The 115,343-nt window shown below is 53.8% G+C and carries 100 protein-coding genes and 1 tRNA gene (2 of these 101 only partly in view); 43 read left to right on the top strand and 58 right to left on the bottom strand.

Features of this window, described 5'->3' with window-relative positions; genetic code table 11:
- Positions 1–535, bottom strand: the 5' portion of a protein-coding gene (locus JR346_RS06400; protein WP_204876279.1) for a DUF4192 family protein. The gene continues 917 nt to the left of window position 1, outside the view; the window shows 535 of its 1,452 coding nt (coding positions 1–535); the start codon lies at positions 533–535; its stop codon lies off the left edge, out of view.
- A 265-nt stretch (positions 536–800) separates the two neighbouring features.
- Positions 801–1,733, bottom strand: coding sequence for a proteasome assembly chaperone family protein (locus JR346_RS06405; protein ID WP_204876280.1), 933 nt, complete (start codon positions 1,731–1,733; stop codon positions 801–803).
- A 299-nt stretch (positions 1,734–2,032) separates the two neighbouring features.
- Between JR346_RS06405 and JR346_RS06410 the strand changes: the two genes are divergently transcribed.
- The 4 genes from JR346_RS06410 to JR346_RS06425 all read left to right on the top strand — a co-directional run bounded on the left by JR346_RS06410 (position 2,033) and on the right by JR346_RS06425 (position 7,649).
- Complete coding sequence (locus JR346_RS06410) at positions 2,033–3,544, top strand: leucyl aminopeptidase (protein ID WP_204876281.1); 1,512 nt, start codon at positions 2,033–2,035, stop codon at positions 3,542–3,544.
- Positions 3,545–3,915: 371 nt separating this feature from the next.
- Positions 3,916–5,295: a dihydrolipoyl dehydrogenase gene (gene lpdA, locus JR346_RS06415; protein ID WP_204876282.1), complete on the top strand. Its 1,380-nt coding sequence runs from the start codon at positions 3,916–3,918 to the stop codon at positions 5,293–5,295.
- Between the two features lie 108 nt (positions 5,296–5,403).
- Positions 5,404–7,083, top strand: coding sequence for a 2-oxoglutarate dehydrogenase, E2 component, dihydrolipoamide succinyltransferase (gene sucB, locus JR346_RS06420; RefSeq protein WP_205481999.1), 1,680 nt, complete (start codon positions 5,404–5,406; stop codon positions 7,081–7,083).
- 197 nt (positions 7,084–7,280) lie between these two features.
- On the top strand, positions 7,281–7,649 hold the full coding sequence (locus JR346_RS06425) for a hypothetical protein (protein ID WP_204876284.1): 369 nt from the start codon (positions 7,281–7,283) through the stop codon (positions 7,647–7,649).
- Between the two features lie 85 nt (positions 7,650–7,734).
- Here the strand turns inward: JR346_RS06425 and JR346_RS06430 are convergent, their stop codons facing one another.
- Entirely contained in the window at positions 7,735–9,348 is a 1,614-nt protein-coding gene (locus tag JR346_RS06430) for a hypothetical protein (protein WP_204876286.1), read from the bottom strand.
- 193 nt (positions 9,349–9,541) lie between these two features.
- On the opposite strand from JR346_RS06430, the gene lipB reads away from it, so the two are divergent.
- From lipB to JR346_RS06445, 3 genes are all read left to right on the top strand, one after another.
- The gene (gene lipB, locus JR346_RS06435; RefSeq protein ID WP_204876287.1) at positions 9,542–10,237 is read left to right on the top strand and encodes a lipoyl(octanoyl) transferase LipB; all 696 of its coding nucleotides are present in this window, start codon (positions 9,542–9,544) and stop codon (positions 10,235–10,237) included.
- A 42-nt stretch (positions 10,238–10,279) separates the two neighbouring features.
- Entirely contained in the window at positions 10,280–11,296 is a 1,017-nt protein-coding gene (gene lipA, locus JR346_RS06440) for a lipoyl synthase (protein WP_204876288.1), read from the top strand.
- 130 nt (positions 11,297–11,426) lie between these two features.
- Positions 11,427–12,164, top strand: coding sequence for a DUF4191 domain-containing protein (locus tag JR346_RS06445; RefSeq protein WP_255521860.1), 738 nt, complete (start codon positions 11,427–11,429; stop codon positions 12,162–12,164).
- A gap of 123 nt (positions 12,165–12,287) precedes the next feature.
- Here JR346_RS06445 and JR346_RS06450 read toward each other — a convergent pair whose 3' ends face one another.
- A complete protein-coding gene (locus tag JR346_RS06450; protein WP_240333894.1) occupies positions 12,288–12,701 on the bottom strand; it encodes an RDD family protein in 414 nt (137 codons plus the stop codon).
- 240 nt (positions 12,702–12,941) lie between these two features.
- On the opposite strand from JR346_RS06450, the gene glnA reads away from it, so the two are divergent.
- On the top strand, positions 12,942–14,366 hold the full coding sequence (glnA, locus tag JR346_RS06455; protein ID WP_205482001.1) for a type I glutamate--ammonia ligase: 1,425 nt from the start codon (positions 12,942–12,944) through the stop codon (positions 14,364–14,366).
- A 282-nt stretch (positions 14,367–14,648) separates the two neighbouring features.
- On the opposite strand, the gene JR346_RS06460 is transcribed toward glnA, so the two are convergent.
- Positions 14,649–14,861 (bottom strand): hypothetical protein, encoded by a 213-nt coding sequence (locus JR346_RS06460; protein ID WP_204876291.1) that lies wholly within the window; start codon positions 14,859–14,861, stop codon positions 14,649–14,651.
- Between the two features lie 406 nt (positions 14,862–15,267).
- On the opposite strand from JR346_RS06460, the gene budA reads away from it, so the two are divergent.
- Genes budA through JR346_RS06475 form a run of 3 tightly spaced genes read left to right on the top strand, consistent with a single transcriptional unit; the run spans position 15,268 to position 16,968 of the window.
- Positions 15,268–16,020, top strand: coding sequence for an acetolactate decarboxylase (gene budA / locus JR346_RS06465; protein ID WP_205482002.1), 753 nt, complete (start codon positions 15,268–15,270; stop codon positions 16,018–16,020).
- 36 nt (positions 16,021–16,056) lie between these two features.
- Positions 16,057–16,440: a DMT family transporter gene (locus JR346_RS06470; protein WP_205482003.1), complete on the top strand. Its 384-nt coding sequence runs from the start codon at positions 16,057–16,059 to the stop codon at positions 16,438–16,440.
- Positions 16,441–16,464: 24 nt separating this feature from the next.
- Positions 16,465–16,968: a DMT family transporter gene (locus tag JR346_RS06475; RefSeq protein ID WP_205482004.1), complete on the top strand. Its 504-nt coding sequence runs from the start codon at positions 16,465–16,467 to the stop codon at positions 16,966–16,968.
- A 17-nt stretch (positions 16,969–16,985) separates the two neighbouring features.
- Here JR346_RS06475 and JR346_RS06480 read toward each other — a convergent pair whose 3' ends face one another.
- Entirely contained in the window at positions 16,986–20,171 is a 3,186-nt protein-coding gene (locus JR346_RS06480) for a bifunctional [glutamine synthetase] adenylyltransferase/[glutamine synthetase]-adenylyl-L-tyrosine phosphorylase (RefSeq protein WP_255521861.1), read from the bottom strand.
- A 105-nt stretch (positions 20,172–20,276) separates the two neighbouring features.
- Positions 20,277–21,617 (bottom strand): glutamine synthetase family protein, encoded by a 1,341-nt coding sequence (locus JR346_RS06485; protein WP_205482005.1) that lies wholly within the window; start codon positions 21,615–21,617, stop codon positions 20,277–20,279.
- Positions 21,618–21,790: 173 nt separating this feature from the next.
- On the opposite strand from JR346_RS06485, the gene panB reads away from it, so the two are divergent.
- Entirely contained in the window at positions 21,791–22,702 is a 912-nt protein-coding gene (panB, locus tag JR346_RS06490) for a 3-methyl-2-oxobutanoate hydroxymethyltransferase (RefSeq protein ID WP_370592573.1), read from the top strand.
- A gap of 248 nt (positions 22,703–22,950) precedes the next feature.
- On the opposite strand, the gene JR346_RS06495 is transcribed toward panB, so the two are convergent.
- Positions 22,951–23,163 carry an SPOR domain-containing protein gene (locus tag JR346_RS06495; RefSeq protein WP_205482007.1) on the bottom strand — a complete coding sequence of 71 codons (213 nt, stop codon included), beginning with the start codon at positions 23,161–23,163 and terminating at the stop codon, positions 22,951–22,953.
- A gap of 233 nt (positions 23,164–23,396) precedes the next feature.
- Here JR346_RS06495 and map point away from each other — a divergent pair, with 233 nt between their 5' ends.
- The 7 genes from map to glgX all read left to right on the top strand — a co-directional run bounded on the left by map (position 23,397) and on the right by glgX (position 34,572).
- Positions 23,397–24,296 (top strand): type I methionyl aminopeptidase, encoded by a 900-nt coding sequence (gene map, locus JR346_RS06500; protein WP_205482008.1) that lies wholly within the window; start codon positions 23,397–23,399, stop codon positions 24,294–24,296.
- A gap of 54 nt (positions 24,297–24,350) precedes the next feature.
- Positions 24,351–25,196 carry a polyphosphate--glucose phosphotransferase gene (gene ppgK / locus JR346_RS06505; RefSeq protein WP_205483916.1) on the top strand — a complete coding sequence of 282 codons (846 nt, stop codon included), beginning with the start codon at positions 24,351–24,353 and terminating at the stop codon, positions 25,194–25,196.
- A gap of 178 nt (positions 25,197–25,374) precedes the next feature.
- The gene (locus JR346_RS06510) at positions 25,375–27,780 is read left to right on the top strand and encodes a glycogen/starch/alpha-glucan phosphorylase (RefSeq protein ID WP_205482009.1); all 2,406 of its coding nucleotides are present in this window, start codon (positions 25,375–25,377) and stop codon (positions 27,778–27,780) included.
- A gap of 36 nt (positions 27,781–27,816) precedes the next feature.
- Complete coding sequence (gene glgB / locus JR346_RS06515) at positions 27,817–29,943, top strand: 1,4-alpha-glucan branching protein GlgB (protein WP_205482010.1); 2,127 nt, start codon at positions 27,817–27,819, stop codon at positions 29,941–29,943.
- The gene (gene glgC, locus JR346_RS06520) at positions 29,940–31,235 is read left to right on the top strand and encodes a glucose-1-phosphate adenylyltransferase (RefSeq protein WP_205482011.1); all 1,296 of its coding nucleotides are present in this window, start codon (positions 29,940–29,942) and stop codon (positions 31,233–31,235) included. Before glgB ends, glgC begins: the two co-directional genes overlap by 4 nt.
- Positions 31,236–31,240: 5 nt before the next feature.
- Complete coding sequence (gene glgA, locus JR346_RS06525) at positions 31,241–32,707, top strand: glycogen synthase GlgA (RefSeq protein WP_204876310.1); 1,467 nt, start codon at positions 31,241–31,243, stop codon at positions 32,705–32,707.
- Positions 32,611–34,572, top strand: coding sequence for a glycogen debranching protein GlgX (gene glgX, locus JR346_RS06530; RefSeq protein ID WP_205482012.1), 1,962 nt, complete (start codon positions 32,611–32,613; stop codon positions 34,570–34,572). The genes glgA and glgX overlap by 97 nt, the downstream gene beginning before the upstream one ends.
- Before the next feature lie 125 nt (positions 34,573–34,697).
- Here glgX and nrdR read toward each other — a convergent pair whose 3' ends face one another.
- The 25 genes from nrdR to dinB form a co-directional block, all read right to left on the bottom strand.
- The gene (gene nrdR, locus JR346_RS06535; protein WP_204876315.1) at positions 34,698–35,174 is read right to left on the bottom strand and encodes a transcriptional regulator NrdR; all 477 of its coding nucleotides are present in this window, start codon (positions 35,172–35,174) and stop codon (positions 34,698–34,700) included.
- 57 nt (positions 35,175–35,231) lie between these two features.
- Entirely contained in the window at positions 35,232–36,572 is a 1,341-nt protein-coding gene (gene hisD, locus JR346_RS06540; RefSeq protein WP_205482013.1) for a histidinol dehydrogenase, read from the bottom strand.
- Between the two features lie 438 nt (positions 36,573–37,010).
- Positions 37,011–40,550, bottom strand: a complete 3,540-nt coding sequence (dnaE, locus tag JR346_RS06545) for a DNA polymerase III subunit alpha (protein WP_205482014.1) — start codon at positions 40,548–40,550, stop codon at positions 37,011–37,013.
- A 48-nt stretch (positions 40,551–40,598) separates the two neighbouring features.
- The gene (locus JR346_RS06550; protein ID WP_204876322.1) at positions 40,599–41,549 is read right to left on the bottom strand and encodes an RluA family pseudouridine synthase; all 951 of its coding nucleotides are present in this window, start codon (positions 41,547–41,549) and stop codon (positions 40,599–40,601) included.
- Positions 41,546–42,076, bottom strand: a complete 531-nt coding sequence (lspA, locus tag JR346_RS06555) for a signal peptidase II (protein WP_240333895.1) — start codon at positions 42,074–42,076, stop codon at positions 41,546–41,548. The genes JR346_RS06550 and lspA overlap by 4 nt, the downstream gene beginning before the upstream one ends.
- A 212-nt stretch (positions 42,077–42,288) precedes the next feature.
- Positions 42,289–42,936, bottom strand: a complete 648-nt coding sequence (locus JR346_RS06560) for a DivIVA domain-containing protein (protein ID WP_204876327.1) — start codon at positions 42,934–42,936, stop codon at positions 42,289–42,291.
- Positions 42,937–43,367: 431 nt separating this feature from the next.
- Positions 43,368–43,667 carry a YggT family protein gene (locus tag JR346_RS06565; RefSeq protein ID WP_205482015.1) on the bottom strand — a complete coding sequence of 100 codons (300 nt, stop codon included), beginning with the start codon at positions 43,665–43,667 and terminating at the stop codon, positions 43,368–43,370.
- Between the two features lie 4 nt (positions 43,668–43,671).
- Entirely contained in the window at positions 43,672–44,292 is a 621-nt protein-coding gene (locus tag JR346_RS06570; RefSeq protein ID WP_205482016.1) for a cell division protein SepF, read from the bottom strand.
- Between the two features lie 69 nt (positions 44,293–44,361).
- Positions 44,362–45,165 (bottom strand): YggS family pyridoxal phosphate-dependent enzyme, encoded by an 804-nt coding sequence (locus JR346_RS06575; RefSeq protein ID WP_205482017.1) that lies wholly within the window; start codon positions 45,163–45,165, stop codon positions 44,362–44,364.
- Positions 45,162–45,917, bottom strand: a complete 756-nt coding sequence (locus tag JR346_RS06580) for a polyphenol oxidase family protein (RefSeq protein WP_240333896.1) — start codon at positions 45,915–45,917, stop codon at positions 45,162–45,164. Before JR346_RS06580 ends, JR346_RS06575 begins: the two co-directional genes overlap by 4 nt.
- Positions 45,918–46,076: 159 nt before the next feature.
- Positions 46,077–47,297, bottom strand: a complete 1,221-nt coding sequence (ftsZ, locus tag JR346_RS06585) for a cell division protein FtsZ (protein WP_204876345.1) — start codon at positions 47,295–47,297, stop codon at positions 46,077–46,079.
- A gap of 200 nt (positions 47,298–47,497) precedes the next feature.
- Positions 47,498–48,400, bottom strand: coding sequence for a cell division protein FtsQ/DivIB (locus tag JR346_RS06590; protein WP_205482018.1), 903 nt, complete (start codon positions 48,398–48,400; stop codon positions 47,498–47,500).
- Between the two features lie 9 nt (positions 48,401–48,409).
- On the bottom strand, positions 48,410–49,891 hold the full coding sequence (gene murC, locus JR346_RS06595) for a UDP-N-acetylmuramate--L-alanine ligase (protein ID WP_240333897.1): 1,482 nt from the start codon (positions 49,889–49,891) through the stop codon (positions 48,410–48,412).
- Positions 49,888–50,985: an undecaprenyldiphospho-muramoylpentapeptide beta-N-acetylglucosaminyltransferase gene (gene murG, locus JR346_RS06600; protein WP_205482019.1), complete on the bottom strand. Its 1,098-nt coding sequence runs from the start codon at positions 50,983–50,985 to the stop codon at positions 49,888–49,890. The genes murC and murG overlap by 4 nt, the downstream gene beginning before the upstream one ends.
- 90 nt (positions 50,986–51,075) lie before the next feature.
- Positions 51,076–52,863: an FtsW/RodA/SpoVE family cell cycle protein gene (locus JR346_RS06605; RefSeq protein WP_205482020.1), complete on the bottom strand. Its 1,788-nt coding sequence runs from the start codon at positions 52,861–52,863 to the stop codon at positions 51,076–51,078.
- A 108-nt stretch (positions 52,864–52,971) separates the two neighbouring features.
- The gene (murD, locus tag JR346_RS06610; RefSeq protein ID WP_205482021.1) at positions 52,972–54,516 is read right to left on the bottom strand and encodes a UDP-N-acetylmuramoyl-L-alanine--D-glutamate ligase; all 1,545 of its coding nucleotides are present in this window, start codon (positions 54,514–54,516) and stop codon (positions 52,972–52,974) included.
- Positions 54,513–55,634 carry a phospho-N-acetylmuramoyl-pentapeptide-transferase gene (mraY, locus tag JR346_RS06615; RefSeq protein ID WP_205482022.1) on the bottom strand — a complete coding sequence of 374 codons (1,122 nt, stop codon included), beginning with the start codon at positions 55,632–55,634 and terminating at the stop codon, positions 54,513–54,515. The genes murD and mraY overlap by 4 nt, the downstream gene beginning before the upstream one ends.
- Before the next feature lie 53 nt (positions 55,635–55,687).
- Entirely contained in the window at positions 55,688–57,217 is a 1,530-nt protein-coding gene (gene murF / locus JR346_RS06620; RefSeq protein ID WP_205482023.1) for a UDP-N-acetylmuramoyl-tripeptide--D-alanyl-D-alanine ligase, read from the bottom strand.
- A gap of 3 nt (positions 57,218–57,220) precedes the next feature.
- Positions 57,221–58,888, bottom strand: a complete 1,668-nt coding sequence (locus JR346_RS06625; RefSeq protein ID WP_205482024.1) for a UDP-N-acetylmuramoyl-L-alanyl-D-glutamate--2,6-diaminopimelate ligase — start codon at positions 58,886–58,888, stop codon at positions 57,221–57,223.
- Positions 58,889–58,963: 75 nt separating this feature from the next.
- Positions 58,964–60,796, bottom strand: coding sequence for a penicillin-binding protein 2 (locus JR346_RS06630; protein WP_240333898.1), 1,833 nt, complete (start codon positions 60,794–60,796; stop codon positions 58,964–58,966).
- 44 nt (positions 60,797–60,840) lie between these two features.
- Entirely contained in the window at positions 60,841–61,542 is a 702-nt protein-coding gene (locus JR346_RS06635; protein WP_205482025.1) for a hypothetical protein, read from the bottom strand.
- Between the two features lie 34 nt (positions 61,543–61,576).
- On the bottom strand, positions 61,577–62,551 hold the full coding sequence (gene rsmH, locus JR346_RS06640) for a 16S rRNA (cytosine(1402)-N(4))-methyltransferase RsmH (protein WP_205483922.1): 975 nt from the start codon (positions 62,549–62,551) through the stop codon (positions 61,577–61,579).
- A 57-nt stretch (positions 62,552–62,608) separates the two neighbouring features.
- Positions 62,609–63,037 carry a division/cell wall cluster transcriptional repressor MraZ gene (gene mraZ / locus JR346_RS06645; RefSeq protein WP_205482026.1) on the bottom strand — a complete coding sequence of 143 codons (429 nt, stop codon included), beginning with the start codon at positions 63,035–63,037 and terminating at the stop codon, positions 62,609–62,611.
- Between the two features lie 236 nt (positions 63,038–63,273).
- Positions 63,274–63,663 carry a DUF3040 domain-containing protein gene (locus JR346_RS06650; protein WP_204876365.1) on the bottom strand — a complete coding sequence of 130 codons (390 nt, stop codon included), beginning with the start codon at positions 63,661–63,663 and terminating at the stop codon, positions 63,274–63,276.
- 80 nt (positions 63,664–63,743) lie between these two features.
- The gene (gene dinB, locus JR346_RS06655; protein ID WP_205482027.1) at positions 63,744–64,979 is read right to left on the bottom strand and encodes a DNA polymerase IV; all 1,236 of its coding nucleotides are present in this window, start codon (positions 64,977–64,979) and stop codon (positions 63,744–63,746) included.
- 194 nt (positions 64,980–65,173) lie between these two features.
- On the opposite strand from dinB, the gene JR346_RS06660 reads away from it, so the two are divergent.
- Complete coding sequence (locus JR346_RS06660; protein ID WP_204876372.1) at positions 65,174–66,304, top strand: polyprenyl synthetase family protein; 1,131 nt, start codon at positions 65,174–65,176, stop codon at positions 66,302–66,304.
- A gap of 98 nt (positions 66,305–66,402) precedes the next feature.
- On the opposite strand, the gene JR346_RS06665 is transcribed toward JR346_RS06660, so the two are convergent.
- Positions 66,403–66,768 (bottom strand): Rv2175c family DNA-binding protein, encoded by a 366-nt coding sequence (locus JR346_RS06665; RefSeq protein ID WP_204876374.1) that lies wholly within the window; start codon positions 66,766–66,768, stop codon positions 66,403–66,405.
- 129 nt (positions 66,769–66,897) lie between these two features.
- Between JR346_RS06665 and JR346_RS06670 the strand changes: the two genes are divergently transcribed.
- On the top strand, positions 66,898–68,295 hold the full coding sequence (locus tag JR346_RS06670) for a serine/threonine-protein kinase (RefSeq protein ID WP_205482028.1): 1,398 nt from the start codon (positions 66,898–66,900) through the stop codon (positions 68,293–68,295).
- Positions 68,296–68,380: 85 nt separating this feature from the next.
- On the opposite strand, the gene JR346_RS06675 is transcribed toward JR346_RS06670, so the two are convergent.
- Complete coding sequence (locus tag JR346_RS06675; protein WP_204876379.1) at positions 68,381–69,733, bottom strand: class II 3-deoxy-7-phosphoheptulonate synthase; 1,353 nt, start codon at positions 69,731–69,733, stop codon at positions 68,381–68,383.
- Positions 69,734–69,849: 116 nt separating this feature from the next.
- Positions 69,850–70,584: a lysophospholipid acyltransferase family protein gene (locus tag JR346_RS06680; RefSeq protein WP_370592468.1), complete on the bottom strand. Its 735-nt coding sequence runs from the start codon at positions 70,582–70,584 to the stop codon at positions 69,850–69,852.
- Between the two features lie 181 nt (positions 70,585–70,765).
- Here JR346_RS06680 and JR346_RS06685 point away from each other — a divergent pair, with 181 nt between their 5' ends.
- The 3 genes from JR346_RS06685 (at position 70,766) to JR346_RS06695 (ending at position 74,968) form a co-directional block, all read left to right on the top strand.
- A complete protein-coding gene (locus JR346_RS06685; RefSeq protein WP_204876382.1) occupies positions 70,766–71,530 on the top strand; it encodes a carboxylesterase in 765 nt (254 codons plus the stop codon).
- Positions 71,517–74,024, top strand: coding sequence for a long-chain fatty acid--CoA ligase (locus JR346_RS06690; RefSeq protein ID WP_205482029.1), 2,508 nt, complete (start codon positions 71,517–71,519; stop codon positions 74,022–74,024). The genes JR346_RS06685 and JR346_RS06690 overlap by 14 nt, the downstream gene beginning before the upstream one ends.
- Before the next feature lie 398 nt (positions 74,025–74,422).
- Positions 74,423–74,968: a hypothetical protein gene (locus JR346_RS06695; protein ID WP_205482030.1), complete on the top strand. Its 546-nt coding sequence runs from the start codon at positions 74,423–74,425 to the stop codon at positions 74,966–74,968.
- A gap of 148 nt (positions 74,969–75,116) precedes the next feature.
- On the opposite strand, the gene JR346_RS06700 is transcribed toward JR346_RS06695, so the two are convergent.
- Together JR346_RS06700 and JR346_RS06705 are read right to left on the bottom strand one after the other, a co-directional pair.
- The gene (locus JR346_RS06700; protein WP_205482031.1) at positions 75,117–76,526 is read right to left on the bottom strand and encodes a mycothione reductase; all 1,410 of its coding nucleotides are present in this window, start codon (positions 76,524–76,526) and stop codon (positions 75,117–75,119) included.
- 389 nt (positions 76,527–76,915) lie between these two features.
- Complete coding sequence (locus JR346_RS06705) at positions 76,916–80,365, bottom strand: pyruvate carboxylase (protein ID WP_205482032.1); 3,450 nt, start codon at positions 80,363–80,365, stop codon at positions 76,916–76,918.
- A gap of 508 nt (positions 80,366–80,873) precedes the next feature.
- Between JR346_RS06705 and JR346_RS10505 the strand changes: the two genes are divergently transcribed.
- Positions 80,874–80,996, top strand: coding sequence for a hypothetical protein (locus tag JR346_RS10505; RefSeq protein ID WP_255521863.1), 123 nt, complete (start codon positions 80,874–80,876; stop codon positions 80,994–80,996).
- A 96-nt stretch (positions 80,997–81,092) separates the two neighbouring features.
- Here JR346_RS10505 and JR346_RS06710 read toward each other — a convergent pair whose 3' ends face one another.
- From JR346_RS06710 to JR346_RS06730, 5 genes are all read right to left on the bottom strand, one after another.
- Complete coding sequence (locus JR346_RS06710) at positions 81,093–81,683, bottom strand: MerR family transcriptional regulator (RefSeq protein ID WP_204876633.1); 591 nt, start codon at positions 81,681–81,683, stop codon at positions 81,093–81,095.
- Positions 81,684–82,074: 391 nt separating this feature from the next.
- Positions 82,075–82,833 carry a MerR family transcriptional regulator gene (locus JR346_RS06715; RefSeq protein WP_204876409.1) on the bottom strand — a complete coding sequence of 253 codons (759 nt, stop codon included), beginning with the start codon at positions 82,831–82,833 and terminating at the stop codon, positions 82,075–82,077.
- On the bottom strand, positions 82,833–83,291 hold the full coding sequence (locus JR346_RS06720; RefSeq protein ID WP_204876410.1) for an FHA domain-containing protein: 459 nt from the start codon (positions 83,289–83,291) through the stop codon (positions 82,833–82,835). Before JR346_RS06720 ends, JR346_RS06715 begins: the two co-directional genes overlap by 1 nt.
- 287 nt (positions 83,292–83,578) lie before the next feature.
- The gene (gene gcvH / locus JR346_RS06725; RefSeq protein ID WP_205482033.1) at positions 83,579–83,968 is read right to left on the bottom strand and encodes a glycine cleavage system protein GcvH; all 390 of its coding nucleotides are present in this window, start codon (positions 83,966–83,968) and stop codon (positions 83,579–83,581) included.
- Between the two features lie 295 nt (positions 83,969–84,263).
- Positions 84,264–87,749, bottom strand: a complete 3,486-nt coding sequence (locus tag JR346_RS06730) for a bifunctional proline dehydrogenase/L-glutamate gamma-semialdehyde dehydrogenase (RefSeq protein WP_205482034.1) — start codon at positions 87,747–87,749, stop codon at positions 84,264–84,266.
- Positions 87,750–87,886: 137 nt separating this feature from the next.
- On the opposite strand from JR346_RS06730, the gene JR346_RS06735 reads away from it, so the two are divergent.
- Positions 87,887–88,771, top strand: a complete 885-nt coding sequence (locus JR346_RS06735) for a LysR family transcriptional regulator (protein WP_205482035.1) — start codon at positions 87,887–87,889, stop codon at positions 88,769–88,771.
- 125 nt (positions 88,772–88,896) lie between these two features.
- Here the strand turns inward: JR346_RS06735 and JR346_RS06740 are convergent, their stop codons facing one another.
- The 3 genes from JR346_RS06740 to JR346_RS06750 form a co-directional block, all read right to left on the bottom strand.
- Positions 88,897–89,568 carry a hypothetical protein gene (locus JR346_RS06740; RefSeq protein ID WP_205482036.1) on the bottom strand — a complete coding sequence of 224 codons (672 nt, stop codon included), beginning with the start codon at positions 89,566–89,568 and terminating at the stop codon, positions 88,897–88,899.
- Positions 89,569–89,580: 12 nt separating this feature from the next.
- Positions 89,581–90,954 (bottom strand): 6-pyruvoyl tetrahydrobiopterin synthase, encoded by a 1,374-nt coding sequence (locus tag JR346_RS06745; RefSeq protein ID WP_240333899.1) that lies wholly within the window; start codon positions 90,952–90,954, stop codon positions 89,581–89,583.
- Positions 90,955–91,310: 356 nt separating this feature from the next.
- Complete coding sequence (locus tag JR346_RS06750; RefSeq protein ID WP_205482037.1) at positions 91,311–92,258, bottom strand: sugar-binding transcriptional regulator; 948 nt, start codon at positions 92,256–92,258, stop codon at positions 91,311–91,313.
- A 107-nt stretch (positions 92,259–92,365) separates the two neighbouring features.
- On the opposite strand from JR346_RS06750, the gene JR346_RS06755 reads away from it, so the two are divergent.
- The 4 genes from JR346_RS06755 to JR346_RS06770 all read left to right on the top strand — a co-directional run bounded on the left by JR346_RS06755 (position 92,366) and on the right by JR346_RS06770 (position 98,571).
- Positions 92,366–94,108 carry a glycerol-3-phosphate dehydrogenase/oxidase gene (locus JR346_RS06755; protein ID WP_240333900.1) on the top strand — a complete coding sequence of 581 codons (1,743 nt, stop codon included), beginning with the start codon at positions 92,366–92,368 and terminating at the stop codon, positions 94,106–94,108.
- 211 nt (positions 94,109–94,319) lie between these two features.
- Positions 94,320–95,114, top strand: coding sequence for an MIP/aquaporin family protein (locus JR346_RS06760; protein WP_204876424.1), 795 nt, complete (start codon positions 94,320–94,322; stop codon positions 95,112–95,114).
- A gap of 75 nt (positions 95,115–95,189) precedes the next feature.
- Positions 95,190–96,734: a glycerol kinase GlpK gene (glpK, locus tag JR346_RS06765; RefSeq protein WP_204876428.1), complete on the top strand. Its 1,545-nt coding sequence runs from the start codon at positions 95,190–95,192 to the stop codon at positions 96,732–96,734.
- 175 nt (positions 96,735–96,909) lie between these two features.
- Positions 96,910–98,571 (top strand): ABC-ATPase domain-containing protein, encoded by a 1,662-nt coding sequence (locus JR346_RS06770; protein ID WP_205482038.1) that lies wholly within the window; start codon positions 96,910–96,912, stop codon positions 98,569–98,571.
- A 51-nt stretch (positions 98,572–98,622) separates the two neighbouring features.
- Here the strand turns inward: JR346_RS06770 and JR346_RS06775 are convergent, their stop codons facing one another.
- Positions 98,623–98,901, bottom strand: a complete 279-nt coding sequence (locus JR346_RS06775; RefSeq protein ID WP_204876432.1) for a hypothetical protein — start codon at positions 98,899–98,901, stop codon at positions 98,623–98,625.
- A 151-nt stretch (positions 98,902–99,052) separates the two neighbouring features.
- Between JR346_RS06775 and JR346_RS06780 the strand changes: the two genes are divergently transcribed.
- Genes JR346_RS06780 through JR346_RS06790 form a run of 4 tightly spaced genes read left to right on the top strand, consistent with a single transcriptional unit; the run spans position 99,053 to position 101,055 of the window.
- On the top strand, positions 99,053–99,625 hold the full coding sequence (locus tag JR346_RS06780) for a methylated-DNA--[protein]-cysteine S-methyltransferase (RefSeq protein ID WP_205482039.1): 573 nt from the start codon (positions 99,053–99,055) through the stop codon (positions 99,623–99,625).
- 4 nt (positions 99,626–99,629) lie between these two features.
- On the top strand, positions 99,630–99,881 hold the full coding sequence (locus tag JR346_RS10400; protein ID WP_240333901.1) for a hypothetical protein: 252 nt from the start codon (positions 99,630–99,632) through the stop codon (positions 99,879–99,881).
- A gap of 8 nt (positions 99,882–99,889) precedes the next feature.
- Positions 99,890–100,351 (top strand): alpha-ketoglutarate-dependent dioxygenase AlkB, encoded by a 462-nt coding sequence (locus tag JR346_RS06785; RefSeq protein ID WP_240333902.1) that lies wholly within the window; start codon positions 99,890–99,892, stop codon positions 100,349–100,351.
- Between the two features lie 59 nt (positions 100,352–100,410).
- Complete coding sequence (locus JR346_RS06790; RefSeq protein WP_205482040.1) at positions 100,411–101,055, top strand: DNA-3-methyladenine glycosylase I; 645 nt, start codon at positions 100,411–100,413, stop codon at positions 101,053–101,055.
- Positions 101,056–101,064: 9 nt separating this feature from the next.
- Here the strand turns inward: JR346_RS06790 and JR346_RS06795 are convergent, their stop codons facing one another.
- Entirely contained in the window at positions 101,065–101,349 is a 285-nt protein-coding gene (locus JR346_RS06795) for a hypothetical protein (protein WP_205482041.1), read from the bottom strand.
- 217 nt (positions 101,350–101,566) lie between these two features.
- Here JR346_RS06795 and JR346_RS06800 point away from each other — a divergent pair, with 217 nt between their 5' ends.
- Positions 101,567–101,764, top strand: a complete 198-nt coding sequence (locus tag JR346_RS06800) for a hypothetical protein (RefSeq protein WP_205482042.1) — start codon at positions 101,567–101,569, stop codon at positions 101,762–101,764.
- A gap of 245 nt (positions 101,765–102,009) precedes the next feature.
- Entirely contained in the window at positions 102,010–102,267 is a 258-nt protein-coding gene (locus JR346_RS06805) for a hypothetical protein (protein WP_205482043.1), read from the top strand.
- Between the two features lie 34 nt (positions 102,268–102,301).
- Here JR346_RS06805 and JR346_RS06810 read toward each other — a convergent pair whose 3' ends face one another.
- The 3 genes from JR346_RS06810 to JR346_RS06820 all read right to left on the bottom strand — a co-directional run bounded on the left by JR346_RS06810 (position 102,302) and on the right by JR346_RS06820 (position 103,783).
- Positions 102,302–102,613, bottom strand: a complete 312-nt coding sequence (locus JR346_RS06810; protein WP_205482044.1) for a hypothetical protein — start codon at positions 102,611–102,613, stop codon at positions 102,302–102,304.
- Between the two features lie 784 nt (positions 102,614–103,397).
- Positions 103,398–103,559 (bottom strand): hypothetical protein, encoded by a 162-nt coding sequence (locus tag JR346_RS06815; protein WP_205482045.1) that lies wholly within the window; start codon positions 103,557–103,559, stop codon positions 103,398–103,400.
- Positions 103,560–103,624: 65 nt separating this feature from the next.
- The gene (locus JR346_RS06820; RefSeq protein ID WP_205482046.1) at positions 103,625–103,783 is read right to left on the bottom strand and encodes a hypothetical protein; all 159 of its coding nucleotides are present in this window, start codon (positions 103,781–103,783) and stop codon (positions 103,625–103,627) included.
- Between the two features lie 757 nt (positions 103,784–104,540).
- Between JR346_RS06820 and JR346_RS06825 the strand changes: the two genes are divergently transcribed.
- From JR346_RS06825 to JR346_RS06835, 3 genes are all read left to right on the top strand, one after another.
- Positions 104,541–104,924 (top strand): hypothetical protein, encoded by a 384-nt coding sequence (locus tag JR346_RS06825; protein ID WP_205482047.1) that lies wholly within the window; start codon positions 104,541–104,543, stop codon positions 104,922–104,924.
- 163 nt (positions 104,925–105,087) lie between these two features.
- On the top strand, positions 105,088–105,831 hold the full coding sequence (locus JR346_RS06830; protein ID WP_205482048.1) for a hypothetical protein: 744 nt from the start codon (positions 105,088–105,090) through the stop codon (positions 105,829–105,831).
- Between the two features lie 6 nt (positions 105,832–105,837).
- Positions 105,838–106,014 carry a hypothetical protein gene (locus JR346_RS06835; RefSeq protein WP_205482049.1) on the top strand — a complete coding sequence of 59 codons (177 nt, stop codon included), beginning with the start codon at positions 105,838–105,840 and terminating at the stop codon, positions 106,012–106,014.
- Between the two features lie 91 nt (positions 106,015–106,105).
- On the opposite strand, the gene JR346_RS06840 is transcribed toward JR346_RS06835, so the two are convergent.
- The gene (locus JR346_RS06840) at positions 106,106–106,360 is read right to left on the bottom strand and encodes a helix-turn-helix domain-containing protein (RefSeq protein ID WP_205482050.1); all 255 of its coding nucleotides are present in this window, start codon (positions 106,358–106,360) and stop codon (positions 106,106–106,108) included.
- A 90-nt stretch (positions 106,361–106,450) separates the two neighbouring features.
- Here JR346_RS06840 and JR346_RS06845 point away from each other — a divergent pair, with 90 nt between their 5' ends.
- Positions 106,451–106,714 carry an ECF-type sigma factor gene (locus JR346_RS06845; RefSeq protein ID WP_205482051.1) on the top strand — a complete coding sequence of 88 codons (264 nt, stop codon included), beginning with the start codon at positions 106,451–106,453 and terminating at the stop codon, positions 106,712–106,714.
- Positions 106,715–107,072: 358 nt separating this feature from the next.
- Here the strand turns inward: JR346_RS06845 and JR346_RS06850 are convergent, their stop codons facing one another.
- Entirely contained in the window at positions 107,073–107,549 is a 477-nt protein-coding gene (locus tag JR346_RS06850) for a hypothetical protein (protein WP_205482052.1), read from the bottom strand.
- Between the two features lie 425 nt (positions 107,550–107,974).
- Here JR346_RS06850 and JR346_RS06855 point away from each other — a divergent pair, with 425 nt between their 5' ends.
- A complete protein-coding gene (locus tag JR346_RS06855) occupies positions 107,975–108,238 on the top strand; it encodes a hypothetical protein (RefSeq protein ID WP_205482053.1) in 264 nt (87 codons plus the stop codon).
- Between the two features lie 84 nt (positions 108,239–108,322).
- Here JR346_RS06855 and JR346_RS06860 read toward each other — a convergent pair whose 3' ends face one another.
- Complete coding sequence (locus JR346_RS06860; protein WP_205482054.1) at positions 108,323–108,970, bottom strand: cyclopropane-fatty-acyl-phospholipid synthase family protein; 648 nt, start codon at positions 108,968–108,970, stop codon at positions 108,323–108,325.
- Between the two features lie 485 nt (positions 108,971–109,455).
- On the opposite strand from JR346_RS06860, the gene JR346_RS06865 reads away from it, so the two are divergent.
- Together JR346_RS06865 and JR346_RS06875 are read left to right on the top strand one after the other, a co-directional pair.
- Positions 109,456–111,927, top strand: coding sequence for an ExeM/NucH family extracellular endonuclease (locus tag JR346_RS06865; RefSeq protein WP_240333904.1), 2,472 nt, complete (start codon positions 109,456–109,458; stop codon positions 111,925–111,927).
- 344 nt (positions 111,928–112,271) lie between these two features.
- Complete coding sequence (locus JR346_RS06875; protein ID WP_205482055.1) at positions 112,272–112,445, top strand: hypothetical protein; 174 nt, start codon at positions 112,272–112,274, stop codon at positions 112,443–112,445.
- 105 nt (positions 112,446–112,550) lie between these two features.
- On the opposite strand, the gene JR346_RS06880 is transcribed toward JR346_RS06875, so the two are convergent.
- From JR346_RS06880 to JR346_RS06895, 4 genes are all read right to left on the bottom strand, one after another.
- A tRNA-Pro gene (locus tag JR346_RS06880) sits at positions 112,551–112,624 on the bottom strand.
- Between the two features lie 258 nt (positions 112,625–112,882).
- Positions 112,883–114,448: a ribosome biogenesis GTPase Der gene (gene der, locus JR346_RS06885; RefSeq protein ID WP_205482056.1), complete on the bottom strand. Its 1,566-nt coding sequence runs from the start codon at positions 114,446–114,448 to the stop codon at positions 112,883–112,885.
- Positions 114,449–114,534: 86 nt separating this feature from the next.
- On the bottom strand, positions 114,535–115,215 hold the full coding sequence (cmk, locus tag JR346_RS06890) for a (d)CMP kinase (RefSeq protein ID WP_204876465.1): 681 nt from the start codon (positions 115,213–115,215) through the stop codon (positions 114,535–114,537).
- A gap of 113 nt (positions 115,216–115,328) precedes the next feature.
- Positions 115,329–115,343, bottom strand: the final stretch of a protein-coding gene (locus JR346_RS06895) for a prephenate dehydrogenase (protein WP_205482057.1). It continues 1,098 nt past the right edge of the window; the window shows 15 of its 1,113 coding nt (coding positions 1,099–1,113); its start codon lies beyond the right edge, outside the window — the gene reads right to left on this strand; the stop codon is at positions 115,329–115,331.

Below are 115,343 nucleotides of genomic sequence, written 5' to 3' on the forward strand. Positions count from 1 at the left end.
CACTGAGAACAATATCTTCTACAAAACCGTCGAAGCTAAATTCCGCAGCGGGGTCGTTGGTGTGCCACCGGGTGTAGGTGTTAATAAAAAGCATGCAGGTAAGGTCAAAGGGGCTTTTTTCAATAGCTGTGTAGGTAGATGAAACCCATTCTTGGGCACGGCCCGTCGCCAGTGCATCTTGCTGAATGAGTTCAAGTTCAGGTTGCCAGCTCTGACCCGAGTGAATGTTATGAGCATCGGTAGTGCCCGTTTCGCCGAAGATAAGGCAGAAGATACTGTTTAATGTTTCACCGTCACGGTCTTGGGTGGGTATCATCTGCAAAATTTCGGTCAGAAAATCATGTTTTTCATCAGCTGTGATGTCTTGAACCCAATCAGCTCGTAGGCACGGACCAATACCGCCAGGAGTGGTGGCAAGAAAAACAATGGAGTGTTCTGGCCAGTACCCTAGAGAATGCACTACGTAAGCGGTGAGGTCGGCGCTGGTTCGAATGGGGCTCATGGTTTTAACTGTGGAGTGTGGTAGGTGATTCATGCTCCTAACAGTGGGCTAGCAAGAGTGGGAGCGTAAAGTTCTTTTCGAAAATGTGGATAACTTTACGTGAGGTAACCGTTTTTGGTTACGGTGACAGCGTGGATGTGTCCACAGTTGCCCTGTGTCCACAACTTTCGACTCGTCCTTCTTTCTGCGGATCATCCCCGGTCTGCGCACTGTTGCCCAACCTAAAAATCCCACTACCGGCTCTTACCGGTAACGGGATTTTCAGTGTGTATCTCAGGCATCTGGCACGGTGTGTACGCTATTCCTCAGTGTCTTCTTTGTGCTCAAGGTGCGCGAGGTATTCTTCGATTTGCGCGCCGATTTCATCACGGTCGGGAATGAGCCCTGCTTCGCGTTCGGCGAGCGGCAGTAATTGCAGGTTTGCGGTTTTGGCGTGAAAATCGTAGTTCTCTTCCAAACGCTCAATCATGGCGCCAATTTCGGGGTTAGCTTTGACCTGCTCGTCAATCTGAAGTTTGACGTCAGCGGAGGCGTCCCGCAGAGGGTCTGAGGGCAAAGAGAGCTTGGCAGCCATGGAAAGATGCTCCATCGCCAGCAGGGTAGACTGCGGTAGGTCTGCCTCAGAGAGGTACTGGGGAACGTTGATGCCAAACCCAACGGTGTCGACTTTGTTCTCGCCCAAAGCGATTTCGAGCAAGGACGACATCGAACCGGGCATTTCGGCAACAGGTTTCCACGCCGAGATACCGCGGGTAAGGTCTTTACGCGAGCCGTGGGCGGTCACCGGCAACGGACGCGTGTGCGGCACCGGCATAGGAAATCCCGAGACGAAGAGAGCAAGAGAGACCTCAAGCTTTTGGACGATAGAGGTAACCGCAGCTGAGAACCGCTGCCACTGCAAATCAGGCTCTGCCCCAGAAAGCAGCAGAAAAGGAGTATCGAGGCGGTCTTCCACCAGATAAAGTTTCAGCTCAGGCAAAATAGCGCGCTCAAAATGATCCTCTTTAAAACGCACACGGGGTCTGCGGGTTCTGTAGTCGTGCAGCTGATCAACATCGAATTCAATGAGAGCTGCGTTTTCGAGTTCTTTGAGCAGAACCTTACCCAAATGACCGGCTGTGCCACCGGCGTCCTGTGGGTGTGAAAGGGCAATAACCAGCGGAAGCCCTTTGAGAGCCGGGTTCTCAAAGATACCGGCTTTAGCAAGGTACAAAGTTTCGGGATTCAGCATGGGATCCCCCTCCTTGGTTCTGCGCGAAAAGATCAGGTACGAAATAATTTTTCGTATCAAGGCATTTTATACTGTTCTGCCCGGTGCAGGCACCCATTGGTGAGGGCGATTGCGTTCAGGTGCAAGCATTCGGCAATTTATTTTATTCCCGTCAATCCACCTGGCAAGGCTACCTCCAACGAAAATGGCGCTGGCTACGTATATTTCTTGTGGTTGACAACACCGATTCAGTACTCTTGGAAGTACACATGCTAGGCAAGGTCGCAACGAACGCATAATCTAAAAAGAAAGTAGCAGGTATGTCTGAACTTACACTGTCAGTTTCATCAAAAGACCTCGAATCCCTTGAAGCGGATGCGCTGGTTCTGGGTGTCTACTCCCATAAAGAAGGCGCATATTTGGCGGATTCATCGCTGAGTGATGAAACACGCGAAAGCATTGAATCTGTTCTCGACGATTTGGGTATTACTGGTTCAGCTGACCAAGTGTACCGCCTTCCCGGTATTGAGGATGTAGAAACCCGCTGTGTAGTGCTAACCGGCTTGGGCACTCAGCATGAGGACGCGCTCGCGGCATCAAATGCTCTACGCTACGGGGTCGGCTCAGCGGTTCGTCAGCTTGCCGGTATTGAAAGCATCATTGTTGATGTGCCCGTTTCTTCAACCGAGGATCTCGCAGCTGTTGCTGAGGGCATCGCGCTAGGCGCTTTCACGGACGCGCAGTTGAAGGTAACTAGCGCTGATTCAGTTAAGCAGCCGGTAAGCTCGGCGGTTATCCTGACTGATATTTCAGTCGATGATGCTGAGGCAGCTCTTGAGCGTGCGCTGGTTCTGGGCGAAGCCGTACACCACACTCGCGTCCTGGTGAATACTCCCCCGTCTCACCTCTACCCCGAAACTTTTGCGCAGGCAGCTCAAGATCGTGTTGAGGGTTTGAGCAACGTTTCGGTACGTGTCTTCGAACCTTCCGAGCTTGAGGCTGAGGGCTTTGGCGGCATTATGGGCGTCGGTAGGGGTTCAGAGCGCGGTCCGCGTTTTGTTGAGGTCAAGTATGCACCTAGCGATGCGAAATCTACCGTTGCGTTGGTGGGTAAGGGCATCACTTTTGATTCCGGTGGTCTTTCTATTAAGCCCGGCGCTGCGATGATGACGATGAAGTGCGATATGGCAGGTGCTGCCTCTGTGCTCAATGCTGTTGCAGCAGTTGCTGAGCTCAAGTTACCCGTTGCCGTGACCGCCTATCTGTGCTTGGCTGAGAACATGCCATCCGGTACTGCTACTCGCCCCGAAGATGTGCTGACGATGCGCGGCGGCACCACCGTTGAGGTGCTGAATACTGACGCTGAGGGACGCCTGGTTATGGCGGACGGTCTTGCCTACGCTTCAGAACAGAACCCCGACGTCATTTTGGATGTCGCGACATTGACCGGTGCGCAGATGATTGCTTTAGGTACCCGCACCTCAGCTGTCATGGGTGATGAGTCAGTGCGTCAGGAAGTCGTTGAGGCAGCTCGCGCTGCCGGTGAAGACTTCTGGCCCATGCCCATGCCTGCGCATCTGCGTTCGGGACTGAACTCACAGGTAGCTGATTTGAAGAACATCGGCAGCCGTTTCGGTGGCATGCTCTCAGCTGGTTTGTTCCTCAAGGAGTTTGTGGGCAGCCGTGATGAGCAGAGCATTCCTTGGGCGCATCTTGATATTGCATCGCCCGCTTTCAATGAAGAGTCACCTTTTGGTTTTACTCCTAAGGAGGGTACCGGTCATTCCGTTGCAACCCTGCTAGCTTTCGTTGAGGCACGAGCTCAAGGCTAAAACGCCGAGCACTTATCGGCTGAAAGTTGCACTCACATGAGCGGACGAGGTGGTGAAGCAGGTACTCGAAAGTTGGGGTATTCACTCACCGCCTTGTGTGTATCTGTGGCTCTATATCTTGCTCTCATTTACTTTTGGGCGCCTCCCCAAGGTTTCCTGCTAGCGAAAGGCAAGCAGGTGCCCTAAACGTGAAGAGATGCTTAGGAGACGTCTCTATTCACCCCGAGGTGTGGCAATCTTCACCAACACGACTTAGAGTAGAGTCACCACAAAGTAGAGCCTGCGTTCAACAAGCGATAAGCTAGTGAACGAACTACAACAATAAATAACGGGGCATGTGCCCCGAACATTCAACATGAGGGAGCATTAACGTGGCCGTTTCGGCAGCAGCTCAGGAATTTGACATTCTCATTCTCGGCGGCGGTAGCGCAGGTTACTCCGCAGCACTTCGCGCAGTTCAGCTAGGTTTCACCGTGGGCATGATTGAAAAATCAAAGCTCGGCGGTACCTGCTTGCACACTGGCTGCATCCCCACCAAGGCTTACCTGCACGCAGCAGAGGTTGCTGAGGAATCTCAGCACTCAGAGAAGTTTGGCGTCAACGTTACTTTCGAGTCCGTAGACATGGCTAAGGTACGTGAGTACAAGGACGGCATCGTTGCCGGTAAATTCAAGGGACTTTCAGGTCTTTTGAAGATGAAGAAAGTAACCGTTATTGAGGGTGAAGGCAAGCTCACCGGTACCGATACCATCACCGTAGATGGCACCGAGTACAAGGGCAAGCACATCATTCTTGCAACCGGTTCAGTTTCACGCACCATGGGTATTGAAATCCGTGACCGCGTACTGACCTCAACTGAAGCTCTACAAATGGACTACCTGCCCAAGAGCGCAATCGTACTCGGCGGCGGTGTTATCGGTTCAGAGTTCGCTTCAATGTGGAACTCCATGGGCGTTGAGGTCACCATCGTTGAGGGTGCGAAGTCATTGGTACCCAACGAAGACCCTGCAATTATCAAGGTTGTTGAGCGCGAGTTCAAGAAGCGTGGCATCAAGTCGAACTTGGGCACTTTCTTCGAGAAGGTTGAGCAGGATTCAAACGGTGCAAAGGTAACCCTAGCTGACGGTAAAGAATTCGAGGCTGAGATTGTTCTCGTTGCTGTGGGTCGTGGTCCCAACACCGAAGGCTTCGGCTACGAGGAACAGGGCATCACCATGGATCGCGGTTTCGTGATCCCCAACGAGCGTCTGCACACCGGTATCGGCAACATCTACGCTATTGGCGACATCGTGCCCGGCGTTCAGCTGGCTCACCGCGGCTACCAGCAGGGTCGCTTCGTTGCTGAAGAAATCGCTGGTCTGAACCCAATGGTTGTTGAAGACATCAACATCCCCAAGGTCACCTACTGCGACCCTGAAATCGCTTCTGTCGGTTACTCACAGCCCAAGGCTGAAGAGAAGTTCGGTAAAGAGAACATTCAGGTTGCTGAATACAACCTGGCTGGCAACGGTAAGTCCTCCATCTTGGGCACCGGTGGTCTGGTCAAGGTTGTTCGCGAGAAGGACGGCCCCATCATCGGCGTTCACGCAGTCGGCAAGCGCATGGGCGAGCAGATTGGCGAGGCTCAGATGTGGGTTGTCTGGGAAGCATTCCCCGAAGACGTCGCACAGTTCCTGCACGCACACCCCACCCAGAATGAAGCACTGGGCGAGGCAGCAATGGCACTGGCAGGCGCACCCCTCCACGGCTAAATTTTTCACGCAAGGACGCGCGTCCTGCACCCCACCGGGGCTTTCAGGGCGCGCGTCTTGCCCCAATAAGTTTGTAGCATCACTATCAAAGGACGGAAAAGAGACATCATGTCCACTACTGTTGAACTGCCCGCACTGGGCGAATCAGTCACCGAGGGTACCGTTACCCGCTGGTTGGTTGAAGTTGGCGACACCGTTTCAGTAGACGATCCCATCGTTGAAATCTCAACCGACAAGGTTGATACCGAGGTCCCCTCACCCGTAGCAGGTACCATCGAGAAGATTCTTGTCGAGGAAGACGAGGACATCGAGGTTGGTGCCGCTCTGGTTATCATTGGTGACGGCTCAGGTTCTGCTCAAGAAGAAGCTCCTGCCACAGAAGAGCCTGCTGAGGAAGAGGCACCTGCTGCTGAGGAGAAGAGGGAAGAAGCACCCAAGGCTTCATCAGGGTCAGCTGAGGGTCAGGAAGTTACCCTTCCTGCTCTGGGCGAATCAGTCACCGAAGGCACCATCACTCGCTGGCTGAAAGAAGTTGGCGAAGAGGTTGCAGTTGATGAGCCCCTCGTTGAAATCTCAACCGACAAGGTTGATACCGAGGTCCCCTCACCCGTAGCAGGTACCCTGCTCGAAATCCGTATTCAGGAAGACGAAGACGCTGAGGTTGGTCAGGTTCTGGCTATCATCGGTGACGCATCAGCCGCTTCAACACCTGCTGAAGAGAAGAAGGAAGAAGCACCCGCTGCTGAAGAACAGGCAGAGGCACCCAAGGCTGAAGAGAAGCCCGCTAGGGAGAAGAAGGAAGAAGCACCCGCTGCTGAAACTTCCTCAGAATCAACCGGCGATGTCTACGTGACTCCCCTAGTGCGCAAGCTTGCAAAGCAGGAAGGCATTGACCTTTCAACCGTCAAGGGCACCGGCGTTGGAGGTCGCATCCGTAAGCAGGATGTTCAGGCTGCGGTAGAGGCTAAGAAGTCATCAGCACCTGCTGATGAAGCCCCCAAGGCTGAAACTGATGCACCCGCTGCTGAGAAGAATACAGCGCCTGCCGCTCCAGCAGCGTCCTCAAAGCGCGGCACCACCGAGAAGGCACCCCGAATCCGCCAGACCGTTGCAAAGCGTATGGTTGAGTCACTGGCTACCTCAGCTCAGCTGACCACCGTTCAGGAAATCGATTTGACCCGTCTGGTTGCTCTGCGCAACAAGGCGAAGGACGGCTTCGCAGCTCGCGAGGGCGCAAAGCTCACTTTCCTGCCCTTCTTCACCAAGGCAGTCACCGAAGCTCTGCAGCAGTTCCCGCAGTTCAACTCCTCCATGTCAGATGACTTCAAGGAAATCACCTACCACGGTTCAGAGAACATTGGTTTGGCAGTAGACACCCCCAAGGGTCTGCTGGTTCCCGTTGTCAAGGACGCAGGCGATTTGAATATTGCTGGCTTGGCAAAGAAGATTGGCGACATCGCCAAGCGTGCGCGCGACGGTCAGGTAGGTCCTGAGGAGCTCTCAGGCTCAACCTTCACCATTTCTTCAACCGGTCAGACCGGCGGTGTCTTCTTCACCCCGATCATCAACCAACCCAACGTTGCAATCTTGGGTATCGGTTCAACCAACAAGCGCCCCGCTATTATTCAGGACGCTGAAGGTAACGATGTCATTGCTGTTCGCAGCTTGGCTTACTTCTCACTGACCTACGATCACCGCGTCGTAGACGGTGCAGATGCAGGTCGCTTCTTGAACTTCCTCAAGCAGCGCCTGGAAGAAGCAGCGTTCGACGCTGAGCTGGGACTGTAACATCAACTATGATGTTTGAGAGTCGGGCTAGATTCTAGTTCTGCTCATCCCATAAGGGGCTTAACCGAGAGTATTTTCGGTTAAGCCCCTTATCGTTTTTATACAAGTTGCCTTAGCGTATAGGCGTTTAGTCACAGTTTGTCATATGCTGACATACTGTCACCACATTCCCCAGCTTGTCTCCTAGAGTAGTAACTATGAATATTGCTTTGAACGTTCTTCTTTTTATGCACATCGTGAGCATCGCGATGGTCTTCGGTATCTGGGTGGCTAACTTTAAGCGCGCGGTTGTTGTGCCCGGTCAGTTCCACGCAGCCCTCTTGGCAGTGATTACCGGTTTTGCCCTGTACTTCATCAACATGAGCCAGGGTCTACAGCTCAATCACATGCTAATCGGTATCAAGATGGTTCTTGCGCTGATCGTCTGCGTTGCAGCTTTTGTTGGTCAGAAGAAGTACAAGGACGCGCATCTTGCAGCACGTCCTGAGGCTGGTCGCAACATCGCGCTCGCTCACACCGTAGGTGGTCTTGCCCTGATTAATATTGGCATTGCTGTCTTTATGTAAAGGTTTGAGGTTCTCACCTCGTTCGTGTGTAACGATGCCCGGTACTTTCGCGTACCGGGCATCGTTTGTTTTATAGGTGTGCCTCTTACGAGGACGTGGGCAGTGGGGTGGGCTCGTGCAGGGGCTCGGCAGTCAAAAGTTTCCATTGTTCGCCCTCGCGCTGAAGAGTCATACGCACTTGCTGCTGTTGCAGGCTCTGGTTGCCTGTATCCGTTCCTGACGTTTCACGCTGGAGGGTAACGGTAGCTACTGTTTGTTGCTCTTGGGCGACCACGTCTTGAACAGCGCTGACGGTTAGGGGCTGTTGATCTAGAACCCGTTGAGTGTCAGCTGCGATAAGGTCAGTATCTGCCTTTGCCACCGGAGAATCTGCCACAGCGTATGAAGTGACGGCGTCGGCATTGCCACTGCCCAAGACTCGATTGCGTTTATCAATTACGGCAGCAATGTCTTCACTAATTGCTATGCTCTCGGTGTTTTCTGGTGTGCGGGTGGGTTCTGCTGGCGGGGCGTTACCCGCCGGTGTCAGGTCGCCCGGTGGTTGATGGTTATCTGCTTCTTGATCCACAACGGGTGCATCCACAACGGGTTCGGTGTGCAATACGGTGTCAGGCTCGCTATCCATGAAGGTCATGATTCCTGAGCTAATGCCAAGGATCGCTACCCCGGCGGCAAGCGGTAGCAGCAGTTTCTTCTTCCTCAGCTCACTGCCGAGCATGGTTTTCTTGGGTTGAAGGGTTCGGGTAGCTGCTGGTATCACGGGGCGTTTTTTGTTGGCGCGCGGTGGAGCGACCGGCGTTTGGAAGACCGCGGGCAGGCGTCCGCTCATTTCAGGAGGCACTACATCGTGCAGTTGCATGCGGGTGGGTTTAGCAAAGGCTGCGAGGGCAGTGGTGATTTCGTTGAGCTGAGGGATTGTCTCAGCAGGTGCGTCCAGAGCCAGTTCAAGGACGCGGGCTAGCGCCGCGGGAGCCTCGGGCACGCTGAGTGAAAGCGGTTTGCGTATTACCCCGTCTTTGGGTTTTTCGCCGGTGAGCATGAGCCAGATGAGGGTGGCGAGGGTGCGGGTGTCTGCGGCGATGTGTTGGGTGGTGAGGTGCGGGAGTGCACCGCGGTAGTCGTGCAGGGGTGCCAGTAGTTGAGCGTGGGAGTTGAGGGTGATGAGAATGTGGTCGGTGGTCATGCCGTGGTAGGCGAACTGGTGTTGGTGTGCCCAGGTGAGGGCGTTTGCAAGGTCTTCAGCCAGGGCTGTGACGTCACCGGGGGTGAGTTGGGTGCGTTGGCCAAGCAGGCTCTTTAGAGTGCAAGCGCCGGTAGTTGAGTACCAGTGTTCGGTGGTGGCACTGCCGGGGCGGTAGGTTGCGAGCGGGGCAATGCTCTCAGGTACCTCAAGGGAGGCGAATCTTTCGAGGCTGCGGGTGGTGAGCTGTTCACGAAGATCACTGCGTAATAGGGTGTATTCGCCTGCTTCGAGGGAAAGTTCTTGGGCTTGGGCGGCGGTGCAATCAACGTGGAATAGCGTTCCTTCGGCACGCGGTGGGTAGGTGAATATTAACCGGTACTCCCCCAATTCTGGTTGCGGGGTAAGCGGTGACTGAGCCGCCGAATTTTCGTGCTGAGAGTAGGCTGGAGGTTCTAGCGGAATCCAGTGGTCAATGCCGTGAGTGTTTGATGGTGATAGTGGTTCGTTGGTGTTCATGGGTACAGGTGTACACTATTTTCTGCACGAGTATTAAAAGTTATCCACAGGTAGAGGTTTTCACCGCGAAATAGCGCGGTTTTTAAGCGGTAGTTGGTGGCGTAACATTTTGACTTTATTCCCGGTTGCGCCTTTGGTGAATCACACAGCGTTACCAGTTTTTGAAAGCTGTTTTAGGCGTTAGGGTAGATACATGGCTGTGATATTTGAACGGATGGGTTTAGCGCCCTCGTATGTTGATTATGAGGTGGCATTAGCTCGGCAGGTGGAGCTTCTGCAGGAGGTTGCTGCTCTCAAACGTCAGAACACAGTGCTTTTGCTGGAGCATCAGGCGGTGTTCACTGCCGGTAAGCTCACCGAAGATCACGAGTATCCCACCGATAGTTCTATTCCGGTGGTAAAGACTGACCGCGGTGGAAAGCTCACTTGGCACGGCCCCGGTCAGCTCACCGGCTACCCCATTCTGCGTCTTCCTCTGCCTTTTGATGTGGTCAAGTACGTTCGTATTCTTGAGGAAATTATTATCAATGTCGTGGCGCATTTCGGTATTAAGGGTGAGCGTGTAGAGGGTCGTTCGGGAGTCTGGGTGTTAGGCGACGGTATTTCAGCCGATAAGAAGATTGCAGCCATTGGCATCCGTGTTTCACAACGCACCACCATGCACGGCTTTGCGCTGAACTGTTCTAACGAAACCAACCCCTTTGGCATGTTTATACCTTGCGGTATTACGGACGCTGGGGTCACAACAATTAGCGAGCAGGTGGGGCGTACGGTAACCCCCGAAGAGGTGCTGCCACTGGTAGAGGCTGAATTTGAAAAGTATGCCCATCAGTTAGCCCTCGATTTTGAGCCCGGTGACTCACCAGGTGATCACGGTTTCACCCGATAAGTTTTCTAAGAAAAAAGTTGATGTATTACAAGGAGATTGCTGATGTCTAACGCTGTTGAGGCTGGTCGCAAGCTACTGCGCGTTGAGGCGCGTAACGCTGAGGTGCCCATTGAAAAGAAGCCTCACTGGATTAAGACCAAGGCTAAAGTTGGCCCGAACTACGGCGATATGGTTGAGCTTTCCACCGGTAGCGGTTTGCACACGGTCTGTGAAGAAGCAGGCTGCCCCAACATTTACGAGTGCTGGGAAGACCGCGAGGCTACTTATCTGATCGGTGGTTCTGAGTGTACGCGTCGTTGTGATTTTTGCATGATTGACACCGGTAAGCCGGTTGCCCTCGATAAAACCGAGCCGATTAAGGTTGCCCTCAACGTGAAGAAGATGGGTTTGCGCTATACCACTGTTACTGGTGTGGCGCGCGATGATCTTGAGGATGGCGGTGCCTGGATTTACGCTGAAACTATTCGTCAGATTCACCGTATTGCCCCCAATACCGGTGTGGAAATTCTAATTCCTGATTTCCGCGGTAAAGAAGAAGACGTTCAGCAGGTCATTGATGCCCAGCCTGAGGTTTTCGCTCATAACCTTGAGACGGTGCCCCGTATTTTCCGTCAGATTCGCCCTGCTTTCCGCTACGAGCGTTCCTTGGACGTCATTACCCAGGGTAAAGAAGCCGGTTTGGTGACCAAGTCGAACCTGATTCTGGGCATGGGTGAAACGAACGAAGAGGTCTACGAAGCTTTGTGCGACTTGCACGATGCTGGCTGTGACATTATTACTCTCACCCAGTACCTGCGCCCCGGTCCGCTCTTTCACCCCATCGACCGCTGGGTGAAGCCGCAGGAATTTGTGGAGTTCTCCAGACTTGCTGAAGAAATCGGTTTTGCCGGTGTTATGGCAGGTCCCATGGTTCGTTCCTCTTACCGTGCAGGCAAGCTCTGGGCACGCGCTATGAAGAAGAACGGACGCGAGATTCCGGCTCACCTTTCGCACATCGATGACTCGGGCTTCGCTGCCCAGGAAGCCTCCTCCTTGGTGGCTGCCGGTCTCGGTGCCTAAAACCTTTCATCGTAACGGTGGTGGTTCTAACCAGGTTCAAGGTTAGAACCACCACCGTTACTAGGTTAGAATGGTGTTTTGCAGTTTGACACTGCCTCAACACCATTCGCTGTATTAGTGAGGATTCACTGTGACTCAACCAGCCTCAAGTAAGCGCGCTTCATCCAAGCGAGCTGAGAAAAAAGAAAAGAAGGACAAGCGTCCGGGCATGTTCGCCCAGATGAAGCAGGTCTACAAGATGACCAAAGAAGCTGACCCGAACATCGGGTTGATTATGCTTCTTTCGGCGCTCGGCGTGCTGCTGTTCTTCTTGATTATTGGTTTCTTGTTGAACAACTGGATCACTTTCTTATTGGTCGGTCTTCCTCTTGCTGTTCTGGTTGCAGTTATCATTCTTTCGCGTCGCGCTGAGAAAGCAGCTTTCTCACAGATTGACGGTCAGCCCGGTGCATCCGGTGCCGCACTGAGCACCCTGCGTCGCGGTTGGATTGTCAGCCAGCAGCCCAGCTCGGTTAACCCCCGCACCCAGGACGTCGTCTTTCGCGCCATTGGTCGCCCCGGCGTTGTCTTGGTAACGGAAGGTCCCACCGACCGTGTGGCTCAGCTAGTGAATAAAGAAAAGGCTCAGTTGCGCAAGGTCGCTCCCAACGTGCCTGTTCACGTCATCAACACCGGTAACGCTGAGGGGCAGACCCCGGTGAAGAAAGTTGCCTCAGCTATGAAGAAGCTGGAGAAAAAGCTCACCCAGCAAGAGGTGCATGCCATCAATAACCGCCTCACCTCACTCGGTGGTATGAACCTACCCATGCCCAAGGGTGTAGATCCCATGCGTGCACGCCCCGACCGTAAGGCAATGCGCGGTCGCTAAGGCTTGGCTCGGTATCTCACTGAGTAGCTCATATTATTCAACGTACAAGGCGCGTCCTTTGACTGTGTAAACAGCCGAAGGACGCGTCTTGCGTGTCCAGGAGCTAGTAGCCTATTGCGCTGACTAACGGATGCGTACCAAGACGCTACCGCGGGCTTGATCATGCATGCCCCGCTGGTCTTTGTCCATCACAAAAACCGGGATCACCAGAGCAATCAGTATCGCTCGCACTGCCGCCCGACCGTAGCCAACGGGCTGACCGTCAAGAGTCTGCACTTGCATTCCCAAGAGCAGATGCCCCAGGGTATGCCCACTAAACCCCACAGTCACTATCTGGTAAAGAGTGAAGAAAACAATGATGAGCAGCTGGTCGTTCGCCCACGAGGTCAGCATCATCAGTCCGTAACATAGGTACCAGTCAATCAAAAAAGCAAAGAGACGCCGCGGGATTCTCGCAATCGCCCCAGGGCCGTCAATGGGGCGTCCAGCGTCCTGCCCGGGATAGTACTGCGCCGCTTCGGGTGTCTTTTCAGCCATCGTTGCCTTCATCGTCAGTGGGATTATGCGTCATCAAAAGACCATTACGAGATCTTTTACCTTTCTTAGTGTAGTCGGGGGCAACCCGCTGATAGCATTTGGTCTTGTTACATCTCAGAAACATAGCAGACACCTTGAGGCAAAATTATGTTTCTAGAGTTGTAGATAAATCAACCGGTGGGCTTGTCTCAGGCACCGGGTTTTACGTCAAAGAGCTGACAACTAAGGAGAACAGTCACCATGTTCGAAAGCGCACAGGAAGTCCTTGACTTCATTAAAGAAGAAGAAATCGTCTTCGTCGATATCCGTTTCACCGATATGCCCGGCGTCCAGCAGCACTTTAACCTCCCGGCGAAGGCAATCGATGAGGATTTCTTTATCAATGGCCAGCTTTTTGATGGTTCTTCTATCCGCGGTTTCCAGGGCATCGCTGAATCAGATATGCAGCTGATCCCCGATATCGCTTCAGCTTACGTTGATCCCTTCCGTGTTGAGAAGACCCTCGTTGTTATTTGCTCCATAGTGAATCCCCGCACCGGTGAACCCTACCGCCGCGACCCCCGTGGCGTTGCCGAGCGCGCCGAAGAATACTTGAAGTCAACCGGCATTGCTGATACCGCTTTCTTCGCATCAGAAGCTGAGTTCTTCGTCTTTGAGGACGTACGCTACGAAGTTTCACCCCAGAAGACCTTCTTCAGCATTGACTCCGACGAGGCTTACTGGAACTCCGGTCGTAAAGAAGAGGGCGGCAATCTGGGTAACAAGACCCCTCTCAAGGGCGGTTACTTCCCCGTCTCACCCGTTGATAAGCAGGCAGATTTGCGTGACGCCATGTGCGTAGCAATGGACGAGGTCGGTCTCGAAGTTGAGCGCTCACACCACGAGGTAGGCGCAGCTGGTCAGGCTGAAATCAACTACAAGTTTGATACCCTCACTAAGGCAGCAGATGACCTGCTCAAATTCAAGTACGTTATCAAGAACACCGCAGATGCCTACGGCAAGACCGTAACCTTCATGCCCAAGCCCGTTTTCGGTGACAATGGTTCGGGTATGCACTGCCACCAGTCACTGTGGCAGGACGGCGAGCCCCTCTTCTATGATGAACGTGGCTACGCTAACCTCTCAGATATTGCCCGCTGGTACATCGGCGGTCTGATTGAGCACTCCTCAGCGGTTTTGGCGTTCACCAACCCCACTGTGAACTCTTATAAGCGTCTGGTACCCGGTTACGAGGCACCCGTGAACATGGTCTACTCGCAGGGTAACCGTTCAGCAGGTATCCGCATTCCGATTACCGGTACCAACCCCAAGGCTAAGCGCCTGGAGTTCCGCGCACCTGACCCCTCATCGAACCCCTACTTCGCATTTGCGGCTCAGTTGATGGCGGGTCTTGACGGCATCCGCAACCGCATTGAGCCCCCTGCCCCCATCGATAAGGATCTTTACGAGCTACCCGCTGAAGAAGCTAAGGACATCAAGAAGGCTCCTGCCAGCCTCGAAGAGGCACTGGCTGCGCTGGAAGCTGACTACGACTTCTTGTTCGAAGGCGATGTCTTCACCGAAGACCTGATTCAGGCGTGGATTGACTACAAGCGCACCTACGAGCTGGAGCCTCTTTCACTGGTGCCCCACCCCCTGGAATACCAGATGTACTACGGTGTCTAATCCGTAGGCGTTGATGAGGCATTATCAGAGCGGACGCGTCCGGTGAGGTAACGCTAATTACTTCACCGGATGCGTCTGTGTTCAAGGAGGTTTGTTCAGAAAGGGTAAAACCAGCTTGAGAATACAGCAGCGGTAAACCACTTTCTCATCCGAGTTCGCTAACGCGCACAAGGGATACTTATGCATTTACTTGAGCATGAGAAGTTAGAGCGATGCGTGTCCGTTTGGAACGTCCAAACGGGCACACATTGTTGGAAGTAAGCGTCTATAGATTAAAGAAATCTATTTTTCGAAGCTGCGCTGACGTTCTTCCCATTGCTTCTTATCTTGATAGAGGTTGTTTGCAAAAATAGCCATGAAAATAAATGAAATGGCTGCGACTATCGAACCTATTATAGGGTTCTGGTGTACTGTCATGCTAAATCTTTGTAAGTCAGCAAAACAGATATAGATACCAGTAGCAACGAAAAGACCAGAAAGCAACAGACCTTGCACGTTCTTCCATTTACGCTGTGATCTGTTTTCCCATGCTATTTTCAGTTCCTCAATCTTTATGACGAAAAACAGGGTTGCAGAGCATCGACACCAGTGAGCGCGTTTAATATACCTCTGGTATCACTCTCAACAGTGCGACCAGCAAGGATGCAGAACTCTGTACATCGAGATAAAGTTTAGATGAGATACAAAGCATAATTCAATACTTTTTTGAAAATACTTGGCTGAGTTTTCAAAGTTATTGATTTATCGTACACAAGGTATGGTAAAATTCACCCACCATCAACCCACATACATCAGAAACTTCATACCCACGCGCCCTTTCCAGAGAGTAACGTAAAAGAAGAAACCAACCCCAGGTGTTCCACCTCTGCCAAAACACGCGAACAGTCCAAGGAGTCCTCTCATGGCATACGAACCCAAACGCCTTGGCGGCGAAACCATCTACCGCAACGAGGTTTTTCAGACCGGTCTCATGTCGCAGCTACTCGATGGTATTTACGACGGTGAGATGACCGTGGGTGAGCTGCTGGGGCACGGCAATTTCGGGGTGGGCACCTTCAACGGACTTGACGGTGAGATGATTGTGCTGGACGGTAATTGCTATCAGATGCGCCATGATGGCTCTATTGAGCCGGCGAGTTTAGATCAACAGACCCCTTTTGCTGTGGTGATGAACTTTGTGCCTACTATTCGTCGGGGGTTGCCCAATAACATCATTCGCAAGTCGGCGGCGCAGGTACTTGATGATTTCACGGTGTCGAAAAACTATATGTACGCGGTAAAAATTGTGGGCGATTTTGAGTGGGTCCGTACCCGTACTGTGCAAAAACAAGAAAAACCCTACCCCAAGATGGTTGAAGCGACCGAGAACGATGAGGTCGTACAGTTTGATAAGGTGCGCGGCACTATTATTGGTTTTAGAACGCCCATTTATGAACAGGGCATTGGTGTGCCGGGCTGTCACGCTCATTTTATTGATGACAAGCACGAAAAAGGCGGGCACGTCATCGACTTCAAACTCGATAACGCCTACGTTGAAATCTGCATCGGCACCAATTTGAACTTGCATCTACCGCTAACGGAGGCTTTCTCAGAGGCAGATCTCTCCCCCGAAGATCTTGCAGAACAAATTAGTAGAGCTGAAAAGCATGCCTAATTGCTAGCCAGTAGACCACGTCAGTGAGGAAGATTTTTGGCTTCTATTCTTTATCCCAAGATGAACATGGGCACTCAGGGCACTGGCGTTCCGCTGGTTTTGCTGTCGTGCCTTTCTTTGCAGGTGGGTGCGGCATTCGCGGTGCAGCTGTTTCCGCTCATTGGTGCCTGGTCAGTGACCTGTCTGTGTCCGTGCGTTGCTGCCCTGTTCGTGTGCGCTATGGCGCGTCCGCGCGTCACCGGCTGGAACAAGACGCAGGTATCGTCGGTCATTCTTTTTGGTGTGGCGATGGGCGCTATGAACATCGCTTTCTACCACGCCATTGAACTCTTCCCCTTGGGATTGGCTGTCGCCTTGGAGTTCACCGGTCCACTCGCTTTGGCAGTGGCGCTCTCCCGCAAGAAAATTGACGCGCTGTAGATTCTGAGTGCCCTCATCGGTTTAGTGCTCTTGGGCTGGGAGGCTGCCCACAACGCTGAGCTTTCACTCTTAGGCATGGGCTACGCACTCATTGCCGGTTTTTTCTGGGCACTTTACATTACGGGTAGTGAGAAGGTCGGACGCGTGGTACCGGGTAACGGCGGGCTAGCCGGTGCGATGGTGGTCGGGGCGCTGATGACTATTCCTGCCGGTGGTACCGGTGCCCTCTCTGTCTTTGGGGATGCCAAATTATTGCTCTTCGCGATCGGTACAGGGCTCATGGCATCCGTCGTTCCCTACCTCGCTGAGCTTGCGGCATTGCGACGCCTGCCCCGCCATGTATTCTCCATTTTGCTGAGCTTAGAACCGGCGATTGCTGCCCTCGCAGGATGGATGCTACTTGCCCAGCACAGCGGGGTCTTACGGTGGGCAGCTATGGTGATGCTCATGGTCGCTAGCCTAGGCATCACCTTCACTTCACGGCAAGAGGCGCGAGCTAATTCCCGCCGCCTCAAACAAGCTACCTAAGACAGCAACCAAAGATTTTAACGGTTGAGAAAATCTGTATCAAAGAATAGCCTCTCGTAGACAGCGCGTGCCCTGCGGGTCAGGCGCAGATAGTCTTCTTCAAGGACGCGGGCGCTACCGGGTGGGTAGCCGCACCAGCGAGCGATCGACTCGACATCGGGTCCTGGTGCGCCGAGGGTGTCCGAGGCGCGTCCGGTGCGCAGCACATTACCCGAGCGTATCTTGGTTGCCAGTTTCCACGCCGATTCAAGAACCTGAGCATCCGACACATCGATAATGCCCGCCTCATGTGCAACGTGAAGGGCAGTGAGCGTTCCGGTAGTTTGCAGGGAAGGGGTGGCATAGGCACAGCACAGCTGAATGAGCTGAGTAATCCATTCGACGTCAGACAGTCCCCCGCGCCCCAGCTTGAGCTGACGGGTTCTATCGGCACCACGGGGCAGGCGCTCGTTCTCCACCCTCGCCTTCATACGGCGGATTTCAATGACCTGCTGCGCGGTAAATTGAGACGGGTAGCGGTAGGGGTTAATGAGCTTCACAAAAGCGTCCTGCACTTGCTGATCACCGGCGATAGGCTCAGCGCGCAGCAGCGCTTGGAACTCCCAGGTATCAGCCCAGCGCTCGTAGTATTCGCGGAATGACTCTAGCGAACGTACCATGGGCCCCGACTTACCTTCGGGGCGCAAGTCGGCATCTATTTCAAGGACGCGTTCGGCACGGATCGCCGGTTTGCAGGGCTGTTTGAGCAGAGCTGTCATGCGGGCAATCACAGCGGTTGCTTGGCTTTGCGCCTGGCTCTCATCAACGCCCTCGTGCGGTACGTGAACGTACATGAGGTCAGCATCAGAGCCGTAACCAATTTCAGCACCGCCCTGTCTGCCCATAGCAATCACGGCAACGTCAGTGATCTGAACGGTAGTCTTTTCGGGGTCTGGAGCGTCGGTGGCTTGGGCAGTGAGTTGCCCAAACATCTCCCTGGTTACGATGGTGAGGGCGGCTTCGATGGTGGCACGATCGATGCTGGAGAGCCCGCGCATGACGGCTTCGAGGTCGAGGACGCCGGTGGTCTCGCCCATGGCGATGCGTAGCAGTTCGCGGCGGCGGCGCAGACGCACGGTGCGGATGGCTGATGCCGAATCGGTGTGGCGTGCGAGCTGGGACTGCATTTCTTGACGGAGGGTATCAATCTCCCTCGGCTGTAAATCAGCGTTGCGATCGAGCCAGGCGATGGCCTCGGGTTCTACCTCAATCAGGTCGGCAACGAAACGCGAAGAGGCAAGAATAGTACACAGACGCTCAGCAGCAGCTGTTGAGTCGCGGAGCATCCGCAGGTACCAGGGGGTAGAGCCCAGCGCCTCTGATACACGACGGAAACCCAGCAGACCGGCATCCGGATCAACCCCGCGCGCGAACCAGCCCAGCAGGGCAGGCATGAGAGTGCGCTGAATTTCGGCGCTACGTTGCAAGCCCTTGGTGAGTGCCTGAATATGGCGCATCGCTCCCTTGGGGTCTTTGTAGCCCAGCGCTGCCAGACGGTCGCGCGCTGACTCCTCAGACAGGGCAACATCGGCTTTGGAAAGGTGAGCAACGGCAGCCAGTAGCGGTCTGAAGAAGAGACGTTCGTGCAAAGAGCGCACCGAACGTTTGATCTTCTGACACTCTTTGAGCAAGGACTCGGCATTGAGCGCACCGATGTCTTGTGGAGAGCTCAACGAACGCGCCAGAATGCGCTGCTCATGTTCTTTGGCGGGCATCAAGTGGGTGCGTCGCAGATGGAGCAACTGAATACGGTGTTCCATGGTGCGCAAGAACTTGTAGTCGTGCAGAAACTGCTGTGCGTCGTTTCTACCGATAAAACTTGCCTTTGACAGGGCAAGTAGGGAGTCGGTGGTGGTTTGGGTACGCACGCTCTCATCGGTTCTACCGTGTACCAGCTGCAGCAGCTGCACCGTGAACTCAACATCGCGCAGACCGCCGGGACCCAGTTTAATCTGACGGTCTACCTCTGCGGCGGGAATATTGTCGGTCACGCGGGCGCGCATCGTCTGAACGGACTGGACGAAACCTTCGCGTGAGGCTGATTCCCAAATGAAAGGACGCATGGCACGCGACCACCGTGCCCCGAGTTCAGGGTCACCTGCTATGGGGCGGGCTTTGAGCAGCGCTTGAAACTCCCAGTTTTCTGCCCAGCGCTTGTAGTAGCTGGTGTAGGAGTCCACGGTGCGAACGAGGGCACCGTCTCTGCCTTCGGGGCGCAGATTCGCATCCACTTCCCACAGGGCGGGTTCGGGAGCAGGTGCCATGATGGCTTTAGAGAGGGCTTGAACAAGCTCAGTGCCTACCTGGCTCAACTCGTTGTCGGTTAGCGCGCTAGCTCCTTCTGGGAGTTCGCTTAAGGGAGTGTGCCCCACCGCGTAGACCACATCAACATCAGAAATATAGTTGAGTTCGCGAGCGCCGCATTTGCCCATACCAATGATTGCCAGACGGGTGGCAGCGACTTCCTCCGGGGTGCAGCTTTGACCCACCTCAGCACGAGCGATTGCTAGGGCACCTTCTAAAGCGGCGGCGGCAAGATCAGCTAAATAACGGCCGATGGTGGGCATGAAGTCTACCGGGTCTTCGTGCGTTACATCCATCAGAGCAAGTTCGGCGAGGTGGCGTCGGTAGATTGAACGCAACTCAACGTATGCTTTTTTACCCGTGATTGTTGCTACCGGGGCGTGAGCCTGGGCATCCGCGCCTAACGCTGTTAAAATTTCGGTGCGATAGAGGGTATCGAGCGGGGCGATAGCAATCTGCGCCTCCCCGTCAGTATCAGGCAGTAGCGATGAGGGGAACTCCTGAAGCTGATTGAAGGAAAGACCACCAGTAAAAATCTCGCTGTGCTGGGGTCTGCGCACTAAGAAATCACCAATAGCGGATGAAGCTCCCAGCAGCCGGTAGAGCCCTAGCGCGTCTGCACCCTTGTTGGCTTCACTCAACAGCTCGGGGGCTTTATCAAGCAGGCGGACGAGGGACGGCAAGGCAGTATCGGGGGACGCCGCTGTACGCAACCCCGCTAAGATTGCCTGTTGGTCAGCTGTTTTTAGCTCAGGTGCATCCAGCCACCGACGCATTTTCTGGGGCTCGGCGAACCCAGCGCTCAACATGGTCGAAAGCAGCTTCTTTTCTGCCTTAGCATCAGTTTCGGGTGCAGCCACAGTAAAAACTTTCTAGGCGGTGGGCAAGGTAACCGGTTCGAGGCACAGAGGTGAAACCTGCACTGTGCCCCGAGAAGTTACGTTCTGGCGGTAATAACCGGGAAGTTAGAGAATCCCGAGGTTATTTTTCAGCTCGTAGGCGGTGACCTGGGAGCGGTAGTCAATCCAGTCGTTGCGCTTGTTGCGCAGAAACTGTTCAAAGACCTGCTCGCCCAGGGTTTCAGCCATAAATTCTGAGTCTTCGGTTAGGCGAAGTGCCTCATCAAGAGATGAGGGCAGGGCGTTGTAGCCTAAGGCGCGACGCTCCGATGAGGTCATAGCGGCGATATCATCGCTTTCTGCAGGCGAGAGGGGGTACTCCTCTTCGATGCCTTTGAGCCCCGCCGCCAGCACTACGGCATACGCTAGGTAGGGGTTGGCAGCTGAGTCGATACCCCTGTATTCAATGCGGGCTGACTGCATTTTGTTGGGCTTGTAGAGAGGAACGCGCACCAGTGCCGAACGGTTGTTATGCCCCCATGACTGGTAAGAGGGTGCTTCACCACCGCCCCACAGACGCTTATAAGAGTTGATGTACTGGTTAGTCACCGAGGTAAATTCAGGGGCGTATTTGAGGACGCCGGCAATGAAGTGACGTGCAGTCTTTGATAGTTGATACTCCGATCCTGCCTCGAAGAAAGCGTTGGTATCGCCCTCAAAGAGAGAGAAGTGGGTGTGCATGCCCGAACCCGCGTGCTCGGTAAAAGGTTTAGGCATGAAGGTCGCGTACAGGTTCTGCGCGTAGGCGACTTCTTTGATAACGGTGCGGAAAGTCTGAATGTTATCGGCAGTCTGCAAAGCGTCCGCGTGGCGCAGGTCGATTTCGTTCTGTCCCGGGCCGATTTCATGGTGCGAAAATTCTACAGAAATGCCCACTTCTTCAAGGGTTGATACCGCGCGGCGGCGGAAATCCTGCACCACTCCGCCGGGAGTATGGTCAAAATAGCTCTCGTGATCTACGGGCTCGGGCTTGCCCTCGTGGTTGAGCTCTTTAGATTTGAGCAGGTAGAACTCGATTTCGGGTGAGGTGTAGCAAGTGAAGCCCATACCCGATGCCTTCTGCAGAATGCGTTTGAGGACGCCACGGGTATCTGAGGCGCTCGGCTCGCCAATGGGGGTGAGAATATCGCAGAACATGCGCGATGTCGGCTCATCAGAACCGCGCCACGGCAGAATCTGAAAAGAGGAGGGGTCAGGCTGCAGCAGCATGTCAGACTCCGAAATACGGGTTAACCCCTCAATCGCCGAGCCGTCAAACCCTAACCCCTCAGCAAAAGCGGCTTCGACCTCAGCGGGCGCTAGAGCAACCGATTTGAGGGTTCCCACCACATCGGTAAACCACAGACGAACGAAACGCACATCGCGTTCCTCAATGGTGCGCAAAACAAATTCTTGCTGACGGTCCACAGCACAACTCCTCATCGGTTTTCAGGCAACAGCCCGCAACTGTCTTTTCTATGATTCAACTCTATAACGCACCACCAACCGGTCAATGTACCGGTGGCGGTGTGTGAAGTATCCGTAGGTTACGCGCGTGTAAAATCTACGCTCGCTTAGATTTGTTACCGTCTACCCGTAAAATGAAGGTTATGAGTTCAACCCACCCCACTGCTGAGACCACCGCCCCCTACGGCAGCGGCGCGTCCGCATCTGCACCTGACCGTCACAGCGACTACGCCCTCGATAAAGTCAAAAAAATCCGTACCGTCCACCTGGCACAAGCCAAAGCAGACGGCGAAAAATTCGCGATGCTCACCTGTTACGACGCGCTCACCGCCGCTGTCTTTGACGCGGCCGGTATTGAAACCCTGTTGGTCGGTGATTCAGCAGGTAACAACGTACTGGGGCACGAATCAACCCTCACTATTACCGTTGACCAGATGATTCCCCTAGTAGCTGCCGTATCTTCAGCGACTAAACGCGCCTTTGTCATTGCAGATATGCCTTTCGGTTCTTACCAGGTCTCCCCTGCCCAGGCAGTTGAAACAGCCGTGCGTTTCATGAAAGAAGGCGGTGCCCACGCCGTTAAGATGGAAGCCTCTGCCTACTACGCCGAGCACGTGCGCGCTGTAGTGAACGCCGGCATTCCCGTGGTGGCTCACATCGGATTTACCCCTCAAGCCGAACACGCCCTCGGTGGCTTTAGAATTCAAGGACGCGGGGACGCCTCCGCCCACGTGGTAGAAGACGCTAAAGCCCTCGTAGAAGCCGGCGCTTTCTGCGTTCTGCTCGAAATGACCACTAACGATACTGCCACCGCTGTCAACCAAGCCATCGGCCCTGTACCTATGGTCAGCATCGGTGCCGGTAGCGATGCCACAGGTTTTGTGCTGGTCTGGCAAGACATGATGGGCTTACGCGAAGGCAAGATGGCGCGTTTCGTCAAACAGTACGCGAACCTGCACAAGATTTTTTCGGACGCAGCCCGCGCCTACCAGGACGATATTCGCTCAGGCGCTTACCCCGCCCCCGAACACAGCTTTGAGGTCTAACGCCCCCTAAATAGATTCTCAGGTATGGGGGTTCATTCGACAGATAGCTCCGGGCTCGGCAAGGGCGAACTAGCTCTCTCTCCCGTGTTCGCTAGCACTGGCGCGGGAGATTCATGCCAGGCCCAGCCAGTTCACCTTATGTTGCTTCCCCTTCTGCTGTCAGACCCTAAATATTTCTTCAGAAAAATCTCCCGCACACTCACTAAAAGGGCGCGGGAGATTGTACAGGTGTGTGGGATAAACCTGCTCTACCCCTCAGCCCAGCGCTTATTCTCTTCTTCCCACTGCTCATTGCGAGCCTGGGCTGTTTTCATCGCATTGGCGGCTTCTTCGTAGGTAGCGTAAGGACCCCAAAGCTTGGTTACTGCTGACTGCTGCCCCTCCTCTACCTCACCGGTTGATGTGTTGTACCAGTACTCGGTCTTGGTGGAACCGGGCAAATCGTCGCTCAACTGGCTCATAAGCATCCTCTCTCTAAAAATTTACTAGCGTGACTCACGCTATAGTCTAATGTGGTGGTTTCAGCAGTTCAATGTCTCATTCACCTTTTAATGTACGTTTTACCTCACGCGGGGAGGTAAAACGTACATTAAAAGGTGAATGGCGGGTAGAGGGGAAAAAATTTCTAGGCTTGGCACGCATAAGGGACTAGAGGGCTCAGCGTCAGCTGAGAGAACCGTCTACCATAAGGAGTATGTCTAAGACTTCTCACAATCTGCCCGCAGAGCCCGGCAAGGCACCCGTCGGCGCCCTCAAACCCGGCACCGTAGCCCCTCAGCGCAAAGTTCCTGCCCACATCGTGCGTCCTGAATACATAGGCAAGAAGAACCCCATCGAAGGCGTTCTCTCAAACTTCTACAAGGCAGAAGAAATTGAACGCGTCCGTGCAGCCGGAAAAATCGCTGCAGGTGCCATTGTTGAAGCAGAAAAAATCGCCGTCCCCGGTACCACCACCAATCAGATTGATGTGCTAGTACACGAGTACATTTGCGATCACGGCGCCTACCCCTCTACGGTTGACTACCGCGGCTTCACCAAGAGCGTGTGTACTTCACTGAACGAGGTGATCTGCCACGGCATTCCAGATACCACGGTGCTTGAAGACGGCGACATTTTGAATTTGGACGTCACCGCCTACCTTGACGGTATGCACGGCGACACCAACCGCACCTTGTTAGTAGGCGATGTTGATGAAGAATCACGCCTGCTGGTAGAACGCACTGAAGAGTCCCTCAACCGCGCGATGAAAGCGGTCAAGCCCGGTCGCGAAATCAATGTTATTGGGCGCGTTATCGAAAAGTACGCGGCACGCTTTGGCTACGGGGTTGTGCGCGACTTTACCGGTCACGGCGTTGGTAGGGAGTTCCACTCCGGTCTGATTATCCCCCACTATGATGCTTCCCCGGCATACGACACCGTTATTGAAGAAGGCATGATTTTCACGATTGAGCCGATGCTGACCTTGGGCGATATTGAGTGGGATATGTGGGAGGACGACTGGACGGTTGTCACCCGCGACCGCAAACGCTCAGCCCAGTTTGAGCACACTATGGTTGTCACTGCCGACGGCGTTGACATTCTGACTCTGCCCTAATTCTTTCGCATCTTCTCACTGACATTTTATTAAGAGCAATGAAAGGTAATCATGATGGCATCTGCACCCGAAACCATCACCGTGGAACTTCCGGCACCCACTAGGGCTGATCTCGCTATTGGCATCGATATTGGCGGCACCGGTATGAAAGGCGGCATTGTTGATACCCGCACCGGTCAACTGGTATCAGATCGTTTTCGCATTCCCACCCCCTCGCCGGCGACCCCCGAAAATTGCGCTGAGGTGGTACGCGAGATTGTTAGCGAGTTGCAGTCCCGCGAGCTTTCACCCGCTGAAGATTCAGCAATTGGTATTGATTTTCCTGCCATCGTCAAGAATGGTGTGACCCTCTCAGCGGCTAACGTTGACGAGTCGTGGATTGGTGCTGATTTGCAGAGCATTATGTCTGAGGCTTTGGGCGGTCGTACCGTGTATGCCCTCAACGATGCAGATGCAGCGGGTCTTGCCGAGGCAGTCTATGGTCAGGGACGCGATCAGGAAGGTCTGATTGCTATGATTACCTTGGGCACCGGTATTGGTTCTGCTCTGATTATGAATGGTCAGCTGATTCCCAATACCGAGCTAGGTCACCTTGAGATTGATGGGCACGATGCTGAGAGCAAGGCGTCCGCCCGTGCCCGCGAGCGCGAGGATCTTTCATGGAAGAAGTATGGCAAGCGTCTGCGCCGCTATTTCACCCACGTTGAGATGCTCTTCTCCCCTGATTTGTTCGTGGTCGGTGGGGGCGTTTCTAAGAACCCCGAGAAGTTCTTACCTTATTTTGAAGAGGATGTTAAGACTCCGATTGTGATGGCTCAGCTACGTAATAATGCGGGCATTGTGGGTGCTGCTATTTGGGCTCACGGTCAGCCGAAAGAAGTTGTCAAGCGTTCTGCGTAGGTAAAGTTGTGAACAGACAATAGACTGCGGGTTTCTTACCGAATGATGGGGTAAGAAACCCGCAGTTTTTTACCCATAAAATGCCATGATCTGTCTCACGATAAGGGATTATCTTGATATTTATCGGCATGTCGTTTGGATTGTAATCTGCGCTATACAATAGCGCTATGATAGGGGTATGTCAGATAAAGAACGCCCTGAGCTATCAACCCCTGTTTTTAAAGAATCACTTCTTAAGCACCTTCAGTACACTGCGGGTAAAGACCCGCAGCATTCCACGAATTTTGACTGGCTGATTGCCCTGTCATATGCTTTGCGCGACCAGGCGGTGGAGCCTTGGTTTGCATCAACCCGTCGTACCTGGGATGAGGATCGCAAGCGCGTTTATTACCTCTCCATGGAGTTCCTCATTGGCCGACTGATGGAAGATTTGGCGACCAACCTCGGTATTCGCGATACCGCAGCTGAGGCGCTGGCTGATTTGGGTGTGGATTTTGAGACCGTCGTCCGCGAAGAACCTGATGCTGCTCTCGGTAACGGTGGTCTGGGGCGTTTGGCAGCTTGCTACATGGAATCTATGGCAACTGTTGGTTGCCCCGCCTACGGTTACGGCCTGCGCTACGAGCACGGTTTGTTCGAGCAGAGCTTTGAAGACGGACGCCAGCAGGAAAACCCTGAGAACTGGCTGGCTCACGGTACTCCCTGGGATTTCAGTCGCCCCGAATCGGTCTACGGCGTGGGCTTTGGCGGTGATGTCTATGAAGAGAACGGTGTCTTGCGCTGGAATCCCGGCACTCACGTCCAGGCGCAGGCATTTGATACCCCGATTGTTGGTTACGGCGCTCAGTGGGCTAACACCCTGCGTCTGTGGGCGGCAACCCCCAATGCTGATCTCTTCGATTTGGGTCGATTTAACTCCGGTGAGTTCGCGGCAGCCTCCGAAGCTGAAACTATGGCGCGTAGCCTCAGCCGTGTACTCTACCCCAATGACACGACGGACGGTGGAAAGCAGTTGCGCCTGTCGCAGGAGTACTTTCTGACCTCGGCGTCCGTTCAAGATATCGTGCGTCGTCACCTGGTGGGTCATGATTCTTTGGAGAACCTTGATCAGCACGCTGCTATTCAGATGAACGATACGCACCCGGCAATTGCTGGTCCTGAACTTATTCGTATTCTGGTTGATGAACACGGTTTCGATTTTGACCGCGCTGTTAATCTCTCAACCCGCGTTTTGGGTTACACCAACCATACTCTGCTGCCCGAGGCGCTGGAGCGTTGGACTGTTGGCTTGATGCGCAATGTTCTGCCGCGTCACCTGCAGATTATCGAGCGTTTGGACCAGAAGTTGGTTGAGCTGCAGGCAGGCTCGGCGCACCCTGACCGCCTGATTTCGGGCGACCAGGTCAATATGGGTAGCTTGGCTTTTAGCACCAGCCACAAGGTAAACGGTGTTTCGGCGCTGCACACCGAGCTGGTGAAGACCGAGCTGTTCCCGGTGCAGAACGCACTCAACCCCGATCGCATTGTGAACGTTACCAACGGTATTACTCCCCGCCGCTGGCTGAAGATTGCTAACCCCGCTTTGGCGACCTTGATTACCGAGACCATCGGTGAGGGTTGGGAAACTGACCTTGATCGTCTGCGTGAACTTGAGCCCTATGCTGATGATCCCCAGTTCTTGGACGCTTTTGGGCAGACAAAGAAGGAAGCCAAGCTGCGCTTTACGCAGTGGTTGAAGGATGAACACGGCATTGTGTTGCCCACCGATGCGCTCTTTGACTCGCAGGTCAAGCGCATGCACGAGTACAAGCGTCAGCTGCTGAACATCATGTGGACCATCGCGCATTACCAGCGCATTAAGCGTAATCCCAACGCAGGGTGGGTTCCCCGTGTGAAGATTTTTGCTGGTAAGGCAGCACCCAGTTACCACACCGCTAAAGACATCATTAAGTTGATTAATGACGTTGCCGAGGTTGTGAACAATGATCCCGAGACCAACCACTTGCTGCGCATCGCTTTCCCGCCTAACTACAACGTGTCGATGGCAGAGAAGCTGATTCCCGCGTCCGATCTCAGTGAACAGATTTCAACTGCAGGCATGGAGGCATCGGGTACCGGCAACATGAAGTTCGCTCTCAACGGCGCGCTAACCATCGGCACTCTCGATGGCGCTAACGTTGAAATCCGTGAGCATGTGGGTGCGGAGAACTTCTTCCTCTTTGGTTTGACCACTGAGCAGGTCGCTGAACGTCGCAGCCAGCCCGGTCACTCCAGGGCAGCCATTGAGAAGAGCCAGGCACTGCGCGATATTCTTCAGGCAGTCGCAGAGGGCACCTTCAGCAAAGAAGAGCCCTACCGTTTCGGTCAGCTGGTCGACAACATGTGGAACAGCGACTGGTTCTTGGTTGCCTCAGACTTCGATGATTATGACCGTGCTCAACAAGAAGTCGAAGAAGCATACCGCGACGAGACTCGCTGGCAGCGCATGGCAGTTCTGAACATTGCCCGCATGGGGTACTTCAGTTCAGACCGTTCAGTGCGTGACTACATGAGAGAAGTATGGGGCATTGACTCAGCCCTGTAAGGCTTAGTCGCTGCACACTAAGGAGCAAGATCACCCATGATAACTGAGTCAGAAGCACGAGCACTCGCAGCAGGAAAACACCCAGACCCATTTCGGGTTCTGGGACCGAGCGAGGATGGTCTGGTAGTTCTTATACCAGGCGCTCAAAAGGTATGGGCTGTTAACAGCACTGATCAAAGCGAGCTGACTCAGTTATGGGGTGACCTACCGGTCTTTAGCGGGCAGTTGCTTCCCTATTACAAGCTACGCATCCAGTGGGTCAGTGGATGGGTAGATGAGAGAGAAGATCCATACCGGTTCTCCCCCGTTTTGGGTGCTGTTGATGAGTACTTGGTGGGTGAGGGTCGGCACGAGAGCCTGTGGACGACACTCGGTTCTCACCCGATGACTCACGAGGGGGTACAGGGAGTCCACTTTGCCGTGTGGGCACCTAATGCCCGGCGGGTATCTGTAGTGGGCGCTTTTAACCACTGGAACGGTATTGCCCACCCCATGCGTCCGCGCGGTTCTAGCGGAATCTGGGAGCTCTTTATTCCCGGTCTGGGCGAAGGCGAAATCTACAAGTATGAAATCTTGGGCGCTCATGATCAGGTGCTGCCTCTCAAAGCAGACCCCGTAGCGATAGGTGCCCAGCTACCCCCTGAAACCGCCTCAGTGGTGCGGTCTTTAGGGCGTTACAAGTGGTCAGACGAGCAATGGCTAGCGACGCGCTCGCAAGCCCAAGCACTGGATGCTCCGGTGAGTATCTACGAGGTTCATTTAGAATCCTGGCGTAAAGAGGGCTGGCAGAATCTGATTGATTATGTAGCTGATTTGGGCTTTACCCACATCGAGGTTCTGCCCATTACAGAGCATCCCTTCGGTGGTTCTTGGGGCTATCAGCCGGTGGGTATGTACGCCCCCACCTCACGGTTGGGTACTCCTGAGGATTTCCAGGCGTTTGTTGATTGCGCCCATCAGCGCGGACTCGGGGTTCTTGCCGACTGGGTTCCCGGTCATTTCCCCACGGACGCTCACGGCCTGGGTGAGTTCGACGGCACGGCTCTCTACGAGCACCAGAACCCGCAGGAGGGTTTCCATCCCGATTGGAACACCCTGATTTATAACTACGGTAGACCAGAAGTTGCCGGTCATTTGCGTTCTAATGCGCTCTATTGGCTACAGGAGTATCACCTCGATGGTCTGCGCGTCGATGCCGTAGCGTCCATTATTCACCGTGACTATTCCCGAGAGCCCGGTCAGTGGGTGCCCAATAAAGACGGCGGCAACGAGAACTACGAGGCTATCGACTTTATTCAGAGCACTAATGACGCCATTGCACGCACCGTTGAAGGGGCGATGATGGTCGCTGAAGAATCAACGACATTCCCCGGCGTGACCCGAGAGACCCAGCACGGTGGTCTGGGCTTTGACTACAAGTGGAACATGGGCTGGATGAATGATTCACTCAAGTACTTTGGTCTTGACCCGATTTACCGCAAGCATCACTCTAACCTGCTGACATTCGGGTTCACTTATCTTTTCAGCGAACGCTTCATGTTGCCCATTAGCCACGATGAAGTGGTACACGGCAAGGGGTCACTGTACGGACGCATGCCCGGAGATCATGCCGCGAAACTCGGCAATCTCAAAGCATTTTTGGCTTATATGTGGGCTTACCCCGGCAAGAAGTTGCTGTTTATGGGTCAGGAATTTGGTCAGCCCCGCGAGTGGGATTACCGGGGCGAACTTCAGTGGGATATCCTGACCGACCCCGGTCACGCAGGTGTTCTTGAACTGGTACGCGACCTCAATGCGCTGTACCGCAATCAGCCTGCTCTTCATCGGCGGGAGATGACTCCCGAAGGTTTCCAGTGGTTACTGGTGGATTCCATCGACGAGCAGGTATACGCCTGGCTGCGTCGTGGTGCCCTAGGCGACCCTCATATTGTTGTGGTAATGAATCTAACCCCCGTAGAGCGCGAGGGGTTCCGTGTGCCTTTCCCCCTCGCAGGTCGCTGGGTTGAAGCACTCAATACCGATTCTTCTCACTACCACGGTGGCAACCGCGGTCACGATGGTGCCATCGAAACTGAGCCCGTGCCTATGGGCAACGAAGCTCAATCCGCTCTGCTCACGCTCCCGCCCCTTTCAGTTATCTATTTTGTTGAGGATCAATCATGAACCTTTCTGTGCCCACCAGTGTTCGGGACTCCAAGCACCGTCTCTCCAGCCAAGCCATGGCTTTCGTCCTCGCGGGCGGACGCGGTAGCCGACTAGAGGAACTAACCGACAGGCGCGCTAAGCCTGCTGTTCAGTTCGGCGGCAACGCGCGTATCATCGACTTCCCCCTGTCAAATGCCTACAACTCAGGTATTCGCAAGATGGCGGTTGCAACCCAGTACAAGGCGCACTCTTTGATCCGTCACCTGCAGCGCGGCTGGAGCTTCTTCCGCGCAGAACGCGGTGAGTTCCTCGATATCCTCCCCGCGAGCCAGCGTGTATCGGAAAACCAGTGGTACCTGGGCACCGCCGATGCCATCTACCAGAACATTGACATTGTGGATGATTACAATGTCTCTTACGTCATTGTTCTTGCAGGCGATCACGTCTACAAAATGGACTACGAGATCATGTTGCAGGATCACGTCGAAAAAGGCGCGGGTGTTACCGTCGGCTGCTTGACTGTTCCCCGTGAAGAGGCAAGCGGTTTCGGTGTGATGGCAGTTGATAACAATAGCCGCATCGTTGATTTCCTCGAAAAGCCTGCTGATCCTCCCGGTACCCCCGAAAATCCTGATCAGTCCCTCGCGTCCATGGGCATCTACATCTTCGATTGGGCATTCTTGCGCGAAATTCTGTTAGAAGATGCAGCTGATATTTCTTCTTCCCACGATTTCGGTCACGACATCATTCCTAAGATTGTGGCAGACGGTCGAGCATACGCCCACCGATTCGCGGATTCTTGTATCACCAGCGGTCTCGAAGTTGAAGCTTACTGGCGCGATGTCGGTACTCTTGATTCTTTCTGGCAGGCGAATCTCGATTTGACCAGTCCCATTCCCCCGCTAGATCTCTACGATCGTACCTGGCCAATTTGGACCTACGGAGAGATCACCCCTCCTGCAAAGTTTGTTCACAACAAGGGCGAACGCCGCGGTGTTGCAACTGACTCCCTTATTTCAGGTGGTTGTGTTATCTCGGGGGCATCGGTAGAGAACTCTTTGCTGTTTACGGGTACTCGTGTCCACTCCTATGCACAAGTAGAGCAGACCGTTATTCTGCCCCAGGTAAATATCGCGCGTTCAGCTGAGCTGACCCGCTGTATTATTGATAGCCGTGTGCGTATTCCCGAGAATCTTGTTGTAGGGCAAGATCCCGAAGAAGATGCACGCTGGTTCCGAGTCACCTCCGGTGGGGTAACACTTATTACTCAGCGCATGTTAGATCATCGCGCTTCTGTTCTAGAAGGATAATTCTTATGGCTCGACGCACACGACGTATTCTTTCGGTTGCCTCCGAATGCGTACCTCTGATGAAAACTGGCGGTCTCGCCGATGTGGTGGGGGCGCTGCCTGCAGCTCTTGAGCCTTTGGGGTGGTCATCCAAGGTGCTGCTTCCGGCTTATCCGGGCTTGCTCGATCGCGTAGAGCGCGGTGTTCGGGTGTGGTGCGATGAGGATTTGTTTGGCGGTCCTGCAGCTGTTGTGCGCGGTACGGTCGATGGGTTGAAAGTTTTGTTACTGGATGCTCCCCACCTCTTTGCCCGCGATGGTGGTCCTTACTCAGCGAACGGTCACGATCACCACGATAATCACATCAGGTTTGCTGCGCTGAGCTGGGTTGGTGCACAGATCGCGATGCACGGTACCAGCGATCGATGGAAGCCTGATGTGGTGCATGTACATGACTGGCAGGCGGGCTTAGTGCCTTCGTATCTCAAGTACGCTGGCTCTTCGGTACCCACCGTTATGACCGTTCATAACATTGCGTTTCAGGGTATCGTTGGGTCGGATGAGTTAGATAGTATACGTCTTCCTCGCTGGGACTTTACCCCAGAGGCACTGGAGTATCACGGTAATCTTTCTACGCTCAAAGCCGGTATGATTCACGCTTCACGTTTGACGACGGTGAGTCCAAGCTACGCCCAGGAACTCACAACCCCCGAGTTCGGGTTTGGTTTGGAGGGTGTTGTCTCAGTCCGTCGCGAGCGCGGTGAGCTTTGGGGCATCATTAACGGTATTGATACCAAGGTATGGGATCCAGCTGCCGATGAGCATGTTGTTCCCTACTCAGTAGCTGATCCTGTAGGTAAGGCTGTTAACCGCCAGCGGGTGCTTGATGAGTTTAATCTTGAGCAGCCCACCGGACCTTTGGCTGTGGTGGTAACCCGTCTGACCTATCAAAAAGGTATTGACCTGATGGTTCAAGCGTTACCCGGTTTCTTGGAACGCGGTGGAGCGGTCGCAATTCTAGGTTCAGGTGACGCTGAATATGAGGCTGCGCTCAGCGATTTAGCGGCACGTTACCCCGGTAAGGTGGGTCTGTGTCTGGGCTACGACGAAGCGCTAAGCCACCGTTTGTATGCTGCCGGTGATGTGGTGTTGGTGCCCTCTCGTTTTGAACCCAGCGGTCTGACCCAGCTGTACGGTATGCGCTATGGTGCGATACCGGTGGTTGCCGCTACCGGTGGTCTGCGTGATACCGTTTGCGATGCAACGCCTGAGAATCTTGAACGTGAAGTAGCTACCGGTTTCACCTTTGGGGACGCTTACTTGGGCGGCACCATTGATGCCGGTGGTCTGAGTTTTGCTCTGGGTCGTGCCGCTGATCTTTACGCTGATACTCCGGCGTGGGAAAAGCTCCGTACAACCGCTATGACCGCTCCAGTAAGTTGGGATGGTTCCGCGCAGCAGTATCACGCACTTTTGAGCGATTTGGTTTCATGAGGGTAGAGGTCTGGGCGCCGCAGGCAGAGCAGGTATGGTTTTGTCTTTTTGATGAGAGCGGTGAAGAAACACGTCACGAGCTTGATCGTTGTGAAGGTGAGTACTGGGTGGGCAATATTGCTGAGGCTATCCCCGGTCGTCGTTACGGACTGCGCGCTTCGGGTGAGGGATCGGTCTTTAACCCTCAGAAGCTGCTCATTGATCCGTGGGCGCAACTGATAGAGTCCACCCTCACCTGGAACCCGCTGATGGCAGGTGATAACGCTGAGGACAGCGCAAAAGTAGTGCCCAAGGGTATTATCATGGCACCGGCCGATGATGGGTTGGATCCTGTTTCTAACCGTCCCCAGCACGCGTGGGAAGACACTGTGATTGTGGAGGCGCATGTTAAGGGTCTGACGCAGAATCATCCGGATGTCGCCCCCGAGCTTCGGGGTAGCTACGCGGCTCTTGCTCAGCCCGCTGTAATTGAGCACCTGAAGACCATCGGTGCAACAGCTCTAGAGCTTTTGCCGGTGCAAACCTTCATTGATGATCAGCACGTGGTGGCTCGGGGGCTGGTGAACTATTGGGGTTATCAGCCTATCGGGTTCTCTGCTCTAGAGCCTCGCTACGCCACTGACCATACGGGTGAACGGGCTGATGCTGAGTTTCGCCAGGCTGTTCATACCCTGCATGAAAACGGCATTGAGGTACTTCTTGATGTGGTCTTCAATCACAGCGGTGAGGGCGATAATCACGGGCCGATTCTCTCAATGCGAGGGCTCAACGATGTGGGTTACTACGTGCGCAACGAGGACTGTTCCTACGCTAATGACACCGGTACGGGCAATACCCTTTCGGTGCGCACTCCCGATGTGATGCGTCTAGTGCTTGATTCGTTGCGCCATTTTGCCCTGCGTTACGGGGTAGATGGTTTCCGTTTCGACCTTGCCACCACGCTAGGACGTACGAGTACCGGTTTTTCGTCGCAGGCAGCTTTCTTCCAGGCAGTGGCACAAGATCCCGTTCTCAGAGATCTTAAAATGATTGCTGAGCCTTGGGACATTGGGTTGGGGGGCTACCAGGTCGGTAGTTTCCCGTACCCTTGGCGCGAGTGGAACGATCAGTACCGCGATACGGTGCGCAGAATCTGGTTGGGTAATGATGGCACGATGGGTCAGCTTGCCTCAGTTCTTCTGGGCAGCGCGAACATCTTTGATCACGACGGCAGACCAGCAACAACCTCCATCAACTTCATCACCGCCCACGATGGTTTCACCGCTCATGATTTAGTGAGCTACTCTCAAAAACACAATGAGGCTAACGGTGAAAATAACCAGGATGGGCACAACGGCAACCACAGCAATAACTTTGGTGTGGAAGGTCCCACCGATGTTCCTGAGATCACGGCGGCACGCTCGCGCAGGGTAAGGGCGATGCTCGCAACGCTCATGTTCTCCCAAGGCGTTCCTATGCTATTGGTGGGCGATGAGATGGGCAACACCCAGCACGGCAATAACAACGCCTACTGCCAAGACAACGAAAAGACTTGGCTTGACTGGGCGTCAGCGGATGCTGATTTGACGGCTTTCGTGGCAGAGCTGACAAAGGTTCGTCGTCGCTTTGCCCCGCTACGCCAAAAGAGTTTCATTCACGGTGAGCACGCCCAATGGTGGCGGGCTGACGGGCAGCCGGTAGAAGAGTTCCAGTGGAACGACCCAGCTTTCCGCTGCGTACAGTTGCAATTGGATGACCTCCTATTGGTCTTCAACACCGGTGAGGGGCACGAGCTGACTCTACCGCCGCATCCGCACGGACGCGACTGGAAGGAAGAGTTCGCAACAGATCTTTACCTACCGCATTCAGTGAGACTCTACTCCTAGCAGCTAACAGGCTCTACGATCCTTTTCCTGAGCTACACTGCAAAACGCCGCCGACGCACCCTCATCCCCCACGGGTTTGAGATAGTGCGCCGGCGGCGTTATTCAATATATGTTTCTTGAATCAGCTACAGCAGAGTCGTCTGTTCAGGCTGCGCATCTTCAGCATGACGCAATTTACCAATGGCTGCTTCAAAATCTGACAGGCTCTCAAAACCCTGATACACACTTGCAAACCTAAGGTAAGCTACCGCATCAAGACGCGACAGTGGTTCCAAAATCGTCAGACCCACCGCATGAGCATCAATCTCTGCCAGCCCCTGCGCACGAATAGTCTCTTCGACCTCCTGCGCCAGCTTCGCGAGCTGATCCTCTGTAACGGGGCGACCCTGACAGGCCTTACGCACACCGCTAACAATCTTCTCACGGTTAAAGGGCTCAGTAACACCCGAACGCTTGATAACGGTCACCGCCGTAGTCTCTACGGTGCTGAACCGGCGTCCACACTGGGTACACTGACGGCGACGGCGAATTGCCGCACCGTCATCTGTGGTACGGGAATCAACAACGCGGGATTCGCTGTGACGGCAGTAAGGGCAAAACACTTTTAGCTGCAGCTCTCTTCTGATGGTGAAAAATTCAGTTTTCAGTCTGTCTTTAGTCTAGCGAGTTCTTGCCGTAATGGCTTGCCCGTGAGCGGGCAAATCCTCTTCTTCAGCCAGAGCCACAATGCTGTCACCGATTTCAGCCAAGGCGTCCTTGCTGTATTCAATAAGCTGAACCGCTTTCATAAAGACGGTAGTGTTGAGCCCCGAGGCAAAAGCTGCGGTGCCAGAAGTGGGCAGTACGTGGTTGGATCCTGCTGCGTAATCTCCCAGAGGAACAGGTGAGTACGAGCCAATAAAAATCGCCCCCGCATTGCGAACCTGTGACGCCACGTCGGCAGCATTTTCAGTATGAATTTCAAGGTGTTCAGCGGCGTAAGCATCAGCAACCAGCACTGATGCTTCTAATGAATCGGTGAGAATAACGCCTGATTGAACGCCCTCAAGGGCAGTGCGGACGCGCTCGCTGTGTTTGGTCGCCGCAGTTTGCGCGGTGATTTCGGCGCGCACCGACTCAGCCAGCTGCTGAGAGTGAGTGATAAGCACAGAGCCTGCGTTGGGGTCGTGTTCCGCCTGAGAGATAAGATCCGCCGCTACAAATGCGGGGGTCGCTGTATCATCAGCGATAACGGCAATTTCGGTGGTTCCCGCCTCACCGTCTACACCCACCACGCCCTGCAAAGCTCGCTTAGCTAGGGCTACAAAAATATTACCGGGACCGGTAATGGTATCAACCGACTCTAAGTAGTCATCCCCATCTGCTACGCCATACGCCATTGCGGCTAATGCCTGCGCCCCTCCGATCGCCCAAACCTCGCTAATACCCAACAAACCGGCTGCCGCCAGAATGGTGGGGTGGGGCATACCGCCAAATTCTTTTTGGGGCGGGGTACACAGAACAATTGACTCAACGCCCGCGGCCTGGGCGGGCACCGTATTCATCACCACCGATGAGGGGTACACCGCCAAGCCACCGGGAACATAGACACCAGCACGGCGCACGGGAGTCCAGCGGTTCACAAGGGTAGCACCGGGAGCAACCTCAACACGCGCGTCTGCAGGACGCTGGACACGCGCAAAAGTGCGAGTGCGCTCAATCGCTACTTCAAGACCGGCACGGACTTCAGGGGTCAAACTGGCAACTGCCTCGTCAATAGCTGACTGAGGCACCCGCAGCGCTCCTTGTTCCACCTGATCGAACTGGGCTGACAGCTCTCGCAGGTACTGCGCACCGCGCTCACGCACACCGGCGATAATCCTTTCGACGGTCTTAGCTGCATTGCCCACGTATTCAGAGGATTGGCGCGGGACGATGGTACGCAACTGCGCGTAGGTATGGTTTGTTCCGCGGAGGTCGATGGTACGTAGGTTAACAGGTGAGAGCTGGTCTTGTGTCATGGTTTTAGTCTACAAGCAGGCGTCTCTTCTCAAAAGATTATGACCGTTTTACACAGGGTTGTAAGTGATATGGGGGGCATGAAAAGCCAGCCACCGAAGATCGATAGCTGGCTGTGGCTCAAACCTAAGGTTCCGAAATGGAGCTACTTGCTGCGGAAGAGTAGGTAGTCCAGTGAAAGGCGACCCGCACCGGTGACAACAAGAACCAGAGCGGGGATGAAGTAGAAGCAGACTGCGGGTTGCCCTCCCCAAGTTACTTTATTGTTAAGTTTCTCGTAAGACCGATCTTATGGTTAAGGTCAAATCATCTTTTAGAACGCAAGGATGGTCTCGCACTCAACCGGTCACAGCGATGCCGCCCCATGAACAAGGTCTTGTACCAAGCACCTATCGTCATCAGGGGCGGCATGTGAAGAAAGTGACTACTGCTGGATCCTCTTACGAGGCATCCAGACAGGTTGGACCAAATATCACCTTAAGATCACTGTAGAGGGCGGGGTTGGGAGTAACCCTCAACTGCGGTGGTATGCGCATCAGAACTTTCTTCGTACGGGTTTGAAGCACAATCCGAACCTCAGACTCGCCGCGGTGGTTTTCCAAGACATCACGCAGGGCGGTAATGGAATCTTGGGTTGCTTTGTACTCGGAAATACAAAGGGTCACCGGACCAGCTTTACCGTCAGCGGTAATTTCTGGCTGCTGCATCTCCTGGGCAGAAATAGTCACCGAGCCATCGTCACGGCGTTGCAGACGTCCCTTAATAGTGCAGATTTGGTCTTCAATAAGAGCATTTGAGTAAGGACCGTAGACCTTACCGAAGAACATAATCTCGATGGAGCCGGTACGGTCTTCTAACTCGATGCGCGCGTAAGGGTTACCACTGGCTTTAGCGATACGCCGTGAGACCGAGGTAATCATACCCGCTACTGTCACGATAGAGCCGTCTCCGCGGCTTGAATCTTCATCCAGCAGAGACTGAATGGACGCGTCCGAAAGGGCATCAAGCTGCTCCTCAAGACCGCGCAGGGGGTGGTCAGACACGTAGAGCCCCAGCATCTCACGTTCAAAGTTGAGCTTGTCTTTCTTTTCCCACTCTGGCAGATCGGGAATAGAAATCATAAGCTCATCAGCAGGGTCGTCTCCCCCACCACCCAAATCACCAAAGAGATCGAACTGACCGGCAGCTTCTTGACGTTTGACCGAGATGTTCGCGTCAATTGCCTCTTCGTGAATCACCGACAAGGGTCTACGTAGGTGCCCCAAATCATCGAAAGCACCAGCTTTAATGAGCGAGTCTACAGTGCGCTTATTACACACCACAGCGGGTACTTTCTTCAGGAAGTCGTGGAAGGATTCAAAGCGCCCCTTCTCTTCACGGGTTTCGACCATAGCGGTCACCACGTTGGCACCGACGTTACGAATAGCGCCCATACCAAAGCGAATATCTTTGCCTACAGGGGTGAAGTTCAGCGCTGACTCGTTAACATCGGGCGGCAACACCGTGATGTTCATGTGACGGCACTCGTTAAGATACAGAGCCAGCTTGTCTTTATCATCGCCCACTGATGTCAGCAGCGCAGCCATGTATTCCTGCGGGTAATGGGCCTTGAGGTATGCCGTCCAGTAGGAAACCAAACCGTAGGCTGCGGTGTGCGCCTTGTTAAAAGCATAGTCAGAGAAAGGCAACAGAATATCCCAGAGCGCCTTAACAGCCTCTTCTGAGAAGCCGTTATCGAGCATGCCCTGATGGAAGGTCGCGTACTGTTTATCCAGCTCCGCTTTCTTCTTCTTGCCCATGGCTCGACGCAGAATATCAGCCTCACCCAGAGAGTAGCCCGCGACTTTCTGAGCAATCGCCATAACCTGTTCCTGATATACAATCAGGCCGTAGGTGGTGTTAAGAATCTCCGCCAGCGGCTCTTCAAGCTCGGGGTGAATCGGGGTAACTTCCTGCAGACCGTTCTTACGCAAGGCGTAGTTGGTGTGCGAGTTAGCGCCCATAGGACCGGGGCGGTAGAGGGCAAGCACCGCGGAAATATGTTCAAAGTGATCGGGCTGCATAAGTTTCAGCAACTGACGCATGGGCCCGCCATCGAGCTGGAACACACCGAGGGTATCGCCACGAGCTAGCAGCTTGTACGACTCAACATCATCAATTTCGAGGGTTTCAAGATCAAGCTCTTCATCGCGGTTCATCTTAATGTTTTCGAGCGCATCCGAGATGATAGTGAGGTTACGCAGACCCAAGAAATCCATCTTGATCAGACCCAGACCCTCACAGGTGGGGTAATCAAACTGGGTAATGACCTGACCATCTTGCTCACGGCGCATAATCGGAATCACGTCAATGAGATTATGGCTCGACATGATGACGCCCGCAGCGTGTACGCCCCACTGACGTTTCAGCCCCTCAATACCCTTAGCGGTTTCAAAAACCTTCGCTGAATCAGGGTCGGTTTCAATCAGCTCGCGCAGATCGCCCGCGTCCTTGTAACGTTTGTCCTCAGGGTTATAGACATTCGCCAGGGCAATGTTCTTACCCATCACATCATCGGGCATCGCCTTAGTCAGGCGCTCACCGGTAGAGAAGGGGTAGCCCAGCACGCGCGAGGAGTCTTTAAGAGCCTGTTTTGCCTTGATAGTACCGTAGGTAACGATCATCGCTACCTTGTCTTCGCCATACTTCTCAGTGACGTAGTGAATCACTTCTGAGCGGCGACGATCATCGAAGTCCACATCGAAGTCGGGCATTGACACTCGGTCAGGGTTGAGAAAGCGCTCGAAAATCAGGTCATGTTCTAGAGGGTTCAAATCGGTAATACGCATGGCGTACGCCACCATTGAGCCCGCACCCGATCCACGACCCGGACCTACACGAATCCCCTGAGACTTCGCCCAGTTAATAAAGTCAGCAACCACCAAGAAGTAGCCGGGAAAGCCCATCTGAGAGATGATACTCACCTCGTACTCTGCCTGCTTGCGTACATTGTCAGGAACGCCGTTGGGAAAACGGTAGCGCAGACCGTTTTCGACTTCTTTGACGAACCACGATTCCTCGTTCTCCCCTTCAGGCACGGGAAAGCGCGGCATATAGTTTGCCTTGGTATTGAACTCAACATTGCAGCGCTCAGCGATTTCCAGGGTGTTATCGCAAGCCTCGGGAAAGTCGCGGAAGAGATGACGCATTTCCTCCGGCGACTTCAGGTAAAAATTATCCGCATCAAACTTGAAACGCTTGGGGTCTTGCAAGGTTGAACCTGACTGCACACACAGCAGTGCCTCATGGGCTTTAGAATCCTCCGCATGGGTGTAGTGCAAATCATTAGTAGCAACCAGAGGAAGGTTGAGCTCTTTAGACAGCTTGAGGAGATCATTCATCACGTTCTTTTCAATATCAAGACCGTGATCCATAATCTCGCAGTAATAATTTTCTTTCCCGAAGATATCGCGGAAATCGCTTGCTGCCTGCACCGCCTCCCGGTACTGTCCCAGACGCAGACGAGTTTGGACTTCTCCCGAGGGACAACCGGTAGTTGCAATCAGGCCCTTACCGTAGGTCTGCAAGAGTTCTTTATCCATACGCGGCTTGTAGAAATGCCCCTCCAAGGAGGCGAGGGAGGACGCGCGGAATAAGTTGTGCATGCCAGCAGTATTTTCAGCCCACAGAGTCATATGGGTGTAAGCACCACCACCGGAAACGTCATCACGACCACCATCAGCAAACTTCACGCGAGTACGGTCTTGACGCGCAGTACCGGGTGTCACGTAGGCTTCCACACCGATAATCGGCTTCACATCAGCTTGACGCGCTTTATTCCAAAAGTCGAACGCGCCGAAAAGAAAACCGTGGTCAGTGGTTGCCAAAGAGCTCATGCCCAGCTCTTTAGCATGATCGAACAAATCGGTGAGTCGAGCAGCCCCATCAAGCATGGAGTACTCGGTGTGTACGTGAAGATGGGTGAAGCCTTTGCCGCTCACAGATCGCTCGTTTCTCTCGATGCTTAGAAAATATTAGGGGTGCTGGGTTTAGAAGTTGCCGTCGCGCAGCTGCTCAACCGCAAAGTTCAAATCTTCAGGGTAACTCGATTCAAATTCAACGTACTGACCCGTGCTAGGGTGGGTAAAGCCCAGCTTATGGGCGTGCAACCACTGGCGGGTTAGACCCAGATTCGCGCTGACAGCAGGGTCAGCACCGTAGGTCAGATCGCCCAAGCAGGGGTGTTTCAAGGCAGAAAAATGTACGCGGATCTGATGAGTGCGTCCTGTCTCAAGATGAACCTCAACCAGGGATGCCGGACCGTATGCCTCAAGCACCTCGTAGTGGGTCACTGAATCGCGACCACCCTCAATCACCGCGAACCGCCACTCGTGACCGGGGTGGCGACCGATAGGAGCGTCGATGGTGCCCTTAAGAGGGTCGGGAATCCCCTGCACTAGCGTGTGATAGACCTTCTCAACGGTACGCTCTTTGAAAGCTCGTTTGAGCTCTGCATAAGAGTGCTCGTTCTTAGCAACAACCATGAGACCTGAGGTGCCGACGTCCAGTCGATGCACAATCCCCTGACGCTCGGATGCGCCAGATGTTGATACCGATACCCCTGCACCCAAAAGCACACCTACAACCGTGGGACCGTGCCACCCAGGGGAGGGATGAGCAGCAACGCCTGCGGGCTTATCGACCACCGCGATGTCGTCATCCTGATACACTACCGAAAAGCCATCAACATACTCGGGGTTGATATCCGCCAAATCACGGGGGGCAGGGGCATCAATCACCAGACGGTCATTCTCTGTAACTTTTGCTGACTTCGTGGTCTTTACAGCTTTACCATCACGAATAATCTGCACGTCCCCGGTACTCGCCCACTCAGCAGCCAGCGCACGCGGAACATCGCAGGCAGCTGCAAGTACAGCATCTAGGCGCGCACCCGCCTCCGCCTCAGGCACTACTAGTTCTCGCTGAATACGGTTACTCATGCTTTCTCAGCCTTCGTCTCGTAGCTACCATCAAGTTTTAAACCCACCAGGGTCAGCAGGATAACACCGACCATCGCGCAGCAAATCGCAGCATCAGCGATGTTGAAAATAGCGAAGTTACCTACCGAAATAAAATCTACAACATGACCTGTGCCGAACCCCGGAGGCCTGAACAACCTATCCGTCAGATTACCCAGAATCCCCCCTAACAGAGTTGCCAAACTCAGGATCCACCAGAGAGCACGCGAACGTACCAGAGCGACAATAACAATCAAAACCGCCACCGACTGAATAAGGGTAAAAACCCATGTGTGCCCCTCGCCAAAAGAGAAGGCAGCACCTGGATTGAGTATATAAAACCACCGAAAGAACCCGTCGATAACTTCAATACGCTGTCCCAGCTCCATCGTGCGTTCAACGACAGCTTTGCTCAGCTGATCCGCAGCGTACACCAGCACAACAACAAGAGCCATCAGCCCCTTCTTGCACCTGTCATCGACCAGCTTCACCGGCTTCTTATCGTTCACTCACAGTCCCCTTTTTACTCGTGAAGTCTCTAGCTTATCGCGCAGCTAACTCCAGTGAAAATGAGCTACCCAACAGTACCCCAAAGTGCCTCCCCAACGCCGGAAGTACGCAGAAAGAGGTGGCGGCAAAACCACTCACTGGTTTTACCGCCACCTCTTGTATTCAGCCATTGAGAGAAACTAGCCTAACGCTGATTTTTCCCTTGAAAGGATTAGAATTCCTGGCGTGAGAAAGTGCTCTGCTGCGGTTCGATGCTAGGGGTTGATTCCAGCTCCTTGAGGTTAGATTCCATCAAGTGACGCAGACCCTCACGGTACTGCTTTTCGAAGTTACGCAGGTTATCTACCGAGATTTCAAGCTGCTTCTTGGTCTGATCCAGTTCACCCAGAACACGGTTGCGTTCGGTACGAGCATCAGCAACCAGTGACGTTGCTTCGCTACGCGCCTCACCAACCATACGTTCCTTCTCTGCCTTACCGGCAGCAACGTAGTCATCGTGAACCTTTTGTGCCATGGCCAGCAAGGACGCGGCGTTATCGGGCGCAGGAGTCTGCGAAGCCGCAGGCGCTGCAACGGGTACAGGTTCAGCAACGGGCGCAGCCGTGGCGGGGCTTGCAGCAGGTGTAGCATCACCCACAATCTCAGAATCAAGGACCTGTGACTGTGCCTCTTCGGCAGCTGCCAGCTTAGCCTCAGTTTCTTCAAGCTGGCGCTTCAGTGAAGCGTTCTCAGCGTTCAAGCGACGAAACTCAACAACTACCTCGTCCAAGAAGTCATCGACTTCTTCCATGGAGTAGCCCTTGGTGTATTTCGTAAACTTAAACCCCTTGTTGATTACGTTTTCTGGCGTAAGAGCCACGAATGAATCACCTCATAAATCGAACCGTATCACCATAGGAGATGGTGATCAGATGTTACCCCAAACATCTTTAACTAAACAGAATCTTACAATCTTTTGAGCGACTCACCGCGCCAATTTGCCAGCAAGCCCCCAGCTCTTGTTTTCTATATAAAAAGTTACCGCTTTACATATGGCAAGTGCTGTGAGCTTCAGGTAGCTTCACACCCTTTCGGGTTGAACCGGGATGCGCCCTCAACGATGACAAATTCTAACTTCTAGTATTTTAGACAAAAACTATTAATATCTTATCCACAAAACAGCCCACAAGTTAGTTGATGTTTGACACACAGCCAATAAACAGCAGGTTCCATTTCAAAGGCTTCAAAGCACAAGTTACCCGCTAGCTTTTCACGCCCCAGCAAACGTACTCTGACTGCTGACCCAGCAAATCACGAAAAACTCACCAGCAGTCTCTGCAAGAAAATAGATACAAAAGACACCGCAAAGAACAGAATCAAGAAGCCCACATCAAACGAGATTGCTCCCATTCGAATGGGAGGAACCAGCCTACGCAGGGCATTCATCGGCGGGTCAGTAACAGCATAAATGGCTGAAGCAGCCACTAACATGACACCCCGTGGACGCCACGAGCCCGCGAACATCTGCACCCAGTCGAGCACCAGACGAAGCATGAGCACCAGCTGAAAGACATAAACCGCAAAAGCAAGAACCGCTAAGAGATAACCCACGACTCTAGTCCTGGTTAAAGAAGCCGTGCGAATCCTCATCCACAGGCACCGGAATTTCGGTGCCTTCGGCACCCAGCACTTCGAGGTTAGCGGGGGTCAGCAAGAAAACTTTGTCGGTCACACGCTCAATTGAGCCGTGTAGCGCGAAGGCAAGACCCGCAGAAAAATCAACCAGACGCTTCGCTTCTCCCTCAGCCATATCGGTAACGTTCATAATCACAGGGATGTTTTCACGGAATGATTCACCAATGATTTTGGCATCATTGTATGAACGGGGGTGAATAGTTGTAATACGTCGCAATTCCTCTTCACTTTCGTTTGTAGTAGCAGCCGGTGACGCCACCTGACTGCGAGCAGCTTTGCTTCCAGAACCAGAAGAAACCTCAGCAATAGGAGTTGATTCAAAAACCTCATTGAAATCGGAGGTATCTTCATATTCCGTTTCAGGACTCACGGGTTCTACAGTGGTGGTGTTGTAGTCCTCAAAAAATTCTTCGCGAGGGAAATCTAAATCTTCATCCCGGTAATACTCTTCACGACGATTCGTTGAACGTTGTGCTGGGGCAGGCTCACCGGGTTCAGCAAGACCTAAGTAAGCCATGGCTTGTTGAAGCGTGCGCGACATTTTTCTCCTCGATGAATCTGCCTAATAATTGAGTATGTTTCACCGTCGAACGGTGTTTTGGTTGTATATCTACTGTACCAGTGTGCGAGGCCCCAAGATTTGAGAACCGACCCGGACAATAGTGGATCCCCACCGGATCGCTGACTCTAAATCAGTGCTCATGCCGGCTGAAATGTGCGCTGCGTGGGGAAACTCCTGACGCAAGTTCTGAGAAATTTCGTGCAATCGCTCAAAAGCCTGATCTGTATCTGCACCCAACGGAGGAACCGCCATAACCCCGGCGCAGGTCAGCCCTTCAGTTGCCTCCAATGCTGAAGCAATCTCAAGAACTAGCTCTTGATGACCCCCACCTCGCAGCCCTTCGGACGCGCGTCCGGCAGTGTCTTCCCCCTGAGCCAAACTAACCTGCACCAGGCAGCTCAAACCGCCCAGATGGTAGGCAAGGGGAGCTGACGCCTCCTCGTTTTCGTAGCGGGCTACCTGCTGGTTATATGCCTTGCCCAACGCTTTGACCAACGACAGACGATCAATCGAGTGTATATCGGTGGCATACTGCACCACAGACTTCGCCTTATTGGTTTGCAGCTGACCAATAAAAGACCACCGCAGAGGGTTCTGAGCGTTACGGGTGAGAGACTCAAGATCACGCGCTTTAGCAGATGCCTCCTGATCACGATTTTCACCGACATGATTGACACCCAAACCGTAGAGTAACTCAACATCACTAGCCGGAAAAAACTTGGTGACAGCCATCAAATGAACCGCAGGCGATGAGTCATGACGCACCCCCGAATAATCCCTCTCAGCCTCAGCTATACGAGCCCGCACCTGATAGAGGTTACGCTCAAGATCTTGGCGGCGATCGGTCGTCATTCTTTTTCTTCCTTCCAAATCAAACCTGCAATTCTGGACGCATCAGCCCTGCGATGCGAAGACACCCGATGATCCTCAAAAGTACACACGTTAGTTTCAGCGTTCACCTCAATCACTGTCGGATCGCTCCCCAGCAAAGCGATAGCCGCAGCAGGCAAATCCAAGGCAGGGGTGCCCCAGCTCGTTGTGCTAGAGATGCCCGGCATCAGCAACTCCGATTCTTGCTGCAGCTGCTCGGGAACCTCATAACAGCGTCCACAGATAGAGGGTCCTATCCAGGCACGCACCTGCGTAACACCTTGTTCTTGCATACGCTCAAGTGTTGCCTGAATAACTCCATCGAGTAGCCCCCTGCGCCCGGCATGGGCAACAGCTGTAACATTTTTTCCTTGATCAGTTACACCCCAGAAAACCAACGGTATACAGTCGGCGACCAAAACACCTAGGGGGCGCCTGGCGCCATTGCTGACCGCCGCGTCGGCAACAGGTGCCGATGCCAAGACCCAGGCAGCATTCTCGACAGAGGCATCAACAGCTACCGGATCGGGAAACTCACTGGCTACATCGGTGCCATGCACTTGATTCAGATAGGCAATAGCACCCTGCTCAAGACCGAGAGCTTTCTCTAGCTCATACCGGTGAGTAAGAGCTTGAATTGAATCTCCCACATGCAAACCTAAGTTACCGGCTACTTTTGACGTGAAAGCAACATGCACGGTGCCCTGCACTGTCTCAATGGCTTCGTGCGACACGAAAAGATCCAACGGACTCCCCCGACTCAGTATCAACGCTGACCGAATAATCAGCGAAAACTATAAGGTACAGATAGCCCAAGAGCAAGAGACTGATCCCTGACAGGGGCAGTGCTCTTGCTCTTAGAAAGTTCCTAGCCGATGGCTACAGAGTGAGACTTACTTAAGGAAGTCGGGAACGTCCAGTGAGTCCTTGCGGGGTGCAGGAGCGTCCTCAACTACCGGAGGCAAATCAACATCGAAACTAGCGGATGCCGGTACGTCAGAGTGTTGGTTTGACCAACTGTTAGCGGCGGGAGCTGAGAAGCCACCGCGCTGGGGTGCTGATGCTACACCTGGCTGCTGGGCTGAGTTGCCGCCGAAAGTCTGCTGGGTACGCTGCGCCTGGGTTGCCGCGGCGTTAGCGTTATTTGAGTTGGTCTCGGGGTTTACTGAATCAAAGCCTGCCGCAATAACGGTCACACGTGCTTCATCACCCAAAGCGTCATCAATGACAGCGCCGAAGATGATGTTTGCATCGGGGTGAGCGACTTCCTGAACCAGGCGAGCTGCTTCGTTAATTTCAAACAGACCCAAATCAGAGCCACCCTGGATGGAAAGCAGAACGCCGTGAGCGCCGTCGATGGACGCTTCAAGCAGCGGGGAGGCAATAGCCAGTTCTGCTGCCTTGACGGCGCGGTCTTCACCCGATGCGGAGCCGATGCCCATGAGCGCTGAGCCAGCACCCTGCATTACTGACTTCACGTCAGCGAAGTCAAGGTTGATCAAACCGGGGGTGGTAATCAAGTCGGTAATACCCTGAACACCTGAGAGAAGTACCTGGTCAGCTGACTTGAAAGCATCCAGCATCGAAACGTTGCGGTCTGAGATGGAGAGCAAACGGTCGTTAGGAATAACGATCAGGGTATCGACCTCATCGCGCAACGCCGCAATACCGGTTTCTGCCTGGTTTGAACGACGGCGACCCTCAAAGGTGAAGGGGCGGGTCACAACACCGATAGTCAGCGCACCCAGCGAACGTGCGATGCGAGCGACAACGGGCGCACCACCGGTGCCGGTGCCACCACCCTCACCAGCGGTAACGAAGACCATGTCAGCACCCTTGAGCACTTCTTCGATCTCCTGCTCGTGATCCTCAGCTGCCTGGCGACCAACCTCAGGGTTAGCGCCTGCACCAAGACCGCGAGTAAGCTCGCGACCAACGTCAAGCTTCACGTCAGCATCTGACATCAGCAGGGCCTGCGCATCGGTGTTGATGGCGATGAATTCTACGCCACGAAGACCGACCTCGATCATGCGATTGACAGCGTTTACACCGCCGCCACCGATACCGACGACCTTGATAACTGCCAGGTAGTTCTGGGGAGTTGCTGCGTCCATTTGTGCCTCAATAAATCTTCTTAAGAGCCGCTCAAACCCAAACCTTAACCTTGAGGTTGAAGGGGTAAAAACAGCTGAATTACTTACATACTCACCACAAGGTTACCAATACCAAACAACCCTGTCGCTCATGTTTCTCATAAACCTGTACTTTTTGACTCAAAACTTCAAATTGCACAGAACCTCAAGTATAGGTTTAACTATTTAACCGTGGGGTGCAAAGGGCTCGATACATCGTATACCTGAACGGCACCGTCCGCTCCCATCGAATCAATCAGCGAAGATAAAACCTTAGCTTTAACTTCACTATCACTAGCTGTTCCCCACACCACTTCAGTACCGTCTTTCATATGAAGGGTAATGGTCGATGCTGAATCTGCCGTGGTCTTAGAGATCTCACTCATCAAACTCTGCGGAAGAGATGAAAGCACCTTGGTCAAAACCCTGAAAGAATCCTCTTCAGTAGCTTTCAGTCCCCCACCGATCAGAGGAACCCCGGCATCCTCCACCGACTCAACAGTGCCTAGCTGCACGCCCTGAGCATCCACTAAGTAGAAATTTTGGCGATCTTCTACCACTGCCACAGGAACTCTCTCCTGCAACCGAACCACCAGTTCATGGGGAGGTCTGCTTTCGGTCACTACACCGTTCAGCACCGAGCTCTCACCCAGCAGTTCCATGACACGCTGATCATCCACTCTGCTTAAGGGAACCCCGTGCAACTGCTCTAATTGGCTCTGCACATAGTCTTCAGAGAGTAGGTGGGCGCCCTCAACGGTAACGGTGCGAACGGCTAACCACGGTGAATAAAAGACAACACCGATGAACACGGCAGCAGCAACAACCAGTGCGCCCAAACCAGTCAGCCAACGTCGCAGAGCTGAGGAAGAAGGTTTCTTAGTTTTTTCGCTTTTACGCACCGACTGCACAGCAGGCTGCTTTTCTGATTTTTCCTGCTCAGAGGCACTACCCTTACGGGAGCTACGCCACTGGGTAAAGATGCCAACGTTCTTCTCTTCGAGCCCCACCAGCTGATCGGTGGGTTCGAGCATTCGCACCTTAGTGGAGTTGGCTCGTATCTGAGGTTTTCGAGATGGCGTCACGACGACCGATTAACCTTCACGCTCGGTAAGAGCTTTAACAAGCTCTGCACCATAGGCGGTAATATCACCGGCACCAACAGTCATCACAATATCGCCAGGATTCGCCTGAGAGACAATAAGCTCAACTGCCTCGTCAACGCTGGCGGCATATTTAACCTCTGAGTAGCCTGCATCAGTAATCAAATGAGAGCTCACGCCCTCAATGGGTAGCTCGCGAGCGGGATAGATGTCAAGAACGTAGGCGCGATCGGCAAGAGCTAGAGCCTGCGCGAACTCTCCCGCGAACTTTTGGGTGCGAGAGAAAAGGTGGGGCTGGAACATCACGTAAAGGTTGTGTCCGGTTGCCACGGTGCGACCGGTTTCAAGCGCACGCTGCACCTCAGTGGGGTGATGAGCGTAGTCGTCAAAAACACTCACGCCAGCAGCCACACCGCGGAGGGTAAAGCGGCGGTCAGTACCGGTAAAAGTGCTCAATGCTTCGACAATAGCCTGAGGCTGGTAGCCGGCAATCAGCCCGCAAATGAAGGATGCTGTAGCGTTCAGCTGGTTGTGCACACCCGGGATGTTCAGGGTAAGGGTGGTTGCGCCAGAATAGTGCTGCTTGCCCAACTTGAAATCCCAACGGATGTTCGAGGCGCAGACAATGCCCTCGCTAGTGGTGGAAAGAAGCTGAACATCTGCGGTTTCTGATTCACCGTAAGTTACAACATCGATTCCGGCTTCTCGTGCCCGATTAGCTAAGTCAGCGGCACCAGCGTCATCCACGCAGGTTACCAACACACCGTCGTCAGCCATCGAGGCAAGAAAACGGTTGAAAGCCTCAAAAACCTTCTCGGCGCTACCGTAGAAGTCAAGGTGATCAGGTTCAACGTTAGTCACAACCGCCACATGGGGGCGGTAGCGCACAAATGAACCATCAGATTCATCAGCTTCAGCAACGAACCAGGAATCGGGGTTACCACTTCCCAGTCGAGCATTCGTGTTGTAGCCTGCGATCTCAGAACCTACGGCAAAGGAGGGCTGAGCTCCCAGCGCGTCCATCATGATCGAAACCATCGAGGAGGTGGTGGTTTTGCCGTGGGTGCCTGCTACCGCAATAGCTCGCATGTGCCCCATGGTTGCTGCCAGGGCTTCCGAACGGTGCAAGACGCGCACACCCGCTTCACGGGCTGCAATGAGTTCGGGGTTATCTGTCTTGATAGCGGTGGAGACCACCAGGGTGTCAATGTCGGCAACGTTTTGCGCCTGCTGGGGCACGTTGACGGTAGCACCCATATCGCGGAGGGCATCCAACGCAGCGCTCTCGCGCTGATCTGAGCCTGAGACCGTGACTCCAGCTTCAAGCATGAGTCGGGCGATTGCTGACATACCAGCGCCACCAATACCGGCAAAATGGACGCGTCCAAGCTCTTGAAGGCGGGGGCGCTGTGCAAAGGGCGGATTAAGAACCTCGGGCATATCGAGGTCAAGGTTCATGATAGAGGTGCTCATGCTTGTGCTGCTTTCAAAATTTCGTGCGCCATCATCTGCGCTGCGTTGCGGATACCGTGAGTGTACGATTTGCTACCCATCTCGGCGAGAGCATCAGAGCTCTTGATAAGGGTGGGTACGGTTGCTGAGAACCACTCAGGAGTAAATTCAGAGTCTTTCACAAGAACGGCAGCTCCTGAATCAACGAGGGCTCGTGCGTTAAGTTCTTGTTCACCGTTGCCGATGGGCAGGGGGACGAAAATAGCGGGAATACCGACGGCGGCAACCTCGCACACTGTTGCTGCGCCTGCACGCACTACCAACAGATCTGCAGCTGCATAGACCTTCTGCATACCGTTGATGAACTCCACCTGATGGTAATGGGGAACAGTTAGGGGCTGACCGTCTTCACCGAGTACAGTCTTGCCGCGTCCGGTAATGTGTAGTACCTGGAAACCCCACTCTTCAAGGTTGGGCACAACTATCTTCAGGGTCTTGTTTAAGCTCAGTGCCCCCAGCGAACCTCCGGTAACAATGAGGGTTGGCAAATCAGCGTCAAGCCCCAGCTCCTGGCGGGCAGATGCGCGCGTAGCTGCCCGGTCAAGGGTAGCGATTTCTTCGCGCATGGGCATGCCAACATAGCGAGCCCCAGCGATCGGAGTATTGTCAAAAGCGGTGCCAACCATCGCAGCTTTTTTAGCGCCCACCTTATTGGCAAGACCGGGCTTAGCATTGCCCTCGTGAATGACGACGGGAATGCCTTTTTTCTGGGCTGCCAGGTATAGGGGGGTGCAGACATAGCCGCCCACGCCCACTACAACATCTGCAGCGGCGTTATCCAGTATGCGAGCTGCTTCTTTGATGGCAGTACGAAAAAGAAGGGGAAATTTCAGAGCATCAAGATTTGGACGGCGAGGGAAGGGCACTTTGGGGATGAAAGAGATCTCGTAGCCCGCTTCAGGAACCAAGCGAGCTTCCATGCTCTCAGGCGTACCCACCATGTGCAGTTTAGCCTCGGGTACCTCTGCGGTAAGTGCCGCTGCGATGGCAAGCATGGGACTAATGTGCCCTGCTGTTCCACCGCCAGCTAGAACTACTGAGGGTGCTTTGCTCATGTTTTTACGCTCCAAATCATTGAGTCTCAGTCGAGAGTCAAGTTTACGGGGTTTTGGTGACTTTCTCTAACCCCTCACTCATCACCGTGCTTAGTTTTTGGGTGGGAGTTTCTTGGCTCGTCGAATGGGAGTAAGCCCTGCGGGAATGCGCTGTTCCTGAGCCGATGAGCGCTGAGGCTGTTTCTGCCTAGGGGCGGCTGAGACTTTTCTAGCTTTCTGTGAAGTCTTTGAATGTTCCGCGCCCGGTGCCTGCTGACGTGAGGCATTAGCAGCTGCTGACGGGTGACGGGTAGCTGAGGTTGTCTGACGTTTAGCGCTGGGTTTAGGAGTCTCATTCTCGGCATGCTGGGTACGTGCTGCAGCTTGACGCTGAATACTGCCTGAGGGGCGAGCACCAGAGCGCTTTTTGGGCAGGGGTTCGCTGTTACGGGGGCGTTGCGTTGAAGAAGGACGCGTGTGAGAGCGTGAGCGGCCGCTGGCAACCGGTGCAGGGGCAAGCCCTAGCGCTGACATGGTTTTGTTCCAGTCGAAAGGTTTAGCAGTTGCAATGTGTTCTTGCTCTGCCACGATGACAGGTAGCAGCTTCTGTCTGCGCAGCGCGTCCTTGCGTTCGCGAGGATCCCGTAAGCTGTTGGCGTCCGCGAACCGGCGCTCCCCTGCCAACGGGGCAAGAGGGGTCTGCCGGGCAAAAGCCACCAGGCAGCCAGCAGCGGCAAAGGACGCCATGAGAGAGGTACCACCGAAGGAAACGAAGGGAAGGGGGATGCCCACCACTGGACCAACACCCGTAACCATCGCAATGTTGATGAGCATCTGCGAAGCGAACCACAGGATAATGCCGCCGGTAGCAAGGCGAATGAAACGGTCATAAGAACGCAGCAGAATACGTATTGCACCGTAAAAGAGCACGAGGTAAAGAATCAGGGTTGAGAGGGTACCTACGAGACCCAGTTCTTCACCGATGATGGCGAAAATATAGTCGTTATGTGGCTCAGGGAGGTAGTTGTATTTTTGACGCGATTGGCCAAGCCCTACACCCCAGATTCCGCCGGTGGCAAGAGCAGCTAGACCGGCATTGGTTTGATCGCATACCGCACCAGTGCAGTTCCCGAAGACTGCGAAGAAACGATCCAGGCGGTTGGGGCTTTGGATGACCAGCACTATAGCTGCTAGCAAGCCCGCACCAATGGTGCCGAGCATGAGTTTGCCCGGTGCTCCTGCGAACCACAGCATTCCAAAATAGATGGCGGCATACACCACCACGGTACCCATATCGCGACCCATCAGAATCAGCCCCACCAAGGCACCCCACCCCAGTACAGAGGGAACGAGAGCCTTGTGGATACTGCGGGATATGTTACCGCGCATATTCAAAATATACGCCAGCCACAAAATAATGAGAATCTTACTGGTTTCTGATGGCTGAAGACTCTGACCGCCTATTTGAATCCAGTTACGGTTGCCGTTGATATCAACGCCAAAAACAACCACGGCGACCTGCATGGCAAGCGCAATCAACAGCAGTAGGTGGGGCACAAAACGGTTTCGATAAGCACGAATAGGCGTGAAAGCGGCAATACCAAAGACCACCAATCCCACCGCTGCTGAACGTGCCTGACTAATTGCCTGACTATAAGCATCCGCATTGCGTGAAATACTGCCTACGAAGGACGCAGAAAGAACCATCATGCACCCGAATCCGGTAAGAATCAGGGCAACCAGGGTGATAACGAGAGGCACATCTCGAACGCTCATAGTTGAGAGGCGACGGTAGGCACCGTTATATACGTTCAACGCGCCCTCAAATATTTTGGGCATGCCGGATCGAGGCAACGATGCTAAGGATCGCTGCTCGCGTTCTGTCACAGGTGCGCTCATATGTGCTCTCTTCTACCTTCAGCTACCCGCCTAAAATCTCTCGGTTTCAGGCGTACTGTCAAAAATAAGATAGCCGGGAGCCTTCAGATAAAGACTCCCGGCATACCGTTACTGGCCGTTGATTTCTTCGACCAGGTTAGCTACTGCGTCAATAAAAGCATTGCCGCGATCAGCGTAGGATACAAACTGATCCATAGATGCCGCTGCCGGTGCCATCAGTACCGTGTCATCTTGTTCCGAAAGCTCGTGGGCTTTGGCAATGGCTTGTTGCATAGCCCAGCTACCATCGGTGATGTCGATTCCCGTCTCACGAGCTGACTGGGTTATGTTGTAAACCGGCACCTCGGGAGCGTGCGTTTTCAAGGCAGCTAACAGACCATCGTGGTCTGTTCCAATCGCAATAACAGCTTTCAAACGTTGTGCGTGGTCTTTGACCAGCTGGTCGTATTCGACCCCCTTTGAAAGACCACCAGCAATCCAAATCACCGGTTTGAAGGAAGCCAGAGAAGCGTTCGCGGCATGCGGGTTAGTTGCTTTGGAGTCGTTAACCCACAGAACACCGTGAGTATTTGCCACCAGTTGGATGCGGTGGTCGCCGGGTTCAAAAGCGCGCAGGCCTTCGCGGATCTGATCGGGGCTAACACCGGCTGCTCGTGCGAGGGCAGATGCAGCCAGGGCATTTTCAACGGTGTGGCGGGTGGGCAGCTGCCCGGTATCTTCTACCGCACCGATTTCAAGTGCCTGGGTTTTACGGTCATCGAGGAAAGCACGATCCACCAGTAAACCGTCAATAACGCCGAGCATAGAGACGCTGGGGGTGTTTGCCCAAAAACCAATAGCGCGAGCGCCCTCGATAACGTCTGCTTCTTCGACCATGGTGATGGTTTCGGGTGCATCTGCGTTAAAGACGCAAGCAACCTGGGTGTTTTCGTAAATACGGGCTTTATCAGCTAAGTAGTTATCGTAGCCTTCGTGCCAGTCCACGTGGTCTTCGGCAACGTTGAGTACCACAGATGCTAGCGGTGACATGGAGTGGGTCCAGTGCAACTGAAAACTTGAGAGTTCCACCGCGAAGAAGTCGTAGTCAACAGGATCACGCAGGGCATCAAGAATGGGGGTGCCAACATTACCTACGGCGATGGCTTTGTGACCTGCAGTCTGCAGAATTGACTCAAGCATGCCCACGGTGGTGGTTTTACCATTGGTGCCGGTAATACACAGCCAGGGTGCGGTGGTGCGTCCGGCGCGTTCACGCAGACGCCAGGCAAGTTCAACATCTCCCCAGATCTGAACGCCCTGAGCTGCTGCATCCGCCAGAACACCGAGGGTAGGACGAAGCCCGGGTGAGGTAATCACGAGGTCAGCTTTTTCGCCGTCCACAGTGGGTAGGGCGTCCATTGCGCCCTCGCCTAGCAGAACGTCCGCAGCGCCAATGATGCGCAGAGTTTGCTCTTTGTCGCGGTTTCCAGCATCGTCTTTGCCATCTACCACCAGGACGCGCGCGCCCAGCTCAATGAGGGTATCAGCAGCTGAGAAGCCCGAGACACCCAAGCCGGCAACAACAACTTTGAGACCTGCCCAGTTGGCGTCCCACGATGCCAGCGATGCTAAACGCTCTGACTCAAGAATGGGGTTTTCGTTGGTAGCTTTCATGCGTTGAGTACTCCTCCGTTGCTCATCAGCCAGTCACCGTAGAAAATGCCGAGGGCAATCAGCACCAGCAAGCCGGCAACAATCCAAAAACGTACAACAACCTTGACTTCAGGCCAGCCCTTGAGCTCAAAGTGGTGCTGCAACGGTGCCATCAAAAATACGCGCTTACCGCCGCTCAGTTTGAAGTACCCCACCTGAATAATCACGGAAACGGTAATGGAGACAAAAAGACCGGCAAGAATAACCAGCAGCAGTTCGGTGCGTGAGAGCATCGCGAAAGCAGCAAGAGCACCGCCAATACCGAGTGAACCGGTATCACCCATGAAGATGGATGCCGGTGAGGTGTTCCACCACAAGAAACCAATCAGTGAACCCACCAGAGATGCCGCCATCATGCCAAGTTGCAAGGGGTCGCGCACCTCATAGCAAACATCCACCATGGCGTTAAGGTCACACAGGTGGTTGTTCTGCCACATGGAAATAAGCATGTAACCACTAAAGACCATGATGGCGATACCGCTTGCTAGCCCGTCCAACCCATCGGTAAGGTTCACAGCGTTAGTGGTCGCCGTAGAAATCAGGTTAGCCAACAGCACAAAGAGAACCACACCCACCACCGGACCGGCAGCTGCCAAATCGAGGGCAGTATCGCGGGTGAAAGAAATAGCGGTAGATGCCGGCGTCCAGCCTCTTTCATTGGGAAACTGAAGAGCCAAAGCACCGAAAATGGTACCCACAGCGCCCTGCAACACAATCTTTTCCCACGGTTTGAGACCCTCAGACTGCTTTTTAGCGATCTTGCGGTAGTCATCAATGAAGCCGACCCCCGCCATACCCAACATCAAAAAGAGCAGCAGTAGCACCGAGGCAGAAGGCATAACGCTCACCCCAAAAATCAGGGCGGTGGCTATCAGCGACAGAAAGAAACCTCCGGTCGCACCCGCCATGATGACGGCACCACCCATGGTGGGTGTGCCACGCTTCGTCTGGTGCGAGGTAGGGCCGTCTTCACGGATGAACTGACCGAACTGCTTACCCACGAGGTATTTGGTGAATACCGGGGTACCAAAAATCGTAATCAGCAAACCAAAGGCGGCTGCAAATAAGATGGGAATCATTTGAATTTTCTGTGCCTTCCCGCAAAATTCCTGTGTGAATGTGTGGGGTGTGTTTATTCGTCAGTGTCTGAGTCTACAGCGTCAACAAAGTCGCCAGCGCTCAACCAATATGCGGTACGTGTCTCATTACTACCCGCTACGTGGGTATCTTGGGCGACAGCGTCCCCCAAAATTCTCAGCCCCGCACCGTTAGAGGATTTGAACAGGACGATATCGCCCGGTTCTAGCTCTGCGCGCAAAATTTCGTGGGCTTCGTCAGCGGTGGCAACCCAGGTTGCTTCATTGCCCCACGAGCCTTCTAGGTGGGCGGCATTGTAGATGGGCTTAGCTTCATCGCCAATAGCAATGAGCTTAGAAATATTCATGCGCACCACGAGCCTGCCGAGGCGGTCATGTTCTTCAACCGAGACTTCGCCCAGCTCCAGCATGGCACCAAGTACAGCCCAGGTGCGTCGGGGCTGCTCACCCCGTCCAAGCTGTGCCAAGGCGCGGAGGGCAGCTGCCATTGACTCGGGGTTGGCGTTGTAAGCGTCATTGATGACGCTCACACCGTCAGCGCGGTCGGTGCGTTCCATTCGCCAGCGAGAGACTGCGCCCTGGGTGTTGAGCTGCTTGACAATCACCTGCGGTTGAATACCAATTTGGTAGGCAACGGTAGCCGCTGCCAAGAGGTTATGAACGTGGTGCTCACCAATAAGTTTGGACGCAATCTCGAACTTCTCACCACTGGGAAAATGCAGCATGAATTCGGGGCAGCCACTGGCTGCGGTCACCAGCTGAGTCGCGTACACACGCGGTGCGTTGGGAGCATCAGCGTTCTTTTCACCCACACCAAAGAAGAAGGTGGGTGCTACCGCCCGCGGCAGCATACGACGGACGCGCTCGTCATCATCGTTGAGAGCTAGACCCTGCAAGATACCTTCGGCAAGTTCGCCCTTAGTTTTTTCGATGTTGTCGATTCCGCCGAATTCACCGGCGTGAGCAGTACCCACTTTTAGAATGACTCCGTAATCAGGCTTCACCATCGACGCCAAGTACTCAATATGCCCCACTCCGTCGGCGCCCATTTCAATAACCAGGTAGCGGGTACTTTCATCTGCACGGAACACCGTCAGAGGAACACCTACCTCACCGTTGAAAGAGCCCACGGGTGCAACAGTTTCACCGGCAGTAGCAAAAATACCGGCAAGTAAATCTTTAGTAGTGGTTTTACCAGCAGAACCCGTAATACCAATGACCGTGAGTTCACCGGCGGCACGCATCTTCTCGATGCAGTAAGAGGCAAGACGCCCCATCGCCAGCACAACATCATCAACCACTACAGCGGGGTAAGGTTCCCCCGATCCTTGGGTCACCACGCGTTCAACCAGCGCCAACGAGGCACCCGCCACAAAAGCCTGCGGAACAAAGCGATGGCCGTCCATTATCTCACCTGGTTTAGCAAGAAAAAGGGTACCGGCAACAACCTCACGGGAATCAGTGGTGGCGCTAGTGACGGTAATCTTCTGCGCTTCATCATCGCTGCACCCCACAAGGGTTCCGTTGACGGCTTCAGCTACCTGCCGGGATGAAAGTTCAATCATGGGTTAGGCTCCTTCAGCCAAGCGGTAAGCGGGCAAAACATCGTAGCCGTAAGCAGTCAAGGCGCGGGCGACTTCTACCCGATCATCAAGGTCAAGATCAACGCCCGCCACATCCTGAGCTGTTTCATGGCCTCGTCCGGCAACCACAATAGAGTCGTTCTCACCGGCAATTTTCGCAGCGTATTCAATAGCGGCAGTACGCGGGGCGATGTTGAGAACATCCGCTGCGCGAGCACCACTCTCGACAGCTTCGCGCGCACCGGTTTCGACGGCGACGCGAATGGGTTCGGGGTCCTCCCCGTGGGGGTCGTCATCAGTCACGATTACAATATCGGCGTACTGAGCAGCGATGGCACCCATGATAGGACGTTTGGTCTGATCGCGCTCGCCGGTAGCGCCGAAGACGACAATGATACGTCCGGCATTCTCTGCCGGTTCAACCGCCTCAAGAGCTCGTTTGAGGGCGTCAGGATTGTGGGCAAAATCCACCAGAGCTGTGGGCTGGTGGGCGATGAGCTGCATACGTCCGGGAACCACGGGGGTGAGGGTCTCTGGCTGGGCAAGCACCTGAGCGAGCGCGTCGGCATCCTCTGTGCCTTCGGCGACCATGACGGCAGCTAAGGCAGCATTTGACACGTTGAAATCTGCCGGTAGCTGGGTGGAGGTGCGCAATTCAAATCCATCGCCGCGTACCAGGGTAAATTCGTGACCAATTCCGGAGCGCTGGATGCCGGTCACAGCCCAGTCTTGGGGCTTGAGGTCGGGTCGCGGGGTAACGCCCGCGCCGAAACCACTGCGAAGGCGCACTACGTTGGATACGCCCATTGCCTGATCAGCGTGGGCAGCCATAGCTTCGCCCCACTCATCATCCACGAGAATAACAGCACGACGGGCACGCTCGGGGGTAAAGAGAGCAGCCTTGGACTCAAAGTAGTTATCCATGGTGCCGTGCAAATCAAGATGGTCTTGGGTCAGGTTGGTGAACCCTGCAACATCGTAACGAACCCCGTCAACACGGCGGTAGTCCAGCGCGTGAGATGAGACTTCCATTGCCGCTGACCCAATACCGTTCTCGCGCATCAAAGAGAGTAAAGAGTGTACATGCGGTGATTCAGGGGTGGTGAGTTTTGACGGGATGGAAACGCCACCGGCGAGGATTTCGATGGTACCGATGAGACCGGTAGCGTTGCCCAGAGACTGCATGATCGCGTTGATCATGTAGGTACTGGTAGTTTTGCCGTTGGTGCCAGTCACCGCAAAAAGGGTGGGCGCAGAGCCATCTGAGGGTTGGGAACGGTAAATCTCAGCAGCTAGCGGACCAACAACTGCGCGTAAATCTTCACACTGCACGAGACCGGGTAACTCAGTTGCTGCACCGGCAATATCAACACCTGCGGTATCGGTCAAGATAGCGGAGGCTCCAGCTGCCACCACCGCGTCCAGAAACTGGGCGCCGTGGGCACGGGCACCAGGTAGTGCCACATAGAGGTCTCCCGGTTGTACTTCGCGTGAATCCATGGTGATACCGGTGACTGGGACGTTAGTCGGACGCAAGATGGAAGCTGTGTAGCCCGCCTCTTGGATCCACTGCTGAACGCCTTCAAGCGAACTGCCGGTACTTGTTGAAGGGCGCAGCGTCTGCGCTGAACCCTCAAAACCTGTTGCGTTCACGATGTGCTCCTGCTTCTTTTGACCTTACGGTTTCCACCTGTACTGACGGTGGAGACAACGTCTACATTCTAGTGCCTACGCATCTTTTTCTTGATCTTCTTCGAACTTGGGAAGAAGGTTCGGTTCTGTAGTGGAGTGCGGCACATTGTAGGTATGCAATACTTTCTCCATCAACTGTGAGAACTGGGCAGAGGCGCCGATGGAGGTCACCGCTCCCTGTGGTCTTTGCAGGGTGATGCCCACCAGGTACTGCGGATCTTCAATCGGTGCTAGACCAATGAAGGAGGTGGTGTAGCCGTCATACCCGGGTTTATCTTTGGCGGGCGCCTCCGCTGTACCGGTTTTGCCACCCACACGATACCCAGCGACCTTAGCATCACCGGTTACCGAATGTTCAACAACATTCTCCATCAGCGTCAGACACTCAGCGGCAGTTTCGGGCGAAACAACCCGCAAGCCCTCCTCCACCTCAGGGACAGTCTCAGTGCCATCGGGGTTAATAATCGCGTCCACAATACGGGGCTTGAGGCGAACGCCCTGATTACCCAGTGCCTGAAAAATCATGCAGGTCTGCAAAGGAGTCTGCGCTACACCCTGACCGAAGAGCACCGTGTACTGCTGACGGATGTCCCATTCCTGCCAGTCAGCAACCAGGCCCTGGCTTTCACCGGTCAGCTCAACGCCGGTGTACTCCCCCATGCCAAATTTCTTCAGCCAGTCATGACGCTGTTCAGGGGTGAGCTGGCGACCAGCCAGCACCGTTCCCGTGTTCATTGAATCAGCGATGATACCGTTAAAGGTTCGTTTTTCGGGTCCGTGTACAAACGCGTCCGTAATGATCTGACCGTCGATCTCAAGTTCCGCTGGCACGTTGAAGATAGTCAGTGGATCAGCGATCCCCTGCTCAATCACAGCAGCCGATGTCAAAAGTTTCTCTGTAGAACCCGGTTCCACCGCCTGCGAGATAGCACGCGGAATCATATCAGCCTGATCATGAATCTCAGCGCCCGGATCCATCATCGACGAATCAGCCAGAGCAATCAGAGAACCGTCGCGCACATTCATGACTACAGCACTGCCCCACTCGGCATCCAAAGCCTCAACACGTGCCTTGATCACCTGCTGCGCGAAATACTGAATATCCTGGTTGATAGTCAACCGTACACTCTGACCGTTGACAGATTGCTGAACGCGTTCCTCACCCACCGGAATACGGATGCCATCAGCACCAATCTCGTAGGTACGCGAACCATCACTGCCACGCAGCTGCTCTTCAAAGACTCGCTCAATGCCCACAGAATAGTTAACCATCTGGGTCTCATCGCTGCCCTCGACGGGTTCTTCAATCATGCTGTAACGACCCACTACAGAACCGCCCACCGAACCATCCGGGTATAGACGGTCAGAAATAACCTCACCGTAGATAAAAGGAATATTCAAGCGACTAATGCGGTTGTACACATCTGGCGTTACGTTATCTTTGACGATGTAATAGTGGCTGTTTCCGTCGAGGGCGTCTTTAACATCAGAATCGCTCATCTCAAGGATGTCCGCTAAATCGTAGAGGGCTTGCACCGCGGTCACGGTCTCTTTACCCGGTGATCCATCAGCTAATGTCACTGACCGTTCGAAATCCTGCACGGCAGTCTGATCAACCGTAATATTATACCGCTGAACAGTGCGCGCCAGCACATGCCCGTTCACATCCAAAATCTCACCGCGCAAAGCGGGAATAGTTACCGTACGCTGTCGCTCAGCTAAGGACGATGCTGCGCGCCCGGTGGGGTCAAGACCCTGCAAATAGACCAATCTGGTGCCCAAAAGAGCCATACTGCCCACGGTTGCTGCGCTCACCAAAAATCCCCGCCGCCCCAGCTGGTGGGAGGCTACAGGGTCGATCTTAGGCAAGCGATGGGAACTGCCTATACGAGGTTCCTTCTTCGGATTAATAGTTATTCACCTGCACTTGCGGTAGGAGTGGGTGTAGCGCGCGCCGACTCTTTAGCCGCCGCCTTTTTCTCGCGTTCTTTCTTCGCCTCAGCTTCGCGACGCTGCTGTTCTTTAGCTCGCTCTGATGCCTTTTGGTAGGCATCGGTGTCGTAGAGCGCGGGCGGGTCAATCATATTCTTGGTGTAGGTGGGAACGTCACTGTCAGTTTCTACCGGTGTGACGGCGTAGGGCACCCCACTTACCTCACCGGTTTGTACGTTCAGGGTTGCCTGCTGGGTAGCAGCTACCATTCCCAGCTGCACTGCGCGCACCGCCAAGTTCTGTGGAGCCTGGTTGAACTCGATTTCCTGTGCCAAGCGCTCGTTTTCTTGAAGCAGGGCGGTTTCTTGGCTACGCAGTTGCACGAGTTGATACTGGCGCTCAGTAATTTGAACGTTCAGGAGCAAAATACCGCTCAGAGCAATCAAAATACTAACCAGCACGAAAATTACGTAGCGACGCTTGCTGGCGGGGCGAGCCGCCGAGCCGGTCGAGAGCGGACGCCGAACCCGGTTCTTGGCACCGGTGCGTCCTGCTGGAATCTTCTGAGCAGAAGAACCCCTATGCCTCGATCGGGCGGATACAGGACGTTCCCCAGGCACAGCTTTCAACCGCGGCCGTGAAGTAGGCTTCGGTTGATTGGTGTGACGGGGTTCCGCACTCATGATGTTTAGGGTCTCTCTCTTTTCTTTCAAGCCTTTAGAGTTTGATTTTCTCGGCAGCACGCAGCTTAGCGCTGGCGGCACGAGAGTTCTCTTCAATTTCTTCTTCTGTAGGAGGCTCCGCTCCCCGAGTAATAATTTTGAGAACAGGCTTGTGCTCCTCAAGCTCTACGGGGAACCCCTTAGGTGCGCTTGACGTGGCTTTTTCGGTGTAAGCTCGTTTCACTATTTTGTCTTCAAGGCTGTGGTAACTCATTGCTACAATACGACCACCCAGGTTTAGCGAATCAATTGCGCGAGGAATCGCCCGTTCAAGGGCGTCCAACTCATGATTGACTTCAATACGCAACGCCTGAAAAGTACGTTTAGCGGGGTGCCCGCCTTTACGCTGAGCCGCCACGGGCACAGCTTTTTGAATGGCTTTGACCAGCTCACCGGTAGTACGCAGGGGCTGCGCTTCACGGGTTTGCATAATGGTGCGGGCAATACGAGCAGCAAACTTTTCTTCGCCGTAGGTTCGAATGACGCGGCGCAAATCTGCCTCGTCATACTCGTTTACCACAATTTCAGCGGTGAGTTCCTCAGTAGAATCCATACGCATATCAAGCGGCGCGTCATACGAGTAAGCAAAACCTCGCGCGCGCTCGTCCAGCTGCATAGAAGAAACACCCAAATCAAGGAGCACACCGTCAATCCCAGAGAAACCCAAATCGGCAATAGCATCAGGAATCTGATCATATATAGCGTGTACAGGTTTGAAACGCTCACCAAAACGCTCAAGACGACCGCCAGCAAGTTTGTGCGCCATCAAATCGCGGTCGATGCCAATCAAGGTCAGTTCCGGAAAGCGCTCCAGCATAGCCTCAGAATGACCGCCCATACCCAACGTGCCATCAACAACAACAGCCCCAGGATGCGAGATAGCAGGTGCCAACAAATCTAGGCAGCGCGTGAGCATGACCGGCACGTGGCGCTCTTCGGCGGCGCGTCCGCTATCGGGAATCTGTTCCATCATCACGGTGCCCTTTCAAAATTATGTTTTCGACCGCACAGGGGCCGGTTTGTTAGGTTACATGCCGGGAATAATCTCGGCATCAGTTTCAGCAAACGCTATTTCTTGTTCAGCGAGATAGTCATCCCATGCCTGAGAATCCCAAATCTCAGCTCTATTGCCCGCCCCAATAAAGGCAAGCTCACCGGTAAGCGAAGCGTAAGAACGCAAAAGAGGCGGAATAGTGATGCGCCCCTGCTTATCAGGAACCTCATCAGAGGCACCCGAGAGGAACACGCGAATATAATCCCGACTGCTTTTCGACGCTACCGACGACTGGCGCAGCTGGCTGTGAATCCGCTCAAACTCTTCAAGAGTAAAAACATACAAACAGCGCTCTTGACCGCGCGTCAGCACTAGCCCCTGTTCAAACTTCTCGCGAAACTTCGCAGGCAACACCAGGCGTCCTTTAGCATCCAAACGGGGGTGGTAGGTTCCTAAGAACATACGCCTCACCCCTAGCGTTGAAAAAGAAGCACCAGCATAGATGTACTTACCGAAGATGCACTACTCACATCATCTAACCTCACCCACTTTACTCCACATTGCTCCCCCACCGCACCCAGAGTTCGTCATTTGAGGGTTTTTTAAGGTTTTTCACACCCCCTCATCACATAGCAAAGAGCACCCCACCATCTGCGGTGAAGTGCCCTGTCAAAGTTTTTGGAAGTTTTAGATAAAGGTTACTGCCCCCTACGGCGTTCGTCCCAGCGTCCTTCAAGGTTCTGCATAAAACGAGACTGCTTGGCAGCACCGGCAGTTTTTGCGGGGGTAGCTTTAGTTGTGGGCGCATCAGTGTGCGTGGTTGCACCATAAAGACCGGCGGCTGCGATGATAAACCCGAGAACCCCCACAATAATTAGCTTGGTGGAGACACCTGCGATAACAACGCCCAAGCCCACCAGCACCACCAAGGCACCAATGGCTAAGTTACGCGGAGAGTAAGAAGGGGTGGTCGCAACTCCCGTTGCGGCTGAGCCACTGTTCATGGACTGCGCGAAGGTGGGATCGTCAGCCCCCAGCTGCTTCTCGAGTTGGTCAAGCAACCGTTGCTCGTGCTCTGATAACGGCATGTAGCCCTCCTTAGTGTATGGCGCAGTCGCACTGTAGATAATCATACCGTTCACGGCGTAATAACTGGCAAGTATGTTCTTTATGTGTTCTTTTTAAGTAAGGACGCAGGGCTAAGCCCCGCAACCCCAAATTTCTGGTGGATGGCGTCCATGGTATGCTCAGCGGCAGCCCAATCCACCGGCTCACGCTCGGGCGCGTCCGGCGAATCAAACAGGGCCCCCTGAATCCCGTGGTCGCGGTTATCGATTTTCTCAGCCCTCACGCCCACTAAACGTACCTTCATTCCTAGCGTCGGGCTGTCTTCTATCAGAATGTCACGGCGGTAAAGCTCAGTCACGATTGCTTCAAAAATAATGTGACCGGCGGCAGTGGGTTGAGGCAGGGGAACACTGCGGCTGACGGTATGAAAGTCTTGATGACGAATTTTTAGGGAGAGCGAGCGTGTTTGCCGATGGGCGGCGCGCAGTCGCGCCGCCACTTTGAGCGACAGGGCTAGGATTTCTTGTTTAAGTTCGTGAGCATCAGTGCAGTCGATGGCGAAGGTGTGTTCTGCGCCCATTGATTTTTCGTCACGATACGCGATGACCGGGCGCGGGTCTATGCCACGGGAGATGTTATAAAGGTGCGCCCCTGCCGCTGTACCAAACTTAGTTTGTAAGTAGTTGCGAGATTGGGCTCGCAGGTTAGCTACGGTGTACACTCCGATGCCTGCGAGTGCTTGCTGGGTTTTAGCCCCGACTCCCCAGAGTTTACTCACAGGCAGCGGGTCAAGAAATTCTTGGACGCGCGCGGGCGGCACCACCCACAGCCCGTTGGGTTTTGAACCGGTGGATGCCATTTTGGCGACGAATTTTGTGGAGGCGATGCCTGCTGAGGCTGGCAGATTCAACTCGGTAGCTATTCTCTGGCGAACGTTTTGGGCGGTAGTGACGGGGTCACCCAGTCTGTTGATGGTTGAGGTGAGGTCTACGAAGGCTTCATCCACGCTAACCTGTTCGACGCTGTCGGTGATATCGTGCAGAATCGCCATAATACGCGCCGAGTAGTCACGGTAGATGCGGGAGGGTTCAACAATGATTGCTTGCGGGCTGAGATTTTTTGCGTGTGCCAGCGGCATTGCAGAACCCACGCCGTCCGCTCGTGCCTCGTATGAGGCTGAGAGCACCACCGAGCGCGTAGAGTTGCGCGCAACAATAATTTTTTCGCCGCGTAGGTGGGGTTTATCGAGTAATTCTACGTTGACAAAGAAGGCGTCCATATCAAGGTGCATAATGACACGCGCGGGGCGGGCATTCCCGCGGATTTTTTCACTCATAGCCCCCTCCCCCTCCAACCTCATTTCCACCATTTATCGAATATATATTCGATAATAATGGGTGTGCGAGCAAAAGGAAAGAGTAAGCGAGGTGCCTGATTAGTCTTTGATGGAATGTTGGGCATACCGCGGTGTGTACCATAGGCTATGGACAAGCTCACCGGCTTTACCTTCACACTTTTCCAAGGAGTATCATGGGTGTTTCATCGCACGACGGGCAGTCAGCGCACGCCGCTATCACCGCCGAACAGAAGACCTTTCTGACGGCTCTTGAAGACGATATGATCTCTTTTTTCGAGGAACAAAAAGCGGTACTCGCAGAGGTTTCGGAGGAGTCGCTGCCCTTGCTCGATTCTATTCGTGAGCTTTCTACCGGTGGCAAGCGCCTACGTGCCCTTTTGGCTTACTGGGGTTGGCGTGGTGCCGGCGGCGCAGCCAATGCACCCGACATTGTGCGGGCAGGCGTTGCCATTGAGCTGTTTCAATCAGCGGCTTTGATTCACGATGACATCATTGATAATTCAGATACCCGCCGCGGTGCCCCTGCGGTACACAAGCGTTTTGAATCCATGCACGCGCGTGAAAGTTGGCAGCACGATGGCAGGCAGTACGGTATAGCCAGCGCCATTTTGACCGGGGATTTGTGCCTAGCAATGTCTGAAACAGCGTTTTCTTCTATCGGCGAGCGTGCCGCATGGGGTACCCAGGCGCGACGGATTTTTGATGTGATGCGCGCCGAAGTCATGGCTGGTCAGTACCTCGATGTTTTGAACGAGGTTGTCACCTCTGAAAACCACGAGCAGGCGCTCGAACGAGCCCAGCGCGTTATTCGTTATAAGTCAGCAAAATATTCGTGTGAGCACCCATTGGCAATCGGTGGGGCTCTTGCAGAGTCTTTGCGCGGTAACGCTGTGTCTGAACGAATTTCTGCCTACCGCGCTTTTGCCCTGCCGCTGGGCGAGGGCTTTCAGATGCGCGATGATGTGTTGGGTGTTTTCGGGGAACCCGAAGTAACCGGCAAACCTGCCGGGGACGATTTGCGTGAGGGCAAGCGCACTGTTCTCACTGCCCTTACCGAACAAGCAGTTGATGACCAGGCACGCGCTTTCCTTAATGCGTCCTTAGGTCACCAGAATCTCAGTGACGCCGATATTACCCGGATGCAGGCACTCATTGCAGATTCAGGTGCCCTAGCACGTGTTGAAGAGATGATTGAGGGTAAGCGCGCCCATGTTCAGGACGCGCTGGCGCAGCTACCGGTAAACGAGCAGGTCAAAACGGCTCTCAGTACCATTGCCGCGAAAGCCTTGCACAGGCTCTCCTAGCTCTTCTTAGGCACTATGCCTTTCAAAGCTCTATAAAAACTGTTGGCTGCCTTCATACGTGAAAGGCAGCCAACAGCTTTTAATCTTCAGGTAGTCTTTTACCAGGCAAGTGCCTGGGCGCGACGGCGAATTTCGGTCTTGCGACCGTCAACGAGAGCGTCGATAGGACGACCGGGCAGTGATTCATCTTCGGTGTAGAGCCACTTGATAGATTCTTCTTCGGTAAAACCGGAATCTTTAAGCACCTGCAAAGTGCCGGGCAGAGGCTCCAGGACGCGATCCTCGCCTACAAAAAGCGCGGGAACTTTGCGGACCTTCGTTTCGGGGTCACGCAGGGCAATCAGTTGCCCCTCATTAATAAGAGCGTGTACGCGGGTTACTTTAATATCGAGTGCTTCGGCAATATCGGGCAGGGTAGTCCATTCGCCCACGAGTTCAAACAGTTCAACAGTATTTTCATTCACATCACTAGTCTCGCAGATATTTGGGGCGAACGCAGTCTTTTCACGCTATATGGTGCGGTGATATTGCTTGTATCTTAGGCGGAGGTAGCTAGAACTTGTGTGCCCTGATGATTTAGGCTGGTGGGTACGATGACACACGATAAGGCTTCTGAGGCGTGGCTGACCGGCGCCATTTTTTCTGGTCACTATGAGCTGGGTTCGCTCATTGCCCGCGGTGGTATGGCTGAGGTTTATCACGGGGTTGATTTATGGTCGAATAACCCCGTGGCGGTGAAGGTGCTTTTGCCGCAGTTCACCAATGATGTTTCTGTGCAGCAAAAGTTCTTTCGTGAAGAGAGGTCTTTACGGCAGGTGCGCCATGGGGCGGTAGTAAGCGTGATTGATTCCGGTACCGATCGATGGGCTGGTTCTGAACTGATGTTCTTAGTACTGGAGTACGTGCATGGTTGCACTCTTCACCAGTTACTCAGGGTGCGTCCTGTGCTGTCAGTGGCTGAGGCTCTTGAGGTGATGCTGCCAATTGTTGAGGGGCTTTCTGAGGTGCATGCGCTCTCGCTGATACACCGCGATATCAAGCCGGGAAACGTCCTTATGTCTTCTGAAACGGAAAGCGTCAAAATCGCTGATTTTGGTCTAACCCGCCGCACCGACCAGTCGTGGACGGGCTCGCTTATGGGCACTCCGCCCTACGTTGCCCCTGAAATTGTGAGCAGTCAGGGTACGGTCAGCGCGCGCAGTGATATTTTTGCCCTCGGCATTATGCTCTACCGTATGCTCTCAGGACGCCTACCTTTTGGTGGTATGGATGACCAGCAGGTTCTTTACAACAACGTCCACACCGAGTTACCCGAGATCACCCGCTACGCCCCCGACTTACCCCGCGATATTGTGGGCATCATCAAATGGTGTACCCGCAAAGATCCGCAGGCACGACCGGAAAATGCTACCGAACTTTTCACCACGCTCAGCGATATCGCTCAGAGCCTGAGCGAGAGCGAATTAGAGTACTGTGCATCTCGTTCCCCCCATGACCTGCCACTGTGGGAGGCTGTTGAGCACATTGCGGAGCTTTCCGGGGCTAACGAGGTAGCAGCGCGCAGACCCATCACCGCCTTTTCGGCTGCCGATGATTTAGAAGATGATGGGCTGTGGGAGCAGACCCTAGCAGAAGAAACCGAGGGGTCTCCCGTAGCGCTGGATATGGTGGATGCGCCAGATACTGAACCTGATGATGCCCCGGCAAAGCACCAACCTATTTCAGCGCAGAGTCCGCTTCACGGTGCCTACCGAGCGAACGAAGCCACTGCCAATGATCCACACCTGAGTGCTGAAAGCAACTGGCAGCAGGCGTCCGCTCCGAGTATCGACCCCCACCAAGTACCAGAGCCTTACCTACCTGCACCCAGCAGTATAAAAATAGCAACCGTGGGTATTGTTATCTTTCTTCTTCTCTTCTGCGCCAGCTTCTTAGGCTGGTGGCTCGCCACCGCTCTGCTCTCCTCAGCCCTCTGGCAAGGGTTTCTGTAACCGCACGGTAGGTCAAGGGGCTGGCGTCCGTTCTTACTTCGAGAACAGACACCAGCCCTTTGGCACATCATCGTTGAATAGCGGCTTAACGGCGCGAAAGGTATTCGGCTACTAAGAAGGCAATCTCTAACGACTGACGGTGGTTCAGACGGGGGTCGCAGAGGGTTTCGTAATGATCAGCGAAAGCGGCCTCGTCTACGGGGTCAGAGCCGCCCAAACACTCGGCAACATCGTCACCGGTCATCTCAACGTGAATACCGCCGGGGAATGATCCCAGTGCTTCGTGAACCTCGAAGAAGCCCTTGACTTCATCCACCACATCGTTGAAGCGACGGGTCTTGTAGCCGGAGGGCACCGAGATGGTGTTGCCGTGCATGGGGTCGGTGACCCACACCACCTTCGCTCCTTCTTTCTGCACGCCCTCTACGATTGCGGGCAGGTTCTCGCGAATCTTGGAGGCACCCATACGGGTGATGAAAGTCAATCGGCCCGGCTCGCGGTTGGGATCGAGCTTGTCAATCAGCGCCATCGCGTCGTCAGCAGTAGTGGTGGGTCCCAACTTGACGCCGATGGGGTTCTGCACCTTCGACAAGAAATTAACGTGTGCGTCTTCAAGACCGCGGGTACGCTCACCAATCCACAAGAAGTGACTGGATGTGCCGTAGGGCAAATTGGTGCGCGAATCAGTACGGGTCAGGGCACGTTCGTAATCGAGTAGCAGAGCCTCGTGACCGGTGTAAAGCTCGGTTGCTTTCAGCGCGTTGAAGTCAGCACCGCATGCGTCCATGAATTTGATGGCACGGTCAATCTCAGCAGCCAGCGACTCGTAACGGGAGTGGGCGGGATTAGAGGTAAAGCCCTTGTTCCAGTTGTGTACCGAACGAAGATCAGCGAAGCCACCAGTGGTGAATGCGCGAATTAGGTTCAGGGTTGAGGCACTGGTGTGGTAGCCCTGCAGCATGCGCTTGGGGTCGTGGACGCGTGACTCAGCGGTGAAATCAAAACCATTGACCATTTCGCCTCGGAAAGACGGCAGGGTAACGCCATCGCGAGTTTCATCATTTGATGAGCGCGGCTTCGAGAACTGCCCCGCCATGCGCCCCATCTTAACAACTGGCATGGAAGCACCGTAGGTTAGTACTACTGCCATCTGCAGCAGGGTCTTCACGCGGGCTGAAATCTTATCGGCAGTGGCACCGTCGAATGTCTCGGCGCAGTCACCGCCCTGCAACAAAAAGGCTTTACCCTCGGCAACATCTGCAAGACTGCGACGCATACGGTCTACTTCACCGGCAAAAACCAGCGGAGGCAGAGTCTCTAGCTCATTGAGCGTGGGTACAAAATCAGGGTGTTCAGCCCACTGGGGGTGCTGGTCAATTTTAAGCGAGCGCCACTCATCGAGGTTAGAGGTCGTTGTGGCTGTATCAGCGTTGGTCATGAGAGGTTCGCTTTCTACACGTGAGGGGATTGTTTTCTCTTACCTACCGCCCATTGTAGGGAGCATGAGGGTAGGTTCGTTCTTCTGTTTCAGATAATGACACTGAATGTGGTGTTTTAGTGCTGTTGCAAGGTTTCCACCGCTTCTTCGGCGGTGATGTTCCTTTCTTTCATCAGGGCTTTGACATCGCTGGCGTAGACCGGTACGTATTCTTGGTCGGTGATTTTCTGGATTTCGTGCAGGATCAGGTCTGATACTTCGCGCAGGGTCTCATAAGAATCAGCGGTGTCGTAGTAGGGGCTCAGATCGATAGGGGCACCAATGACGGTTTTGACGGTGATTTTCTTGCCGTTTTTACGCCACTGAATTTTGTTGCTACCTAGGGGCTGAACGTCGTCATTACCCATTTGCCCCACGGGTATAACGGGGACGCGGGCGGCAAGTGCAATACGGGCAACCCCCGTCTTGGCGCGGTAGATTCTGCCGTCGGGACTACGGGTGCCTTCGGGGTAAATACCGAGGAGTTTGCCTTCGCGCAGCACCTGGACTCCCTGTTCAACGGCGGCTGAGCTTCGTGTACCGCCGGAGCGGTTGATAGGAATTTGCCCCACGCCCGAGAAGAAAGCTTTCATCGCTTTGCCTTTAAGACCGCCGGTGGTGAAATAGTCGGCTTTAGCTAAATAGAACATCTGCCGGGGAACGGCAAGAGGCACAAAAATTGAGTCTAAAAAGGTGAGGTGGTTGCTGGCAAGGATTGCAGCAGAATGCTGAGGCACGTTCTCGAGGCCGGTAACCTCGTGACGGTAGAGCCTGCGCATGAGTGGGCCCAGCAGTACTTTTTTGAGTGCCATGTAAAGCATCGGTTTTCCCTCGTTACGTCTTTGTTCCGGTAGATGCCGTAGTCTTGGTGTTATTTTATCGTAGATAGAGCGGAGTATTTTCTCGGGTAGCGATACACAGTGACGTGTATCAAAACAGTGCAGTATTATCTACTGCAGATAGTTTTTGTTGGCACGCTCAAGGGATTAGCCCATGCACATTCACAGCACTCTTTCTCACGCGGGTGATTCCCCTGTGGGCGTGCTCGTACTGCACGGCTTTACCGGCTCCCCTTTCTCAGTGAGACCGGCAGCCGAATACTTCGCCGGTAAAAACCTTCACGTTGAGATGCCGCTCTTGCCCGGTCACGGGTCTTCGTGGCAGAACATGGCTGAAACGACCTATCACAACTGGGTTGAAGAAGTAGACCGTGCCTATTGGCGTTTGGCGCGCAGATGCTCCCACGTTTTTGTTTTTGGTTTATCGATGGGAGGCACCTTAGCGCTACATCTTGCTTCGCGTCGCGCCGTAGCGGGCATCGTAGTGGTGAATCCCTTCGTGCAAGACACTCAGCTTCTCATGCGCTGGGCGCGCTGGGTAGCTCCCTTTCGCGCGTCCGTCAACTCTATCGGCTCTGACATCAAAAAACCCGGGGTTAATGAGCACGCCTACGACAGCACCCCGGTCAAAAGCATCTACGAGCTACACAAACTCGGTCAAGAAGTACGCAGGAACATTGCTTCAATCACCGCACCGATACTCATCTTTCGCTCCGAAGATGACCACGTCATCGATAGCCGTTCGGTGAGTTACCTCAAAAATTACGCCCACAATAGTAAAACGGTACGACTATTTAATAGTTTTCATGTCGCAACGTTAGACTATGATGCACCACAAGTTTTTTCAGAGTCCTACGAGTTCATAGTTGAACTCACCACCCATCATAACAACGAGGCTGTATCAGATGAAAACAATTAATTCTCCGGAAGTTGTTACAGTTGACCCGAACAATAACATCACCGATATGGTTGAGCGCAGGGCTCAAGATTCTTCTAATCCTGTGGTTTACCGTGTGCAGAAGTCTCCGGGTAATTGGCAGGACGTTCGCGCAACGGTTTTCCGCCGCCAGGTGATGGACGTTGCCAAGGGTCTGATTGCCTTGGGCGTTGAGGCAGGCGACCGTGTAGGTATTATGAGCCGCACCCGTTATGAATGGACCCTGTGTGACTTCGCAATCTGGTACGCAGGTGCTGTCTCTGTGCCTGTCTATGAGACGTCCTCACCTGCCCAGGCGGCGTGGGCGCTTTCTCATTCTGGCACCAAGGTAATTATCGTTGAGAACGCTGAAAACGCCGCCGTTATTGATCAGGCACGCGAGATCAAAGAAACTGATTTAGCAGCTCTGGAATCTGTACTTGTGCTCGATGATGATGCGCTCGAAGCTCTGATTGAAGCAGGACGCGATATCACCGACGAAACTGTCGAGGAACGCCGCTCGGCAGCCTCCCTTGATGACGTTGCAACAATTGTCTACACCTCAGGCACCACCGGTCGCCCTAAAGGATGCCCAATTTCGCACGGTAATTTTGTGCGTCTGAGCGCTAACTCCAAGGCAACTATTCCTGAGATTGCTAATGAAAGCCACTCACTGATTATCTTCTTGCCGCTGGCTCACGTCTTGGCGCGTCTCATTCAGGTGCTCGCTTTTGATGCCGGCCTAACGGTTGGGCACAGCCCCAATATCAAGTCTTTGGCAAGTGACCTCGATAGCTTCAAGCCCACTGTGCTGCTGGTGGTTCCCCGCGTCTTTGAGAAAATCTTTGAGGGCGCTACCAAGAAGGCAGAAAAGGGTGGCAAACTCAACGCCAAGCTCTTCAACCGCAGTATTGATGTCGCTATTCGCTGGTCTAAAGCGAAAATTGCGGGCAACGTTCCCCCGCTTCTTGAGATGCAGTACCGCTTCTACCAGAAGCTGGTCTATTCCAAGTTGCACAACGCAATGGGCGGCGCGGTTCAGTACGCCGTCTCAGGCGGCGGGCGCCTTGCTCCGCGTTTAGGTCATTTCTACCACGCCGTAGGCATCGAGGTAGTAGAGGGTTACGGTCTTACCGAAACCACCGCCCCTCTGGCAGTGGGACGCATCCGAGATTTCTCCGTGGGCAACGTGGGCACGCTCATTCCCGGCACACGAGTGCGCCTAGCTGAAGACGGCGAACTCGAAATGCAAGGTGTTGGTCTCTTCGATGGCTACCTCGACAACGAGGAAGAGAACGCTCTCTCCTTCACCGAGGACGGCTGGTTTAAGACCGGTGACCTGGTAGAAATCGATGGGAAGAACCGTCTCACCATTGTGGGTCGCAAGAAAGAAATTATTGTGACCGCCGGTGGTAAAAACGTGGTGCCCACCCCAGCAGAGGAACACATCCGTACTTCCCCGCTAGTTAGCCAGGCAATGCTGGTTGGCGACGAGAAGCCCTTTATTGCGGCTCTGATTACCCTTGACCCCGAGGTGCTCCCCGATGAGTTGGAGCACCTGGGCTTGCCACGCACGCTGACCCCCAAGGAGGCGTCCACGAACCCGCGCGTCCGCGAATCTATTCAGCGTTTTATTGACGAGGCAAACGCTTTCGTGTCGAAGGCTGAATCTATCAGAGAATTCCGTATTACCGATAAAGATTTCACCGAAGCAGAAGGACATTTGACTCCGTCCATGAAAATCCGTCGCCCCCAAGTCATGCAGGATTTCAGCGCATACGTTGAAGATATCTACAACCGCACCCTCGAGTCAGTACAAGAGCAGGGTGAAAAGTTCCAGGCTTACCGAGCCGAAAAATCAGAGAAGTTTGAAGCCTACCGCGCTGAGCAGTCAGAGAAGTTCGAGGCGTTCAAAGCAGAATCAGCTGAGAAACTGCACGAGCTGGGCGAGAAAGTACAGAAGTACTCACCCATCCATGGCAAGCACTCAGCAGAAGATGCCGATGAGTCCACGGATGAAGCTATTGAGGTAGCTGGCACCGAGTGGGTTGTGGTCGATGAGGACGAAGCTGCTGCAGCTGGTCTCTTGGTCGAAGAGCCCGAGGACGCGGTGGATCAGGCGGCTGAACCCGCACCGACCGCCTCAAAGATTGAGCTGGTACCCGGCATCGTGGGTGTCGTTCCTCTAAAGGTTGATACCTCTAAGAAGGTCATCACGCCTAAGACCATCGCTAAGGCAACTGAAGAAGCTGTCAAAACTCTTGAGAAGGAAGCCGAAGCAGCCGATCAGCAGGCTGAGGGCGCAGAACTGAAGGTTCAGGTAGCTGAACAGAAAACTGAAGCCAAGGAACCCAAGGTGGAGATAGCGCAGCAGGATCCCGAATCTGAAGAGGATGCTTTGCTGGTTACTCAGACCTCACCTGCTACTGCTTCTTTGATTAAAGAACCTCTCGATGAGAGCACCGATTTTGATCAGCAGCCCGTAGCTGAGGGGTAGGAGTCACAGCAGAGCAAGCCGAAAATCGGGAAGGCTCCTAAGAACTAGTTTTTCGTAAGACTAGCTTAGCGGGGGTGAACGCCATCTGGCGTTCACCCCCGCTTTTGCGTACCCTGCAGAGCTTTCTTTGGTTCCGAGTATTCTCTGCTGTTAATAAGTATGCGAAATATTACCGGTCATAACCTCTTACCTGTTTTCGATCCTTGCTGCTGTGGATATATTACCGAATAGAAACATAGGGATTGTTGTCTACTCAAGAAACTTAAAACAAACGAAACAATGGGGATTTCACCACAATGACTAAAAACGTTTCACGTCTAACCGTGGTGACAGGTGCTGTATAGGCAGCACCCGCCATACCGGCATACGCAGTAAGCCAGTGCGCACCGAAGCTGAATTTGTATTCGGATATCATCTACAAATGGGGCGCTACCACAACTGCCCCTGCGACTACAGCCACCGCTGAACATGGCATCAACTTCTATGGCGGTATTGGTTTCAATAACTTCCCGTCTGATGCAGTGATTGAAGATATTAAAATCACCTTCACTATCGAAGCTCGCAATACGGCGGCGGTGCCTACGGTCCCGCTAACCGCAAGTCAAGCACTTATGACCGCAACTTGTGTGCAACCGCAGACGGCAGAATTACTGGTGGTTGCCGCAGGACTTATTCAAGCTCGTCAACGGCTCCTTTCAAAAGTTGCGGGGTCTTCTAGTGCCTCACCGCGAACTGGATTGACTACAGGCTACACCTCTTTACCAAGATCCGTGAGACAACCGTCCAGGGTGTTCCTAGGCTTGCTCCTTTCGCCCAAAAGCATGGCAGTACACCCCGCCTTCGGAAGTTCATTACCCCTTGGTCTTCAGGCAGCACGCGCTGAACAGTACATTGCTGTTGAAACTACCGCTGCTGCTGTTTACCGTTCACGGGGCAGACCTTAACACCTTCGACGATCTGGTGGAATAGCAAGACCCGGCAGAGCACTCCCCGCGTCTTCTAATCAGTCATGCTGATGCATTGATAAAAAGTCGCCGTTTACGTTGACAACGTAACCGGCGACTTTTTGCCTATAGACTGTTTGACTAGTTTTTAGTGTTCAGTTTCCAGACCCAAGAGTGCGTTCTCTACGACTTCCGCGAGCGCGGGGTGAATCCAGTATTGGCCGCGTGCCATCTGGTGGGCAGGCAGTCCAAACTGCATGGCTTGAATAAGGGGCTGAATGAGGTTGGAAGCTTCCTCCCCCATGATGTGCGCGCCGAGTAATTCGCCGGTTTCTTTATTCGCCAGCAGTTTCACGAAGCCGACGGAATCTTCCATTGCCCAGCCGTAGGCTACATCGCCGATGTGTTGTACCTTCACGGCAAGTTCGAAGCCCTCGCGTTCGGCAAGCTCACAGGCGTCCTTCTCTACCAAGCCAACCTGCGCAATCTGCGGGTGAGTGAAGACCGCCGCAGGTACATAACGGCTGTCAGTTGCGCGTAGGGCATCGGGATGGGTCAAGTTGTGCTGCACGGTGCGCGCCTCAGCGTTGGCTACGTGCTTAAGCTGATAGGGTGAGCTCACATCTCCTAGGGCAAAGACGCCCTCAACGACCTCATCATTTTTCAGGACGCGCTGCTGGGCATCCACCGCAACCAAACCGCTCTGATCATCCACGTCGAAGAACTTCTCTGCGCTCAAAGTGTCGCTGTTAGGTTTACGACCGGTAGCCACCAGCACCAGGTCGGTCTCTACCTCAGCTCTCTCTCCCTCGTGGTCGAAGACCACTACAGCAGAACCGTCTGCCTGTTCACGGATTTCAGTCAGGGCATGGTTCAGGCGCAGATCCCACTGTTTCGCCGCCTGTTCAGCGAACTTCTCGGAAACCTCTGCATCTGCCTTACGCAGGAGCACGTCGGAGCGGTTAGCCTGAATCACCTGCGAGCCCAACCCGTTGAACACGTGAGCGAATTCAGCGGCAATAAAGCCGCCACCAATAACCACGACGCGGGCGGGCAAATCATCAATGCGCATGACGGTGTCTGAGGTGTGGACGTTCGGACCGTCGATACCGGGCACATCGGGCAGAACAGAACGTGAGCCTGTAGCAATCACAATCTGCGGCGAGGTAAGTTGCTTGCCTGATTCGGTTTCAAGGGTGTGGGTATCAATGAAATGAGCGTACTCTTCAAAGAGGGTGACGTTGCCCAGCCCCGCGCGGTAATCGCGTCCACCGGCTGAGATAGCGTCAATACGAGCGAAAATGCGGTCACGCATAGCAGACCAATCAACGTCAGTAACCTCGCCCTTGATACCCAGGTGCTCATGGGTTCTAATATTGTGCCCCAGGGTTGCCGGGTAAACATACTGTTTGGTGGGAATGCACCCAAAGTTCAGGCAAGTACCGCCGAAGGTGCCACCGTCAATAATAGCTACCTTTTTGTTATCCCATTCCTCGTTAATAATTGAGTTGCCAGAACCCGAGCCAATAATAATGAGATCAAATTCTTGAATAGTCATCGCTGCCTTTCATCTATGTTTTTCTCCACTCTACCAACGGTGGCAAGCCCCGTTTTGTTCTCGGTATCTTCCAATTGTCTAGGAGCGCTCGGTAGATTGTGGGTTTAGAGACCCTTAATCAATTGAGAGAGGTCTATCCTCAGCCGGCATGAAGACTTCATGCGCTCCCCTATCGCTCGCTTGCGGCACTTGGCATCTTGTACTGGCTTCTGAAGTACTTTTCTTTTGAGAACCACACAGGTAATCACAAAACTAAAGTATCTTTCAACGCACCCATCTCAATGGCGTTCAGCCAGTTTCGCGCGCATAAAAAGCCCGGTGTGCGCGTCCTTCTCCACAAGGAGAAGCACGCCACCCACCGGGCTGACTTTTACCAGAGGTGCCCTAGACTAGTCGGTCTTGACCACAATCAGCAGGTCACCACCCTGTACGTTGGAGACCTCGTTGTAAACAACGCGCTCTACCGTACCGGCGACCGGTGAGGTGATGGAGGCTTCCATCTTCATAGCCTCGATGGTCGCGATCTGATCGCCCACCTCAATAGTGTCACCGACCTTAGCGGTGATGGTAACGCCACCGGCAAAGGGTGCAGCAACGTGTGAGGGATTAGCGGGATCCGCCTTCTCAGCGGTCTTCACGTTGGATTCCACTGAGTTATCACGAACCTCAACGGTACGTGACTGACCGTTGAGAGTACAGATGACCTGACGGATACCCTTCTCATCGGGCTCTGAAATTGCCTGCAAGGTTGCAATCAGACGCACCCCCCTACCCAATGAGATGACGTGCTCGCGGTTTTCCATCATGCCGTAAAGGAAATCACGGGTGTGCAGGATAGAGACGTCACCGAATTCTTCGCGCACTGCCTCAAACTCGCGAGTGGGTGCGGGGAAGAGCAAACGGTTGAGGGTTGCACGGCGGGTTGCCGGGTCTCCTGCCAGCGCTTGCGCGTCCTCGTCCGAAATGTCCTTAATAGTGGGTTTAGCCAGTGTGCGCCCCTCCAAAGCACGGGTGCGGAAAGGCTCAGGCCAACCAGCGGGCGGGGTACCCAGCTCACCATTGAGGAACCCAATCACAGAATCGGGGATGTCGAAGGTCTGCGGATCCTTCTCGAAGTCCTCGGGGGTCACGCCCATACCCACCAGCTGCAGGGCAAGGTCACCCACAACCTTGGATGAGGGGGTTACCTTCACGATATGACCCAGCATCCTATCGGCTGCCGCGTACATATCTTCAATCGCCTCAAAGCGGTCACCCAGCCCCAGAGCGGTTGCCTGCGCACGCAGGTTCGAGAGCTGACCACCGGGAATCTCGTGGTTGTATACGCGACCGGTCGGTGAGTTCAGACCCATCTCGAAAGGCTTGTAAATCGCACGCACTGCCTCCCAGTAGGGCTCCATCGCCAGCACTGCGTCCATATCAACCTCGGGAGCACGCTCAGTACCGTCAAGCGACGCTAAGAAAGCTGAGAAAGAGGGCTGTGAGGTGGTGCCCCCCATTGAAGCGGTTGCGACGTCTACCGCGTCCACACCAGCCTCAACCGCAGCAACCAGGGTTGCTATCTGACCACCAGCGGTGTCATGGGTATGCAAGTGAACCGGCAAATCAAAACGATCACGCAGGGCGGTCACCAGGCGGCGGGCTGCCTCAGGACGCAGCAGACCAGCCATGTCTTTAATCGCCAGAATGTGCGCGCCGGCGTCCACGATCTGCTGGGCAAGATCCAGGTAGTAGTCGAGGGTATACACCTTCTCGTTGTCGTCCAGCAGGTTACCGGTGTAGCACATCGCAACTTCGGCAACCGCAGTGCCGGTCTTACGCACAGCCTCGATGGCGGGAGTCATCTGCGATATGTCGTTAAGAGCATCGAAGATACGGAAGATATCAACGCCGGTAGCAGCTGCTTCAGCAACAAAAGCGTCGGTTACTTCGGTGGGGTACGGGGTGTAGCCCACGGTGTTGCGACCGCGCAGCAGCATCTGAATCGGCACGTTCGGCATTGCCTTACGCAGGTGCGCCAGGCGCTCCCAGGGATCTTCTGAGAGGAAGCGCAGAGCAACATCGTAGGTTGCACCGCCCCATGCCTCAATCGAGAAAATATTGGGGGTGGTGTGAGCAACTGCGGGCGCAGCTGCCAGCAGGTCACGGGTGCGGACGCGGGTGGCAAGAATAGACTGGTGCGCATCGCGGAAGGTGGTGTCGGTAACCGCTACGGGCTTGTAGTTGCGCAGGTAGCGGGCAAAACCGTCCGGCCCTAACTCTTGCAGCTTCTGACGCCAACCTGCCGGAGGCTCATGCTCTGATGCGTCAAAGGGGGTGCGGAATGGTTCTTCTTGCTTATCCCCCGGAAAGCGCGGTAGTTTCTTGCGGGGATCAGGGCCCTCGATGCGCTCGCCGTTGGGCTGGTTGACAGTAACATTCGCAAGGTACTGGAGCGCTTTGGTGCCACGGTCAGCAGATGCCTTGGTATTGGTCAGCTCAGGGTGCTCATCAATAAAGGGGGTCGAGACATCGCCCGACTGGAAAATCTCGTTTTCCAACACAGCTTTGAGGAAGGGGATGTTGGTAGCGACGCCACGAATACGGAACTCTGCCAGCGCACGCTGAGCACGCTGCACGGCCGAGCGGAAATCGCGTCCGCGGCAGGTGAGCTTCACCAGCATGGAGTCGAAGTGCGGGGAAATCTGAGCACCGGTGTAGACCGTACCGCCGTCAAGGCGGATGCCTGAGCCACCTGCGGAGCGGTAGTATGACACTTTACCCACGTCAGGGCGGAAGCCATTCGCGGGGTCTTCGGTGGTGATACGGCATTGAAGGGCAGCACCGCGCACCTGCAACTCGTCCTGGCGAATATCCAAATCTTCTAGGCTCTCGCCAGAGGCAATACGCATCTGAGACTGCACCAAGTCAACGTCGGTGATTTCTTCGGTGACGGTGTGCTCCACCTGAATACGGGGGTTCATTTCGATGAAGACGTGCTGACCGGCGCGCTCACCGGCAGTATCAACCAAGAACTCTACGGTGCCGGCATTGACATAGCCCAGTTCTTTAGCGAAAGCGACCGCATCGCGGAAGAGTGCCTGGCGGATAGAATCGTCGAGGTTGGGTGCCGGAGCGATTTCAACGACCTTCTGGTGGCGACGTTGCAGGGAGCAGTCACGCTCAAAAAGGTGTACTACGTTGCCCTGGGAGTCGGCAAGAATCTGCACCTCGATGTGGCGAGGACGCAGCACAGCCTGCTCAAGGAAGACGGTAGGATCACCGAATGCTGTGTCTGCTTCGCGCATCGCAGCTTCCAAAGAGTCTTTGAGCGCTTCACGGGTTTCTACGCGGCGCATACCGCGACCGCCACCACCTGCAACAGCTTTCACGAAAATCGGGAAGCCAATCTTATCGGCTTCACCCAGCAGGTAGTCAACGTCCTTAGAAGGCTCTGAGGACGCGAGCACGGGAATACCTGCGCGGCGAGCCGCCTTGAGGGCTGCCACCTTATTACCGGCAAGTTCAAGAACCTCAGGGGGCGGCCCGATGAAGGTAATGCCGTTATCAGCCGCAGCTCGTGCCAGATCAGAGTTCTCTGAAAGAAAACCGTAACCGGGGTAAATAGCATCCGCGCCGGCTTCTTTGGCAACGCGAATGATTTCATCTACATCGAGGTAGGCGCGAACGGGATGCCCTTCCTCACCGATGGGGTAAGCCTCATCGGCTTGCTGACGGTGAATCGAGTGACGATCTTCGTAAGGAAAGACGCCGACCGTCTGGGCGCCTAACTCGTAGGCAGCGCGGTACGCCCTGATTGCGATTTCACCACGGTTTGCAACAAGAACCTTGTTAAACATGTTATTCCGTTTCTGTCTTGCCGCAGCTACGGTGCTGCGGTGCGACTTGCTTCCACTAATGTGTGAACTAGCACCAATATAGGCACAGGAAACCTAATTTTCATCATTTCGGTCCACTTTTGGGACGGGTCTTGTAATGACCTGTCTTTTATATGAGCGCCATCACCTAAGAATCTGATCTGCGCTTCATATAAAGTCTCTCTCTTCCCCATAAGAACACCCAAAATAAACTTCTCTACCACTCACAAATTTCTGTAGCATGAAGAAGTGCGCCTTGCGCCCTCTTTCGGGGCTTGCACGTTCTGGCCCATGATCTTGATCCGCACACGGACGCGTCCACTGTCTTGGCAACAAATAGTCACGAAGGTAACGAGATTGGGCAGGTACTGCTTGAGACTACGATGTAGCACTCAAAGATTCTTTGGCAACCTCTCCCTAGAGCGACTTTAGCGGTAACCTACCCGGTGCAGACCTAAAAGTTACTCGTGGCTCGGTCATGAGTGCGCGCATGAAGGCGCTGATCTACGCGCAGGCGCTCAACCGCCTGACCAATGAAATTGAAGTGGCTAACGATGAGACTGACCCAGAACAGGGGCAGGTTGCGACACCCTGGATCAAAAAGCTCTCCTGATGCCAACTGACGCATCCATCGGGCCATGAGAAACCCAAAAGCGGCGGTGCCACCAATTATTTCACTGGTGGCACCGCCGCTTTTTTCTAAAACTTTTTACATGCCCTGAGCTTTACGCGCTCGACGAGCTGAAAGCTCATCATGCACTTCCTCTTCAGTCAGCTGTGCAGTGGATTCGCCGGGCAGCTGCGAAAGGTTAATTTCTAGTTCGCGCCATACGCGACCAATGGCAATGCCAAAGACGCCCTGCCCTGCCTGAACCAAGTCAATGACCTCTGAGGCGCTGGTGCATTCGTAAACAGATGCGCCATCACTCATCAGGGTAATACCAGCAAGGTCTTCAACACCGCGGGTGCGCAGGTGGTCAACGGATGAACGAATCTGCTGAAGTGAAACGCCAGTATCGAGCAAACGCTTAACGATTTTTAGTACCAGAACATCGCGAAAGCTATAAAGACGCTGAGTTCCAGAACCTGACGCTGAGCGCACGGTCGGTTCTACAAGGTGGGTGCGTGCCCAGTAGTCCAATTGGCGGTAGGTGATACCGGCTGCTTTGCAGGCGGTCGGTCCGCGGTAGCCCAGGTTCTCATCAACCAAAGAAAGAGAATCGTTGAAAAGAACGCCCTGTTCGCCCTGAGGGGGCTGCTGAGGCATCACCTGGTCGAAACCCAGCAGGGGCTGGTCCATCGGCAACTCTGCCGCGCGAAGGTGTGCGGAGCTACGGTCTGACCCCTCTTGGGGATCAAGGGCTGAAAAATCTTTAGCCACGACAACATCCTTTCACACATGCGCGTACGTTCAATCCATCCTACTCGCTCACTACCAAAACCGTAGAATTGAGGGACTTAGTTAGCTTAAAACCTCACCGGGCTTTTGCTGCGTTTTAACACGCCTAAAAATTCATGTTTATCAGTGACTTGCACTGCCCCACCGCAGGCAGTGTGTGTTGGGCACACTTCAGCGCAGGGCAAGAGGCTACAACGCAACCGGCACACTCTTGCACCCGCCCTTGTGCTGAGAAAGCAGAGAAGAGAGCACTGATCGGCACCGTCTTTAGAGAAATTTATTCAGCAGCCGTCTACTCATAGGTAGGCATGGATGCAGCGACCAGGGTCATGTGCAGACGCAGACAAAGCTGAGCGATGTCTTGGGCACGCTCTGCAGCTTGAGCCCTTGAAGAGGCGTCCTTACGCAAGGCAAGAGGGGCTACGGCGGTCTCAATCAGTCCTACTTCGCGTTCGGCAGCTGATCTAAAAGAACGCAGGTGACGAGGCTGCAACCCGTGGCGCGTCAAATCTAAGCAGACCTGCACCACAACAACATCGTATTCGTCATACCCGGTTTCTGATTCACGAATCAAACCGTGGTTCAGCAACTCCCGCAGTAAGGGCAACTCAGCCCCGGTTTTTGCCGCTAGCTCTCGTAAAGAATAGGTACGCGCCGGATCGGCAGCGCCTTCCTTGGGTTCTGCGGCAGCTCCCCCGGTAGGTTCCTCATCGCTGTGAGCTTCAAGGTTCACCTCAGCAAAGGGCGAAGCTAAACGCCCAGCATCTACTGCCTCTAGCCGGTCTTTGATAACCTTCAGCGGCAGATACTGATCACGCTGCAATTCAAGAATGTACCGCAGGCGCTCCACATCATTCTGTGAGTACTTGCGGTACCCCGTGTTCGTACGCTGCGGAAAAACCAATCCCTTATCTTCGAGAAAGCGAATCTTTGAGGCACTGATCCCCGGAAAATCAGCGTCAAGCTGGCTCAGCACCTGACCAATCGTTTTGTTCTTGCGATCGCGTACTGAGCCCTCCACTTCCTCTGACTCTGCGAAGTTGTGCGGCATTATTGCTGCCCAAGCCCCAAGAAGAAGACAAAGTGGAACTTGCCGATGCGAATCTCATCGCCGTTCTTCAAAAATGCGTTATCAACGCGGTCACCATTGACGTAGGTGCCATTAAGTGAGTTCGCGTCGGTCAGGACGAAGGTACCTACGTTGGGAGTGAATACAGCGTGTTCACGCGAAACAGTAACATCATCGAGGAAGATTTCGCTGGTGGGCTTACGTCCGGCAACGATTGCCTTGTCTGCACCTGTTGCATCCTGCTCAACGGTTAGCAAGAAACGGGTGCCGGTTGTGTGCCCCTCAATGCCAATCAGCAGGGCTGAACCGGCAGGCAGGGTTGCAATGGTGTTCTGCTCTTCGGGTGAGAGAGAGTAGGAAGTGTTTTGCGCCGGGGAAGGAGTAAAACGAATCATCGAAAGAGTCGATGTAGCAGGGTGTGCATCGGGGTTCTGCACCATGAAGTTATTCCTTGAAAATAGAGAAACGAGAGTGTTCACCTTACAATTGGTCACGTTCAGGTAACGGACCCTTGTAAATAGTAACGATTCGGTAAACAGTGAATCAGTAGTTCAATCTTAGCCGGTGAGTTTCAAACTGACTAGCTTCTAGCACTTTTTTACTCGGTGCGCCGCTCTACCCTAAAAATTGAAGAGACGAGAAGAGCTCCACCACCGGTGGAGCCCTCCTTACACTGAGTCCTCAAGACCCCACCGAGTACCCGGAAGAGGTTTAAAAATTTTAGCGACTACTCAGCAATTTCACCTTCGTAATCACTTGCTGAGAGCAGAGAATCAATGTCGGCAGCGTTTGCAGGACGCAGCTCAATCAGCCAGCCCTCGCCGTAGGGGTCAGAGTTTACCAGTGCGGGGTCTGATTCAAGCGCGTCATTGATAGCAACAACTTCACCGGTGACGGGGCAGAAAAGATCTGAAACGCTCTTGGTGGACTCAATCTCACCGAAGGTTGCTTCAGCATCAAAAGTTTCGCCTGCCTCGGGCAGATCAACATAAACTACGTCACCCAGCGCGTCCTGCGCGTGGTCGGTAATCCCCACACGAACAGTGCCCTCTGCGGTGGGGCTAGCAACCCATTCGTGTTCAGCGGTGTACTTAAGGCCTGCGGGAATGTTGCTCATAATATGAGTCCTTTCAGTCACTTCTCGTGAAAGCTAACCCGTGTGTGAAAAGGGTTGAAAGCGGTAGTTCTAAGACTGTGGTTCAGTCTTATGTTTTCTAACATCTCACAGTATGTCACAGGCTACATCCATCTGTGATGCACGGACCATTAGAGTCGTAAAAAAGATTGCGAAATCCCCATCTTTCTCAACGCTCAAAGGCCCCAGGCACCCGCGTTTATCTTTCGACTGTGCGGGTACCTAGGGGCTTCGCTAGCACATGCTAGTGCTTTTAGCTTCTCTGCGAGGCTCTAATTTAGATGATGCCCTCTGAGAAGTGGTCAGGGTTACCAAAGCGGTGGGCGGTGATGGAAACTGCCTGCTCCTTGACGAAGGGCAGCATCTCCACACGTCCTGACTCGGTAACGGGCTGGGTGTAGACCGCGATATCGGGGCGACCACCCAGAGCCTCGTAAACGCTGTACGCATCAGTGCCAATGTAACGGATGCGTGAACCACCCAGTGCGGTGCTTTCAAGTTCGCGTATACTCTTGTGAGCTAGTTCGGCAAGGTTTGCCCGGTAGGTTGCGTCATCTTCTACCACTACCTTGACGCCTGCGTTTTCGATAGCGCCCAGAGCAGCAACGGGAATCTCCTGAGCAGTGGAGAGCTCTACGGGAGCGCCCGCTGCGATCCCCGCTAGCACTACACGAATACCGTGCATGAGCTGACCGGTGGAGTCCAAGCGAACCTGAACCTGCTGGGGTACGTAGCGCAAGATATTGCGCTCCACGCCCAATTGGGAAGGATCATGCTTGGCGCCGAATTCTAGTGCCCAGGCTTCAGCATCTGATGAGGTGGCGCGAGTCAGGTACTCGAGATCCTCAATGGTACCAGCGGTGGGTTCACGCAAGGACGCGAGCGCCTCGCGTACACCGGCAACGCTCGGGGTCTGGGTAGCAGTTGATTCTGCTGACTCCCAGTCACTGAGTGCCACCAGGTAGGAGGGGCCACCCGCCTTGGTGCCAGAACCTACGGTTGATTTCTTCCAACCGCCGAAGGGCTGGCGACGTACGATAGCGCCGGTGATACCGCGGTTGACGTAGAGGTTGCCTGCCTGAACCTTGGAGAGCCACAAATCGAGTTCTTTGGAGTCCAAGGAGTGCAGACCTGCGGTCAGACCGTAGTCGGGTGCGTTCTGCAGTTCGATTGCTTCTTCGAGGGTCTTGGCGGTCATGATGCCAAGAATCGGGCCGAAGTATTCGGTGAGGTGGTACTCAGAGCCGGGCTTGACGCCAACGCGGACGCCGGGTGACCAGAGCTTGCCGGTGTCATCGAGTTTCTTGGGTTCAATTGCCCATGACTCGCCCGCTTCGAGGGTGGTCAAACCGCGTAGCAGCTTGCCTTCGGGTTCTGAGATGATCGGGCCCATCTGCGATTCAATATCTTGCGGGTAGGCAACATGCAAGGAGCGTACCGCGTCAAGAAGCTGATTCTTGAAACGCTTTGAAGTAGCTACTGAACCCACCAGAATGACGGTTGATGCTGCTGAACATTTCTGACCGGCGTGACCGAAGGCTGAGTAGACAACGTCTTTCACTGCCAGATCAAGGTCAGCATTAGGGGTAACGATGATGGAGTTCTTGCCGGAGGTCTCACCGAAGAGGGGAAGGTCCTTGCGCCATGAACGGAACATTTCAGCGGTCTCGTAACCACCGGTGAGAATCAGACGGTCAACTGCCTTGTGAGCTACCAGGTGCTGACCGGCGTCCCTGTTGGTGAATTTAGCCAGCTTGAAAACTTCGCGTGGCACGCCTGCGTCCCAGAGAATATCTGCGATGACAGCACCGGTGCGGGCGGTGTTGGATGCGGGCTTGAAGATAACACCCGAACCAGCTGCCAGCGCTGCCAGCACACCGCCGGTAGGAATAGCGGTTGGGAAGTTCCACGGCGGAATCACCAGGGTTAGGTTGACCGGATGGGCGATAGCTCCGTCAAATTCTTCAAGTTTTTCAGCCAGCATGGCGTAGTAGTAGGCGAAGTCGATAGCTTCTGATACTTCGGTATCGCCCTGTTCAAGAGTCTTGCCGGCTTCGAACGCCATAACTTCAAGCAGCTCATCACGGCGCACGGCGAGCTCGATGCCCACCTTGCGCAGAATATCACCGCGTTCCTTGCCGCTGAGGGCACCCCAGGCTTTGGACGCAGCCACAGTTTCATCAATGAGCTCTTCAACGCGCTCGTTAGAATCGACCTCGTTGACGGCCAGGGTGTCAATGCCCAAGGTGGTGGTCTTAGAACGTTCCAGAATCTCACGACCCCAGATACGGTTAGCGCTCAAGGAGGGGTCGGTATCGGGGGTGTTATCGAACTCGCCGCGGGGCACAAAGACGTTCCCAGCGTTCTCCTCCAGACGATTCTGGGTACGCTTGGGACCAGGAACCTCGTCGGTCACCGAGTTCAGCGAACGCAAGAAACGGTTCTTTTCGCGCTCGAAGAGCTCCTTGGAATCGTTGAGGTCAAAGACAGCGCTCATGAAGTTCTCACTGGATGCGTTCTCTTCAAGGCGACGCACCAAGTAAGAGATTGCCACGTCGAATTCTTCGGGGCGCACCACGGGGGTGTAAAGCAAGAGGTGACCCACACGGCGGCGGATGATTTCTGCCTGCTGAGCTGCCATACCGATGAGCATTTCGAACTCAACAGAATCTGCTACACCGCGGTCTTCTGCTAGCAGCAGGGCAAAGGCAACATCAAAGAGGTTGTGACCAGCAACGCCGAGGCGAATGTTCTTAGCGTGCTCAGGTTGCAGCGCATAATCAAGGATGCGCTTGTAGTTAGTATCCGAGAGCTGCTTGGAATCCCACGTGGTCAGAGGCCAACCGTGCAGAGCGCCCTCAACAACTTCCATAGAAAGGTTAGCGCCCTTTACCAGGCGCACCTTGATGCGTGAGCCACCATCAGCAACGCGAGCAGCTGCCCACTTCTGCAGACGCATCATCGCGTCCAGGGTATCGGGCAGGTAAGCCTGCAATACGATGCCCGCTTCAAGGTCTTTCAAGTGGGGCTGATCAAGAATCTTGGTGAAGACCTCAATGGTCATATCGAGATCCTTGTACTCTTCCATATCAAGGTTGATGAACTTCTTGACGGGAGAGTTTGCGGCCAGCTCATAGAGCGGGGTCAAAGATTTGACGGCGTGGTCCACTGCCTCGTCGAATGCCCAGTGAGAGTGGGGGCCCAGTACCGATGACACTTTAATCGAAACGTAGTCGATATCATCGCGCGCCAGCAGTCGCTTGGTTTCGCTCAGACGACGAGCAGCTTCTTTATCGCCCAGTACCGCTTCACCCAGAAGGTTGATATTGAGCTTGTTACCGGTGGAGGTCAAGTGCTCAATGGCAGGACCGAGCTTCTCATCACGGGCGTCCACAATCAGGTGACCCACCATCTGACGCAGCACCTTGCGGGCAATATCGACAGTGGGGGTTGACACCTGTGACGCGAGCTTACCGCCAACATTTACCGCTGACTTCATGTACCAGGGCAAGAAACCTGGAACCAGCGGAGCAATACGTGCCAGATTCTTACCGGCAACAGTCTTATCTTCAGGGCGAACTACACCGTCAACGAAGCCGACAGTAAACTCAAGACCGTTGGGATCCTTAAGGACGCCCGCCAGCTTCTGCGCTGAAGCATCTGCGGGAATATTCTGGGCATCTTTCACCCAGTTTTCAACCAGGCTAACAGCCTCTTGTGCCATCTGCTGGTAGTGTGCTGAGGCAAATACCTTCTCGTTCATCTCAAACCTCCGTAGTCACCTGAACCAGTGACGTCAGTAATTGTTTCTTCTACATTATGTCCCAGCTCACCACTTTAGTAAAATTAAATTATCTTTAGATATATACTTTAGTTTTTCTAAATATTGGAGGTCGTCAGATGTACGACGTACGCCGACTCAATATGCTGCTCGAAGTCCACGAACGTGGCACTCTAGCCGCCGCCGCACAAACCCTGCATCTCACCCCATCAGCAATCTCACAGCAACTCTCAGCACTCGAAAAAGAGGTCGGTACTCCCCTACTCACCCACGTCCGCCGCCGCTACCAGCTCACCGAAGCTGGACGCATCCTCATTGAAGGCACCCGCAGCGTCCTCAGCGAACTCGACACCATGAAAACCCGCATCGAAAGACTCACCGGTGAACCCAGCGGCACCGTACGAATCGCCATCTTTCAATCCGCCGCGCTCGCTGTGCTACCGAAGGCACTGGAATACCTCGCTCAGCATGCCCCGCAGGTCGCCCTGCACGCAGTGCAAATAGAGCCAGAAATTGGACTCACCATGACCAAAAGCCGCGAATTCGACATCACCATCGCAGAAGCCTACCCCCACCATTTCATTCCAGAAATGAGCGAACTTAGCTACGATCTGCTCACCCACGACCCTTTGCACCTCATGGTGCCTACAAGCTCGGCAGTTGAACACGTTGCAGATACGCATGCCCTACCCTGGGTATTGGAACGCCCCGGCAACACCAGCCGAGAGTGGGCGATCAATCGTTGCCGTTCCTTCGGTTTCGACCCGACTATTCGCTACGAAATAGATGACGTCATCACCCACGTCCACCTGGTTAAAGCGGGGCTGGCAGCAGCGATGGTTCCCCACTTCATTGTGCAAGCAATCGATAGCCTTGACGGCGTACGACTCATCGACCACGAAGAGCAAAGCCGTAAGATTTTTGTGGTAACTCGCACCGAATCGCGCGATCAGCTCTCTATTACCGCCGTTAGAGAAGCCCTACAGCACGCCGTCAACCACTAAGTATTCAGCCATTTCCCACCCCTTTTCACGCTATAAACGCACACAAAAAGACGGTAGTAGCCGAAACGCATATCGCTACCGGCAACTACCGCCTTAATACATTTGAGAGTTATTTACCCCTTAAACTAGAGACGAACCGCTACAACCTCAGCGCTTTGCGCCTGCACAAAGTTATCGATAGTAGCGTCAAGAACACAGCTTGCCACAAACTGCACCTGGGCATACTTGGCCTTATTGACCGAAGCGTGGGCCTTCCAGTCAACGGCAACAGTTGATGCCTTGCCGCTAGGCAAATTAAAAGCCAGCGAGAGGAAGCTAGTGTCACCCTCAACGCGTGTGCCCCGCATCGCCAAGCGGTCACCGGACGAACCAGCGCGGGTAACGAATGCGCGCGTGTCCTTCTCCAACAAACCGGAGGCTCGCAAACGGCGAGCGCTCAGCTCAATAGTCGTACCGGCTGCAATTGTCTGGTTACCGTTGTTGCGAATCACCAACTTATTGGGCATGTTGACCATGGTGACGGTATCTGATGAGTTTTCGTACTGTACACGCTGGGGGTCGCCCGTGCCTATCAGCTCAAGTTTAACCGACCGAAAGTTCGCTTCAACGGCAGTGTTCTCCAGAACAATCGGGGTAGGCACTCTACGGTTATAACGATTGGTAGCAGGACGCCGGTTGGACGGGGAGTACACGCCGGGAGGCAGCGGCGCTGCGTGGGCGGCCACGGTGCTTGCGGTGAAGCCTACTGAGAGCACACCCACTTTGAGGGCGGTGCGACGGGTTGAGTTCTGTGTCATGGGTTAGATTCCTTATGCCTTTGAGATGCGGTAGATGCCGCTGATGGTTCCCTGCCACCAAGTACCGAAAGTATCGATGGTGCCTACCATCTGCAGGGTGTCGCCGCCGCCGAGTAGAATGCTGACGTGATCGGGCAGTTGCTGGGAGTAGACGGTACGGCCGGTTTCAATGTCAATAATAGTTGCGTGCGCGTAAGCGCCGTCCGCTAGACCGGCGGGGCCGCGGCGACGTTCGCAGGTGTAAATCAGCTTGTCAGCTGTGGAATAGCGCGGTACAGCCGATGAGTAGACATCATCGCGCTTCCAGATCCGCTTCAGACCGTTAGGAGTGACATCCCAGCGTTCCATACCCGGTGCGAAAAGGGCTGAGGCGGGTATTGAGGGACCTGCGCCGTCAGGGTATTTAGGGTAGGGGTAACCGAAGGTGTTGGCACCCACCACGGTGTTGCCGATGCCAATCATAGAGTTTTCAGTACCCGATGCGCCAGGAGTAAAGAGCCCAGCTTCGCCCACCAAAGAACCGTCTTTAGTGCGGTAAACGATGACGTTTTCTTGGACATCGCCGTTATCGGTCAGCATAACGTAGTCTGAGCCGTTGGGACCGAAGAAGGTGGGGGACGCGCCCGACCCCCAGGCCAGCTTGCCTGGCTTACGAGCGCTACCGCGAGTATACGAATGTGCCCAGTCAATGACTGGCTTAGAATCAGCGGCTGCCGAGAGCATATAGATGCCGTGTGAGGTCACCACGCTCACGCCCGCAGGGCAGGCAGAAATGGAGTTATCCACGCGCTCGTCCATGGAGTAGCGGTTCAGACGCAAGGAACGAAGAACACCGCGCTCCATATCAACAACGGCAACTACACCGTTCTTGGAAGCAACCCATACACGTCCCTGCCAGTCGGGCACCAAACCTACTACCTGGTCGCCACCCATCTGGCTCAGGTATCGCTTAAGATCCACGCGTGAATCAACGCGTAAACCGCGCCCATCGGCACGGTGGGCAATACGCAAGAGAGTATTAGTGCCATCAACCAATACCATACGGTCTTGTTCATCGAGGTAGGCATACACGCCACCGAGCAAGGCACCCTTGGGCAGGTTCAGGTGGTCGAGTTCAGTACCGTTGGGGTGAACGATAGCAATTTTGGGAACAAGGAACTGCCCTTCTGCCGCCACCTGGGTACAAAGCACCTGAATAAACCCGTCGCGTCCTGCCAAAATAGTGGGGCAGGCACCGCCCATAGGGATTTTCTTAACATTCCACGGGCCAGCGCCGGGACCGGGCAGAGGGGTGGTATCTGATGCTTGGGCATCACCATGCATGGTGGCAACACCGGGCGCACCAATGACCCTATTAATTTCAGCGTTATAAGCGCTAACAGTCACGAAGTTTCCTTGCTATTTTTATCACAACATCACCGAAAGATATTTACCGTTATAGCTCAACGAATGTGAGAATCTCTAAACATTGGGGCTTCCTCCCCCGCTCGTTCAAGACAGTAAAAGATTCAACGCGGTTTACAGAAAAATGTATATAAAAATTGAATTTCATTCTTCATTTCATCTGCGCGTTTTCCAAGATCTAGACTCAACAGCCCAAGAGCCCAAGAATCTTCCGAAAATGTTGCGTATATTGAGTATCAAGCAACACTATATCAGCGAAGAGTAACTTTCACCGTAGCATTTTAGAGCTATGTCAATCCCCCCCCTCCAGAAACACTCCTCAGTGCCTATCACAGCACTCATACTTCTAGCAAAAGATGAGCCAGCTGCGCATCCACCACCAAATCGGTAATAGCGCCGGTACGCAAAGCACCCCTCAGAGCTTTGACTCGGTGATCGCCAGAGGCCGCGCACACCCGCCGCGGAATCTTAGCAAGCTCTGCGGGGGTGGGCCCGGTAGCGCGGGCATTGATGTCTAGGTCGGCGTATGTACCGTCCTCTCGCAAAAGAAGGGTGCAGATATCACCCACCACCCCCTGAGCGCGCATCTTCTTGAGTTCATCGGCATCAAAGTACCCACCGTTATAGACGTGTGACGGTATAGCCCCGCCAAAAGCACCAATACCGAACAGGGCAACGTCCACTGTTTTTTGCACAGCCAGCACCCCGGCGATACTGCGCTCGCACCACATCGCCTGTTTAGTTGCAGCAAAGTCAAAGAAAGCAGGCACCGGAAAATGAATCATCTGAGCCCCGTAGGTTTCAGCGACAGAACCCAAGATAGTACCCGAGTACGGAATACCCGTATGGTGGGCGTTGCCCGCCCCGTTGAGCTGTACCACGGTGACATCTTTAAGCGGACGCTTTTTCAGGTACTTTGCCACCTCAGTCACGGTTGATCCCCAAGCAATGCCAGCAACCGATCCCTCTACAATGCAGGAATCAAAAACTTCCGCAGCTACTCGCGCCACCTTCTGCATGCGGGTGATGGGGCTGGCGGACGCATTCACCGACACCACCTGCGCCCGCACCTTGTAACGGTCCATGATTTTCTGCGCCAGGTTATCTTTGGGTCGAAACTCCGCATTAAGACTAATACGCACGATGCCCTCAGCCCGCGCATCCTTCAAAAGCCGGGAGATGCTGGCGCGTGACACCTGGTAGCGGGCGGCGATGGTTTCCATAGTGAGCCCCTGCATGTAGTAGAGGTCAGCCACTTCGTAGATATATTGTGAACGATTGTGCATAGTTTTTATCTTATAGCGCACATTCGTTCATATTGTTAGGGTTGAGCTGACTCACAGGTCAAGATGGTTGCAAGACACTTTTAGAAGCAAAGGAAAGGCATCACACCGTGTACACCACACGTTTCGCCCACGCAAGCCACCTCAACGCAGCTTCACGCCAGCAAGCATTTGACGCCATGACTGATGATGAAGGCGTGGATATTCTGATCATTGGCGGCGGTGTTACCGGCGCTGGCATCGCCCTGGATGCAGCCACCCGCGGGTTACGCACCGCCATTATTGACGCCGGCGATTGGGCAACCGGAACCAGCGCCTGGTCATCAAAGCTAGTTCACGGCGGTCTGCGCTACCTCTATAACCTTGACTTCAAGCTCGTAGCAGAGGCCCTCAAAGAACGTGGTCTTCTGCTAGAGAAAACAGCTCCCCACCTGGTCAAAGCTCAGCCTTTCCTCTGGCCCCTGAAAATGCCCGTGATTGAACGTGCCTACTCGGCCGTTGGAATCGGTATGTACGACGCTATGGCTTATGCAGGTACCCGCGGGCGTCGCACCGTACCCACCCAGAAGCACTTCAGTAAAAAGGGTGCCCTCAAAATCTTCCCCGACATCAAAAACGATGTGTTTACCGGCGCCATTCAGTTCTACGATGCCCGTGTTGATGACACCCGCCTAGTCATCGACCTGGTGCGCACCGCAGCGGGCTACGGTGCTCTGGCGGCTTCTCGCGTCAAGCTCACCAACGTCACCAAAAATAACCTGGGCACCGTCATTGGTGCCGAAGTGCTCAACCGAGAAACCGGTGACACCGCCACTATTAAGGCAAAACACATCATCAACGCCACCGGTGTATGGACAGAAGAAACCCAGTCTATTGCCAACCAGGACGCGGGGCTGGAAGTGCTCGCGTCTAAGGGCATTCACATTCTGGTACCGCGCGATCGCATCAAAGCAACCAGCGGCATCTTCACCATGACAGAAAAATCCGTGCTGTTCATTATTCCCTGGCAACGATACTGGATTATCGGCACCACCGACACGCCCTACACCGAAGACATTAACAACCCGGTAGCTACGTCAAAGGACATTCAGTACGTTCTTGATGAAGCCAACCGCCTGCTGGATAACGAACTAACTGCCGACGATATTATCGGCACCTACGCCGGTTTGCGTCCGCTTCTGCAGCCCAAGCTCAAAGAAGGTTCAGAGGCATCTTCTACCAAGGTTTCACGCGAACATACCGTTACCGAGATTGCGCCGGGAATGAGCGCCATCGCCGGCGGCAAGCTCACCACCTACCGCGTCATGGCTAAGGACGCCGTTGATTTCGCTCTCGGAGAGACCGCCAAGTACCGCCCCTGCGTCACCGAATCTATCGAGCTGGTGGGCGCAACCGGTTATCGTGCCGCTGAAGCAGCGCGCTCATCCATCGCCCAGGCACAGGGCTGGAACGATGAGCGCATGACCCACCTGCTCGAACGCTACGGCGCTGAGATCCACGATCTGCTGGCGCTCATTAAAGAGAACCCCGAACTGGGCAAGCCCCTTGAGCACGCACCCCAGTTCCTGCGCGCTGACGTCGTTTTCGGCGTGCGCTACGAAGGTGCCCTGCACCTTGAAGATATCTTGATTCGCCGCGTCCGCCTTGATCTTGAGCAGCGTGACCGTGGCCTAACAAGCGCCGAAGAAATTATCGCCCTCATGAGCGAAGAACTCGGTTGGGACGCCGCCACCGAACAGCACGAGCTAGATACCTACCGCGCCCGTGTGGAGGCTATTGCCGCAGCTGAAACCGAGACCACTGACCGCGCAGCAACCGCTCACCTGAGCAACGCAGAAACTGTAGTTGGCTAACAACAACTACCCCTGGTGCAGCCTGCGGCTCGGCACTATCAGCCGGGTAGCAGGCTACACCAGTGCCAGAAACTGACACTTTTCCCGCTACACATTCAGCACCACAAGGCAGACTTATTGCCTAGGGTTTTGAAAATATATTTCTCACTACATAAATATTCTTCACGGTAAGAATCTTTAACGTACAGAGTCGTACAGAAAGGACGCGCACATGAGCTTGTCAGCATCAACGCTGGTTGCCGAAGGCGCAACCGCCCTCAAAACAGCAGAGGGCACAGCAACCACCCTGGGAGTTTTCTCTTCAGAGGTGCTAGGAACCGCCGTTCTCATTCTCTTGGGTGCCGGTGTTTGTGCCGCAGTCACCCTGCCCAAATCGGCAGCCAAAAATACCGATTGGCTAACCATCGGCTTCGGTTGGGCGATGGCAGTGTTCGCCGCTGTCTATGTATCAGCTCCTTCGGGTGCCCACCTCAACCCCGCAGTTACCGTTGGCCTTTTTGTAGCAGGTAATGACTTCGCCCCCGGTATCGCCCCCACCGTGCCTAACATGTTTGTTTACTTTGCCGGTGAGTTCTTGGGTGCTTTCGTTGGTGCCTGGCTTGCCTACTTGGCTTTCAAGAAACACTTTGATGAAGCAGAACCCAATACCACCCGCGGTGTCTTCTCAACCGCACCGGCAATCCGCTCCTACGGGTGGAACCTCGTCACCGAAGCTATTGGCACCTTCGTTCTGGTCGGCTTCGTGGTCGCATCAGGTCTCACTCCTTCAGGTCTTGGTCCACTCGGCGTAGCGCTGATCGTTTTGGCAATCGGTCTTTCATTGGGCACCCCCACCGGTTACGCCATCAACCCGGCACGTGACCTAGCACCTCGCATCGCCCATGCCCTCATGCCTATCAAGGGTAAGGGCTCCTCAGACTGGGCATACGCCTGGGTGCCAGTAGTTGGCCCTATCATAGGCGCTACTGCCGCAGCACTGATTATTCCCACCATGCTGGGCATCTAACCTTCTTTCACCCCACCGGGGCGGACGCGTCCACCCCTCAACCCTCCACTCACAAACCGACAAAGGAGTTAAATCATGAGTGAAAAAACCCTCCCCGAACGCAAGAAGTACATCCTCTCAATTGACCAGGGCACCACGTCCTCCCGTGCCATTCTCTTCAATAAGCAGGGAGAAATCGTCTCGGTCGGTCAGCACGAACACGAACAGATTTTCCCGAAAGCGGGCTGGGTAGAACATGACCCCGCAGAGATCTGGACCAACATCCGCAAATCTGTCGGTGAAGCACTCACCAAGGCTGAGGTCAACCACCACGAAATCGCTGCCGTCGGTATCACTAACCAGCGCGAAACCGCTGTGGTGTGGGATAAGAACACCGGCGAACCCATCTACAACGCCATCGTTTGGCAAGATACCCGCACCCAAAAAATTTGCGAGGAGCTCGGTGGCGAAGAAGGCCCCAGCAAATACCATGACATTGTGGGGCTCAACCTTGCCACCTATTTCTCCGGCCCCAAAATCAAGTGGATTCTCGATAACGTAGAAGGCGCCCGCGAAAAAGCTGAAGCAGGCGATCTGCTCTTCGGCAACACCGACACCTGGGTTGTTTGGAACCTCACCGGCGGTGTGGACGGCGGCGTTCACGTCACCGACGTTACCAATGCTTCACGTACCATGCTGATGAACATCCGCACCCTGGAATGGGACGAAAACATCGCCAAGGACATGGGCATCCCCATGAGCATGCTGCCCGAGATTAAGTCCTCCTCTGAAATCTACGGCTACGGTCGCCCCAAGGGTCTACTCAATGGCACCCCCATCGCCGGTATTCTTGGTGACCAGCAGGCAGCGACCTTCGGTCAGGCGTGCTTTGAAAAAGGCATGGCAAAGAACACCTACGGCACCGGTAACTTCATGCTGATGAACACCGGCGAAGAACCCGTCATCTCTGAGAACGGTTTGCTCACCACCGTCGCCTACAAGATTGGCGAGAATAAGCCCGTCTACGCCCTTGAGGGTTCAGTGGCGGTTTCAGGTTCACTCATTCAGTGGTTGCGCGACAATCTCAAGATGATTAATGACGCCTCAGAGTCAGAAGCGCTGGCAACCTCCGTTGAAGATTCGGGTGGCTGCTACATCGTTCCTGCCTTCTCTGGTCTTTTTGCTCCCCACTGGCGTCCGGATGCACGCGGCGTCATCGTTGGTCTGACCCGCTACGTCAATCGCGCCCACATTGTGCGAGCAGCGCTGGAAGCAACCGCTTGGCAGACCCGCGAAGTGCTCGATGCGATGAACGCTGATTCCGGTGTTGAGCTTTCTGAGCTGCGCGTGGACGGTGGTATGACCGCTAATGAGTTCCTCATGCAGTTCCAGGCTGACATTCTGGGTGTGCCCGTTATTCGCCCCAAGGTCATTGAGACCACCGCCCTCGGTGCTGCCTACGCAGCCGGCATCGCTGTTGGTTTCTGGGAGGGTGAACAGGACGTCACCGCCAACTGGTCAGAGGATAAGCGCTGGGAGCCTTCCATGGATCGGGGCGACGTCGAACGCCAGTACCGTACCTGGAAGAAGGCAGTCTCTAAGACCCTGGGTTGGGTTGATGAGGACGTAGATTCCGAGTAACCCCTTGCAGGGAACCAACACAAGAGGTGACCACGAGAAGTGATGGTGACCGTACATTTTACGGTCAGCATTACTTCTCGTGGTCACCTCAAATATGAATGAAACGTTTGTTCCTGTAGAAATCAGTGATACAAGTATGGACGCGCAGTACCCACTCGCTGTTAGGCTGAATATCATGGCTACAGCTTCTTCACTCAAAAACCGTCTGCAAGCCCTCGACGGCAAGCCCTATGGGGCGCTTAGATCTCTCACCGGCAGCTACACTTTTGATGGTTTCACCCTGCGCATCGATCAGGTACAGTCTGATCCTTACGCTCCGCCCTCGCGCGTCCGGCTGATAGTGCCTCTACCCAGCACTCAGCTGCCCAGCGAAGTGCTTGAAACTCGACAGCAGCAGGTAGCGGTGCGGGATTTTATTGCCCGTGATATAGCGGACGCGGTTGCCCACGGTCCTCGTGAGTTTGGCTTTGTGGCACCGGGGCAAGAGATTCTTAATCGTTCCTCGGTAGTTGTTACAGATGAGGTATTGGAAGTTCGTCTAACTTTCGCTTTCCCCGCTGCAGGTAGGCGCGTCAAAGGGCGCCTTGCAGCTGAACTTCTCACCGAAGAGCTAGCTGATCTGGTGCGGTACTCAGCGCTGGGTGCTGATCTTGAGGTGGTAAAGCTACGGGAGCATGTTGCCACCTACACCGATTTTCTGTGGATTCAGCGGCAGCTTGAGGAACGCGGTTTAGTTGCTTTTGTTGCCAATGGTTCGGCGCTGGCGCGGTCTAGCGGTGCTAGTGATACTCCTTCGCAGCGTAATGTGCCTTTCACTAGCCCCGATTCACTCTCTACCAGTCTCACCACGCCTTCAGGCAGAAGGCTGACAGGTCTGGGAATTGGACAGGGCATCACCCTGATTGTGGGTGGCGGCTACCACGGCAAATCTACCCTTTTGCAGGCGATTGAACGCGGTGTTTATGCCCATGTTCCCGGCGATGGACGCGAGTTTGTGGTTACGGCATCGGCTGCGGTAAGTGTGCGAGCTGAGGACGGACGCAGCGTGGCGGGTGTTGATATTTCCCCCTTTATTGCGGGTTTGCCGGGCGGGGTGTCCACTGAGGTTTTCTCAACGGCTAATGCTTCAGGGTCAACGTCTCAGGCAGCTGGCATCGCTGAGGCTTTGGAGATCGGTAGCGACCTGTTGCTGATTGATGAGGATACCTCAGCTACTAACTTCATGATTCGCGACGAGGCGATGCGAGCGCTTATTAATGCCAGCCACGAGCCGATTACGCCCTTCGTTGATCGGGTGCGGGGCTTGTATGAGGGGGTGGGTGTTTCAACCGTTATGGTGGTCGGTGGCTCGGGTGCTTTCTTTGGGTTGGCTGATACGGTGATTGCTCTCACGGAGTATGTTCCGTCTGATGTGACGGCGCGGGCTCATGAAATAGCGGGGTCGTCCCCTATTACCCGCAGCAGTGGAGATACCGACTTCTGGGTTGATTATCTGAGGGAGCTGCCGCGTTCACCCCGCGGTTTGGGCATGGGTAATGTGCGTAAGCCTCCCCGTGCTAAGGGGCTTCAGACTATTCAGGTAGATAGACAAGAGATTGATGTGCGGGCGCTCAGTCAGCTGACAGATGCCGCTCAAACTCAGGCAATAGCACGGGCGTTGCTCCTGGTGGAGAAGAAGCTAGCGCACGACATGTCCCTCGCGCGAGCTGTCCATGAAACCTGCGGTGACCTTGAGGTGAAGGATCTGGATATCCTGGCGCCAGCCCGCGGCGATATGGCAGCTCCCCGCGCGTCCGAACTTATGGGCGCTATCAGCAGGTGGCGTGGAATCAAGTAAACGATGTATCTCGCCCCCCCCGTTAGCAACAGTGTGGACTCTCCAGAATTATTATTTGAGTTCTGCAAATCTCTCTATTGCTTGGTCGTAGGCGGCTACAACGTCTGATATTTCTACGATGGGAGGCAGCAGCCCTGCTTCTTGGTGTTCGAGGAGGAACTCGGCAAGGACGTAGGCGGAGGCTTCGCTCTCATCGAGCACGCCGTGGGTATAGTCAGCGGCATCTACCAAATCCAAGAGGGGTTTGGCAACACCGTAGTCGCCTTGCAGGGCTGCTTGGTAGGTGCCGGTACTTTCTAGGGTAATTCCTAGAATGAGTTCTGATGCCATAGCATGCTCCATTTTCTACAAAATTGAATATTATGTTTTCATTCTATAGTTATAGTTACCTCACCGAACAGGGGTTTCCTCGTTGAATTAACAACAACCCTCAGTGCCCCATTTCACTCGCCACTGGCTGAGGTCGTGAAAGAATAGATGTATGCAAGATTCTTCATCAATACCCTCAGCAACCTCAGCCGAGAATGACCGGCAGGTGAGTGAGCGCGTCCACCATACACTGGTAGAAACCCCGCTGGGTCAGATGCATCTTGCTGCTCGTGAGGACGCTTTGATTGGGGCATGGTTTACGGGGCAGGCGCATTTTCCGGCAAAACACCACCTGGGTGAGAAAGTTGAGCCCAGCCGCCACCCCATTTTGGAGCAGGCAGCGCGTGAGCTCGAAGAGTATTTTGCGAAAGAACGCAAGAGTTTTGAGGTGCCGTTAGCTCCCGATGGAACAGATTTTCAATTGGCGGTCTGGGATTCACTCAAAGATATTCCTTTTGGCTATACCACCACCTACGGAGCTATTTCTAAAATCGTGGGACCGGGCGCACCGGCACAAGCTGTGGGTCAGGCGGTAGGTCATAATAAGGTTTCTATTTTTATTCCCTGCCACCGGGTTCTCTCAGCAGATGGCAAGCTGACCGGTTACGCGGGAGGGGTAGAACGCAAGCAGTATCTTCTTGATCTAGAAGCACCCAGCGCCGCAGAAGAAGGGCGTCTGTTCTAGCGCTGTGAACGATACCCTCTTGGGCGATTCTGACCTCGCCCATCAACCCCACGAGGTTCTGCCAGGCGTGGTAGATTTACCCAACTGGCTCACCGAAAGCAGCAGGTCTTTGGGGTGCGCCAGTTTCAAGTCTTTGCCCGCGACGGGGTTACCTGCACACAGCCCCCGCGTTATGGAGAAGAAAATGTCGGTGGAGATGACCTTACCAGGTGGCATTGGAGTAATTGTAGCTACTCTAAAACTACCCCTGAGTTAGGCGGAGCGGTGCCCCTACCTGATTGGTTAACGCAGCTGGAGCAAAAGGCAATTACGGACGCCTACTCCCCAGACTTCGCTCCCAGCGGGCCGCAGCTGCCCGGTAGTGAGGTCAAGCAGTGGGCGCAACAGTACACTCCCGATGTTGCTCTCGTGAACTATTACTCACCGCAGGTATCTATGGGTATGCACCAAGAGCAGGAACGCTCTAGCACTCCGGTAGTTTCTCTTTCTATTGGCAACTCAGCATTTTTTAGGGCGGGAAACACCGAGAACAGAAACCAGCCCTTTACAGACAGATTTGTTGTTAGCTTCTGGGGATTTGTTAGTTTTTTGGCGGTCCCAGTAGGTTCATGTTTCATGGAGTTCCCAAGATTCTTAGCGGTTCGCTACCTGACTCCCTCGAACGGGCACGGTTTGATGCAGGGGCGATTCAACCTCTCAACCTCACGTTGCGAGAAACCGGTTTGAACCCCGAGCTTAACGCCAGCAGATAATCGTGGCACCTAATGTACTGGAAGGACGTTCTTATGACTGAGGAACTTGTGCGGCCTGACTGGGCGCGCACTGATGAGCTGCTGCGCCATTATTACGATACCGAGTGGGGTGTACCCGTTACCGATGAGCGCGGCGTCTACGAGCGCCTGTGCTTGGAGGGATTTCAGGCGGGGCTTTCCTGGCGCACGGTTCTTGCCAAGCGTGAGGCTTTCCGGGAGGTCTTTGCCGGCTTTGTTCCCGAGGTAGTTGCAACCTTTACCGAGGACGATGTTGAGCGTATCGCCGCTGATGCACGCGTTATTAGGCACCGGGGTAAGATTCGGGCAGCTATTTCTAATGCGCAAGTAACCCTTGACCTACGCGAGCGCGCTGGCGCTGATGCGAGCGTGCAGGGGTTTGAGATTCCGCGAGTGAGCGGCGACCCGCTGGTGATTGAGCTGGGTTTGCCCGCTCTGGTGTGGTCTTTCAAGCCCGAAGTCACGCCGATTCCGCGCGTCCTTGCCGATATTCCTACTCAGGACGCACATTCGGCAACACTGGCGAAAGCGTTGAAGAAAGAGGGCATGAAGTTCATTGGCCCCACCAGTGCTTATGCGCTCATGGAGGCTATCGGGGTTATCGACACCCACCTGGTTGATTCTCACCGGCGAGGTATCTCAAGGCTTTATGCAGAGTGAGGTGAGGGGCTAGACCGCTACCCCAATGCCCTCGATAATTGATCCCAGCCACCAGGTCCAAAGGAAGGCAAAGGCTAGAGGGATAAAGAGCCAAAGGTAGCCGTAGCGGCGGGTGATGCTTGCGGTAATAATACCCAGCAGCGAGATGAGGGGCACCACGAAAATCAGCATGAGACCGGGGTAGGTTTCAGCTTCGCCCAGCCAGGGTCGCACAATATCGTAAGGCACAACGAAGATGGAAAGGTGCAGCGCAATATCGAGAACAGCTAACCAGGGAACGAGCTTGCGAAACATAGGCAGAACCTTCTTAACCCCAGTATAATAGGTATGACGTTACTTGCATATCTTGTAGTACTCACTATAGCAAGTTCTGTGACAACTATGATGACCGGGCTTAAGTAGCTTACTGACAGCTATCCAGGGACATGCGCACGTCACATATAGCGTTGCTCACCGTACACCCAGTAACCTTGCTTTATACACATTCGCACTTACCTTGAAGGATTCTCCCGTGATCTCTTCCCGCCGTTTCGCCGCAGGTATCGTCACCGACCACGACGGAGCAGACGCAGACATCATCGCAGACCTCGCCGGACTACCTCAGCCCTCATGGGTAGCCATGAACCCACACACACACGCTCCGGACACATCGTCTACGCGCTCAACAGCCCTGTATGCCTCACCGATGCAGGACACCGCGCACCAGTGAACCTATAGCACGCGTTAAACAAGGACTCACAGACATTCTCGGCGGAGACATCGGCTACGGCGGAAGAATTACCAAAACCCCACCAACACGGCTCATATGCCCCTCTGGCGCAACACCGAAGCTCTTTACGGGCTCAAAAAGACCTCGCAAGGGCTCTAGGGAGACGTCGGAGCCCTCCCAGCCGCCTCACAGGAACGCTCAGATAAGCGTGAAAGATTGATAAAAGAGATTCTAGGAGAGCTTTAGTGTCTGCCCAAGCACAAAGAAAACGCACTAAAACTGCCCGCGAAATTGCAAACCGCTTCGGAATCAGTGAGCGCACCGTACGAACGATGATTGCTGAGCCTCGTGACCAGTACCTAGCTCGTGCAAAATATAAAAGAAAACAAGCAGCAGAACTTCGTACCCAGAGGCTTTCAATCCGAAAGATTGCTGAAAAAATAGGAGTCTCTAAGTCATCTACTGGACGATATGTTCAGGAATACGAAAAACGCAGTAACTGAAAAAGCATATAGAAAACTTTTAAAGATCTTACGTTCACCACCACATATCAAAGCTGAATTCAAACCCTTCTTCGGTTAGCTTTTTCACTAGATAAAAATATTCTTGATTAATTTTTTCTCGATTTTCCTGTGAAGAAAATTTAAATTTACCATCACCTGTTTCACGAAATTCATTTTCAAAGTCCTCAGCCCATTTTATGCACCGACGATAGAGATCCCTTGGAATCCTATTTAGATATTCTTCAAATTCTTTATATCCAGAGAATCCTTTATCCTGATAAATCGGCTCCTTAAATGGGAAGCCTGTGTGGTAGAATCCGAATTTCGGTAAGTATTTTCCTTTCAAAGATTAGCACCTAGGTTTAGAGGTTGGGTATGAAGTAATAACCTTTTTATTATTCATTGAAATCAACACTGTTGGGTAGATAGTCTTTTCTTTCACCGGAGAACCATTCACGACTTTATACACTTCAATCGGTGTAGTGTAACAACGCTTTTGCCCCGACCACACAGAAAATTCTGAGGGGGATTCAAGGGAAGCCTGGGTAGCAAAAGCCATATAGTCATCCCAATGCCCCTCAAATCCCCCCCTTTTTGATTTTCCCAATCAGCCTCATGTCTTTCCCTGATATGTATATATCCACTATTTGAGTCTCCGCAATATAGGACTATCTTTTCATCGTGTTTAGAATTAAATTCTTTAACTTTTTTATCTCCAAAACCCGAATTATACAAACCGATAGTTACAGGATTCAGCCTAAGAGCCACTCCAGCATCTAACCCCGCAGCTCTTCCCCCCTAGTGATTCACCGTTGCACCACTGCTTTCCTTCAAGTGCTTCTGGGGCTTTCAGGAGAAACTTATCGCCATTTTCCGGCAGACTGGAAGCGAACAATTCTTTAGATTCTATATCGCTGGAATAAGCTGATGTTACCCCGCCACCGACAGATATTCCCAGCGCAAGGATACCTACAGTAAGACCAGTTGAAAACTTCTTCGACAATGACATAGCTCTTCCTTTCGTCCCGGGGCAACTTCACCCGGTGATTGGCAACACATTTACTACATCACGTCCCACAAACTAAGTCAACTAATCTATGTAACGGTTTGATAACAAAACCACCACCCCCTCACCTGCCCCTAAAAAACGACGAACCACCACCCAACACCTCAGCCCGCACACGCCACTGCTCCACCAAGGCCTCCAACTCAGCAACACGACCCGACACCTCCACAGCACCACGAGCAGACTCCAAAGCACGAGCACGCTGCTGCACATACTGATCACGCACCCGCGCAGCATACACATACGCGCCTGCCTCAACCGTTGCTCTAGCTCCTCAACCTGCCGTTTAAGCTACCTGATGCACCCTGTAGACTCCTTCTCCAAACGCGCCTTGACCTTACGAACCTCCCGCCCCACAACCAGAGCCTTCTCAGGCTCGGCATCCCCATGCTTTGCTTCTACCCAGGCAGTCATCTGATCAAAAGCACCCACCACATGAGCGAACTCCACAAACTGCTGTGGACTTAGCCCACTGGTGACCGGAATCTTCGCGCTCTCACCGCTAACGCCCCCCGTATTCTGCCCGGGCTAACTGCATCAAGGCCTTACCCAGTGCTTGCGCCATAAGCGCGCGTTTTTCTCGGGGTAGTTTCCGGTCATTAAGACAATTCCCCAACTATTGAATTAGGTCAGGGGTAACCACCTCAGGTTCTTCAGCAAGAAAAGCTTTCAGCTGCCGCTTACCCACCTTGAGAACACGGTTAACCGGCTTCGGTGCCGGTTCAATCTCAAGAGGCTGAGCATAAATCAGACGCACCGGGGTGTTAGTACCCTGGCGTATTTGCGGTGGGCTGCTGCGTACTTTCGGCAATTATCGGTGCAGTAAGTCGGTGTGCATCAGGGGCCTTTTTCATAGTAGAAAACAGTCTGGCAGTAGGGGCAGGTACGGGCTTCCTCAGTCGGAGTAGATGGTGTTGTCATAGGCGTTATTTTATTTCGTCATGACGATTCTTTTATTATGAATGACTCAGGAACCTGTATTATGAGTTATTCATAATAAGAGAGTCGTCGTGGCGAAATGAGTCAGTATTCAGAAAAAGCCGCTCAGAGCCTCCCAGAGGGAGGTTTTTCGCTCCTGTCCTCTAGTCGTGCGGGCGTTCTAGTCGCTCTAAGGGCCCTTCAGGGGCGCCTGAGGGTGTCGCAAGCGATCCGCTACGCTTACCCTGTGAGCGTACAGGTAAGAACACCACTATCACCCAAGGACTATGTGCATCTATCGCAGGTTCTGGGTTCTTTTGAGCAGATTGCTGCCTGGGTGCAGGCGAACCGGGAGTACACCGAGTGTGAGCAGATGGTGGCTGTGGGTCGGCAGGTGCGTAAGGTGCGTAAGGCGCGTAAGGAGATCGCTGGTGAAGTCGAAGGATTGCGGAAGAAGGTTGCTAGGTTAGAAGACCAGGTTCGGCAGCAGCAGGGGCAGCTAGAGCGTTCTTATGCTGTGGCAGCTCGGTTAGAGGAGCAGTATGTGCAGGCGCGGGCTAGGTGTGTTGAGGAGGTGGCGCGGGTACGGGCTGAGGTGTTGGGTGGTGCTCCGTCAGGGCTCGGCGGGGTGGTTTGGGTGTGGGTTAGGTGGTGTTGCTGCCTAGCACCCTGACGGAAAATATTACACAGGTCTGCTTGGTGGGTCTGGCTAGGTGTTTTGCTGGTTTTGTTATTGAATTATGATGTAGTAAGTTGACTTACTTAAAGTGTGTGTGATTGGGTTTAAGTGTCGCCAATCACCAGGGTGAAGATACTCTGGGACGAAAGGACGAACGATGACCCTCGTCAGGAAAATTTCAACTGGAGCTACTATCGCTCTACTAGCTTGCAGTTCATTGTCTACAACCGCTTTTGCTTCTGAGCCTGCGCAAGGAGCGAATGACTTAACAACATGCTCTACTCAATCAACTGAACATAAGACCTCAATGGTCTTGCTGAGTGGAGAAAAGGCAGATAAATACACCGCTATTGCAAAATCAAAGATTGATAGCGGAGAGATTATTAGCAACGCTTCAGTAGTTCTTGGAGAAGCAAAGGTATATGAGGTAAACACCGATGGAAAAATCGGTCACTCTATTACTTTTAAAATTGATGGAGAATACAACTATCTAAGTAACTTTACAGTTCTCCTGGGAAACAATGATGAAGTTTTAGACTACTCAGAAACCCAAATTGGTTTGGGCGAAGATAACAACTTCAAAATTGTGCAATACCAAAATGGAAATTTTGTAAGCAGCGAAGAAACTACTGTTCCTTACATGACAGATGAAGAGCTGAGATCAGAAAATCACCGAACCAGGGCTACTGCAGAAACGCAGGGAGCAGGCGGCACAGTAGCGTGTGTAGCTAGTGTTCTGGGTGTATCTGGAGCTGTTGGATACCTGATTGTAGGTGCGTGTTCAGGCGCCTGTGCGGCATCCGCAACGGGAGTTGGAGCTGGTATTTGTATTGCTTGTATTGGAGCTTATGCAACTGTTGGTGGAGCCTCAGTTACAGCTGTAGCTTCTTGTTTCAAGTAGGTCGTTATGAAAAAAGAAATTTTACTTCCTGTAATGATTTTTTCGGCAGGCATTTTGGGGGGTGTTGCTATTTTCCTGATTCCATCAGTGTTACGTGGAGAAGGAAATCTGTGGATTTTATCAGCATCTCTGATAGCAAGCGTCTCTCTGGCTGTATTCTCTAAAAAGATTAGAGCACACTAAATTGTACTATTTGACTCCCCCATATTCCTTGAGTGGGGTAGGGGGAGTTAAGCGTGTGTATTTTCGGGGCGGATGCCGGAAATGTATATAACTAATTTATTTTTTCATATTCTTGAACATAACGTCCTACAGTACTCTTAGAAATTTCTAATTTCTCTGCGATAGCTCGCACGCTTAAGCCTTCTGTGCGTAACTGCGCTACCTGTTCACGCTTGGTGTTTGCACGGGCTAGATATTGCTCTCTAGACTCTGCAATCATCGTACGTACGGTTCGTTCGCTGATACCAAATTTCTCGGCAATTTCACGAGCTGTTTTAGTGCGTCTTTTTTGAACCTGAGCAGACACAAGCAAACCGCAAACGCTGGGCGAAGAGTCTAGCAGAGGGTCATAAAAAGAAAATGAATGAACGTTTAGAGGTGCTAGAGGTGATGAATAGTGAGCGCTTTTAAGCCTGTTCGCCGGAAATTTACCGCCAGAGAAGCCGCAGAACGTTTAGGGGTAACTACTCGCACAGTTCAACGCCTTATGGCTGAACCTAGAGAACAATACCTAGCCCGTGCAAACACCAAGCGTGAACAGGTAGCGCAGTTACGCACAGAAGGCTTAAGCGTGCGAGAAATTGCCACCAAGTTAGAGATTTCTAAAAGTGCTGCTGGCCGCTACGTCCAAGAACATGAACAGAATAAGCAACTAGCTTAGAAATTCTTTGAAATATAGTGAGTGCTCCCGCCGAATTCGGCGGGAGCACTCACTATAAGAACCAAATACTAAATGACTAACAGCACTGCAGCTATACAGAATGCTGATACTAACGATGCACATATAAGATATAACAATGTGGTGTGTCTTCTTAGCTTTCCACTGTGCACCTAGATACGTAGCACCTAAACTGAAACCAATCATAATTCCAGAAACGACTGCCCATGGAATGAATTCTGTGCGCATATAAATAAATGCAAAGAATATTCCGCCAAATAAAATACATGCAGCAGCAGAAATTATGTTATATCCCTCTATTACATGCATCTTGTCCATAACGCCTCCTTTTAAAAGGTAATTAGCAGGCCAGACCACCCAATGTCAGAATAGCGCTAGTTATATTCCCCCCTGCTGCTGCCATACCAGCAGGAGGCGCTACAGCGGTGAGTCCTGCGGCGCCCCATAGAACTGAATTAGCGATTCCCGCCCCAGCTATAGCTGCGCTGCATGAATTTGCAGCATAAGTGGTAGCGCCCGTTGAGATTTCTCCAGCAGATTTTGATTTGTATTTAGCTAAAACTTCAAACATAGTCGTTGTGCCAATGACTTTCCCACTCTCATCAGAGATCTTAATGGAATCATCTGCCCTGTCCCACGTAATCGTATATTTCTTACCGTTAATTTCCTGAATCTCGGTGTAAATACCAGAGTCAGAAGTACCAGTAGAAGTTTCTCCTGCTCCTACTGCGGATGCTGGAGCCAGCATTCCACTAGTCATGCCAAGAGCGAGCAGAGCAGTTGCAGAAACAGAAAAAATTTGCTTAGTCGGGAACATTGTTCTTGCCTTTCGTATCACCGCTCCTTTGCGGTGCTGATTGATGGGAACACCCCAACCTAAACAGTAATATGCATCATATATCAAGGGTTTAGACCCAAAAACCCAAATTGTTACCAAATCGGTATAGAAACCCCAAAATCTTTATCGAAACTTTACATAACACTACTACCACTAGGTCTTTCACTTTGGTATCGCTGATGATACGCAGCGCACCCTGTAGCGAAGTGCAGCAGACCTTCGCTGACTTTAACGCCCAGTTTCAAGGCGGCGTTGCCCCCGTTACTATTGGCGATTACACCTGTCGCTCCTATACCCCCGAAGACACCAAAATCAATGGTCGTACCGTCTCGTGTACTGGCAAGGGCAACAGGCCTAGAAGCAATGACTGTCCCCCCCCCCCCCCCCCCCCGGGCGGTACACCTTTGGCGGCCGAGAGTTACTACACTAGCCATGGCGATGTCTATTTCAGGGCTCAAGGTATTGGCTGCCACATTGGTGATTTTGGCGTAGATTGCGAGCGCCCCAACCTAGATGATCCGATGAAGGGCGTCATACAGTTCTTTGGGCACAGTAAGCAAGGCATTCCAGTCATAGGAAGCGCCTGCGTCGTTGATCCCACCTACGTGACCTGCACCAACGGTTCTCAGCAGCTCTCAGCTAACGCCACTGAATTCATTCCCCAGTAAATTTACCTGTCAGAATCGCAACACACAGATAAAGACCTCGTTCCCCTATTGTAGGGAATCGGGGTCTTTACTGTATATCGTTCTTTACGCCAACCTCTTGACGAGCACCACGCTGTCTTCGAAGGTCATGGGTTCAGGGTTGCCGTGGTGGGTGCCTTGCCGCGTCCAGATATCGGCGGTGATGACCTGCCATTCATCAGGAGCCAGTTCGAGAGCGGCAAGATCGTCTTGAGGTTGCGGGAACATCGCCCGCTCGAAGTCTTTTTCGACCCCAGAGGGCGGGGCGGCATGGGCGGTAATCAGCAGGTGACCGCCCACGGCTACAGCCTGAGTGGCGCGCTGAAGAATCTCTGCGCGGTCAAGTGCTACCGGTGATTGCAGAAAGGACGCACTCACCAAATCGTAGTGTTTACTGGGTTGCCAGATGCTCAAATCAGTAATGAGAAACTCGATTCGATCTGCCAACCCGTTGCGCTGAGCGGCTTCGTGCGCTCTGCTCACCGCTGTTGCCGAGAGTTCAAGCCCGGTGGCGTGCCAGCCCTGTGTAGCTAACCACAGCACGTCCCCGCCTTCACCCGAGCCAAGGTCAAGGGCGCGTCCTGCAGGTAGAGAAGCCGCAACTTTTTCGAGAACCGCGTTAGCATTGCCCGACCATATGCGATCAGAAGTGCCGTAGCGTTGCTCCCAGAACTCTTGCGGATTCATGGTGGGGTCTATATCGTGCATTGACATGGGGTGCGCCTTTCGTGAAGTCTCAAACAGGGGTAAAGCAATGGCAGGGTTTCAGAAGTGAAGCCCTGCCATTGTATCTATATAAGCCAACGCAGGTTTCCCCGTATCAGGGTGAGATGCCAGTAAAAATGAACTATTTTGGTGTCACAAAAGCAAAATAAAACCACATGGCGTGAGATTGTGCATGATTCGATTTTTATCTTATGAACCCGCTTACAAAGCAGAGTGACTAAGTACATCATGAGACCCTGCTCAGCCACGGTAGCCGCCGGAGTCTCCTATGAGAAAAACCTCCCTTGAAGATTTTCGCCATAGCCACTATTCATTCCCCAAGCACTCATCGGTTCAAGCAGCGGAGTTGGTGAAACTTCGGTGACTTTCCACAAAACATCAGCTCTGTTTATCGCTTATCTCACACCCACACTTCTATACTGAGATTTTGGAACCGCTTTGACCGCACCTCACTACCTTCACGAAAGAAGACTATGAGTTACACACCCCGCTGGCGCCGTTTCATCTCGGTAACAGCCCTCGTTTCAGCTACCTTTGTGGGTACCTCCACTCTGGCAACCGTACCCACCGCTTTTGCCGCAGAAACTCTTACTATCGCAGAGATTCAAGGAACCGGCGAAACAAGCCCCGTCGCATCCAAAGAAGTAACAACCACCGGCATTGTTACCGCGGTCTACGCAACGGGCGGTCTCAACGGCTACTTCATTCAGACTGAAGGTTCAGCATCACTGGATTTCACTCCCGGCGCGTCTGACGGCGTATTCATTTATTCTCCCGATACTGCCTCATCTGTAACCCACGGCGATTTAGTGACCGTCACCGGCACCGTCTCGGAATACAAGGGGCAAACGCAAATTTCTGTGAAAAACGGTGGGCTCACCATTCTCAGCGGTGGTCACAGCCTACCGGCTATCACCGGGGTACTCCCCGAGGACGCGAGCGCCCGCGAAGCCCTTGAGGGCATGCTGGTACAGCCTACCGGGTCTATTACTGTCACCGATAATTACGGCGCTAACCGCTACGGTTCTTTCTCTTTAGTAAACGGTGAGAAGCCCTTGCGCACGGCAACCGATGTGGTGGCTCCCGGCGCTGCTGCTATTGAGTACGAGGCAGCAAATAAGGCTAAGGCTTACGTTCTTGATGATGGTTCTACCGCGGATTACACCCGAGGTGGTTCCTCAACCCCTGTTCCCTACATTGGCACCGCGACCCCCTTGCGGGTGGGTGCGTCCGCCACTTTCGCCAAGCCCGTCATTATGAGTTTCAGCTTTGGCGCATGGACCTTGCAGCCCACTGCCCCGGTGAGCGGGAAAACCGCTGACAGTGACTTGCCGGTGAGCTGGACTAATACCCGTGAAGCTGCCCCCGATGCTGTGGGCGGGGAGTTAAGCATTTCTAGCTTCAACGTTCTCAACTACTTTTCAACCACCGGTGATGAGCTGACCGGTTGCAAGTACTACACTGACCGCGAGAAGAACCCGATTACTGTCTCGGGTGGTTGCGATGCCCGCGGTGCTGCAAACCAGGAGAACTTTGAGCGTCAGCAGGCAAAAATTGTAGCCGCAATCAATACCCTTGATGCTTCGGTAATTTCCCTAGAAGAAATCGAAAACTCAGCTGTTTTTGGCAAGGACCGTGATGAGGCGCTGAATACTTTGGTGGCAGCTCTCAACGCCGCTGCGGGTAGCGAGAAGTGGGCAGCAGTTGCTTCGCCTGAGAAGCTACCTTCATCTGAGGACGTCATCCGCACCGCTTTTATCTACCAGCCTACTGAGGCGACCCCGGTGGGTGAATCTGAAATTCTCACAGACACCGCAGCCTTTAACAATGCTCGCAAGCCTCTTGCTCAGGCTTTTAAGGCGTCAACTGCTGATGATAATGACGAGATTTTCGTTGCTATCGTCAATCATTTCAAGTCAAAGGGATCAGGTTCTGGCGTCAATGCTGACTCGGGTGACGGGCAGGGTGCTTCTAATGCCTCCCGCGTTGCTCAGGCAACCGATCTCGTGAAGTTCGCGGAGGCGCAAGAAGCCAAACACAAGACCCAGAACGTGGTACTGCTGGGGGATTTCAACGCCTATACGCAAGAAGATCCCATGCAGGTACTTTATAAGGCAGGCTACGTTAGCCTTGACACTACCTTTGATGCGGGGCATACCTACCTCTACGGTGGACGTACCGGCTCACTCGATCACGTCCTGGCATCCGGTGATTTCATTGATAACTTCACTGACGCCGATGTCTGGAACATCAACTCGGTAGAATCTATCGGTTTGGAATACTCACGTTTCAACAACAACGTCACCAACCTTTACGCCCCTAATGCTTACCGTTCCTCTGATCACGACCCGCTGATTGCTGGTTTCAACCTCTCTAAAGAAAACCCTGCACCGCTAGTTTTCACCGACGTTGTTGAGGGCGATCAGTTCTACACCGAGATTATGTGGCTGGCTCAGCGTGGCATCACCGCCGGCTGGGCAGACGGCACCTTCCGCCCTGTTATGGGTGTAGACCGCGCTACGATGGCGGCGTTCTTCTACCGTCTGGCGGGTTCACCGAAGTTTGATGCACCAGCAACCCCCAGCTTCAGTGATGTGCCTGTAGATCACCAGTTCTACACAGAGATTGAGTGGTTCTACGCTCAGGGCATTACTACCGGTTGGGGCGAAGGTACCTTCCGCCCGGACGCTCCCGTGAACCGTAACTCCATGGCGGCTTTCTTCTACCGCTACACGGGCAGCCCCCTCTACGTTGCGCCGGTGAACTCATCGTTCGTTGACCTACCCGAGCGCGCACCCTTCTACAAGGAAATTTCATGGTTGCGTGCGCAGGGCATTACTACCGGCTGGGCAGACGGCACTTACCGCCCCTACCAGCCTATTGAACGCGCCGCGATGGCAGCTTTTATCTACCGCTACAGTGACAACGTACTCAACGAGTTCTAAAACGAGATGTGTTCTCAGTGGCTTAGTTTAAGTTGCTGAAGGATGCAGAGATAAGTAAAGACTGCTTCCCCGATCCCTCAACCATCTGGTTCAGCTCGGGGAGCAGTCTTTTTCTCTCTGTACCCACCAAAACTAAGTAGTTTCGGTTAAGATTACCTTCTTTAGGTGGAGGCTTCCTCTGCGCGGGCTGGCTGTGCCAGCCGTTTGTGCTGGCGGTGCTCACGCGCCGGTTTGTGGAGTCCATGCCGGGTGCCCCGGTCTTTCATACGTGCACCGGCGGTTTCATCTCAGATTCGAATCTGCGGCGCATATAGCGGCAAGCCGCTGTGAGAAGGTTTGAGGGCGTGAAATTCTCGGACTACTGTAAGGCGGTGGCGACGTTTATTGAAAGGGCTGAGGGTATGGACGCGGTAGGTAAGGCGCTGGGACACTCGTCACCTGAAATTACGCGCCGGTACTATGTGCAGCGTGAAGCTGTGGTTGATTTTCGTCAGGTTTTGGGAGTGGTTGCGCCGTAGGTTTGTTTTGAAAGTGGCGGGTAAATGGCGGGTGCGGTCTTTTTTGGGTACTAAAAAAAGCCCCTCCCGACTAGGTGTTTATCCTAGTGGGATGGGCTTTATTTGTCGGGTTGACAGGATTTGAACCTGCGACCCCTTGACCCCCAGTCAAGTGCGCTACCAAGCTGCGCCACAACCCGATTGTGTTTCTCCCAGTGAGCTAACCCCTGAGCACTCATACCACTATACTCACCTTAAAACAGCTTCGCAAATCAAAATTCGCTTTTTTGAGGTTTTTAGGCGCGTTCTGCATCACATTTACTCTGGTTTAGGGTTGACGCCCCTCCAGAGCCCTGCATCTCTGCCTATGCAGAGACAGTAAAAAGCCCGCGTCCGCACCTGTACCAATCGGTCGGACGCGGGCTTTCACCTCACACGGTAGCTACCGCAGCAAGCCACTAGCGAGATGAGCGCTTACCACCAGATTTACCGGACTGGCGCTCCCCCAGTGAGCGGCGTTCACGCACGCGCATGGTGACTTCAATCGGAGTACCGGTGAAGTCGAAAGTCTCGCGCAAACGGCGGGTGATGAAACGGCGGTACCCCGGATCCAAGAACCCGGTGGTGAACAGAACAAACTTGGGCGGACGCGATGACACCTGGGTACCAAAGAGAATACGGGGCTGCTTACCACCGCGGACGGGGTGCGGGTGGGCAGCAACAATCTCACCCAAGAAGGCATTCAGACGACCGGTGGGAATACGTGAATCCCATGACTCCAGGGAGTGTTCCAGAGCCGGTACCAGCTTATCTTTGTGCCAACCGGTCTTCGCAGAGATGTTGACGCGCGGTGCCCACGCTACGTGCGCCAGGTCGCGGTCGATTTCACGTTCCAGTAGTTCACGGCGATCCTCATCGAGGGTGTCCCACTTGTTATAAGCAAGCACCATCGCACGACCCGAATCAATTGCCATCTGAATGATGCGAACGTCCTGCTCAGAAATCGGCTCAGAAACATCGAGCAGCACCACAGCTACCTCGGCGCGCTCAATAGCGGTCTGGGTACGCAAGGACGCATAGAAGTCAGCGCCCTTTGCCATATGCACGCGGCGGCGGATACCCGCGGTATCCACAAAACGCCAGGGGCGATCACCCAAGTGAACGATTTCGTCCACGGGGTCACGGGTGGTACCCGCCAGATCGTTAACAACGGCACGTTCTTCGCCGGCAATCTTGTTCAGTAGTGATGACTTACCGACGTTGGGGCGACCGATGAGAGCAACACGACGGGGGCCGCCGCGCACCTCGGGGTCAGCGAACTGGGAGTGCTCCGGCAGAACTTTGAGCATCGCGTCCAACATGTCAGCAAGACCGCGACCGTGCAAACCTGATACGGGGAAAGGCTCACCCATACCCAGTGACCACAGGCTCGCGATTTCGGGCTCTTGGTGACCATCGTCGATCTTGTTAGCGATCAGGATGATGGGCTTGTCTTCGCGGCGCAGCATACGCACGATTGCCTCATCAGTTGCGGTAATACCGACCATGGCATCGACAACCAGCAGTACCACGTCAGCGCCAGCCACAGCGATTTCAGCCTGAGTTGCGACCTGAGCGTCGATGCCCTTTGCATCAGCCTCCCAGCCACCGGTATCAACCAGGGTGAAGTCTTTGCCAGAGTGCTCTGCCTTGTAGGAGACGCGGTCGCGGGTAACACCCGGCTTGTCTTCAACCACAGCTTCACGGCGACCCAAAATACGGTTAATGATGGTTGATTTACCGACGTTGGGGCGACCCACAATAGCCACTACGGGGTTAGCGAGGTCATCGTCCTCTTCTTCAGCGCCAAAGCCCCAGCTCTTGAGCAGCAAGCGGTCTTCTTCATCAAGCTCATAATCTTCCAGACCAGCACGCAGGGCCTCTGCTCGCTGGTTGGCGGTTTCTTCATCAATTTCGGCTAGACGCTCGGTAACATCGTCATCGCCGCCACCAAGAAACTTATCTTCGTAGTTATCGGTACTCATTTTTCTAAGTGCCTTCTTTCTAACTGTGTTTTTGTAAAAACGCGGAGGTCTTTATCTAAGTGAGTGTGAGGTACGGACGCAGTTCTTTAGGCGCCGCGTGCCTCTTCGACCGCTGCGATCACCGCTGCAATGGTCTCTTCAAAATTCAAATCTGAGGAGTCGATAAGGGTCACTCCGGGTGCTGCCTCGGTGAAGTTATTGACCTTAGAATCCTTAGCGTCGCGGGCTGATACCTGCGCCGAGAGCTGCTGGGTGCTCTGAGTGCCGCCCAACTGCAGTCCGCGGCGAGCCAACCGAACCTCTTCTGAGGCGGTAAGCAGAATACGCGCATCCGCATCGGGTGCCACTACGGTAGTGATGTCGCGCCCCTCAGCCACCATACGGTAGCCGGAGTTCTTCATGGCATCGCGCTGCATACGAATCAAAATATCGCGTACTGCTCGCTTGGATGCCACCGCCGATACATTCTCTGAAATAACAGGCTCGCGAATGGCATCGACAACATCTACACCGTCTACCTCGATAATCTCAGCATCGGGAGTAGTGCCCTGCGATAGGGGAAAGTTCTGTGCCGCTTCGGCAACTGCTGCCTCATCTTCAAGGTCTACCTTTTGAGCGAGGCAGTACCAGGTGAGGGCGCGGTACATAGCACCGGTATCAAGGTAGGCAAGGTTGTAGTGCTGTGCCACAGCTTTAGCCACTGATGATTTACCAGAGCCCGAGGGGCCGTCCATCGCAATGACCAGGCGATTGCCGTAAGCGCTCATGTGTTATTCCTCGTATCGTTGTGTTCTTTACCCTTAGTTTATAGGGTTTTAGTGTCGGCGGTAGGCAAGCTATCAGCCGTAGATTCAAGCGAACCCTCGGTGCGCGTTACCTATTAGCGCACAACTTT

This window comes from Rothia sp. ZJ932 (genome assembly GCF_016924835.1).
Lineage (GTDB): Bacteria > Actinomycetota > Actinomycetes > Actinomycetales > Micrococcaceae > Rothia.

What these genes read in the sequence shown, in the direction of transcription:
- gcvH (WP_205482033.1), bottom strand. Translation starts at nt 83,968, where the DNA reads ATGAGCAACATTCCCGCAGGCCTTAAGTACACCGCTGAACACGAATGG.
- JR346_RS06450 (WP_240333894.1), bottom strand. Translation starts at nt 12,701, where the DNA reads ATGGCTGAAAAGACACCCGAAGCGGCGCAGTACTATCCCGGGCAGGAC.
- der (WP_205482056.1), bottom strand. Translation starts at nt 114,448, where the DNA reads ATGAGTACCGATAACTACGAAGATAAGTTTCTTGGTGGCGGCGATGAC.
- JR346_RS06750 (WP_205482037.1), bottom strand. Translation starts at nt 92,258, where the DNA reads ATGCACAATCGTTCACAATATATCTACGAAGTGGCTGACCTCTACTAC.
- JR346_RS06405 (WP_204876280.1), bottom strand. Translation starts at nt 1,733, where the DNA reads ATGCTGAATCCCGAAACTTTGTACCTTGCTAAAGCCGGTATCTTTGAG.
- JR346_RS06690 (WP_205482029.1), top strand. Translation starts at nt 71,517, where the DNA reads ATGAAAACAATTAATTCTCCGGAAGTTGTTACAGTTGACCCGAACAAT.
- JR346_RS06575 (WP_205482017.1), bottom strand. Translation starts at nt 45,165, where the DNA reads ATGACGACCGATCGCCGCCAAGATCTTGAGCGTAACCTCTATCAGGTG.
- JR346_RS06675 (WP_204876379.1), bottom strand. Translation starts at nt 69,733, where the DNA reads ATGACCAACGCTGATACAGCCACAACGACCTCTAACCTCGATGAGTGG.
- murD (WP_205482021.1), bottom strand. Translation starts at nt 54,516, where the DNA reads ATGAAAGCTACCAACGAAAACCCCATTCTTGAGTCAGAGCGTTTAGCA.
- JR346_RS06790 (WP_205482040.1), top strand. Translation starts at nt 100,411, where the DNA reads ATGACTGAGGAACTTGTGCGGCCTGACTGGGCGCGCACTGATGAGCTG.
- JR346_RS06710 (WP_204876633.1), bottom strand. Translation starts at nt 81,683, where the DNA reads ATGGACCAGCCCCTGCTGGGTTTCGACCAGGTGATGCCTCAGCAGCCC.
- JR346_RS06660 (WP_204876372.1), top strand. Translation starts at nt 65,174, where the DNA reads ATGGGTGTTTCATCGCACGACGGGCAGTCAGCGCACGCCGCTATCACC.
- JR346_RS06430 (WP_204876286.1), bottom strand. Translation starts at nt 9,348, where the DNA reads ATGAACACCAACGAACCACTATCACCATCAAACACTCACGGCATTGAC.
- JR346_RS06760 (WP_204876424.1), top strand. Translation starts at nt 94,320, where the DNA reads ATGAGCTTGTCAGCATCAACGCTGGTTGCCGAAGGCGCAACCGCCCTC.
- JR346_RS06685 (WP_204876382.1), top strand. Translation starts at nt 70,766, where the DNA reads ATGCACATTCACAGCACTCTTTCTCACGCGGGTGATTCCCCTGTGGGC.
- JR346_RS06605 (WP_205482020.1), bottom strand. Translation starts at nt 52,863, where the DNA reads ATGAGCGCACCTGTGACAGAACGCGAGCAGCGATCCTTAGCATCGTTG.
- dinB (WP_205482027.1), bottom strand. Translation starts at nt 64,979, where the DNA reads ATGAGTGAAAAAATCCGCGGGAATGCCCGCCCCGCGCGTGTCATTATG.
- JR346_RS06650 (WP_204876365.1), bottom strand. Translation starts at nt 63,663, where the DNA reads ATGCCGTTATCAGAGCACGAGCAACGGTTGCTTGACCAACTCGAGAAG.
- JR346_RS06550 (WP_204876322.1), bottom strand. Translation starts at nt 41,549, where the DNA reads ATGAGTAACCGTATTCAGCGAGAACTAGTAGTGCCTGAGGCGGAGGCG.
- JR346_RS06835 (WP_205482049.1), top strand. Translation starts at nt 105,838, where the DNA reads ATGAAAAAAGAAATTTTACTTCCTGTAATGATTTTTTCGGCAGGCATT.
- glnA (WP_205482001.1), top strand. Translation starts at nt 12,942, where the DNA reads ATGTTCGAAAGCGCACAGGAAGTCCTTGACTTCATTAAAGAAGAAGAA.
- JR346_RS06730 (WP_205482034.1), bottom strand. Translation starts at nt 87,749, where the DNA reads ATGAACGAGAAGGTATTTGCCTCAGCACACTACCAGCAGATGGCACAA.
- panB (WP_370592573.1), top strand. Translation starts at nt 21,791, where the DNA reads ATGAAGGTTATGAGTTCAACCCACCCCACTGCTGAGACCACCGCCCCC.
- JR346_RS06735 (WP_205482035.1), top strand. Translation starts at nt 87,887, where the DNA reads ATGTACGACGTACGCCGACTCAATATGCTGCTCGAAGTCCACGAACGT.
- JR346_RS06705 (WP_205482032.1), bottom strand. Translation starts at nt 80,365, where the DNA reads ATGTTTAACAAGGTTCTTGTTGCAAACCGTGGTGAAATCGCAATCAGG.
- JR346_RS06495 (WP_205482007.1), bottom strand. Translation starts at nt 23,163, where the DNA reads ATGAGCCAGTTGAGCGACGATTTGCCCGGTTCCACCAAGACCGAGTAC.
- JR346_RS06830 (WP_205482048.1), top strand. Translation starts at nt 105,088, where the DNA reads ATGACCCTCGTCAGGAAAATTTCAACTGGAGCTACTATCGCTCTACTA.
- mraZ (WP_205482026.1), bottom strand. Translation starts at nt 63,037, where the DNA reads ATGTTCTTAGGAACCTACCACCCCCGTTTGGATGCTAAAGGACGCCTG.
- ftsZ (WP_204876345.1), bottom strand. Translation starts at nt 47,297, where the DNA reads ATGGACGCAGCAACTCCCCAGAACTACCTGGCAGTTATCAAGGTCGTC.
- JR346_RS06635 (WP_205482025.1), bottom strand. Translation starts at nt 61,542, where the DNA reads ATGAGTGCGGAACCCCGTCACACCAATCAACCGAAGCCTACTTCACGG.
- JR346_RS06795 (WP_205482041.1), bottom strand. Translation starts at nt 101,349, where the DNA reads ATGTTTCGCAAGCTCGTTCCCTGGTTAGCTGTTCTCGATATTGCGCTG.
- JR346_RS06700 (WP_205482031.1), bottom strand. Translation starts at nt 76,526, where the DNA reads ATGACTATTCAAGAATTTGATCTCATTATTATTGGCTCGGGTTCTGGC.
- lipB (WP_204876287.1), top strand. Translation starts at nt 9,542, where the DNA reads ATGGCTGTGATATTTGAACGGATGGGTTTAGCGCCCTCGTATGTTGAT.
- JR346_RS10505 (WP_255521863.1), top strand. Translation starts at nt 80,874, where the DNA reads ATGAAGGCGCTGATCTACGCGCAGGCGCTCAACCGCCTGACCAATGAA.
- lipA (WP_204876288.1), top strand. Translation starts at nt 10,280, where the DNA reads ATGTCTAACGCTGTTGAGGCTGGTCGCAAGCTACTGCGCGTTGAGGCG.
- JR346_RS06865 (WP_240333904.1), top strand. Translation starts at nt 109,456, where the DNA reads ATGAGTTACACACCCCGCTGGCGCCGTTTCATCTCGGTAACAGCCCTC.
- murF (WP_205482023.1), bottom strand. Translation starts at nt 57,217, where the DNA reads ATGATTGAACTTTCATCCCGGCAGGTAGCTGAAGCCGTCAACGGAACC.
- JR346_RS06410 (WP_204876281.1), top strand. Translation starts at nt 2,033, where the DNA reads ATGTCTGAACTTACACTGTCAGTTTCATCAAAAGACCTCGAATCCCTT.
- JR346_RS06720 (WP_204876410.1), bottom strand. Translation starts at nt 83,291, where the DNA reads ATGGTGCAGAACCCCGATGCACACCCTGCTACATCGACTCTTTCGATG.
- JR346_RS06425 (WP_204876284.1), top strand. Translation starts at nt 7,281, where the DNA reads ATGAATATTGCTTTGAACGTTCTTCTTTTTATGCACATCGTGAGCATC.
- glgC (WP_205482011.1), top strand. Translation starts at nt 29,940, where the DNA reads ATGAACCTTTCTGTGCCCACCAGTGTTCGGGACTCCAAGCACCGTCTC.
- cmk (WP_204876465.1), bottom strand. Translation starts at nt 115,215, where the DNA reads ATGAGCGCTTACGGCAATCGCCTGGTCATTGCGATGGACGGCCCCTCG.
- glgB (WP_205482010.1), top strand. Translation starts at nt 27,817, where the DNA reads ATGATAACTGAGTCAGAAGCACGAGCACTCGCAGCAGGAAAACACCCA.
- rsmH (WP_205483922.1), bottom strand. Translation starts at nt 62,551, where the DNA reads ATGGAACAGATTCCCGATAGCGGACGCGCCGCCGAAGAGCGCCACGTG.
- JR346_RS06780 (WP_205482039.1), top strand. Translation starts at nt 99,053, where the DNA reads ATGCAAGATTCTTCATCAATACCCTCAGCAACCTCAGCCGAGAATGAC.
- glgA (WP_204876310.1), top strand. Translation starts at nt 31,241, where the DNA reads ATGGCTCGACGCACACGACGTATTCTTTCGGTTGCCTCCGAATGCGTA.
- glpK (WP_204876428.1), top strand. Translation starts at nt 95,190, where the DNA reads ATGAGTGAAAAAACCCTCCCCGAACGCAAGAAGTACATCCTCTCAATT.
- hisD (WP_205482013.1), bottom strand. Translation starts at nt 36,572, where the DNA reads ATGACACAAGACCAGCTCTCACCTGTTAACCTACGTACCATCGACCTC.
- JR346_RS06670 (WP_205482028.1), top strand. Translation starts at nt 66,898, where the DNA reads ATGACACACGATAAGGCTTCTGAGGCGTGGCTGACCGGCGCCATTTTT.
- JR346_RS06680 (WP_370592468.1), bottom strand. Translation starts at nt 70,584, where the DNA reads ATGGCACTCAAAAAAGTACTGCTGGGCCCACTCATGCGCAGGCTCTAC.
- JR346_RS06570 (WP_205482016.1), bottom strand. Translation starts at nt 44,292, where the DNA reads ATGTCGCGCACGCTTCAACAAGCCATGGCTTACTTAGGTCTTGCTGAA.
- JR346_RS06510 (WP_205482009.1), top strand. Translation starts at nt 25,375, where the DNA reads ATGTCAGATAAAGAACGCCCTGAGCTATCAACCCCTGTTTTTAAAGAA.
- murC (WP_240333897.1), bottom strand. Translation starts at nt 49,891, where the DNA reads ATGAGCACCTCTATCATGAACCTTGACCTCGATATGCCCGAGGTTCTT.
- map (WP_205482008.1), top strand. Translation starts at nt 23,397, where the DNA reads ATGTCTAAGACTTCTCACAATCTGCCCGCAGAGCCCGGCAAGGCACCC.
- budA (WP_205482002.1), top strand. Translation starts at nt 15,268, where the DNA reads ATGGCATACGAACCCAAACGCCTTGGCGGCGAAACCATCTACCGCAAC.
- JR346_RS06775 (WP_204876432.1), bottom strand. Translation starts at nt 98,901, where the DNA reads ATGGCATCAGAACTCATTCTAGGAATTACCCTAGAAAGTACCGGCACC.
- JR346_RS06860 (WP_205482054.1), bottom strand. Translation starts at nt 108,970, where the DNA reads ATGTCAATGCACGATATAGACCCCACCATGAATCCGCAAGAGTTCTGG.
- mraY (WP_205482022.1), bottom strand. Translation starts at nt 55,634, where the DNA reads ATGATTCCCATCTTATTTGCAGCCGCCTTTGGTTTGCTGATTACGATT.
- JR346_RS06740 (WP_205482036.1), bottom strand. Translation starts at nt 89,568, where the DNA reads ATGACACAGAACTCAACCCGTCGCACCGCCCTCAAAGTGGGTGTGCTC.
- JR346_RS06770 (WP_205482038.1), top strand. Translation starts at nt 96,910, where the DNA reads ATGGCTACAGCTTCTTCACTCAAAAACCGTCTGCAAGCCCTCGACGGC.
- ppgK (WP_205483916.1), top strand. Translation starts at nt 24,351, where the DNA reads ATGGCATCTGCACCCGAAACCATCACCGTGGAACTTCCGGCACCCACT.
- sucB (WP_205481999.1), top strand. Translation starts at nt 5,404, where the DNA reads ATGTCCACTACTGTTGAACTGCCCGCACTGGGCGAATCAGTCACCGAG.
- murG (WP_205482019.1), bottom strand. Translation starts at nt 50,985, where the DNA reads ATGAGCAAAGCACCCTCAGTAGTTCTAGCTGGCGGTGGAACAGCAGGG.
- JR346_RS06715 (WP_204876409.1), bottom strand. Translation starts at nt 82,833, where the DNA reads ATGCCGCACAACTTCGCAGAGTCAGAGGAAGTGGAGGGCTCAGTACGC.
- JR346_RS06850 (WP_205482052.1), bottom strand. Translation starts at nt 107,549, where the DNA reads ATGTTCCCGACTAAGCAAATTTTTTCTGTTTCTGCAACTGCTCTGCTC.